The 109,639-nt window shown below is 67.0% G+C and carries 117 protein-coding genes, 4 tRNA genes and 1 CRISPR repeat array (1 of these 122 cut by a window edge); of the genes, 88 read left to right on the top strand and 33 right to left on the bottom strand.

Translation table 11 applies throughout. The features are described from left to right. Nucleotides 1–36 precede the first annotated feature (36 nt). From KIT25_17055 to KIT25_17040, 4 genes are all read right to left on the bottom strand, one after another. Complete coding sequence (locus tag KIT25_17055; GenBank protein ID UYN93750.1) at nucleotides 37–345, bottom strand: hypothetical protein; 309 nt, start codon at nucleotides 343–345, stop codon at nucleotides 37–39. Beyond that, on the bottom strand, nucleotides 345–773 hold the full coding sequence (locus KIT25_17050; protein UYN93749.1) for a hypothetical protein: 429 nt from the start codon (nucleotides 771–773) through the stop codon (nucleotides 345–347). The genes KIT25_17055 and KIT25_17050 overlap by 1 nt, the downstream gene beginning before the upstream one ends. A gap of 157 nt (nucleotides 774–930) precedes the next feature. Then, nucleotides 931–1,851: a ThiF family adenylyltransferase gene (locus KIT25_17045; GenBank protein ID UYN93748.1), complete on the bottom strand. Its 921-nt coding sequence runs from the start codon at nucleotides 1,849–1,851 to the stop codon at nucleotides 931–933. Nucleotides 1,852–1,862: 11 nt separating this feature from the next. Then, nucleotides 1,863–2,120 (bottom strand): hypothetical protein, encoded by a 258-nt coding sequence (locus KIT25_17040; protein UYN93747.1) that lies wholly within the window; start codon nucleotides 2,118–2,120, stop codon nucleotides 1,863–1,865. 100 nt (nucleotides 2,121–2,220) lie between these two features. Here KIT25_17040 and KIT25_17035 point away from each other — a divergent pair, with 100 nt between their 5' ends. The 12 genes from KIT25_17035 (at nucleotide 2,221) to KIT25_16980 (ending at nucleotide 17,814) form a co-directional block, all read left to right on the top strand. Continuing rightward, a complete protein-coding gene (locus KIT25_17035) occupies nucleotides 2,221–3,165 on the top strand; it encodes a hypothetical protein (protein ID UYN93746.1) in 945 nt (314 codons plus the stop codon). Between the two features lie 277 nt (nucleotides 3,166–3,442). After that, complete coding sequence (locus KIT25_17030; GenBank protein ID UYN93745.1) at nucleotides 3,443–4,804, top strand: putative CRISPR-associated protein; 1,362 nt, start codon at nucleotides 3,443–3,445, stop codon at nucleotides 4,802–4,804. 262 nt (nucleotides 4,805–5,066) lie between these two features. Beyond that, a CRISPR array of direct repeats spans nucleotides 5,067–5,997; the repeat unit is 36 nt; unit sequence CTTTTGATCCGGTCTGACCGGTGAGCGGCGCGCGCC. Between the two features lie 216 nt (nucleotides 5,998–6,213). Next, nucleotides 6,214–8,184, top strand: coding sequence for a CRISPR-associated endonuclease Cas1 (cas1, locus tag KIT25_17025; protein ID UYN93744.1), 1,971 nt, complete (start codon nucleotides 6,214–6,216; stop codon nucleotides 8,182–8,184). Beyond that, on the top strand, nucleotides 8,184–8,471 hold the full coding sequence (gene cas2, locus KIT25_17020; GenBank protein UYN93743.1) for a CRISPR-associated endonuclease Cas2: 288 nt from the start codon (nucleotides 8,184–8,186) through the stop codon (nucleotides 8,469–8,471). Before cas1 ends, cas2 begins: the two co-directional genes overlap by 1 nt. A gap of 199 nt (nucleotides 8,472–8,670) precedes the next feature. Next, nucleotides 8,671–9,936, top strand: a complete 1,266-nt coding sequence (locus KIT25_17015) for a hypothetical protein (GenBank protein ID UYN93742.1) — start codon at nucleotides 8,671–8,673, stop codon at nucleotides 9,934–9,936. Continuing rightward, nucleotides 9,933–11,906, top strand: coding sequence for a type III-B CRISPR-associated protein Cas10/Cmr2 (gene cas10 / locus KIT25_17010; GenBank protein UYN93741.1), 1,974 nt, complete (start codon nucleotides 9,933–9,935; stop codon nucleotides 11,904–11,906). Before KIT25_17015 ends, cas10 begins: the two co-directional genes overlap by 4 nt. Further along, nucleotides 11,903–13,081, top strand: a complete 1,179-nt coding sequence (locus KIT25_17005) for a hypothetical protein (GenBank protein ID UYN93740.1) — start codon at nucleotides 11,903–11,905, stop codon at nucleotides 13,079–13,081. The genes cas10 and KIT25_17005 overlap by 4 nt, the downstream gene beginning before the upstream one ends. A gap of 23 nt (nucleotides 13,082–13,104) precedes the next feature. Further along, entirely contained in the window at nucleotides 13,105–13,956 is an 852-nt protein-coding gene (gene cmr4, locus KIT25_17000; protein UYN93739.1) for a type III-B CRISPR module RAMP protein Cmr4, read from the top strand. A gap of 2 nt (nucleotides 13,957–13,958) precedes the next feature. Beyond that, a complete protein-coding gene (gene cmr5, locus KIT25_16995; GenBank protein ID UYN93738.1) occupies nucleotides 13,959–14,378 on the top strand; it encodes a type III-B CRISPR module-associated protein Cmr5 in 420 nt (139 codons plus the stop codon). Further along, on the top strand, nucleotides 14,375–15,172 hold the full coding sequence (cmr6, locus tag KIT25_16990) for a type III-B CRISPR module RAMP protein Cmr6 (GenBank protein ID UYN93737.1): 798 nt from the start codon (nucleotides 14,375–14,377) through the stop codon (nucleotides 15,170–15,172). Before cmr5 ends, cmr6 begins: the two co-directional genes overlap by 4 nt. Before the next feature lie 6 nt (nucleotides 15,173–15,178). Next, nucleotides 15,179–16,132: a hypothetical protein gene (locus tag KIT25_16985; protein UYN93736.1), complete on the top strand. Its 954-nt coding sequence runs from the start codon at nucleotides 15,179–15,181 to the stop codon at nucleotides 16,130–16,132. A gap of 20 nt (nucleotides 16,133–16,152) precedes the next feature. Next, nucleotides 16,153–17,814 (top strand): TIGR02584 family CRISPR-associated protein, encoded by a 1,662-nt coding sequence (locus KIT25_16980; protein ID UYN93735.1) that lies wholly within the window; start codon nucleotides 16,153–16,155, stop codon nucleotides 17,812–17,814. Here the strand turns inward: KIT25_16980 and KIT25_16975 are convergent. Both KIT25_16975 and KIT25_16970 read right to left on the bottom strand, forming a co-directional pair. Further along, nucleotides 17,805–18,671 carry a DUF1887 family protein gene (locus KIT25_16975; GenBank protein ID UYN93734.1) on the bottom strand — a complete coding sequence of 289 codons (867 nt, stop codon included), beginning with the start codon at nucleotides 18,669–18,671 and terminating at the stop codon, nucleotides 17,805–17,807. The two genes, KIT25_16980 and KIT25_16975, sit on opposite strands and share 10 nt — an antisense overlap. A gap of 105 nt (nucleotides 18,672–18,776) precedes the next feature. After that, nucleotides 18,777–18,947 (bottom strand): hypothetical protein, encoded by a 171-nt coding sequence (locus KIT25_16970; GenBank protein ID UYN93733.1) that lies wholly within the window; start codon nucleotides 18,945–18,947, stop codon nucleotides 18,777–18,779. Between the two features lie 225 nt (nucleotides 18,948–19,172). Here KIT25_16970 and KIT25_16965 point away from each other — a divergent pair, with 225 nt between their 5' ends. The 4 genes from KIT25_16965 (at nucleotide 19,173) to KIT25_16950 (ending at nucleotide 21,924) form a co-directional block, all read left to right on the top strand. Next, nucleotides 19,173–19,514, top strand: coding sequence for a hypothetical protein (locus tag KIT25_16965; GenBank protein ID UYN93732.1), 342 nt, complete (start codon nucleotides 19,173–19,175; stop codon nucleotides 19,512–19,514). Beyond that, nucleotides 19,514–20,047 carry a hypothetical protein gene (locus KIT25_16960; protein ID UYN93731.1) on the top strand — a complete coding sequence of 178 codons (534 nt, stop codon included), beginning with the start codon at nucleotides 19,514–19,516 and terminating at the stop codon, nucleotides 20,045–20,047. Before KIT25_16965 ends, KIT25_16960 begins: the two co-directional genes overlap by 1 nt. An 11-nt stretch (nucleotides 20,048–20,058) precedes the next feature. Further along, entirely contained in the window at nucleotides 20,059–20,727 is a 669-nt protein-coding gene (locus tag KIT25_16955; protein ID UYN93730.1) for a Mov34/MPN/PAD-1 family protein, read from the top strand. Between the two features lie 72 nt (nucleotides 20,728–20,799). Beyond that, the gene (locus KIT25_16950; GenBank protein ID UYN93729.1) at nucleotides 20,800–21,924 is read left to right on the top strand and encodes a hypothetical protein; all 1,125 of its coding nucleotides are present in this window, start codon (nucleotides 20,800–20,802) and stop codon (nucleotides 21,922–21,924) included. A 398-nt stretch (nucleotides 21,925–22,322) separates the two neighbouring features. On the opposite strand, the gene KIT25_16945 is transcribed toward KIT25_16950, so the two are convergent. The 10 genes from KIT25_16945 to KIT25_16900 all read right to left on the bottom strand — a co-directional run bounded on the left by KIT25_16945 (nucleotide 22,323) and on the right by KIT25_16900 (nucleotide 33,135). Continuing rightward, nucleotides 22,323–22,466 carry a hypothetical protein gene (locus tag KIT25_16945; protein UYN93728.1) on the bottom strand — a complete coding sequence of 48 codons (144 nt, stop codon included), beginning with the start codon at nucleotides 22,464–22,466 and terminating at the stop codon, nucleotides 22,323–22,325. A gap of 63 nt (nucleotides 22,467–22,529) precedes the next feature. Beyond that, nucleotides 22,530–24,713, bottom strand: coding sequence for a hypothetical protein (locus tag KIT25_16940; GenBank protein ID UYN93727.1), 2,184 nt, complete (start codon nucleotides 24,711–24,713; stop codon nucleotides 22,530–22,532). Between the two features lie 173 nt (nucleotides 24,714–24,886). Next, nucleotides 24,887–25,645 (bottom strand): SDR family oxidoreductase, encoded by a 759-nt coding sequence (locus KIT25_16935; protein UYN93726.1) that lies wholly within the window; start codon nucleotides 25,643–25,645, stop codon nucleotides 24,887–24,889. Continuing rightward, entirely contained in the window at nucleotides 25,632–26,417 is a 786-nt protein-coding gene (locus tag KIT25_16930; protein ID UYN93725.1) for an SDR family oxidoreductase, read from the bottom strand. The genes KIT25_16935 and KIT25_16930 overlap by 14 nt, the downstream gene beginning before the upstream one ends. Nucleotides 26,418–26,476: 59 nt before the next feature. Continuing rightward, nucleotides 26,477–27,646 carry an ABC transporter substrate-binding protein gene (locus KIT25_16925; GenBank protein ID UYN93724.1) on the bottom strand — a complete coding sequence of 390 codons (1,170 nt, stop codon included), beginning with the start codon at nucleotides 27,644–27,646 and terminating at the stop codon, nucleotides 26,477–26,479. 36 nt (nucleotides 27,647–27,682) lie between these two features. Beyond that, nucleotides 27,683–29,506, bottom strand: a complete 1,824-nt coding sequence (locus KIT25_16920) for an AMP-binding protein (GenBank protein ID UYN93723.1) — start codon at nucleotides 29,504–29,506, stop codon at nucleotides 27,683–27,685. Nucleotides 29,507–29,512: 6 nt separating this feature from the next. Beyond that, a complete protein-coding gene (locus KIT25_16915) occupies nucleotides 29,513–30,286 on the bottom strand; it encodes an ABC transporter ATP-binding protein (protein ID UYN93722.1) in 774 nt (257 codons plus the stop codon). Between the two features lie 11 nt (nucleotides 30,287–30,297). Further along, nucleotides 30,298–31,056: an ABC transporter ATP-binding protein gene (locus KIT25_16910; GenBank protein UYN93721.1), complete on the bottom strand. Its 759-nt coding sequence runs from the start codon at nucleotides 31,054–31,056 to the stop codon at nucleotides 30,298–30,300. After that, complete coding sequence (locus KIT25_16905) at nucleotides 31,053–32,195, bottom strand: branched-chain amino acid ABC transporter permease (protein ID UYN93720.1); 1,143 nt, start codon at nucleotides 32,193–32,195, stop codon at nucleotides 31,053–31,055. Before KIT25_16905 ends, KIT25_16910 begins: the two co-directional genes overlap by 4 nt. 10 nt (nucleotides 32,196–32,205) lie before the next feature. Next, nucleotides 32,206–33,135, bottom strand: a complete 930-nt coding sequence (locus tag KIT25_16900) for a branched-chain amino acid ABC transporter permease (GenBank protein UYN93719.1) — start codon at nucleotides 33,133–33,135, stop codon at nucleotides 32,206–32,208. A 71-nt stretch (nucleotides 33,136–33,206) separates the two neighbouring features. Between KIT25_16900 and KIT25_16895 the strand changes: the two genes are divergently transcribed. From KIT25_16895 to KIT25_16860, 8 genes are read left to right on the top strand one after another with little or no spacing between them, the layout of a single operon-like run. Then, nucleotides 33,207–34,388 carry an acyl-CoA dehydrogenase family protein gene (locus tag KIT25_16895; protein UYN93718.1) on the top strand — a complete coding sequence of 394 codons (1,182 nt, stop codon included), beginning with the start codon at nucleotides 33,207–33,209 and terminating at the stop codon, nucleotides 34,386–34,388. A 2-nt stretch (nucleotides 34,389–34,390) separates the two neighbouring features. Continuing rightward, on the top strand, nucleotides 34,391–34,852 hold the full coding sequence (locus tag KIT25_16890) for a PaaI family thioesterase (GenBank protein ID UYN93717.1): 462 nt from the start codon (nucleotides 34,391–34,393) through the stop codon (nucleotides 34,850–34,852). Then, on the top strand, nucleotides 34,849–35,310 hold the full coding sequence (locus KIT25_16885) for a PaaI family thioesterase (GenBank protein UYN93716.1): 462 nt from the start codon (nucleotides 34,849–34,851) through the stop codon (nucleotides 35,308–35,310). The genes KIT25_16890 and KIT25_16885 overlap by 4 nt, the downstream gene beginning before the upstream one ends. Further along, nucleotides 35,310–36,035 (top strand): transglutaminase domain-containing protein, encoded by a 726-nt coding sequence (locus KIT25_16880; GenBank protein ID UYN93715.1) that lies wholly within the window; start codon nucleotides 35,310–35,312, stop codon nucleotides 36,033–36,035. Before KIT25_16885 ends, KIT25_16880 begins: the two co-directional genes overlap by 1 nt. 5 nt (nucleotides 36,036–36,040) lie before the next feature. After that, the gene (locus KIT25_16875; GenBank protein UYN93714.1) at nucleotides 36,041–37,249 is read left to right on the top strand and encodes a multidrug effflux MFS transporter; all 1,209 of its coding nucleotides are present in this window, start codon (nucleotides 36,041–36,043) and stop codon (nucleotides 37,247–37,249) included. Nucleotides 37,250–37,281: 32 nt separating this feature from the next. Then, nucleotides 37,282–38,190: an SDR family oxidoreductase gene (locus KIT25_16870; GenBank protein ID UYN97967.1), complete on the top strand. Its 909-nt coding sequence runs from the start codon at nucleotides 37,282–37,284 to the stop codon at nucleotides 38,188–38,190. Continuing rightward, nucleotides 38,190–39,350, top strand: coding sequence for a M20 family metallopeptidase (locus KIT25_16865; GenBank protein ID UYN93713.1), 1,161 nt, complete (start codon nucleotides 38,190–38,192; stop codon nucleotides 39,348–39,350). The genes KIT25_16870 and KIT25_16865 overlap by 1 nt, the downstream gene beginning before the upstream one ends. Then, nucleotides 39,347–39,967, top strand: a complete 621-nt coding sequence (locus KIT25_16860) for a glutathione S-transferase family protein (protein UYN93712.1) — start codon at nucleotides 39,347–39,349, stop codon at nucleotides 39,965–39,967. Before KIT25_16865 ends, KIT25_16860 begins: the two co-directional genes overlap by 4 nt. A 210-nt stretch (nucleotides 39,968–40,177) precedes the next feature. Here KIT25_16860 and KIT25_16855 read toward each other — a convergent pair whose 3' ends face one another. Then, nucleotides 40,178–41,071 carry an alpha/beta hydrolase gene (locus KIT25_16855; GenBank protein ID UYN93711.1) on the bottom strand — a complete coding sequence of 298 codons (894 nt, stop codon included), beginning with the start codon at nucleotides 41,069–41,071 and terminating at the stop codon, nucleotides 40,178–40,180. Nucleotides 41,072–41,143: 72 nt separating this feature from the next. On the opposite strand from KIT25_16855, the gene KIT25_16850 reads away from it, so the two are divergent. The 3 genes from KIT25_16850 to KIT25_16840 all read left to right on the top strand — a co-directional run bounded on the left by KIT25_16850 (nucleotide 41,144) and on the right by KIT25_16840 (nucleotide 44,257). Then, nucleotides 41,144–42,853 carry an amidohydrolase family protein gene (locus KIT25_16850; protein ID UYN93710.1) on the top strand — a complete coding sequence of 570 codons (1,710 nt, stop codon included), beginning with the start codon at nucleotides 41,144–41,146 and terminating at the stop codon, nucleotides 42,851–42,853. After that, entirely contained in the window at nucleotides 42,843–43,763 is a 921-nt protein-coding gene (locus KIT25_16845; protein UYN93709.1) for a fatty acid desaturase family protein, read from the top strand. Before KIT25_16850 ends, KIT25_16845 begins: the two co-directional genes overlap by 11 nt. A gap of 71 nt (nucleotides 43,764–43,834) precedes the next feature. Next, nucleotides 43,835–44,257: an OmpA family protein gene (locus tag KIT25_16840; GenBank protein UYN93708.1), complete on the top strand. Its 423-nt coding sequence runs from the start codon at nucleotides 43,835–43,837 to the stop codon at nucleotides 44,255–44,257. Nucleotides 44,258–44,323: 66 nt separating this feature from the next. Here the strand turns inward: KIT25_16840 and KIT25_16835 are convergent, their stop codons facing one another. Continuing rightward, entirely contained in the window at nucleotides 44,324–44,884 is a 561-nt protein-coding gene (locus KIT25_16835; protein ID UYN93707.1) for a hypothetical protein, read from the bottom strand. 137 nt (nucleotides 44,885–45,021) lie between these two features. Beyond that, entirely contained in the window at nucleotides 45,022–45,636 is a 615-nt protein-coding gene (locus tag KIT25_16830) for a 2-hydroxychromene-2-carboxylate isomerase (GenBank protein ID UYN93706.1), read from the bottom strand. 62 nt (nucleotides 45,637–45,698) lie between these two features. On the opposite strand from KIT25_16830, the gene KIT25_16825 reads away from it, so the two are divergent. Continuing rightward, nucleotides 45,699–46,427, top strand: a complete 729-nt coding sequence (locus tag KIT25_16825) for a gamma-glutamyl-gamma-aminobutyrate hydrolase family protein (GenBank protein ID UYN93705.1) — start codon at nucleotides 45,699–45,701, stop codon at nucleotides 46,425–46,427. On the opposite strand, the gene KIT25_16820 is transcribed toward KIT25_16825, so the two are convergent. Beyond that, nucleotides 46,411–47,088 (bottom strand): nitroreductase family protein, encoded by a 678-nt coding sequence (locus KIT25_16820; protein ID UYN93704.1) that lies wholly within the window; start codon nucleotides 47,086–47,088, stop codon nucleotides 46,411–46,413. The two genes, KIT25_16825 and KIT25_16820, sit on opposite strands and share 17 nt — an antisense overlap. Nucleotides 47,089–47,154: 66 nt before the next feature. On the opposite strand from KIT25_16820, the gene KIT25_16815 reads away from it, so the two are divergent. Then, nucleotides 47,155–48,120 carry an SPFH/Band 7/PHB domain protein gene (locus KIT25_16815; GenBank protein UYN93703.1) on the top strand — a complete coding sequence of 322 codons (966 nt, stop codon included), beginning with the start codon at nucleotides 47,155–47,157 and terminating at the stop codon, nucleotides 48,118–48,120. Nucleotides 48,121–48,123: 3 nt separating this feature from the next. Then, the gene (locus KIT25_16810; protein ID UYN93702.1) at nucleotides 48,124–48,564 is read left to right on the top strand and encodes an NfeD family protein; all 441 of its coding nucleotides are present in this window, start codon (nucleotides 48,124–48,126) and stop codon (nucleotides 48,562–48,564) included. Between the two features lie 62 nt (nucleotides 48,565–48,626). On the opposite strand, the gene KIT25_16805 is transcribed toward KIT25_16810, so the two are convergent. Then, complete coding sequence (locus KIT25_16805) at nucleotides 48,627–48,803, bottom strand: hypothetical protein (protein ID UYN93701.1); 177 nt, start codon at nucleotides 48,801–48,803, stop codon at nucleotides 48,627–48,629. A gap of 130 nt (nucleotides 48,804–48,933) precedes the next feature. On the opposite strand from KIT25_16805, the gene KIT25_16800 reads away from it, so the two are divergent. Further along, complete coding sequence (locus KIT25_16800; protein UYN93700.1) at nucleotides 48,934–50,145, top strand: MFS transporter; 1,212 nt, start codon at nucleotides 48,934–48,936, stop codon at nucleotides 50,143–50,145. Nucleotides 50,146–50,160: 15 nt separating this feature from the next. Here KIT25_16800 and KIT25_16795 read toward each other — a convergent pair whose 3' ends face one another. Together KIT25_16795 and KIT25_16790 are read right to left on the bottom strand one after the other, a co-directional pair. Then, the gene (locus KIT25_16795) at nucleotides 50,161–50,538 is read right to left on the bottom strand and encodes a rhodanese-like domain-containing protein (GenBank protein UYN93699.1); all 378 of its coding nucleotides are present in this window, start codon (nucleotides 50,536–50,538) and stop codon (nucleotides 50,161–50,163) included. Between the two features lie 3 nt (nucleotides 50,539–50,541). Beyond that, entirely contained in the window at nucleotides 50,542–51,480 is a 939-nt protein-coding gene (locus tag KIT25_16790; GenBank protein ID UYN93698.1) for an acetamidase/formamidase family protein, read from the bottom strand. 71 nt (nucleotides 51,481–51,551) lie between these two features. Between KIT25_16790 and KIT25_16785 the strand changes: the two genes are divergently transcribed. After that, on the top strand, nucleotides 51,552–52,232 hold the full coding sequence (locus KIT25_16785; protein ID UYN93697.1) for a hypothetical protein: 681 nt from the start codon (nucleotides 51,552–51,554) through the stop codon (nucleotides 52,230–52,232). Continuing rightward, a complete protein-coding gene (locus KIT25_16780) occupies nucleotides 52,229–53,062 on the top strand; it encodes a 23S rRNA (adenine(2030)-N(6))-methyltransferase RlmJ (GenBank protein ID UYN93696.1) in 834 nt (277 codons plus the stop codon). Before KIT25_16785 ends, KIT25_16780 begins: the two co-directional genes overlap by 4 nt. A 16-nt stretch (nucleotides 53,063–53,078) precedes the next feature. Here KIT25_16780 and KIT25_16775 read toward each other — a convergent pair whose 3' ends face one another. Beyond that, entirely contained in the window at nucleotides 53,079–53,900 is an 822-nt protein-coding gene (locus KIT25_16775) for a polyphosphate kinase (GenBank protein UYN93695.1), read from the bottom strand. A 97-nt stretch (nucleotides 53,901–53,997) separates the two neighbouring features. Here KIT25_16775 and KIT25_16770 point away from each other — a divergent pair, with 97 nt between their 5' ends. From KIT25_16770 to KIT25_16755, 4 genes are read left to right on the top strand one after another with little or no spacing between them, the layout of a single operon-like run. Next, nucleotides 53,998–55,125 carry an ABC transporter permease gene (locus KIT25_16770; GenBank protein ID UYN93694.1) on the top strand — a complete coding sequence of 376 codons (1,128 nt, stop codon included), beginning with the start codon at nucleotides 53,998–54,000 and terminating at the stop codon, nucleotides 55,123–55,125. Next, the gene (locus KIT25_16765) at nucleotides 55,125–55,919 is read left to right on the top strand and encodes an ATP-binding cassette domain-containing protein (protein UYN93693.1); all 795 of its coding nucleotides are present in this window, start codon (nucleotides 55,125–55,127) and stop codon (nucleotides 55,917–55,919) included. The genes KIT25_16770 and KIT25_16765 overlap by 1 nt, the downstream gene beginning before the upstream one ends. An 11-nt stretch (nucleotides 55,920–55,930) precedes the next feature. Beyond that, on the top strand, nucleotides 55,931–56,965 hold the full coding sequence (locus KIT25_16760) for an MCE family protein (GenBank protein UYN93692.1): 1,035 nt from the start codon (nucleotides 55,931–55,933) through the stop codon (nucleotides 56,963–56,965). Further along, nucleotides 56,962–57,690, top strand: coding sequence for a membrane integrity-associated transporter subunit PqiC (locus KIT25_16755; GenBank protein UYN93691.1), 729 nt, complete (start codon nucleotides 56,962–56,964; stop codon nucleotides 57,688–57,690). The genes KIT25_16760 and KIT25_16755 overlap by 4 nt, the downstream gene beginning before the upstream one ends. Here the strand turns inward: KIT25_16755 and KIT25_16750 are convergent, their stop codons facing one another. After that, nucleotides 57,691–58,755, bottom strand: a complete 1,065-nt coding sequence (locus tag KIT25_16750) for a phosphotransferase (protein ID UYN93690.1) — start codon at nucleotides 58,753–58,755, stop codon at nucleotides 57,691–57,693. It lies immediately after the preceding gene. A gap of 8 nt (nucleotides 58,756–58,763) precedes the next feature. Then, nucleotides 58,764–60,341: a fatty acid--CoA ligase gene (locus KIT25_16745; protein ID UYN93689.1), complete on the bottom strand. Its 1,578-nt coding sequence runs from the start codon at nucleotides 60,339–60,341 to the stop codon at nucleotides 58,764–58,766. 114 nt (nucleotides 60,342–60,455) lie between these two features. On the opposite strand from KIT25_16745, the gene KIT25_16740 reads away from it, so the two are divergent. After that, entirely contained in the window at nucleotides 60,456–61,427 is a 972-nt protein-coding gene (locus KIT25_16740; protein ID UYN97966.1) for an SDR family oxidoreductase, read from the top strand. A gap of 510 nt (nucleotides 61,428–61,937) precedes the next feature. Here the strand turns inward: KIT25_16740 and KIT25_16735 are convergent. Next, the gene (locus KIT25_16735) at nucleotides 61,938–62,963 is read right to left on the bottom strand and encodes an NAD-dependent epimerase/dehydratase family protein (protein ID UYN93688.1); all 1,026 of its coding nucleotides are present in this window, start codon (nucleotides 62,961–62,963) and stop codon (nucleotides 61,938–61,940) included. 190 nt (nucleotides 62,964–63,153) lie between these two features. Here KIT25_16735 and KIT25_16730 point away from each other — a divergent pair, with 190 nt between their 5' ends. Genes KIT25_16730 through KIT25_16715 form a run of 4 tightly spaced genes read left to right on the top strand, consistent with a single transcriptional unit; the run spans nucleotide 63,154 to nucleotide 68,379 of the window. Beyond that, a complete protein-coding gene (locus KIT25_16730; GenBank protein UYN93687.1) occupies nucleotides 63,154–63,924 on the top strand; it encodes a glycosyltransferase family 2 protein in 771 nt (256 codons plus the stop codon). Beyond that, entirely contained in the window at nucleotides 63,921–65,675 is a 1,755-nt protein-coding gene (locus tag KIT25_16725; protein ID UYN93686.1) for a hypothetical protein, read from the top strand. The genes KIT25_16730 and KIT25_16725 overlap by 4 nt, the downstream gene beginning before the upstream one ends. Then, nucleotides 65,672–66,133, top strand: a complete 462-nt coding sequence (locus KIT25_16720) for a (2Fe-2S)-binding protein (GenBank protein UYN93685.1) — start codon at nucleotides 65,672–65,674, stop codon at nucleotides 66,131–66,133. Before KIT25_16725 ends, KIT25_16720 begins: the two co-directional genes overlap by 4 nt. Continuing rightward, entirely contained in the window at nucleotides 66,130–68,379 is a 2,250-nt protein-coding gene (locus KIT25_16715; GenBank protein UYN93684.1) for a xanthine dehydrogenase family protein molybdopterin-binding subunit, read from the top strand. Before KIT25_16720 ends, KIT25_16715 begins: the two co-directional genes overlap by 4 nt. Here KIT25_16715 and galE read toward each other — a convergent pair. The 3 genes from galE to rlmB all read right to left on the bottom strand — a co-directional run bounded on the left by galE (nucleotide 68,376) and on the right by rlmB (nucleotide 70,299). Continuing rightward, nucleotides 68,376–69,359 (bottom strand): UDP-glucose 4-epimerase GalE, encoded by a 984-nt coding sequence (gene galE, locus KIT25_16710; GenBank protein ID UYN93683.1) that lies wholly within the window; start codon nucleotides 69,357–69,359, stop codon nucleotides 68,376–68,378. The two genes, KIT25_16715 and galE, sit on opposite strands and share 4 nt — an antisense overlap. A 34-nt stretch (nucleotides 69,360–69,393) precedes the next feature. Beyond that, nucleotides 69,394–69,468: transfer RNA gene (locus KIT25_16705), tRNA-Thr, on the bottom strand. A 57-nt stretch (nucleotides 69,469–69,525) separates the two neighbouring features. Next, on the bottom strand, nucleotides 69,526–70,299 hold the full coding sequence (gene rlmB / locus KIT25_16700) for a 23S rRNA (guanosine(2251)-2'-O)-methyltransferase RlmB (GenBank protein UYN93682.1): 774 nt from the start codon (nucleotides 70,297–70,299) through the stop codon (nucleotides 69,526–69,528). A gap of 116 nt (nucleotides 70,300–70,415) precedes the next feature. Between rlmB and KIT25_16695 the strand changes: the two genes are divergently transcribed. From KIT25_16695 to rpoC, 12 genes are all read left to right on the top strand, one after another. Next, a tRNA-Tyr gene (locus KIT25_16695) sits at nucleotides 70,416–70,502 on the top strand. Between the two features lie 37 nt (nucleotides 70,503–70,539). Beyond that, nucleotides 70,540–70,613, top strand: a tRNA-Gly gene (locus tag KIT25_16690). A 44-nt stretch (nucleotides 70,614–70,657) separates the two neighbouring features. Next, a complete protein-coding gene (gene tuf, locus KIT25_16685; GenBank protein ID UYN93681.1) occupies nucleotides 70,658–71,848 on the top strand; it encodes an elongation factor Tu in 1,191 nt (396 codons plus the stop codon). Nucleotides 71,849–71,894: 46 nt separating this feature from the next. Then, nucleotides 71,895–71,970: transfer RNA gene (locus KIT25_16680), tRNA-Trp, on the top strand. A gap of 20 nt (nucleotides 71,971–71,990) precedes the next feature. Further along, entirely contained in the window at nucleotides 71,991–72,179 is a 189-nt protein-coding gene (gene secE / locus KIT25_16675; GenBank protein ID UYN93680.1) for a preprotein translocase subunit SecE, read from the top strand. 1 nt (nucleotide 72,180) lies between these two features. Further along, nucleotides 72,181–72,717, top strand: a complete 537-nt coding sequence (nusG, locus tag KIT25_16670; protein ID UYN93679.1) for a transcription termination/antitermination protein NusG — start codon at nucleotides 72,181–72,183, stop codon at nucleotides 72,715–72,717. Nucleotides 72,718–72,926: 209 nt separating this feature from the next. Next, nucleotides 72,927–73,355, top strand: a complete 429-nt coding sequence (gene rplK / locus KIT25_16665; protein UYN93678.1) for a 50S ribosomal protein L11 — start codon at nucleotides 72,927–72,929, stop codon at nucleotides 73,353–73,355. Between the two features lie 4 nt (nucleotides 73,356–73,359). Next, complete coding sequence (rplA, locus tag KIT25_16660; protein UYN93677.1) at nucleotides 73,360–74,055, top strand: 50S ribosomal protein L1; 696 nt, start codon at nucleotides 73,360–73,362, stop codon at nucleotides 74,053–74,055. Between the two features lie 270 nt (nucleotides 74,056–74,325). Further along, nucleotides 74,326–74,850 (top strand): 50S ribosomal protein L10, encoded by a 525-nt coding sequence (rplJ, locus tag KIT25_16655; GenBank protein ID UYN93676.1) that lies wholly within the window; start codon nucleotides 74,326–74,328, stop codon nucleotides 74,848–74,850. A gap of 54 nt (nucleotides 74,851–74,904) precedes the next feature. Continuing rightward, nucleotides 74,905–75,285 (top strand): 50S ribosomal protein L7/L12, encoded by a 381-nt coding sequence (rplL, locus tag KIT25_16650; GenBank protein UYN93675.1) that lies wholly within the window; start codon nucleotides 74,905–74,907, stop codon nucleotides 75,283–75,285. A gap of 183 nt (nucleotides 75,286–75,468) precedes the next feature. Beyond that, nucleotides 75,469–79,638: a DNA-directed RNA polymerase subunit beta gene (gene rpoB, locus KIT25_16645; protein ID UYN93674.1), complete on the top strand. Its 4,170-nt coding sequence runs from the start codon at nucleotides 75,469–75,471 to the stop codon at nucleotides 79,636–79,638. Nucleotides 79,639–79,700: 62 nt separating this feature from the next. Further along, the gene (rpoC, locus tag KIT25_16640) at nucleotides 79,701–83,873 is read left to right on the top strand and encodes a DNA-directed RNA polymerase subunit beta' (protein ID UYN93673.1); all 4,173 of its coding nucleotides are present in this window, start codon (nucleotides 79,701–79,703) and stop codon (nucleotides 83,871–83,873) included. A gap of 60 nt (nucleotides 83,874–83,933) precedes the next feature. On the opposite strand, the gene KIT25_16635 is transcribed toward rpoC, so the two are convergent. After that, complete coding sequence (locus KIT25_16635; GenBank protein UYN93672.1) at nucleotides 83,934–84,503, bottom strand: GNAT family N-acetyltransferase; 570 nt, start codon at nucleotides 84,501–84,503, stop codon at nucleotides 83,934–83,936. 603 nt (nucleotides 84,504–85,106) lie between these two features. Between KIT25_16635 and rpsL the strand changes: the two genes are divergently transcribed. From rpsL to KIT25_16475, 32 genes are all read left to right on the top strand, one after another. Then, nucleotides 85,107–85,478 (top strand): 30S ribosomal protein S12, encoded by a 372-nt coding sequence (rpsL, locus tag KIT25_16630; protein ID UYN93671.1) that lies wholly within the window; start codon nucleotides 85,107–85,109, stop codon nucleotides 85,476–85,478. A gap of 14 nt (nucleotides 85,479–85,492) precedes the next feature. After that, a complete protein-coding gene (rpsG, locus tag KIT25_16625) occupies nucleotides 85,493–85,963 on the top strand; it encodes a 30S ribosomal protein S7 (protein UYN93670.1) in 471 nt (156 codons plus the stop codon). Between the two features lie 36 nt (nucleotides 85,964–85,999). After that, nucleotides 86,000–88,105 (top strand): elongation factor G, encoded by a 2,106-nt coding sequence (gene fusA, locus KIT25_16620; GenBank protein ID UYN93669.1) that lies wholly within the window; start codon nucleotides 86,000–86,002, stop codon nucleotides 88,103–88,105. Between the two features lie 37 nt (nucleotides 88,106–88,142). After that, the gene (gene tuf / locus KIT25_16615) at nucleotides 88,143–89,333 is read left to right on the top strand and encodes an elongation factor Tu (GenBank protein ID UYN93668.1); all 1,191 of its coding nucleotides are present in this window, start codon (nucleotides 88,143–88,145) and stop codon (nucleotides 89,331–89,333) included. A 36-nt stretch (nucleotides 89,334–89,369) separates the two neighbouring features. Next, a complete protein-coding gene (gene rpsJ, locus KIT25_16610; protein UYN93667.1) occupies nucleotides 89,370–89,684 on the top strand; it encodes a 30S ribosomal protein S10 in 315 nt (104 codons plus the stop codon). A gap of 34 nt (nucleotides 89,685–89,718) precedes the next feature. Further along, nucleotides 89,719–90,441 carry a 50S ribosomal protein L3 gene (gene rplC / locus KIT25_16605; GenBank protein ID UYN93666.1) on the top strand — a complete coding sequence of 241 codons (723 nt, stop codon included), beginning with the start codon at nucleotides 89,719–89,721 and terminating at the stop codon, nucleotides 90,439–90,441. A gap of 10 nt (nucleotides 90,442–90,451) precedes the next feature. Then, on the top strand, nucleotides 90,452–91,072 hold the full coding sequence (rplD, locus tag KIT25_16600) for a 50S ribosomal protein L4 (GenBank protein UYN93665.1): 621 nt from the start codon (nucleotides 90,452–90,454) through the stop codon (nucleotides 91,070–91,072). Further along, nucleotides 91,069–91,383, top strand: coding sequence for a 50S ribosomal protein L23 (locus tag KIT25_16595; protein ID UYN93664.1), 315 nt, complete (start codon nucleotides 91,069–91,071; stop codon nucleotides 91,381–91,383). The genes rplD and KIT25_16595 overlap by 4 nt, the downstream gene beginning before the upstream one ends. Before the next feature lie 16 nt (nucleotides 91,384–91,399). Beyond that, a complete protein-coding gene (gene rplB, locus KIT25_16590; protein ID UYN93663.1) occupies nucleotides 91,400–92,230 on the top strand; it encodes a 50S ribosomal protein L2 in 831 nt (276 codons plus the stop codon). A 22-nt stretch (nucleotides 92,231–92,252) separates the two neighbouring features. After that, nucleotides 92,253–92,531: a 30S ribosomal protein S19 gene (gene rpsS / locus KIT25_16585; protein ID UYN93662.1), complete on the top strand. Its 279-nt coding sequence runs from the start codon at nucleotides 92,253–92,255 to the stop codon at nucleotides 92,529–92,531. A gap of 6 nt (nucleotides 92,532–92,537) precedes the next feature. After that, entirely contained in the window at nucleotides 92,538–92,936 is a 399-nt protein-coding gene (gene rplV / locus KIT25_16580; GenBank protein UYN93661.1) for a 50S ribosomal protein L22, read from the top strand. 1 nt (nucleotide 92,937) lies between these two features. After that, entirely contained in the window at nucleotides 92,938–93,657 is a 720-nt protein-coding gene (gene rpsC / locus KIT25_16575) for a 30S ribosomal protein S3 (protein ID UYN93660.1), read from the top strand. Nucleotides 93,658–93,663: 6 nt separating this feature from the next. Next, nucleotides 93,664–94,077, top strand: coding sequence for a 50S ribosomal protein L16 (gene rplP / locus KIT25_16570; protein ID UYN93659.1), 414 nt, complete (start codon nucleotides 93,664–93,666; stop codon nucleotides 94,075–94,077). Nucleotides 94,078–94,096: 19 nt separating this feature from the next. Beyond that, the gene (gene rpmC / locus KIT25_16565; protein ID UYN93658.1) at nucleotides 94,097–94,288 is read left to right on the top strand and encodes a 50S ribosomal protein L29; all 192 of its coding nucleotides are present in this window, start codon (nucleotides 94,097–94,099) and stop codon (nucleotides 94,286–94,288) included. 10 nt (nucleotides 94,289–94,298) lie between these two features. Beyond that, nucleotides 94,299–94,547, top strand: a complete 249-nt coding sequence (gene rpsQ, locus KIT25_16560) for a 30S ribosomal protein S17 (protein ID UYN93657.1) — start codon at nucleotides 94,299–94,301, stop codon at nucleotides 94,545–94,547. Between the two features lie 15 nt (nucleotides 94,548–94,562). Then, nucleotides 94,563–94,931 carry a 50S ribosomal protein L14 gene (rplN, locus tag KIT25_16555; protein ID UYN93656.1) on the top strand — a complete coding sequence of 123 codons (369 nt, stop codon included), beginning with the start codon at nucleotides 94,563–94,565 and terminating at the stop codon, nucleotides 94,929–94,931. A gap of 2 nt (nucleotides 94,932–94,933) precedes the next feature. Further along, nucleotides 94,934–95,257: a 50S ribosomal protein L24 gene (rplX, locus tag KIT25_16550; GenBank protein ID UYN93655.1), complete on the top strand. Its 324-nt coding sequence runs from the start codon at nucleotides 94,934–94,936 to the stop codon at nucleotides 95,255–95,257. Nucleotides 95,258–95,269: 12 nt separating this feature from the next. After that, a complete protein-coding gene (rplE, locus tag KIT25_16545; protein UYN93654.1) occupies nucleotides 95,270–95,812 on the top strand; it encodes a 50S ribosomal protein L5 in 543 nt (180 codons plus the stop codon). A gap of 15 nt (nucleotides 95,813–95,827) precedes the next feature. After that, a complete protein-coding gene (rpsN, locus tag KIT25_16540; protein ID UYN93653.1) occupies nucleotides 95,828–96,133 on the top strand; it encodes a 30S ribosomal protein S14 in 306 nt (101 codons plus the stop codon). 16 nt (nucleotides 96,134–96,149) lie between these two features. Then, the gene (gene rpsH, locus KIT25_16535) at nucleotides 96,150–96,548 is read left to right on the top strand and encodes a 30S ribosomal protein S8 (protein UYN93652.1); all 399 of its coding nucleotides are present in this window, start codon (nucleotides 96,150–96,152) and stop codon (nucleotides 96,546–96,548) included. 2 nt (nucleotides 96,549–96,550) lie between these two features. After that, nucleotides 96,551–97,084, top strand: a complete 534-nt coding sequence (rplF, locus tag KIT25_16530) for a 50S ribosomal protein L6 (protein UYN93651.1) — start codon at nucleotides 96,551–96,553, stop codon at nucleotides 97,082–97,084. A 12-nt stretch (nucleotides 97,085–97,096) separates the two neighbouring features. Next, on the top strand, nucleotides 97,097–97,459 hold the full coding sequence (gene rplR / locus KIT25_16525; protein ID UYN93650.1) for a 50S ribosomal protein L18: 363 nt from the start codon (nucleotides 97,097–97,099) through the stop codon (nucleotides 97,457–97,459). A 14-nt stretch (nucleotides 97,460–97,473) separates the two neighbouring features. After that, entirely contained in the window at nucleotides 97,474–98,064 is a 591-nt protein-coding gene (gene rpsE / locus KIT25_16520) for a 30S ribosomal protein S5 (GenBank protein UYN93649.1), read from the top strand. A gap of 11 nt (nucleotides 98,065–98,075) precedes the next feature. Further along, nucleotides 98,076–98,270 carry a 50S ribosomal protein L30 gene (gene rpmD, locus KIT25_16515; GenBank protein ID UYN93648.1) on the top strand — a complete coding sequence of 65 codons (195 nt, stop codon included), beginning with the start codon at nucleotides 98,076–98,078 and terminating at the stop codon, nucleotides 98,268–98,270. Beyond that, entirely contained in the window at nucleotides 98,267–98,746 is a 480-nt protein-coding gene (gene rplO, locus KIT25_16510; GenBank protein ID UYN93647.1) for a 50S ribosomal protein L15, read from the top strand. The genes rpmD and rplO overlap by 4 nt, the downstream gene beginning before the upstream one ends. A 53-nt stretch (nucleotides 98,747–98,799) precedes the next feature. Beyond that, on the top strand, nucleotides 98,800–100,146 hold the full coding sequence (gene secY, locus KIT25_16505) for a preprotein translocase subunit SecY (GenBank protein UYN93646.1): 1,347 nt from the start codon (nucleotides 98,800–98,802) through the stop codon (nucleotides 100,144–100,146). After that, nucleotides 100,143–100,793, top strand: coding sequence for an adenylate kinase (locus KIT25_16500; GenBank protein ID UYN93645.1), 651 nt, complete (start codon nucleotides 100,143–100,145; stop codon nucleotides 100,791–100,793). The genes secY and KIT25_16500 overlap by 4 nt, the downstream gene beginning before the upstream one ends. A 120-nt stretch (nucleotides 100,794–100,913) precedes the next feature. Further along, a complete protein-coding gene (rpsM, locus tag KIT25_16495) occupies nucleotides 100,914–101,291 on the top strand; it encodes a 30S ribosomal protein S13 (GenBank protein UYN93644.1) in 378 nt (125 codons plus the stop codon). An 18-nt stretch (nucleotides 101,292–101,309) separates the two neighbouring features. Beyond that, nucleotides 101,310–101,729 (top strand): 30S ribosomal protein S11, encoded by a 420-nt coding sequence (gene rpsK, locus KIT25_16490; GenBank protein UYN93643.1) that lies wholly within the window; start codon nucleotides 101,310–101,312, stop codon nucleotides 101,727–101,729. A gap of 103 nt (nucleotides 101,730–101,832) precedes the next feature. Further along, nucleotides 101,833–102,849 carry a DNA-directed RNA polymerase subunit alpha gene (locus KIT25_16485; GenBank protein ID UYN93642.1) on the top strand — a complete coding sequence of 339 codons (1,017 nt, stop codon included), beginning with the start codon at nucleotides 101,833–101,835 and terminating at the stop codon, nucleotides 102,847–102,849. Nucleotides 102,850–102,870: 21 nt separating this feature from the next. Beyond that, a complete protein-coding gene (gene rplQ, locus KIT25_16480; GenBank protein UYN93641.1) occupies nucleotides 102,871–103,293 on the top strand; it encodes a 50S ribosomal protein L17 in 423 nt (140 codons plus the stop codon). A gap of 197 nt (nucleotides 103,294–103,490) precedes the next feature. Next, nucleotides 103,491–104,738 carry an Hsp70 family protein gene (locus KIT25_16475; GenBank protein ID UYN93640.1) on the top strand — a complete coding sequence of 416 codons (1,248 nt, stop codon included), beginning with the start codon at nucleotides 103,491–103,493 and terminating at the stop codon, nucleotides 104,736–104,738. A gap of 190 nt (nucleotides 104,739–104,928) precedes the next feature. Here the strand turns inward: KIT25_16475 and KIT25_16470 are convergent, their stop codons facing one another. Together KIT25_16470 and KIT25_16465 are read right to left on the bottom strand one after the other, a co-directional pair. Beyond that, complete coding sequence (locus tag KIT25_16470; GenBank protein UYN93639.1) at nucleotides 104,929–105,966, bottom strand: cytochrome P450; 1,038 nt, start codon at nucleotides 105,964–105,966, stop codon at nucleotides 104,929–104,931. 194 nt (nucleotides 105,967–106,160) lie between these two features. Further along, a complete protein-coding gene (locus KIT25_16465) occupies nucleotides 106,161–107,951 on the bottom strand; it encodes an acyl-CoA dehydrogenase (protein ID UYN93638.1) in 1,791 nt (596 codons plus the stop codon). Nucleotides 107,952–108,023: 72 nt separating this feature from the next. Here KIT25_16465 and KIT25_16460 point away from each other — a divergent pair, with 72 nt between their 5' ends. After that, a complete protein-coding gene (locus tag KIT25_16460) occupies nucleotides 108,024–108,797 on the top strand; it encodes an enoyl-CoA hydratase/isomerase family protein (protein UYN93637.1) in 774 nt (257 codons plus the stop codon). Nucleotide 108,798: 1 nt separating this feature from the next. After that, nucleotides 108,799–109,639 carry the 5' portion of a hypothetical protein gene (locus KIT25_16455; protein ID UYN93636.1) on the top strand. Its footprint extends 92 nt past the window's final position, so the window shows 841 of its 933 coding nt (coding positions 1–841); it begins with the start codon at nucleotides 108,799–108,801; its stop codon lies beyond the right edge, outside the window.

Raw genomic sequence — 109,639 nt, 5'->3', positions numbered from 1 at the left:
CTGCGGAGCGCTGCGGTCGAGTGCAAGATTGAAGAGTCAGGGTGGCCCTGCTTCGAAGAGAATCGGGGTCTCTTCCGACACAGGAGACCTGGTGCGCACGGCGGGCAGATCGCCATGGCTGGCGAAGAACAGCCCGGCAGCAGCGCTGACCGTTGCCGCAGCCGCAGCAGCGGCTGCGACCCAGCTCCGCGTGCGGCGTGGCGCCACCATGGCAGGCGCTTTTGTCATGGGTGCCACGCAGTGCAATGGCACGGCCGCGACCCGTGCGAGCCTGCCGGATCGGAGGGCCACATAAGGCAGGAACTCGAATCGCCCGCCGTCGAGCTCGGCCATGACGATCGGCATCAGGAGGCGATCCAGCTCGGGCCGCCATTCGAGCAGGCGCGCGGCGTACTCGGCGTCCGCCCAGGACGGGCTGCGAGCGCAGGGACGATGGGAGTGCACGCCGAATCACAGTCTAGATCGACCCAGGCCCATTCGAGCTTGAGGATCTCCGACCTCCGAGCCGCAAACTCGAACTGTAGCCGGATGGCAAGGAGGATGAATGGATGCTGCGGGCCGTGGTCTTCCGCCTTGTTCAAGTAGGCGTACGGCCGCTTCAACTCCGCATCGGTAATCAGGCGGGTCTTTCCTCGTTCGGGAAACCTTGGGATATGGCGGCAGGGGTTCGATCCGTCTGGGCGCATGTCCCAGACCGCCGCCATGTTGAACATCTTCCGGAGTGCCGACAGCACCCGGTTGGCGTTCGGCAGGGTTTTCACCATCTTCTGCATCAAACTTGAGATACTCAATTGCGACGATCGTTGTTCGATAGAGACGTGATCGCCCCCAGATTCGAGACCTCTAGAAGTCCAGGCAGTTGATGCCTTTGAACTTGCCGCCAACCTTGGACCAACCCGGCTAGGAGAATTCTGCTTCAACCGAATGTCATCATTGAAGGGAGCATACTGGACACCTTGGATCTCGCGCTTGCGGCAACCAAATCGGCTCTGACACCAGCAAACGGTTGTGATCCGCACCGGCAAAGGTGCGATCGAATGCCCCGATACCCAATGTTTCTGCGACGTCGGGATCGAGACGCATCTGCACCAAGTTGCGCCGGCCCATTGCCGTGAGCAGCCGCGACCATCTGGTGGCGCCCTCGCGGCCGTGCAGGAGCGTCATCGCCACCAGCTCGGTAAGCGCGTTGGCCGCGCTGGTGGTGGCGAGCGGCGAGCCGGCCGAGCCGACCTCGTTTCGATGGCCCTGCTCGTAGGCCTCGTAGCGTCGCCGCAGGATGCAGCGGTGACAGGCCTCGGTTACCCCGGGATGGGTGAAGGTGAGCTCGAAAGCGCGGCCTTCCCGGTAGATCTGCACGCAGAGGCTCGGCACGCTCTCGCGGACAGCAACGCGGTTGACCATCGCCTGTGCCGGGAAGTGATCGGTCATGCCGAGCAAAAGCATCGCAGACGGTGCGCGGGGGCGGGCTTCGGGATTGCGCAGCAGGCACGACATCGGCGCGCGCAGCAGCTCGCGCATGCGATTGCCGGTGCAACTCTCCAGCGGCTGCGCGAGGGCCAGCACGGCGACGCGCGGGTTGATGCGCAGCAGGCGGCGGCCCAGCGCCTCGACCTTGAAGCGGCCGATATCGGCACGCTCGTAGTCCTGCGTACCGAGATTGGGCGCCTCGACGCGATCGGGATCGATCAGCACGAACTCGCCCACGCCGCTGCGCTCGAGATTGGCGATGGCGCCCGCGACACCGCCGGTGCCGGCCACCACGACGCGCGCCCGCGCGAGCCGCGGCAGGTCGTTGGCGGGACCGGTGCGGGCGAACGCGGGGTCTGCGAGAAAGCGATCGATCGAGGTCATGGGGCTCTCCGTCAGATGTGGGGAATCAGCCACAGCGCGAACGCCGCCGCTGCCGCGAGCAGGGCCCAGCGGACGACGGCGAGCCGCAGCAGCCAGCCACTGGCGGAAATCACGGCCTGGCTGACGACGTGTGCCACCACGAGGCTCCAGACATGCCGGCCGAGCAGCAGCCGAGCGAGCGTGCCGACCATCAGGGCCAGCCCGGCCAGGGCGAGCGCGGGCGCGAGCCATTCGAGGGGAAGAAGGAAGCCGAGACCGATGGGGTTCATGCCGACAATGTCGCGCAGCCGGTACCGGCCCGCCGCCCGCGCAAGATTGCAGGCCCCGCCGGCCGGCGGCTGCCGGCTAAAACCGTTCGAGGAACGTGCCGTGACCCCGATGGAGCCCTATACCCACTACCGCTACAGCCTGCTCGATCCGCGCAACGACGCGGCTGTGCCAGCCGCTGTCCGGGTGGCAGCCGAGCGGTGCAACGCGCCGCTGCTCGGGCCTCGCACGCTCGGCATCGAGGTCACGGTGCCGGCGCTGGCCGCGCGCTGTGGCCTGGGCAATGTCGATCCGCAACACGACGGGGGAGCCGACCGGCGCGCGGCCATCGATGTTTGTCTCGAGCGGCGTCTGCCGCCGTCCGGTAGCTTCCTCGTTACCATCCGGCCCGACCCCGACGCCTTGGGCTCGATGGCCGTTCTGGCGCTGCGCGCACACCGTGGTGCAGTGGACACGACGGTGGCGTCCCGTGTCGCCCGCCTCTCCCGGGCCGACCGCTTCGCGCACGGGCCTTGGCCAGGACCGCGGCCGCTGCCGGCGGCCGTCGACGACTTCGACGGCTGCCGCGAGATCGCGGCACTTGCGGCCCTCGCCCAGGATCGCGTGCTGGCCCTGTCCGGTCGTGTGGGGGGCATCGCCGCCTGGCTGCTCGGGGGTGACGCGCCCCCGCAATATCGAGAATGGGTTGACCGGCGGCGCCGGACGGTTCTGCGCCGCCTCCGCGCGGGCGAAGACCGATACGAAGTGAAGGCCGACGGGCGCATGGTTGTTCTGCAAGGCGGCGGCGTCGGGGCGCTGCAACTCGGCTACCGCCTGGCGCCCGTGGTTATCGCCGAAAGCCTGGCGTTCGGGGAGCCGCCACACCGTAAGCTCAGCGTGGCCCAATACGATGCCTCGCACGCCGACCTCGCCGCCGCCGCCGCCGAACTCGCCGCACGCGAACCGGGCTGGGGAGGCAGCGCCACCATCATCGGCTCTCCTCAGGGTCGCAGAGCCGAGCTGCCCCTTGCCCAAGTCGAGGCTGTCGTCATGGCTTGCCTCAAATAACGCAGCTGGTCCCCGCTGCGGCTGGACTGGTTGCCATCCCCACGACGGAAGCGATGGACGCTTGACGACGCGGTTCAAGGTCCCTCGCTGAAGCGCGTCTGAAGCGCGGGGGTTACCTCAAGCGACTCGGGATGACACCACGTGTGGATACCGCCATGATTCCAGGCTTGGTTGCGAAAAGGGGACAGCCATGAGCCTGTTTATATGCACCACCGGAACGTCGATCGCGCGAGGCGGTCAGGGGGTGGGTGAGGATGCCGCGGCTTACCTCATGCGCATGGAGGAGAAGTTGCGTGCCGACCGGGCGCGTGTCGGCGCCGGCAAGCCCTTTCTCGTCGCCGCCTCTGCCGAAACCAACGGCCTGTGCCGCGCCAATGCATCGGACGGCGACGAGGTGGCGCTGCTGTCCACCGAAACTCCCGACGGCATCGCCTGCGCCGAGCGGCTGGCATGCCTGCTTGGCGACGAAATCGGTTGCCGCGCGCGGGTCCACGTGATCGAAGGTCTGCAGGTGCGCGACGGCAAGACTTTCCGCGAGAAGGGCATCGACAGCTTGTTCAGAACGCTCGAGACGCTGACCGCCGATCTTGCGCCCGAGGAAGTCCAGCTCAACGTCACGGGTGGCTTCAAGGGTGTCGTTCCCTATCTCGTGCTGTTCGGCATGTTTCGCCGCATGCCGGTCTCCTATGTCTATGAGGCCTCGGATACGTTGATCACGCTGCCTCCGGTGCCGCTCGAACTGGCGTGGGAGCGCTTGGTGATGGCGCTGCCCGCGGTGCTGGCGATTGCGCGCGAGGGCGCGATCCCGCTCGAGCAATGGAAGTCCCTGATGCCGCGGGGATACTGGGCCGGTCCCGACGAGTTCACACCGCTGTTCGAGTTCGACCGGGGGTCGGTCGGCCTCTCCGGCATCGGCCGCTATATGCACTTCCGGCATGAGGGCAAGCGGCAGAATACCGCCGTGCTGCTGTCGCCGCAGGCCCGGCGGGCGCTCGATGCCGCGTCGGCAGCTTCAGGGCCGGTCTTTGAGCGGATGCTGTCGCGCGTCCGCAGTCCGCTGCAGCGGCAGCTGAAGCAACGCTGCGTCACCGTGGGCGATCTCAAGCTCTGGAGGGAGAACCGCGATTCGGGCGTGCGGCCTGCCATGTTCTACTGGGTGGCGGGCGAGCAGGTCATGGTCGCCGAGCTGTTTGCCGATCATGCCGAGTACGATCGGCACAAGAGCGGCGGACGGGCAGACTACGATTCCGCCGCGTTCTCCGCGAAGACGGATTTTGCCGAGGATACGGCCGACAGCCTGCTCAGCGAACTGCGCAACGACGCCGACGGTCAAGCCGAGCAGCTGGCAGCGCTGCAGGACGAGGTGCGCTCGCTGAAGATCGAGCTAGAGGAGGCGAGGGTGGAGAACCGAAAGCTGTCCGAGGCGGTCGGAACGGCGCAGGCCGCTCGGGACAAGCGACGGGAGGAAGTTCGCCAGTTGGATGTCGCCCTGAAGCGCAGCCAGCAGCGCGTCCACCGCCTGAACGAAACCATAAGCCGGCTGCACGGGGAGATCGTCGTGCTCGAGGCGCACTTCGGCGCCGGTGCGGCCGAGGCGGATGCGGCACTGCTGGCGGAGCCGGTGGAAGGCGCCGCATGAGCGGGTGTCCGCTGAGCGCCGCTGTCGTGATGGCCAGGTTGCGACGGTAACCTCAGTCCGCGCCGCGCTGATGTACGCTGCCAGCATCGGCGCTTGTCGGCTATTTGAAATCAAGGGCATTCGATCCGCATTGCCGTACTCATGGGCAGATTACGGAGGTAGTATTGTTGGAGCGATCGTGGCGGTGCTGGTGCTCCAAGCCCTCTATGACCTGCTTTCGCCAAGGAATGATCGCCACTAGCGAAGCGACTGAAGTGCATATCTTTTGATCCGGTCTGACCGGTGAGCGGCGCGCGCCACAACGACTGCAACCGCTGCGGCTCCGCCGCCTTTTGATCCGGTCTGACCGGTGAGCGGCGCGCGCCAAAATCGGAGACAGCCCGTGATCAGCAGCATCATCTTTTGATCCGGTCTGACCGGTGAGCGGCGCGCGCCACAATGGCGGCACTTGGGGCCGTCGCGCTCGCACTCTTTTGATCCGGTCTGACCGGTGAGCGGCGCGCGCCACATCGGAGGACTCATGACCAAGTCTCTCGCTTTTGATCCGGTCTGACCGGTGAGCGGCGCGCGCCCTCAATTAACGAAGGAGGGTGCGATGAAGGTCACTTTTGATCCGGTCTGACCGGTGAGCGGCGCGCGCCCTTTGGGAGTTCTCTTCAAGATGGCCAAGCTTTCTTTTGATCCGGTCTGACCGGTGAGCGGCGCGCGCCGGAGATGAAGATGAATGGTTCCAAACTTCCCTTTTGATCCGGTCTGACCGGTGAGCGGCGCGCGCCCTCAAGAGCAAGAATAAGGAGAAGTGCGATGAAGTGCTATTCGTCTTTTGATCCGGTCTGACCGGTGAGCGGCGCGCGCCATTGAATCCGCACGTTGAGCGGTTCGTCAAACTTTTGATCCGGTCTGACCGGTGAGCGGCGCGCGCCCCTAAGGAGGGCCAAGACATGATCATTCGCACTTTTGATCCGGTCTGACCGGTGAGCGGCGCGCGCCGTAAGAATTTGTTTTAATGAACTTGCCGTCGCCTTTTGATCCGGTCTGACCGGTGAGCGGCGCGCGCCAACATCATGGCAGCACTTGCCGTTGTGAAGGCTTTTGATCCGGTCTGACCGGTGAGCGGCGCGCGCCCAAGGAGTGAGTCATGAACCACCCGCACATCTCTTTTGATCCGGTCTGACCGGTGAGCGGCGCGCGCCTCCACTCCTCTAACGGCTTGATCCAGCGACCGAATTTCGGGTCGTTTCCACGGCCCTCTGGAAATTCGCTCGAATCTGACGCCGTCTGAGCGGAGCGGTAAGAAATTATCGCGTGATTGCGCCGCGATCTCAAGCGCTTGATCCCGGTTCCACGGTCCTCGTCCGCGCAATCTTGCGGCGGACACTGCCCGGGGCGTTGTCGTGCATGTTGGCGTTATGGTCGAACGCGCACCCCGCCACCGTGAGCCGGCGTCACCTGACGGCGCCGAAGCTTTCGAAACCTTCAGCAGCTTGCCGCTGCTTTACCAGGGCTGGGAACGCGTGCGGCGCAATGCCGGCGGCCCCGGCGCTGACGGCGTCACCATCGCAACATATACGGCCAATGTCGGCGACCGCCTGATCAGCCTGCATCGCGACCTCCGCTCGGGCCACTATGTGCCGGGTCCGCTACGCCGGGTCGACATTCCCAAGCCGCGCGGCGGCGTGCGGACGCTCGCGATTCCCTGCATCGCCGACCGCGTCGTGCAGACGGCGGCCTCGATCGTGCTGGCGCCGCTGCTCGAGCCCGAGATGGACGACGCGAGCTTCGCCTATCGCGCCGGCCGCTCGGTCAAGCAGGCGGTCGCGCGCGTCGCCTACTGGCGCCGTCGCGGCTACGGCTGGGTGGTCGACTGCGACATCCTGCACTACTTCGATTCGGTGCCGCACGACCGGCTGATCCAGCGCTTTGGCCAGTCGATCCCCGACGGACTGGCGCGCGACGTGCTGCGGCTCTGGCTCGAAAGCTTCTCCGACAACCGGCGCGGCCTGCCGCAGGGGGCGCCGATCTCGCCGCTTCTCGCCAACCTCTATCTCACCGACGTCGACAAGGCGATGGCGTCAAATTTCCGCTTGGTCCGCTTCGCCGACGATTTCGTTCTGCTCTGCCGCAGCAAGCCGTCGGCCGAGGCGGCGCTCGAGAAGATCGGCCGGCTGCTCGACGAGCGCGGCCTGTCGCTTCACGCCGACAAGACGCGGATCGTCGGGCTCGACACCGCCTTTACCTTCCTCGGCAAGATGTTCGTGCGGTGCCTGGTGTTCGACGACCCGGCGAAGACGGCGAAACCGGGCGCCTCGCCGGTGCGGCCGGCTGCTGTACCGGCTGGCACCGACGATGCCGACGACGGCGCGACGCCGCACAGTCCGGGCCTGCGCGTGCTGCATCTGGTGCGGCCTGGACGGCGCCTAACCTTGCGCAACAGGTCGCTGACCGTGACCGAGGAGGGGGTGGAGAAGCTCGCCTTCCCGCCGCAGCATCTTCAGCGCATCGAACTGTGGCCCGGCACCGAGGCGGACGCCGACGCGCTGCGGCTCGCGGTGCGCGACGGCGCCGAGGTGGCCTTCGTGGCGGCTGACGGTTCGACGCTCGGGCGCCTGGCCGCGCCGGCGCACGATCACGCCGGTCTGCATCTCGAGCAGGCGCGGCATGCACTCGATCCCGATCTGCGGCTCGACCTCGCGCGGCGCGTCGTCGAGGGCCGGCTGCGCAACCAGGCTACGTTGCTAAAGCGGATCAACCGCACCCGCAACGATCCTGCGCTGGCGGACGCAGCCGCCCGCATCGACCATATGGCGCGGCGACTCGAGACGGCGTTCGACGTTAGCGAGTTGATGGGCTTCGAAGGCGCCGCCGCGGCGCTCTACTGGCCGGCCTGGGGCTCGACCCTGAAGGCGGGCTGGGAGTTCGACACCCGCCGTCGTCGGCCCGCGACCGATCCGGCGAACGGCCTGCTGTCGCTGGTGTCGACGTTGCTGCACCGCGACCTCGCGGCGCTGGCCGGCCGGCATGGCCTGCATCCCGGGCTGGGCGCGCTGCACACGGCGCGCGATGGCCATCCGGGACTGCTCTCCGACCTGGTCGAAGAATTTCGGGCGCCGCTGATCGAGGCGTTCGTGCGCATCGCAATCGGCAACGGCACGGTGGTGTCCGAGCAGCTCGTCACCGGCATCGACCGCCAGGCGCGGCTGGTCCCTGAGGGTTACGCGCGGCTGGTGTCAGCGTGGCAGCGCTGGCTCGCGCGCACGGTCAAGAGCCCGCGGTCCGGCCGGTCGATGCGCTGGCGCCGGCTGATGGAGGAGCAGGTCGCAGCGTGGCGCGCCCATCTCGAAGGCGGCGAGCCGTACCGGCCCTACCGCATGGACTACTGATGCCCGCCACCGACCAGCTGATCGTGATCTGCTACGACGTGTCGTCCAACAAGGCGCGCCGCCGGCTCGCCAAGCGTCTGGAGAAGGTTGCCGTGCGGGTGCAGGAGAGCGTGTTCGAGGCGCGCATGCAGACCACCAAGGCACACCGCGTCGGAGAGACGCTAGCGAAGTTGCTGGGCCCTTGTGATTCACTGCGCTTCTACACCGTCGGTCGCGCCGGCCTCGCCGCGTCCCGCGCCTGGGGCGCCGTCCCGATGGCGGGCGGCGACGACTTCTGGGTAATGTGAGCATACGGTTCTGCCCGCCTCCTGGAGAGATTGTGGGTGCAACCTTGCAGGGCGACGGGCACCGGCCGGGGCCCGTCATAATACCGGGCGTCGGCCAATGGGCGCGAACGGCATGGCTGGACAATGCAACCATGGCGCGCCAAGCTTATGCGAGTGCACGGTGACGCGGCGTGGGGGCCGCGTGGGGAAGGGGCGCTGAATGCAGACTCTGCTCGTCCGTTACCGGGTCACGACGCCTGTATTTCTCGGTGCGCCCGCGGGCGAAGGCCAAGCCGAGCTCAACCTGCGCGGCCTCAAGGGCGCGGCACGCTTTTGGTGGCGCGCGTTGAATCACGCGCGGTTGGGCGCCGATGTCGGCAGGCTGGCTGAAGCCGAGGGCCGTCTGTTTGGCGCGGCGGTTCAGAGGGGGCGCAAATATGGAGCGAGCCGCTTCAAATGGCGGCTGCGCTGGGCAACGGAGGAGCCGAAGGCTGTCGCTGCAGAGACGGTGATCGACAAGACCCAACCTGGACTCGGCTATTTGGCCGGCCAAGGATTGAAGGGGCGCCGGTGCTTCTGGACCGCAAGCGCACCGATGAGGCTTCAGCTCGATGTCGTGGCCCCGGGCAAAGCGCTGCACGATGGCGTGGCTTGGACCGCCGAGGGCCAGCAGATCGCCGATGCACTCGAGCTGCTGGGCCTGGTGGGCGGTATCGGCGCTCGCAAGTCGCGCGCCTTCGGCAGCCTGTCCCTCGATAGTCTCGGCTTGCGCGATGCGCCAGCGCTCGCCATCGGGCCGTGCACCGACGGGGACGACTATCGCCGCCGGCTCGCGGCGGTGCGAGCCCGCTACCCTGAGGTGGCGGATTTTACCGCGCTGCCCGGTTTTCCCGCGCTATCGGAGCGCAGCCGGATCTGGGTGCTGGCGAGCCGGGGCGGCAGCGCGCTGTCGCTGATGGACGAAGTCGGCCGGCAAATGGTGCGCTATCGCAGCTTCGGGGTGAAGATGGGCAAGACGCGCCTCACCGTCAGCGGCGAGGTCCCGGAGAAGAACTTCGTCGCCGATCACGATTGGGCGAAGAACCCGCACGCGGCAGGCGCTCCGAGCCATCCAGACCGCATCGCATTCGGCATGCCCCTCGGCCACAACCGCTGCGACGTGAGGTTCGTGAAGCCGGCTGGACGCGAGCGTCGCGGCAGTCCGCTGCTGCTGCACATCCAGCACCTGGCCAATGGCGGTCATCTTGCGGTGGCGGCGATGCTGCCAGCCAAGCTGGCGCCGGGCGACGGCCTGGACGTGGAGGTGAAGACGGGCGACCCGAAGAATCCAATCGCTATTCTGCGGCGCACCCTGGCGCCGAGCTTCGAGGACATGCGTGCATGGGAGGTGCTCACCGGCTTCGTCGACGGCACGGTCGGCGTGTCCGGCACGAAGCTCGTTCCCCAACAGTTCTACTTCCCCGACCGGCAGCAGGTGTGGCCATGAACGAGCGGCAGGTCTTCCGCTTCTCGCTCGGACCGGTGCAGGCCTTCATCGCCCAGGCGAGGCGCACGCGAGATCTGTGGGCGGGGTCGTTCCTGCTGTCGTGGCTCGCCGGCCACGCCATGGCGGCGGTGCGGGCTAAGGCGGGCTGGGACATCGCATTCCCCGACGTCGCCGGCGACGCGCTGATCTCGGCGATCGAGAAGAACGACGGCGAGCCGCTGCTGGCCACGCTGCCCAACCAATTCAAGGCAGTCGGGCCGGACAATGGCTTCGATCCCGACGCTGTGGTGGCTGCGGTGCGTGCGGCGTGGCTGCGCGTCGCGCAGGAAGTGTACGAGCAGTTCGTGAAGCCGGTCGAGGTTCTCGGCAATGGCACCGCCGATGTGTGGCACGCGCAGGTCCAGCAGTTCTGGGAGATCAACTGGGTGCTGGGCCCGGCCGACGGCAGCGAGGGCGGCTGGCTGGAGGCGCGCAAGAACTGGCGCAGCCATCGGCCGCCGGACCAGGGCGGCGAGCACTGCACCCTGATGGGCGACTGGCAGGAGCTGTCCGGCTGGAGCCGGATCGGCAAACGGGCCGAGAACAACGGCTTCTGGGACGCGCTGCGCCGCGGCGACCGGCTCGACCTGCGCGACGGCGAGCGGCTGTGTGCGCTGGCGCTGATCAAGCGCCTGTTTCCGCGGCTGGAGCGCGCCCGGCTCGAGCGCGCCATCCGCTGGGTACCGGGTGGCGATCCCATGATGACCGTGAACTGGCCGTCGACGGGCCATGTCGCGGCGGCCCGCTGGCTCGCGGCGGCGGCACGTCGGAAAGAGGCGGTGGACGCTTGCGACGCGCTCGCGGCGAAGATCGATGGCAACCTGAGCAACCGCCACTTCGGCGAACAGAACTCGCGAGTCCGCTGCGTCGCCGCGGCCGCGGCCGCATTCGCCGGCGGCGGTCACAGTTTCGCGGCCCTCGATTCGAGCTTCCTGCGGCTCGACGATCTGATGAACCCGCGGACGTTGCCGCTGCTAGACCGCGGCGGCGATCCGCTCGAGGTTGACGCCGACCGCGAACAGCGGGCAACGCTGCGCGGCCTGCATCGAGCGATCGGCGAAGCGGCAGGACGCAGCACCAGGGCCGGCGGCGGACCGCTGGCCAAGGAGCCACCCTCTTACTATGCGTTGCTGCTGATGGACGGCGACCGAGTCGGCCCTCTGCTCGACGGCGAACGCGATGCCGATGTGTCGCGTGCGCTGGCTGACTTCACGCGCGCGGTGACCAGGCACTTCGGCCTCGAGGAGGGCCATCCAGCCGCCACCGACGGCGTGGCGATCTATGCTGGAGGCGACGACGTTCTCGCCTTGCTCGCCGTCGAGGCGGCGATCGGTACCGCCTCGGCGCTGGCAGATGCCTATCGCGACGCCTTCCGGGCGCGGGGCGTGCAGGCGCCGGGAGGCGGGGTGCCCGACATTTCGGCGGCCATCGTGTTCGCCGACCATCACGAACCGTTCCGCGATGTGCTGGCGCTCGCCCACAAGCTGCTCGACGGCACGGCGAAGGAAGCCAACGGCCGAGCCAGTCTCGCGATCGGCGTGCAGAGGCCGAGCGGGCTCGCGGCGACGTGGGTAGGCAAGTGGCGGCTGCCGGGCGCCCGGCCACCGGAGGTGCTGGCGGCACAGGCGGCCAGCAGCGACACATCCGGCCGCTTCCCCTATCTGCTGCGGGCCCGCTACCTCGCGCCGGCCGCCGGGAAGTTTGCGGAGATCGGCTTCACCAATGCCGACATCGGCCGGATATTCGCGCACGAGCTCGGGAAGTCGCGCACGCCCGTCGGCAAGGATGCCGATATCGCCGCCTTGCAGATGCTGGCGCGGCCGGCCACCGCCCGGGCATACGACGATGCCGATGAGGCGCGCGTGCCCGGCCTCGATGAGGGCGGCCTCCTCGTGGCGCGCTTCCTCGGCGAGACGATGGTGCGCCCATGAGCGTCACCTTTCTCCTGCAGCCGTGGGACAGCTGGTTCTTCCGCGACAGCCGGCCGTTCGATGCCGCCGATCCAGGCCAGATGCCGGTGCCCAGCCTGTTCCCGCCGATGCCGCAGACCGCGATCGGCGCGGTGCGGGCGGCGATCGCGCGCGCGCTCGGCTGGGACGGCCGCTCCGACTGGAAACGCGAGGCGAAGATCGTCGACGCGGTCGGCACCGGGGACAAGCTCGGCAAGCTCGCAGGCAGCGAGGTGACGCTGGTGCGGCTGGTCGACAAAGCAATCGAGCCGCTGTTCGCCGCCCCCCATCCGCTGCTCGGCGAAACCGCCAGCGGCGAACGGCTGTGGAAGGGAAGCGCACCCGCGAACGAGGAGTCGCTCGGTCCAACCCTGGCGCGGCTCGCGCCCGGCGCGACGGCGCGCCGGACCGACCTCGGCCCCATGCGGCTGCCCGAGCTCGACCGCAAGCATCGCGATTTCAAGCCGCTCGCCGGCAAGTACTGGCTGACGGTAGCTGGGATCGAGCGGTTCCTGAGGGGCGAAGCTCCCGAGGTCACGCGCAACAGCATCGTGGCCCTGAAGGACGTGACGGCCAGCGAGGCGCGCACTGGCATCGCGCGCGACAGCGCGGCCGGCAGCGCGGCGACCGGCATGCTGTACAGGGTGTCGTACGTGCGGCCGCAAGGGGGATTTGCCATCGCCGTGACGACTCCGGCCGTGCCGGCGGCGGTGAAGACCGGCCTGCCGAAGTCCATCCCGTTCGGCGGCGAAGGCCGCATGGCCTGGATCGAGATGCGCGATCCGCCACGCAGCAAAGTTTCGGCGCCGCGCAATCTTGCACGCGACGCCGCTCGCGGCCGCCTTCGCTATACGGTGACGCTGGCCAGTCCGGCTGAACTGGAGGCGCCCTGGCCGCAGGCAGGACAGAATCTCGCCGGCCTGCCGGGGGAGATCTGCACCGCCTGCGTCGACCGCGGCACGTCGGTGTCGGGCTGGACGGGCGGCGGCGGCGAAGTGGGCCCGCGCGTCAGCCGGGCGACGCTGCCGGCCGGTGCGACGTGGTTTCTCGAGGCGCCGGCCGCCGACGGACAGAAAGTGCTGGCGGCGCACGGCACGGCGATCGGCGCGTGCCGCGAGTGGGGCATGGGCCGCGTGCTGATCGGCACGTGGAGCTGAGGAAAAGCAGGCAAGGGGGTCCGATGGCAAAAGCGATCATCGTTGGGTTTTTCGCCGAGACCGATTTGCATCCCGGCGCCGGACAGGGGCTCGGGACCATCGACCAGCCGGTGCAGCGCGAGGGCGGCACCGGCTTTCCGGTCGTGCCAGCGACGTCGCACAAGGGCGCGGTGCGCAGCGAGTTGACGGAGGGCAAGCCCGATCATCAGCTGGTGCCTCTGTTCGGCCGGATCGAGCAGGGCCAGGGCAGCCAGTCGGGCAGCGTGGCATTCGGCGACATCCGCCTGCTGCTGCTGCCGATGCGGTGCTCGGAGAGCACCTACAAATGGGTGACGACCCCGACGCTGCTCGAGCGTTTCGATCGCGACGTTCATCGGGCCGGGGGCGCGGCGCTCTTCAAGACCATTCCGCGCCCTTCCCAGAATGAATTGCAGGTCGCCGGCGGCGCCGGGGGCACGGTGCACATCGAGGAGTTCCAGTTTGCCGCGAAGCCGCTGGCAAACGGCAAGGAGGTAGTGGATGCGGTGGGGAAGCTGCTGCCCAACGATGCGCCCTACGACAAGGTCGGCGCGCGGCTGGGACAGCAGATCGCGATCATGAACGACGACGACTTCGCGTGGTTCTGCCAGTACGGCCTGCCGGTACAGCCGCACAACCATCTCGATCCCGACACCAAGGAGAGCAGGAACCTCTGGTACGAGGAGTACCTGCCGTCCGACACGCTGCTCTACGCGATCAACACGCCGCGCGCCGGCCGCGATGCCGACCTCGACTCGTATGCCCGTGAGCTCGGCAAGCGGAAGTTCCTGCAGATTGGCGGCAACGAAACCACCGGCGAAGGCGTCTGCCGCATCAACATCTGGCAGGTGGGGTGACCATGCAGAGCGATTTCATCGAGCGTGCCAAACACGCCCGCACGCGCGTGGCCGATATCGAGAAGCTGCCGGCTGCGGCCGCACGCGAGTATCTCAGCGCGGTGCGGGCGCTGCCGGCAGAGATACGCGCCATCGGTCTCGGCCAGGCGTTGGCGACGCTGCTCAACCGCAGTTCGAGGCCCACGGACGGCTTCGCCAGACTCTACCACCACCTCGAACACTGGCTGATGCAACGCAGCTACAAGGGGGCGGTCGCCGCCCCGCCGCAGCTGCTCGCGGCCGTGATCGGTGGCAGCAATGCGCAGTATCGGCACGCGACCGCCGAGGCCGACGCCTACCTCGCGGTGCTGAAGCGTCTGGCCGAAGTGTTTCTGTCCGGCCGGGCGACAGGGCCGGCGCCAGCCGGTGAGGCAGGCCGATGACCCCGAACGCACCTCTGCCGCAGTTCCGGCCGGAGTCCCTCTGGGCGACACCGGGACAGGGCAATCTGGGGTTATGGTACGATAAGTACTATCACCGCTGGCCCGCCTTCTCGCGGCTGCTCGATTTCAATGCGCCCAGGAGCGATGCCGAAAAGACGGCGCGCCTCGAATGGGTGAAACAGGCTGTGCAGACCTCGCGGTCGACCCATCTCGCCGACCAGTTGAGCGAACATGCCATCCGCCAGCGCGAACTGGCCGGCAACCTCGGCGGCCAATGGTTCGAGGCGTGCACGGCCACCAAGTTTGCCAGCGGACTGGGGCGCGCCCATCCGGTGGAGAACGGTTTCGACTGGCACTACACGCTTGGCGTGCCGGTGCTGCGCGGCGCGGGCCAGAAGGGGATCGTGCGCGAGTGGGCGAAGCGCTGGCTGGAACAGGATCCGGTGCCGCTGCTCGGTGGCGAGGAGAGAGCCGGGGCGGTGGCATTCCTGCCGGCGCTGCCCTCGACGGCGCCCGAGCTTTGCATCGACGGCACGACGCCGCATCTCGGCGAATACTACCAGGAGGGCCAGCGGCCGGCCGACTGGTACGATCCCAGGCCGCTGCAATGGCTCGCCGTTGCCAAAGGTTCCCTGTTTCAGTTTGCCGTCGTGCCGCTGAAGCGCAACGACGAGGGCAAGCGTCTTGCGGCTCTGGCCTGCGAATGGCTCAAGGAGGCCCTCTCCACGCTCGGCGCGGGCGCCGGCACGGCGGTCGATCGAGGCCTGTTCGAAATCGTCGAACCGATCAGATAGCCGGGCATGGCCGACCGTGCTTTGACACTTTCACCGGCCGCCGCAGACAGCCAGACCGAACTGCTCGCCTGGCTCGCCGATCCGCCGCGTCGCCTGCCGTTCGACCGGCTGCCGGCGGCGTGGCGGCAGGTCGAGATCAAGGTCGCGGGGCCGCGCCCGGAAGGATTGCCGGACGGCGTCGTGCTGCTCAATCGGGTGCGCGGCGCGCTCGGTCAGGCACTGCTCGAAGGAGCATCGTCGGCGGCGCGACAGCGCCTCCCCTGCACCTGGACTCCGCCCTGTGCGCTCGATCTCCTTTTCCGGCAGCGGCCGCTGGCCGGCCTCAAGGCCGGCGCGCCGCCGCCGTACAGCCTGGCTGCCGACGTCGGCGGCCGTCACCTCGTGGTGACGCTGACGCTATTCGGGATCGCCGCGGAGGCCTGCGCCGCGGAGGTGGCGGATGCGCTGGTGCGCGGTCTGCGCGGCGGTCTGGCGGCCGGCGCCGAGGGCGCCGTTGCGGCAGTCGATGTCGACCATCGCGAGTTCGTGCGCTGCGAGGCCCTGGCGCGGCCGGCGCCGGAGGGCGAGGCGGTAGCGCTGCGCTACCTCACGCCGCCCGCGCCGCGCAGCGGCAATGGCGGCGGCGTCGACGGCGTGGCGCTGCTGCGCGGCATGTTCGAGCGGGTGATCGGCATGGCGCGCTGGCTGGGGCTCGGAGTGAGCGACGCCGAGCCCTGGCTGGCGGATCGGCTCGGCCGCGTGCAGCTCGACGGTGCGCGGCTGCTGCAAGGCCCGGCGCATTTCCGGCACAGCGAGACTGCGCCGGCGGGCGGCTACGCGATTCCCGTGCTGTCTGGCGCCCTGCGGATCGGCGGCGACTGGCGGCGCCTGTGGCCGCTGCTGCTGATCGGCGAAGCGGTGCACGGCGGCCGCGCGACCCAGGGCTATGGTCGCTTCCGGATCGAGCCGATGGCGGCATAGCTAGCTAGGAGGACATGGCGATGCGCACGATCCTGATCTGCGTCGCCGGCACGTCGCCTGCGGTGATCACCGAGACGCTGCAGGCGCTGGCCGATGAGGATACCGCGGTCGATGAATTGCACATCGTCACGACGTCGATCGGCAAGGATCAGGTGCTTTCGCGCCTGGGCGGCGACGGTGGCCCGTTCGCGCGCCTCGCGGCTGACTATCCGGGCGATGGCAAGACGGCGAAGATCGATGCTTTGCTGCTGCGTCCAGAGCATGTGCACGTGATCAAGACCGACAAGGGCGAGCCGCTCGCCGATATCGCCAGCGAGGCGGACGCCGCGCGCATGGCCAACCTGATCGGCGAACTGGTGCGCCAGCACACCGCCCACGACGACCGACGTGTCTTCGCCTCGCTCGCCGGCGGCCGCAAGACCATGAGCTTCTGGCTGGGCTGCGCGATGTCGCTGTTCGGCTGGCCACACGACCGGCTGATGCACGTGCTGGTCAACGAGCCGTTCGAGGGCTGCGCCGATTTTTACTTCAAGCCCAGCAAGCCGATGAAGGTGCAGGTGACTGCAGCCGCCCTGCGTCCCAAGTACGGCGACGAGATCGGCACGGAAAGAGCCAGCATTACACTAGGCGCCGTGCCGTTCCCCCAGTTCCGGCCACACCTGAAAAATACCGCGTGGCTGGACCTGAAGCGGCCGCTAGACATCGGGCGGATGATCGCCGAGGTCAACGCGGCGGAGGCGGGGGTTTCGCTGCTATTCGACGACCAAGCCCTCACCATCCGCCTGAATGACCGTCTCTCGGTACCTTTTCGCAGCGTTCATTACTACGCGGTGTACAAACTGTGCGCGGAGGTGGCAGCTGGCCGCCTTCCGGCAGGCGCTGTTCTGGCCGGGCCGGAACCGGGCCTGCTGACGATGGACGACTTCGTGGCCGGCTCAAGGTGGGCGGCGGCGCGCTTGTTCAACATTCTCGAAGCGTTGGACGCGAACGGTGAGGGTGAGGAAGAGCGACTGCCGCGGGGCCGGCTTTGGTTCATGCTCAACAAATGGAAACCTGAGGACGGCGCGTTGTGGCAGGAGGTGAGGCAGACGGAGCAAAGTCTGTCCGCAGCGGAGGGGCTCATCGGTGGTGCCGACGCCGTCAAGTTGAAGATGGGAGAGCAGATCGCAGAGTTGAGCAGCCGCATGAAGGAAAAGAGCCTTGCGCTGCAGGTCGCCAAGACGGCGTTGCAGGAAGCCATTCACGGAAAAACCGGAGCTACTGGAGCTGAAAAGGAACGGCTGGAAGGTCGGGTAGACCAGAAGCGAAAGGCCGTCAGAAACGCCGAGGCCGCCTTCGCCCAGGCAGAAAGCCGGGAGTCGAACGCACGGGCGTTGCTCGCGGTGTTTCTCGAGGATGTGGCGAACGCCAAAGCTGCCCTTCCCGGGCTCAGGCACCTTCGAAGCAGTCACGAACGGAACGATAGAGTCCCCTTCGTGCTCGGAACAGTAGAAGCCATTCAGGGAGATCTGGCGCAGGCGCGCGCGCGCGCAGACCGAACCCTCGCAAGAGAAGTCCGCGACGCCCAGTTGCGCAACAAACTGAAGCTGGTGCGCAGCAAGACGCCATTCATGATCGGCTTGCAGCCTGAGTTCCGGGGGCCGGGCCGGATCGCATTCAAGGAGTATAAGCTTCAGGCCTGACTGGCCGGGTCCGACGAAGCCAACGGGAGCCCCAGCGCGATCCTTTCGAGACCGGCAATGGTTTCTGTCATCCCCGACACAAGTCCGACGCGCAGCAGGCCGGCTTGGCGGCGCGAATCGCCCCGCTCGTTGAGCGGCTGCGCGCTGATCAGCGTCGCCTGTCCATAGTTGCCGATGAGTGCGCTCTTGATACGATAGAGTCGCTCGATCCAGTCGCGCCACTTTTCGTCCGGGTTGGCAGCCTTCGCTTCGATGACGTGAAGCTGGTTGACGTGCATAACATCGATATCGCAGTCCATGTCCTTGCTACCGTCGAGCCTTTGCACATGAGCCGGCTGAAGACCGAGTGCGACTTCGTCGGGATAAAGCGACTTCGCGCGCAGGCGAAGCCAGATCCATTCCTCGAAGAAGCTCTGATGGACCCAAGCCATCATCTTCCGGCGGGATTGTCCGGACTTCGCGATGATACTGTCCCACTCGTCGAGGAAATCGACGAGGCGTGCCTTGGCGACTCCGAGGCGACTCGCAGTGTCTTCGATCCGCGAAGGCGTCGGCAGGCTGAGCTGCAGCATGGCTCTGACCCGCCAGGTTTCGGCTGAAGCGAAGCAAAGGCGGCCGAGTTCGTCGATCAGCGCCGCGCGAGCACGCACCGCTTTCTGGCGTGCCAGCCGTTGGTCTCGCCGCGAGTTCGGCTCGACGTAGCCATGCAGGGCCAGCCAGCCGTCGATCGAAATGAGGTTGTCGACGGCCTCGGTCCGCGGCGGCGCCTGCAGCGTGTCATACCAGCGCAACTCGCTGCCGTCGTAGCCTACGGCGCGCACCGAAAGATCGGAACGAGTGCCGGCCAGATCCGCCAAGCCGTGCCAGAACCCGATTTTGATCTCGCTCGGCCCGCCGACGTAGTTGAAGACGACTTCGGATTGAGCTTCAGCGTCGGCCGGAATCTGCCCGACACCGTCGCGCTAGACGGTGGTGTCGCCGAGGTTGCCGGTTGCCGATAAGGGTTCCGCCTCGCCACTGCCACCGCGACGCTCGACCTCGATCCGCCATGCGCTTTTCATGGTTTCGAGCGGAAAGTCGGCGTGGTCGCGGTCCAGAAGCTGGAACCGACCTCCCCACTTTCCGACCAGCACGTGGAAGCGGTCGATCGTGTCTCAACCCATGGCGAGAGCCGGCACCAAATTGACGGCAGCTCGACGGCACCCCAGCGCGTCGCGGTGCAGACCTAAATCCTCGCCATCTTCGCGCGAAAGTGGCCGCCGCGAGGGGGCGATTGCAATCTTGCGGTTCGCACCACCCGTGGCCGGCTCCTCTAGAAGCGCCAGACCCAATTCCGGGTTTTGCACGAGGAGAGCCACATGAATACCATTTCCACCACCATCCCCGCGGGCACCTTCCATGCCCGCAAGCCCATCTTCGGCGGCTGGGGCCGCGAGGAGGACAAGGCGCGCGAGGTGAAGGCGGAGATCCTGTCGCCCGAGCCGCGCCACCCGCTTCCGGCGCGCGTGCCCACCGCGTCGCCGCCCGACGCCGACCGCGACGAGATCCCGGTCGGCACCTTCCGCGCCGGGGGCAAAGGCGGTGACGGCCAGGTCGAACCCGGCGACGCCGGCGGCATCGTAGTCGCCGGAGGCGAGGGCTGGCTCGGCCGCGATGGTCCCTGCCTCGCGGCCGCGACCCCGGCGCTGCGACCGGTCTGATGCCGCGGCTGCCCGCCTTCGACACCGACCTGATGTCGTTCCTGCTCTTCCTCGTCGTTCTGCTGGTGGCGAGCCAGGCGGTGCGGCGATACGTGCAGCGGGATACGCCGGTGCCGCCCCGCGCCAGCGCCGGCGCGACGGCCGCGCCGGCGGGGCCGGGCGCCGCGGCGGCCTTCGCGCGTACGGATGCGCCGGCTTTCCAGAGCCGGCTGATGCGGTTCGCGCGGGCGGTCGCTGCGACTTACGGCCGAGGCAGCCGCCATCCGCTGGAATACACGACACCGGCCGGCACGCCGTTCCGCTTCACCTTGCAGCGCGAGGCGGCGACCGGCTGGCGCATCTACATCGACCAGCAGCCCAGCTATCGCGGCCGCGACGAGGGCGGGCACGAGACGCACCGCTACGTCGACGAGGCCGGGCGCCACTTCATCTGCTGGGACGGCGCCATCCGCGGCGCCGAGCAGGCGGTGTTCGTGGCGGCGCGCTGGGCGCTGCTGACCGAACGCTACATCGCCACCGGCGAACGCTTCTGAGGAGGACTGAGATGAGCATGGGCACCGACACCCTGCGTCCGCTCGAAATCGAGACGGACGCGCTTTGCCAGATCGCCGCCACCGTGGGCGGCCGGCGGGCCGAATTCGGCGGCATGCTGGGCGCCGGCGACGACGGCGTGGTGCGCCACTTCGCCTTCGACCGCGGCGCGCGCCGCGATGGCAAGACCTACGCGCCGGACACTAGGGCGCTGAGCCGCCTCTACCGCGAGGACTGGAAGCCGCGCGGCATCCGCATCGTCGGCTTCGTGCACTCGCACCCGCCGGGTACGCGCCAGCCCTCCTGGGCCGATGCCGAATACGCCGCCCGTCTGCTCGACTGGCAGCCCGACCTCGACCGGCTGCTGATGCCGATCGTCATGGCCGAGCCCGATACCGGCCGCTTCGAGTTCCTGCCCTACGTCGCGCTGCGCAACGGTGCCACGGCCCGCATCGCCCCTGTCGGCCTGCGCTGCACCGAAGCCTGCGCTGCGCCGGCGGAGGCCGTCGCCACCTCGGGCACCCCGGTCCGCCCGCGTTGGCGCTGGCGGACGGCTGCAGCCCTGGCGGCAGTCGCGTTCGTGGCCACCGCCGCCCTCCTGATGGCTGACCATGGCGCGCCGGTCCCAGCCGACCCCGCCTTCGAGGCACCCGCCGCGCCTCAGGAAGCGGGGCCACCGTGACCTTCAATCTTGCAAAGCCGCACCCGGGCGGGAGGCGGGCGTAAGTACGCCCAGTCCCCAAGGAGATCCGCCATGAACCTCAAGCGCCATTCCACCGTCATCCTCAACCTCTGCGCCTTCGGCGCCGGGGTCTCCACCTTCTTCGGGCTGCGCTCGATGATGCCGTACGGCGTCGAGGGCGTGGTCATCCCGGTGGTAATGGCGCTCACGGTCTGCTTCGTCCTGGCGATGCTATGGCACTGCATGGTCGACGTCGTGCCGCGGCTCGCCGATCCGGGCCGACGCCGGCTCGGGCTGGTGCTGGCCGGCGTGCTGACTGTCGCCGCCATGTGCATTTCGAGCTGGTTCGTCACCACTGCCATAGGCGGTCGCGACGCGGTGCGCATCGACATGGCCGAAAAGACCGAGACGTTCCGGCGGGTGCTCGACATTGTCACCGCCAATGCCCAGGCCGAACAGGCCGTGGTGCCGGAGGTGGCGCGCACCGCCGCCGAGATGAAGGCGCTGGCTGACGGCGAGCAGCAGCGCGGCCAGCTGAGCGGCCGGCCCGGCAAGGGCCCTGTGGTCGATGCGCTGCGCCGCGCCGCCGCCACCTATACTGCCGTCGTCGACGAGGCCAATGGCCTGCGCGAGCGCATCTCGGCGCTGCGGACCCAGGCCTCCAACCAACTGAAGGCGATGGATCAGATCATCGGCGGCGGCGACGGCACGGCCGAGGCGCAGCGCAAGTTCGCGACGGCGGTGGGCGAGTTCCGCCAGAAGGTGGCCGAGATCGACTCCTGGTCGCTGCTGCCCAGCATGCGCCGGCTCGGTCTCGCCGAGCTGCCGGCGGTGGGCACGGGCTCCGGCCAGAACGATGCGATCGCGGCCATCCATGCCACCTTCGCCCAGCGCAGCGACGAACTGACCCGCAAGGTCGATGCCGTCGCCGTGCAGCGCAAGGAGGTCCCGGTGATCGCCAACCGCCCGATCAAGGCCGGCGAAGCCGTGGTCGAGCATTTCGAGCGAGTCGTGCCTGCCTGGTGCGTTGGCATCGCGATCGACGCCATGCCGCTGCTGCTTCTGCTCGTGTTGGTGATCTCCGCCCTCGAAGACGCGGCGCGTGAGCAGGCTCAGCAGGCAGCCGGCACTGGCGCGAACCGCGGCACCGCCGAAGGCGAGGGCCGTCGCCCGCAACTGGTCGGTGGCGACGACTGAACCGGGACGGACCCACGATGCAGAGCGAAACCGCCCTTCAGCAGCCTCTGATGCATAGCCCGGAGACAGAACCTCCGGTCGCCGGCCTGCGCCTCGTCGGCATCGCCGCGGGGGCCGGATCCGGCGACCAGTTCTGGCTGCAGCGCGCTGCGGAAGCACTGCGGGCCGGTGAGGGGCTAACGGTCCGCCTGCAGGCCGGGCAGGCGCCGGCCCGTCATTCCTGTGCGCTCACGATCGAGGCAACGATGGCCGGCGAGCCACGGCCCGACCTCGCGAACCGGATGGGTGCGGTACTGGAATTGGCTTTGCCGGGCGCGCAGTTCGCTCCGGCGGAGACTCGGGCGGCCGATGCGGATCGCGGCACCTGGCAGGAAGCCTGGCCGCTTTCCTTCGCCGTCTCAGCGCGCACAGACCAGCGCCGGCGAGGCCTGCTGCGGGCCGTTTCTGCGGGCACTGCCGATCATTTGCGCTTCGGGCAGCCGCTTCTGCCGCAGCGCATGCCACTCGCGCGAACCCTGTCGCTCGCGTTGCGCCATGTTCACGAGCTCACGCTGGAGATCGGGGTCGAGGCGTTCGAGGTCCCGGCCGCCGTGACGCGGGTCGCATCATTGTTGCTGACCACCGGCACCGAGGCGCTGCCGGGAACGCCCGTAAATGCCTCCTCGGACAGGACCGAAGCCCTCATCGAGGACGCGCTGAAGCACCGGCACCATGCTTCTTCCGGCTGGCGAGTCAGCTGTCGGGTTCGCGCGGCGCCTGCGCTGCCGGCCGCCATCGTAGCGCGCATCTCGGCGACGCGACTTCGTCGCGCGCGAGTCATGAGCAAGCTGCGAGGTCGCGCGCTTCGGTACGCCACAATACGCGTTCGACTGCTTCCGTGGTGCTTCCGCGACCAAGCCGAGCGCCACCGGAACAAAATGTGCTCTTGGTAAGTGCCTCGAAATATGGGAGAAAATGGCGGACCCGGCGAGATTCGAACTCACGACCTCTGCCTTCGGAGTGGCGATGCTCAGTCGCTCAGCGTCGTCAATGGCGGACCTCGTCTTGGCCGTCTCAATTTCCTTGTGTTCACGAGCATCTGGGCCCAGTCGTCTGCAATCTATTGCATCGAGGAACGGGTCGGTCGCGACGTATATATTCCAGGCTTCGACTACAGTACGGAGAGCGCTATTGGCCTGCTCTGGCATAGGTTCAACGAGTGAATCGGGGGATTGGCGCACCTGGTCATCCGCGATGAGGGCATTGCGCAAACCATTTCCGCGAAGAATTGCTAGTCCAAGCTGAAGCTCAACGGGGGTTGTTCCCAAGGTTTCCTGGAAAGCTTGGGCGAGATCGCGCCACGGACCCAACCGATTGCTACCAGGAAGCCCGGGCGCACACAGTGCGAGGAAATTGGAGATGCTTTCAAGCAAGCCCCTGTGTAGTTGCCGTTGGAGGTAGTCGTTACGGCCATTCTCGAGACCGACCTGCTTCGCGGCGATCGCAATACGGCCGCTCTCGGCGTCCATCTCGAACAACAAGCTAGTCGGCGCTTGTGGCTCAACAACGCTCTCTGGAGGCGGAGGAGTCGCCGATGTGTCGAGTTCGCCACGCAAGTAGCGGAGGGTATCAATGGTTCTTTGCGGATTGGGTAGCTGGGCAATACCTTGGAGATCCGGAGAAACTAGGCAGCGTGCAAACGAAATGCCGTATTCTTCTGGGTACTCGCGAGCACCCACTTCCAATTTCGCTAAGGCTGTTATTGGCGAAAGGTCTACAACTTTTGTATCACTGACATCTAGTCCGCGAAGGTTTTCGAGATTCTTGACCGCAGATAGGTCCGTTATCAACGTGCCACCAACATGCAAGCCCTTCAAGTTGCTTAGGTTGTCAATTGGGGTCAGGTCGGAGACGAGAGTATTGGACGCGAATATCCGCTCCATGTTTCCCGATGACGAGAGCGGCGCCAAACTGTGAACTTTGGTGTTACTAAGATTTATGCGCAGGATTCCGTTCAAACCGGAAAGCGGAAAAAGATCCACCACGTCAGTCGCGTCTACGTTGATCCGGTTTAACCTGCGTAGTCCGGCCAAGGGCCCAAGATCTTTGACCCGAGTGCGCCCGATATCTAACTTTCCAAGCTCAGTTAGGAAAGCTAGTGGAGAGATATCGGTGATTTTGGTGCCACGACCTCTGACGACGCGTAAGTCGAGAAGCGACGAAAGTGCCGCGATGTTCGAAACCCTAGTGTTATCGAAGTCGATACGTTGCAGCTTCCTAGCACTAGTAAGAGGCTGAAGATCGGCGACTGGCGTGTTTCTAATAATGAAGACGCGTAAGGCCGAAAGTCTTGCGAGCGGAACAAGGTCCGAGACTTGCGTATCGTTGATCTCCAGGCGCTGTAGTTGGATCAACTCGCGAATCGCATCAATTGTCGAGATGGATGTCTTGTACGCGACCAGAACTTCAAGACTGGTCACCGTACTGAGCGGTGCGAGGTTGGTGACGCGTGTTCCGGATACGCTCAGTGAGCGGAGGCCCGGGAGCGTGGCGATGGGCGACAGATCTGATACTTGAGTATTGTCGATTGCCAGGCGGCGAAGCGTAGAGATACCGGAGACGGCAGACAGGTCGGTGATCTGTGTGTTGCGAATGTTCAGAGTAGTTAGTTTGGACAAACGAGAGAGTTGGCCGGGCAACGTTTCAAGCCCACTCAAATCATCGAAACTTAGAGCCGTACGACCGTCCTCAATCGCTGACATAACTCTCGTTGCGGCAATCAGCGAGTGATTGCTGGCAGGTCGAGACATGCTAGGAGACCGAACCATTTAGCGACTCTTCTGCCTGCAACTTTAGAGTGCTTTGCGTAGGGATGCATCTCCCATTAGGAGAAAATCCAGTTCAACATCGATCGCATCGCCGTTATCGCACCAAGGTTCGCCGGCTCAACAAGGCTGGGCGTGCACAAGCTGAATAGCTGGTATTAAGCCGTCAGGCCGCCGTCACAGACGAATTCGGAGCCGGTCGAGAAGCTCGATTCGTCCGACAGCAGGAAGAGGATCATGTCGGCCACTTCGCGGGCCTCGCCGAGCCGGCCGAGCGGATGGAGTTCCTCGAGCCATTGCCGGCCGCTCATGTTGCCGATCGGCTGTTCGAGCCGGGGTGCCACCATGGGCGTGTCGATGTAGCCCGGATGGACCGAGTTGCAGCGGATCCCGTACTTCATCTGCGCGCAGTGCAGCGCCACGTTCTTGGTGAGGGCGCGCACCGCGCCCTTGCTGGCGCAGTAGGCCATGGCATGGGAGGCGCCGCGCAGGCCGAGCACCGAGGAGATGTTGACGATCGAGCCGCCGCCCGACCGCTTCATCGCCGGGATCGCCGTCTTGCAGCCGAGGAACGTGCCCATCGAGTTGATGTCGTTGACCAGGCGGTAGTCCTCGAGCGTGCAGCTCTCGATGTCGGTGCGCGTGCCGATGCCCGCGGCGTTCAGCAGCCCGTGCAGGGCGCCGAAGGCCGCCACCGCGGCGTCGACCGCCTCGTGCCACGACGCCTCCCGGGTGACGTCGAGGGCGACGAACCGGCCGCTGCCGCCGAGCTCGCCGGCGATCGCGCGACCCTTCTCCTCGTCGCGGTCGGCGACGACCGCCTTGCCGCCCTCGCGCACGACGCGCCGCGCCGTCTCCGCGCCGATGCCCGACGCGCCGCCGCTCAGCAGCACCACCTTGCCCTCAAGACGCGCCAAAGGCCCTCCTCCGGGACAGGCCCGACGTGAGCGCGCCGTCGACGGTGAATTCCGCGCCGGTGACGTAGCTCGAGCGGTCCGACGCGAGCCACAGCACCATCTCGCCCAGTTCCCTCGGTTCGGCCATGCGGCCGATGGGATGCACGCCGCCGATCAGGGCCTTGGCCTGTTCGTGACCCATCGCCTGGTAGAGCGGATTGAAGATCGGCGTGTCGACGCTGCCGGGATGCACCGAATTGCAGCGGATGTCGTACTTCTTCTCGGCGCAGTGGAGCGCCACGCTCTTGCTGAGCAGTCGCACCGCGCCCTTGCTGGCGCAGTAGGCGGTGGGGCCCGCCGAGCCGATCAGGGCCGCGACCGACGAGACGTTGACGATCGAGCCCTTCGGCGCCGGCTTTGTCCTGCCCGTCTTCTTCATGCCGCCGATCGCGTGCTTGCAGCCGAGGAACACGCCCTCGGAATTGACCGCCTCGACCCTGCGCCAGTTCTCGACGGTGGTGTTCTCGATGTTGGACCAGCCGCCGCCGATGCCGGCGTTGTTGACCAGGATGTCGAGCCGGCCCTCGCGACCGAGGACGTCGGCGAGCAGGGCCGTCCACGATTCCTCGGAGGCGACGTCGTGCTGCACGAAACGGCCGGCGCCGTCGCGGGCCGACTGCAGGTCGGCGACGACGACCGTCGCGCCCGACTCGGCGAGCAGCGCCGCGGAGGCGGCGCCGATGCCCGAGGCGCCGCCGGTGACGATCGCGACCTGTCCGGAGAGTTCCGCCATGTTCGAGCCAAAGAAAATCCCCTCCGGCCGGTCGGGCCGGAGGGGATGGACGGTTCAGATCAGAAGCCGAGCGGCGGGGTCACGCGGGTCCACTTGCCGCCCTTGGCCTCGGCCAGGAACGACGAGTTGGCGCCCTGCCGGATGTTCGGGCCGAACGTGACCGCCGGACCGTTGAAGATGTCGTGGTAGTTCTTGATGCCTTCCATGCCGGCGACGAAGCTGTCGAGCGTCAGGTTCTTGCCGGCGTTGATCAGGCCCTGGATGGTGAGGTCGGCGGCGACGTAGCCGTAGACCGCGCCGATGTTCGGATCGATCTTGTACTTGTTCTTGTAGGTTGCGACGAACTCGCGGACGGCGGGCGCTTCGCTGTCGGCATAGGGCATCGCGGTGAGGCCCATGGTGAAGAAGCCCTCCATGCCCGGGGCGGCCGCCACGACCAGGTCGTAGGACGCGGCCGAGCCGAGGAACGTCACGTCGTTCCAGCCGCCCTTGCGGGCGGTGACGTACGGTACGATGGCGTCACGCACGATGGTGCCCATCGCGATCAGGTCGCAGCCGGCCGCCTTCAGCTTGGTGATCGGCGCGGTGAAGTCCTGGTCGGTCGGCTTGTGCGCCGTCACCTCGGTGATCTTGATGCCGAGCTTCTTGGCCTGCGCCTCCGCGCCTTCCAGGATCTCCTTGCCGAAGTCGGTGTCCTGGTACATCACGCAGATCTTGCGCTTGCCCTTCTTGTAGAAGTAGTCGATGCCGGCCCGGATCTGGTCGACGTAGGACGCCGCGCCGTAGAACTTCAGCCGCTCGTAGGGCTCGTACATCGAGCGCGCGGCCGACAGCGGGAACAGGTTGGGCACGCCGGCCGCAAACTGGTCCTTGAAGCAGGCGTTGTTCATCGGCGTGCCGAGCGCACCGACGAAGGCGAACACCTTGTCGCGATTGATCAGCTTGTTGCAGGCCTGCACCGCCTTGGGAACCTGGTAGCCCTGGTCCTCGACGATGACCCTGAGCTTGCGGCCGTGCACGCCGCCGGCCTCGTTGATCTCGTCGAAGCGCATCTTGACGGCGTTCGACGACGAGACGCCATAGGTCGCCGCCACGCCCGACAGGTCGGTCGGCATGCCGAACGTGACCTGCGTGTTGGTGACGCCGCGGGTTTGCGCCGAAGCGGCCGACACCACGACGGACGCCGCGAGCGCCGCCGCAACTCCAACAACCATTCTCGATTTGTTCATGCGTATCCTCCCTCAACCTGACAGAAGTATAGCCGCCTAGACGGCCTCGGCATACATGCCGTCGATCATTCCCCTGTACTTTTCGCTCACGAATTTGCGCTTGAGTTTCATGGTCGGGGTGACCTCGTCGTCCTCGGCCGTGAGCTGCTGCTCGATCATCCGGAACTTCTTGATGGTCTCGACCCTGGCGAAGTTGGTGTTGACCCGCTCGATCTCGGACCAGATCAGGTCGTTGACCTCGCGCGAACGGCACAGCGAGGCGAAATCGGTGAACGGCACGTTGCTGTCCTGGGCGTACTTCGCGACGTTGTCGTAGTCGATCATGATCAGGCAGGACAGGAACTTGCGCTTGTCGCCGATCACCACGGCATCGGAAATGTAGGGCGAGAACTTGAGCTGGTTCTCGATCTCCGAGGGCGTGATGTTCTTGCCGCCGGCGGTGATGATGATGTCCTTCATCCGGTCGGTGATCTTGATGTAGCCCTCGTTGTCGACGAGGCCGACGTCGCCGGTGTGCAGCCAGCCGTCGCGCAGCGTCTCGGCCGTCTTGTCCGGCTGGTTGAGGTAGCCCATGAAGACGTGCGGTCCCTTGAGCAGGATCTCGCCTTCCGGCGATATCCGGGCCTCGGTGCCGGGCGCGGCGACGCCCACGGTGCCGAGCTTGATGCGGTCGGGCATGCCCGTTGCCAGGCCGCAATTCTCGGTCTGGCCGTAGACCTCGCGCATGTCGATGCCGAGCGCGCGGTACCACTTGATGAGATCGGGCGCGATCGGCGCGGCGCCGGTGCCGGCGAACTTCACCCGGTGCATGCCGATCGCGCGCTTGATGTTGTCGAGCACCAGGAAGTCGGCGATCGACTGGGCGAGCCTCAGCGGCGCCGAGGGCTGCCGGCCCTCGAGTTCCTGCCCGGCGACCTTGAGGCCGATGCCGAGCGCCCATTCGTAGGACTTGCGGCCGATCCAGGTCGCTTCCCGCATGCGGATGGCGATACCGGAATAGAAGCGCTCCCAGATGCGCGGCACGGCGAAAAAGGTGGTCGGCGCCACCTCGCGCACGTTCTCGGGCACCGTCTCGACGCTTTCGGCGAAGTTGGCGACGGCGCCCGAGCGCAGTGGCAGGAAGACGGTGAAGGTGCGCTCGGCGATGTGGCAGAGCGGCAGGAAGGCGAGCTGCTCGTCGTCGGTGCCGAGCGGGATGAAGGCGTCGGCGTTGGCGAGCTGGAAGACGACGTTGCGATGGCTGAGCATCGCGCCCTTGGGCGGGCCGGTGGTGCCCGAGGTGTAGACCAGCAGCGCCAGCTCCTCCGCCTTCGAGCCCTCGACCAGCTTCTCCCATAGGCCCGGACTGGCCTTGTCGTGCTCGCGGCCGAGTGCCATCAGCTCCTCAAGCGGCATCACCATGGGGTCGTCGAAATCGGCCAGGCCTTCCATGTCGAAGACCAAGACCTTGACCAGGGTGGGACAGCGCTCGCGCACCTCGAGGAACTTGTCGAGCTGCTCCTCGTTCTCGACGAACAGGAAGCGCGACTTGCTGTCGTTGACGATGTAGTCGACCTGCTTGGCCGAATCGGTCGGGTAGATGCCGTTACTGACGCCGCCCGCGCCCATGGTCCCCATGTCGGCGTACAGCCACTCGGGCACCGTCTCCGCCAGGATCGAGACGACGTCGCCGCGCTTCAGGCCGAGCTTGACCAGCCCCATGCCGATGGCGCGTGCCCGCTCGCCGTATTCCCGCCAGGTGGTCGCCCGCCAGATGCCGAGCTTCTTCTCGCGAAAGGCGGTGCGGCCGTCGCGCGCCTTCACCTGGTGCCAGAACAGCTTGGGAATCGTATCGCAGCCCTCGACTTCGATCCGCTCCATCGTGGCCTACCTCCAGGTCTTCCGCTTCTTCCAGCGCCGCTTGCCGCGCGCGCCTTCTTCCTTGATGCCGAGATAGAATTCCTTGATGTCCTCTTTCTGCATCAGCCGTTCGCAGGTGTCGGCCATGACGATGCGGCCGACCTCGAGCACGTAGCCGAAGTCGGCGGTCTGCAGCGCCATGTTGGCGTTCTGCTCGACCAGCAGGATGGTGACGCCGCGCTCGCGGTTGATGCGCAGCACGATCTCGAAGATGTCCTTCACCAGCTTGGGGCTGAGGCCGAGCGACGGTTCGTCGAGCAGCATCAGGCGCGGCCGCGACATCAGGGCGCGGCTGATCGACAGCATCTGCTGCTCGCCGCCCGACAGCGAGCCGGCGCGCTGGTCGGCGCGCTCCTTCAGCACCGGGAAATAGCCGAACACCGCCTCGAGGTCCTGCGCCACCTCGTCGGCATTGCGCCGGGTGTAGGCGCCCATGCGGAGGTTCTCGCGCACCGACAGGAAAGGGAAGACCTCGCGGCCCTCGGGCACGTGGCTGATGCCGAGCCGCATCACCTTGTCGGGGTCGGTGCGCTGGATCTCGCGGTCCTCGAAGGTGACGCTGCCCTTCTGCGGGTCCATCACGCCGGACACCGTCTTGAGCACGGTGGTCTTGCCGGCGCCGTTGGCGCCGAGGATGGTGACGATGCCGCCCTTGGGCACCTCGAACGACACGCCGCGGATCGCCATGATCGGACCGTAGTAGGTCTCGATGTTGCTGACCTTGAGGATGGTTTCGGCCATGAGCTGTTCCCTCAACCGCCGAGATACGCACGGACGACTTCGGGATGCGCCTGCACCTCGGCCGGCGAACCCGTCGCGAGCGGGCGGCCGTAGTTGAGCGCCAGCACGCGGTCGGACACCGCCGACACCAGGCTCATGTCGTGCTCGACCATGAGCACGGTGATGCCGAGCAGGTTCTTGATGTCCTGGATCCAGAAGGCCATGTCCTCGGTCTCCTCGACGTTGAGCCCGGAGGAGGGCTCGTCGAGCAGCAGCAGCTTGGGGTCGGTGCACAGCGCGCGCGCCAGCTCCGTCACCTTGCGCACGCCGTAGGGCAGGTTGACGATGAAGCTGTCGCGATACTGCTGGAGATCGAGGAAGTCGATCGCCTTCTCGACCGCCTCGCGGTGCTCGACTTCCATCTGCCGCACCGACGGCAGGAAGAGGAGCTCCTGGAAGAAGTTCGACTTCTTGTGGGCGTGCCGCGCCAGCAGCAGGTTCTGCAGCAGGGTGGCGTGCTCGAACAGCTCGATGTTCTGGAAGGTGCGGGCGATGCCGAGCGCGGCGATGCGGTGCGGCGCCACGTTGGTGATGTCCCGGCCGTCGAACACGAGCTTGCCGCCGCTCGGCTCGTAGATGCGGCTCACCAGGTTGAAGATCGTGGTCTTGCCGGCGCCGTTGGGGCCGATGATGGTGAAGACCTCGCCCTTCCGGACGTCGAAGCTCACGCCGTCGACGGCCTTGATGCCGCCGAAGTTGATGGAGAGGTTGTCGGCGGTGAAGAAGCTCATCGCAGGCGCTCCGAGCGCATGTAGCTCTTCTGCCGCTTGAAGGTCGCCCGCTTGTACATCGGGAAGGTCGAGAAGAAGACCCGGATCTTGACCCAGCGGCCGTACATGCCGAGCGGCTCGAGCAGAATCACCAGCACCAGGATGAGGCCGAAGATGCCGGCTTCCACGCCGGGTGCGCTGAGGAAGCCGCCGATCGCGTCACCGACGCGGCCGATCAGGGCGATGCCGGTGCCGCTGCCGACGTCGTTCATGGTGGCGGGGATGGAGTCGCGCAGGATGGCGATGGTGGGCGGCAGCAGGGCGACGAAGATCGCGCCGAACACCGCGCCGTGCAGCGAGCCCAGGCCGCCGACGATGACCAGCAGCAGGAACTGGATCGACAGCAGGATGTTGAAGATGTCGGGCGCCAGGTAGGCGATCTTGTGGGCGAACAGCGCGCCGGCCAGCCCCATGACCCCGGCGGAGTAGGCGAAGGCGGTCGACTTGTAGATGGCGAGGTTGACGCCCATCGACTGTGCGGCGATCTCGCTGTCCCGGATGGCGATCCAGGCGCGGCCGGTCGGCGCGCGCAGCAGGTTGCGCGTCAGCCACAGCACGACGACGAGGAAGAACAGGCAGAGGAAGTAGAAGGCGCGGTCCTCCTCGAACGGCACGCCGAAGATGACCGGTCGCGAGACCGGCATGCCGGCGAAGCCGTGGGTGACCGATTCCCAGCGCGTGAAGACCTCCTGGATGATCACCGAGAAGGCGAGCGTGGCAATGGCGAGATAGATGCCCGTCATGCGCAACGCCGGCAGGCCGACGATCAGACCCGCCGCCGTGGTGATCAGCACCGCCAGCCCCATCGCCGCGACCCAGGGCATGCCGCTTTGCAGGAAATAGGCGTGGGCATAAGCGCCGATGCCGAGGAAGGCCGCGTGGCCGAGAGAGATCAGGCCGGTAAAGCCGACCAGCACCATCAGGGAGACGCCGCAGATGGCGTAGATGAATACCCAGGTCGTCTCGCCGACGTAGTAGTCATCGAGCAGGAACGGCAGGACGAGCACGGCGACGCCGAGTAGGCCGTACCAACCGAGATCGACCTTGTCGCGAAACAGCCTGATGTCCTGAGCGTAGGACGTCTTGAACAGGAAACGCATGCGCGGACGCCTACACTTTCTTGCGCGTCATGGTGCCGAACAGCCCCTGCGGGCGCACGACCAGCATGAGCAGCAGCACGATATAAGGTGCCGTGTCCTTGAAGCCGTCGGGCAGGGTCGCGCCGGCGTAGAGCTCGATCAGGCCGATGATGATGCCGCCGACCAACGCGCCGGGGATCGAGCCGAAGCCGCCCAGCACGGCGGCTGCGAAGGCCTTCAGAGCAACTGCCAGCCCCATGTTGATGTCGATCAGCGTAACCGGCGCCAGCAGGACGCCGGCCGCCGCCGCCACGCCCGCCGAGATCGCCCAGATCAGCGAGAAGATCAGCTTCACCGGGATGCCCATGTAGTAGGCGGCGAGCTGGTTCTGGGAGGTCGCCTGCATGGCGACGCCGATGCGCGTGTGATTGAAGAAGCTGTAGAGCAGGCCGCACAGCACCAGCGTGCCGAAGACGATCGACAGATACTGATGGCTCAGCGTCACGCCGCCCACGTTCCAGACGCCGCCGAACGGGTTGGGCAGGGTGTAGATCTCGGAACCCCAGGTCACGCTGGCGAAGGTGCGGAACATCGCCCCCAGGCCGATCGTCAGCATGACGATGGCGAACTGCGGCTGGCCGATCACGTTGCGCAACACCCCGGCGTCGAGCAGCGCCCCGAGCACCGCGACGGAGAGCACGGCAATGCCGAAGGCGATCCAGTAGTCGAGACCCCACCAGACCACGGCCATGTAGCAGACGAAAGCGCCCAGCATCAGAAGGTCGCCCTGGGCGAAATTCACCAGTTCGGTGGCCTTGTAGATGAGCACGAAGCCGAGCGCGACCAGGCCGTAGATGCATCCGACCGCAAGCCCGTTGAGGGTAAGCTGAAAAAAAGTAACCAGTTTCCGTCCCCTGCCACGGGCGGTCTCCCGCCGCCCCTCGCCCCGCAATATGAACACGTGTTCAGCGGAGTCAACGCACTGTCGTGGAAACATGAAAGGTGTAACAACCGCCCCGAGGAGTCCCACCGATGACCGCTGTAGAATCGAGCCGGCCGATCCTGCCCGAAGCCGCGCCGGCGAGCCCGTTCTATTCCGAGGAGCACGAGGCGTTCCGCCGCACCGTGCGGCGCTTCGTCGAGCGGGAAATCGCGCCCTATGTCGACCAGTGGGACGAGGCCGAGGAATTTCCCCGCGATCTCTACCGGAAGGCGTCCGCAGCAGGCCTGATGCAGCTCGGTTTTCCCGAGGAGTATGGCGGCGTGCCGACCGACCCCTTCTTCGGCATCGTCAAGGCCGAGGAGATGGCGCGCCATGGCAGCGGCGGCCTCAACGCCAGCCTCAACAGCCACACGATCGGCGCGCCGCCGATCGCCGCACTGGGACCGGAATGGATGAAGCGCAAGCTGCTGCCCGAGATCCTGGCCGGCGAGAAGATCAGCGCGCTCGCCATCACCGAGCCCTCCGGCGGCTCGGACGTCGCCAACCTGAAGACGACGGCGCGCCGCGAGGGCGACCACTATGTCGTCAACGGCTCCAAGATGTTCATTACTTCGGGCATGCGTGCCGACTACTACACCGTGGCGGTGCGCACCGGCGGGCCCGGCGCCAGCGGGGTGTCGCTGCTGTTGATCGAGCGCGAGCGCGAGGGCTTCTCGCGCAACAAGCTGAAGAAGATGGGCTGGTGGGCTTCGGACACCGCCCAGCTCTTCTTCGACAATGTGCGCGTGCCGGTCGACAACCTGATCGGCCCGGAGAACAAGGGCTTCATCGGCATCATGCTGAACTTCAACCAGGAGCGGCTCGGCATGTCGGCGGGTGCCTGCGGCTACGCCAGGCTGTGCCTGGAGGAGTCGATCGCCTATGCGCGCGAACGGCACACTTTTGGCAAGCCCTTGATCGCCAACCAGGTGGTGCGTCACCGTCTCGTCGACATGGCGATGCGCATCAATGCCGTGAAGTCGACCCTCGACCTGTTGGCCTGGCGGGTCGGGCGGGGCGAGAAGCCGGTGGCGGAGATCTGCATGCTGAAGAACCTCGCGACCTCGACCATGGAATACTGCGCCAACGAGGCGATGCAGATCTTCGGCGGCGCAGGCTACCTGCGCGGCGCGAAGGTCGAGCGCATCTATCGCGAGACCAAGGTGATGGCGATCGGCGGCGGCTCGATCGAGATCATGAAGGACCTCGCCGCACGCCAGATGGGGCTGTGACCATGGACAAGGGCGAGCGTCTGGCGCTGTTCCAGCAATGGTTCTCCGACGCCATCCCGCACAACAAGGCGCTCGGCCTGAAGGTGATCGACGCACGGCGCGGCTTTGCCGCCATGCAGCTCGAGTGGCGCGAGGAACTGGTCGGCAATCCCGAGACGGGCGTGCTCGCCGGCGGGCCGCTGACCGCCATGCTCGACGGCTGCTGCGGCATGGCGGTCGCCACCATGCTCAAGAACCCCGAGCCCTTCGCCACGCTCGACCTGCGCATCGACTACGTGCGGCCGGCCGATCCGGGCAAGCCGGTGATCGCCGAGGCCGAGTGCTATCGGCTTACCCGATCGGTCGCCTTCACGCGCGCCTTCGCCCATCACGGCGACGCCAAGGACCCGATCGCGGCAGCGGCCGGCACCTTCATGCTCGGCACCAAGGGCCGCCCCAAGCGTTTGCCGGGGGACGTCGCGTGAGCGGGCTCCTGAGCGGCCTCGCGGTGGCGCGCAAGTCGGGCGACGTGGCGCGGCTCGCCGAGGCGATTCCCTACGCCCGCTGGATGCGGATCGCGCCGGAGAACGCGACCGGCGAGTTGCTGACCCGCATGCGCTTCCATCCCGAGCTGATCGGCAACACCTTCCTGCCGGCGATCCACGGTGGCACGCTGGGCGCGATGCTGGAGATGGCGGCGATCTTCCATCTTCTCTGGGAGACCGAGACCGAGACGGTGCCCAAGATCGTCAACATCACCGTCGACTATCTCCGCTCGGCCCGGCCGCTCGATGTGCTCGCCGCCGCCAAGGTCACCAAGCAGGGCCGCCGCATGGTCAATGTATATGCCGAGGCTTGGCAGGACGACCGCTCGAAGCCGGTCGCCACGGCCAATGCCCACTTCCTGGTCAAGGCCGCAATCGACGAACCTTCCGCCCTCTGATGGACTACGATTCTTTGACGACGAGCCGCGACGATGCGGTGCGCGACGGTGCGGCCCCCGAAGCCTACGGCCGTGCAGGCGATCTGATCGACTCGGATCATCCGAAGGTCGTGGCTTACGCAAAGCGGGTCGCGGGCGAGGGCAGTGATCGTGAACGCGCACTGCGGCTCTACTATGCCGTGCGCGACGGACTGCGCTACGACCCTTACAACACGCCGATGAAGCGCGACGCCTACCGAGCCAGCGCCACGCTGGCGGCGGGGCATGGTTATTGTGTCAACAAGGCGGGGGTGATGGCCGCCGTGTGCCGGGCCGTCGGCATTGCGGCGCGCGTCGGCTACGCCGACGTGCGCAACCACATGACGACAAAGCGACTGGCCGACCTGATGGGCTGCGACGTCTTCTACTATCACGGCTACACCGACGTGTGGCTCGACGGCCGCTGGATCAAGGCGACGCCGGCGTTCAATCGAGAGCTGACGGAGAAGTTCGGCCTGAAGCCGCTCGAGTGGGACGGCGTCTCCGATTCGATCTATCACCCGTTCGATCTCGGCGGCCGCCGTCACATGGAGTATCTCGCCTATCGCGGGGTGTTCGCCGACATCCCGTTCGACGAGATCCGCGGCGCGTTCCGCCACTATTACCCGCGCATGACCCGGCAGCAGGAAGCGATGCCGCTGGGCGGCGATTTTGGCGCAGAGGGCGCGGCGGAAGCGAAGCGATAGTGCAGTTGCGTCCGCGTTCCGGTGGGTACATCGCCTTGCTCGTGGCGCTGGGCAGCTTCGGCCCGCTGACCATGAGCATCTACACGCCCGTCATGCCGTCGGTCGGCCACGATCTCGGCGCGTCGGCGGACAGCGTGCAGCTCACCCTCACGACCTACATGCTGGGCTTCGCCGTCGGCCAGCTCTTCTACGGGCCGTTGAGCGACCGCTACGGGCGCCGGCCGGTGCTGCTGGGCGGGCTGTTCTTCTTCACGGCGACCACGCTCGCCTGCTCGCTGGCGCCGTCCATCGGCGGCCTCATGGGATTGCGCATCCTGCAGGGGCTGGGCGCGGCGTCGGGGTCGGTGCTGGGCCGCGCGCTCACCCGCGATGCCTACAGCTACCAGGAAATGCCGCTGGTCATGAGCTGGATCTCGCTCGGGCAGAACATCGCTCCCTCGCTGGCGCCCTTCGTCGGCGGCTTTCTCGGCGAATGGATCGGCTGGCAGGCGACGTTCTGGTTCGTCGGCGTCTTTGGCGCGATCCTGCTGGTCGTGACGCTGGTCGGGCTCGGCGAGACGAACCGCCACCGCAGCGAGCACATCGACCTCTCCGTGCTCCTGAGCGGGTCGCGCGAGATGCTGCGCGACCGGCGGTTCCTCGGCCATGTGCTGCCGCTCGGCTTCTCGTTCGCGATCAACTTCGGAATGCTGGCCGGCGTCCCCTTCGTCATGCAGGAGAGCCTGGGGTTCAGCCCGCGCGAGTTCGGCCTGATCGTGCTGCTCTCGGTCGCGGGGTTTGCGGCCGGCACCTTCGTCAACAACCGGCTGGTCGGCCGCGTCGCGTCGACCACCCTCATCCGCCGGTCCGGCTGGTTCCATGTCGCGGCGCTGGCCGCCATGGGCGCGCTGTCGCTGTCGGGCATCCTCACCTGGTGGGCCATCATCGGCCCGCACATGGTGCTGAGCTTCGGCACCGGCCTGATCGTGGCCAACGCCAATGCCGGCGCGGTCGGCATGTATCCGCGGCTTGCCGGCACGGCGTCCTCGCTCGCCGGCCTCGCCCAGATGGGCATGGGCGCGATGGGGACCGTCGCCGTGGCGGTGCTGACGCCGATCGGCAGCCGCTATGTGGCACTGCCGCTGGTGCTGGCTCTGGCGCCGTTCGCCGTCGCCACGCTATGGAGCGCGCGCCTGTTGCGTCCGCGCGGCGGCGGCGCCAGTCTGAATTCCTGACGCAAGCGAGAGGGAGCGAGAAGATGACGGACATGCTGAAGGGCAAGGTCGTGCTGGTCACCGGCGCCGGCGGCGGCATCGGCCGCGAGATGGCGCTGCTGGCCGCCCGGGAAGGCGCCAACGTGGTGGTCAACGATCTCGGCGGCGCGGTCGACGGCGAGGGCTCGGGCTCGGCGACGCCGGCGCAGAAGGTCTGCGACGAAATCGCCGCGGCGGGCGGCAAGGCCGTCCCGAACGCCGACAGCGTGACCGATCCGGCGGGTGCGGAGCGCATGATCAAGACCGCCGTGGAGAATTTCGGCCGGATCGACGGCGTCATCAACAACGCCGGCATCCTGCGCGACCGCATCTTCCATCGCATGAGCCACATGGACTGGAAGATGGTGATCGACGTGCATCTCAACGGCGCCTTCAACGTCAGCCGCGCCGCCGCCAACTATTTCAAGGAGCAGAAGTCCGGCGCCTTCGTGCACTTCACGTCGACGTCCGGCCTGGTCGGCAATTTCGGCCAGGCCAACTACTCGGCGGCCAAGATGGGCATCGTCGGCCTGTCGCGCTCGATCGCGCTCGACATGGCGGCGTTCAACGTGCGCTCCAACTGCATCTCGCCCTTCGCCTGGACGCGCATGATCGGCACCATCCCGGCCGACACCGAGGCGCAGAAGGCCCGCCTCGAGCGTTCCAAGAAGATGACGCCGGCCAAGATCGCGCCGATGGCGGTGTTCCTGCTGTCGGATGCCGCCGATGGCATCACCTCGCAGATCTTCGGCGTGCGCATGAACGAGATCATGCTGTTCAACGCCAACCGCCCGGTGCGCTCGGTCCACAATTCCGAGGGGTGGACGCTGGAGGCGATCGCCGAGCATGCCGTGCCGTCGATGAAGCCCTACTTCACCGACATGAAGCGCTCGCCCGAGTACTTCACCTGGGATCCGGTCTGATGGCCAGGGCCGCCCACGGCAACGAACCGAGGATCGATGCCGACGATGTGCTCGCCGGCATCGTCGAATGGGTGTCGATCGAGAGTCCGAGTCACGACTCGAGGTCGGTCAACAGGGTGGTCGATCATGTCGAGGGCCAGTTCCGCGACCTCGGCCTGACGCTCGACCGCATCCCCGGCAGGGACGGCTTCGGCGACATCCTCGAATGCCGGACGCCGGCGGATTGGAGCGAGAGCCAGGGCAAGGGCATCCTGGTGCTGGCCCATCTCGATACCGTCCACCCCATCGGCATGATTGAGAAGGAGCTGCGGATCCGCCGCGAGGGCGATTCGATTTTCGGCCCGGGCATCTACGACATGAAGGCGGGCGGCTACATCGCCTACTACGCGCTGCGTCACCTCGTGCGGCAGGGCAAGAAGACCCGCCTGCCGGTGACCTTCATGTTCATTCCGGAGGAGGAGGTCGGCAGCCCGACCTCGCGGGCGCGCATCGAGGAGGCGGCACGCGGCCACAAGTATGCGCTGGTCATGGAACCCGGGCGCGACGGCGACAAGGTCGTGACCTCGCGCAAGGGTGTCGGCCGCTTCACCCTGAAGGTGAGGGGCAGGGCCGCCCATGCCGGCGTGCGCCATCAGGACGGCCGCAGCGCCATCCTCGAGATGGCACGGCAGATCGTGCGCATCGAGGGCAAGACCGATTATGCGCGCGGCATCACCTGCAATGTCGGTCTGGTGCGCGGCGGCACCGGCGTCAACGTGACTCCCGCCGAGTGCGTGGCCGACGTCGATCTGCGCGTGCCGAGCCAGCAGCTCGCCGAGGAGATGACGCACTGGTTCCTGAATCTCGAGCCGATCGGCCAGGAGGTCGAGCTCGTGGTCGAGGGCGGCATGAACCGGCCGCCCTACCAGAAGGACGCCGGCATCGCCGACCTGTTCGGCAAGGCGCAGGCGATCTATCGCGAAATCGGCAAGGAGCTGCAGGACGTGCCGCTGACCGGCGGCGGCAGCGACGGCAACTTCACGGCCGCGCTGGGCATCCCGACGCTCGACGGATTGGGCGCCGACGGCAAGGGCGCCCATGCCATCGACGAGCAGATCTACTATTCGTCCCTGGTGCCGCGCACCTATCTCTGCGCACGGCTGCTCGAAACGCTGGAGTGACCTCCGTGGTGGCGATCTACCACGCGCCCAACGCCCGTTCGCTGCGCGTGCTCTGGCTGCTCGAGGAGATCGGCGTGAAGGCCGACATCCGGACGCTCGCCTTCCCGCCCCGGCGCCTGCAGCCGGAGTATCTTGCGGTCAATCCGGCCGGCACGGTGCCGGCCATGGTCGACGGCGACCGGGTGATGACCGAATCGCTGGCGATCTGTGAGTACCTGGCGGCCCGGCAGGGCGAGACGTCGCTGGTCGTGGCGCCGGGCGACCCGGAGCGCGCGCCGTACCTGCAATGGCTGTGGTACGGCGAGTCCACCGTCATGCTGCCGATCGGCTTGATGGCGAGGGTCAATCGCCTCAACGTACCGGGGCCGGCATCCGACGCCATCCTCGCCGATGCGCGCGAGACGCTCGTCGCCCGCCTGGCGCCGCTGGAACAGCGGCTCGAGGGCCGTGACTTCCTGGTCGCCGGCCGGCTCACCCTGGCCGACATCTCGGTCGGCTACGCCCTCCATATCGCCACCGTGTTCGGCCTCGCGAAGATGCTGGGCCCGCGCGTCTCGGCCTACTACGAGCGCCTGCGAGCGCGGCCGGCCTTCGAGAAGGCGGCGGCGATCGAATGAGCGACGACGAAGGATAATTGACAAGGAAAGATCGACTGGATAATTTGTACGATCGTCGCGTGATCGGAAAAACGGTCATCTCATCGAAAGGAGCCGGATCTGGGAGGTTTCCGCAGTTAGCGCTGGTGCGCTACCCCCATCAGCACAGTTGGGGACACTGCAATTTGTACGATTTCCGGGGTTTCCGCGGGCATGCGGCGGGCCCGCGGGTCACGGGCCGGCTTTCCGCAGGATGTCGCGAAGCGCCTGCACCGTGTCGGCGGGCGCTTCCTGCGGAACGTTGTGGCCGACCCGCGGGATGATCCGGCGCTCGTAGAAGCCCGTGAAGTTGCGCCCCTGCGTGTCGGTCTCCGGAACCGGCGAGACGCCGTCGTGGCCGCCATGGAGGTTGATGGTCGGTACGGAGATCTTCGGCTGCCCGGCGAGCCGCGCCTCGATATCGAGCAGCGAGGGATCGCCCGGCGCATTGCCGTAGCGATGGCGATAGGACTGGATGACGACGGCGACGAAGTCGGGATTGTCGAAGGCCAGCGCGGTCCGTTCGAAGGTCGCGTCGTCGAACGTCCATTCCGGCGACCACAGCGTCCACAGCAGGCGGGCGATGTCGCGGCGATTCTTCTCCAGGCCGCGGACGCCGCGCTCGAGGTGGAAGTAGTACTGATACCAGTTGCGCTGCTCCTGCATCGCCGACGCCGGGTTGTTCATCGCCGCGGTGACGAAGATGTTGTAGCCGCCGCCGCTCACGAGGCCGCGCACGCGCTCGGGCCAGAGCGCGGAGACCACGCAGGCGGCGCGGCCGCCCCAGTCGTAGCCGCCGAGCGTCGCGCGCGCGATGCCGAGCGCATCCATGAATTCGCGCAGGTCGTTGCCGAGCGCCGCCTGCTCGCCCGAGCGCGGCGTCTCCGGCGCGAGGAAGCGCGTGGCGCCGTAGCCGCGCAGCCACGGCACCAGCACTCGGTTGCCGTCCTTCGCCAGCGGCGGCGCGACCTCGTCGTAGGCGCGGCCGTCGTAGGGGAAGCCGTGCAGCAGAATGACCGGAGATCCGTCGGCGGGCCCCTGTTCCTCGTAGGCGATCTCGAGTGTTTTGGTGCGGATGGATTTCATCCTGCGAGCCTAGCGCGCTTTCGTTGACAGAGTCCCTGTCCGCGCCCACGCTTTGCGAAAGCAGGAGGAGACATGGCCCGGTTCGATCGCGTGATCCGCGGCGGCATGATCGTCGACGGCAGCCGCCTGCCGCGCTTTCGCGGCGACATCGGCATCAAGGACGGGGTGATCGCCGAGATCGGCCGGATCGGCGGCAACGAGGCCGACGAGACGATCGACGCCGGCGGGCTGATCGTGGCGCCGGGGTTCGTCGATCTGCACACGCACTATGACGCCCAGCTCTTCTGGGACCCGTACTGCTCGCTGTCGAGCTGGCACGGCATCACCTCGGTCGTGATCGGCAATTGCGGCTTCGGCTTCGCGCCGGTGCGGCCGGCCGAGCGTGAGCGCGCCATGCTCACCATGACGCGCGTCGAGGCGATCCCGCTCGAAGCGATGAAGCAGGGCATGCCTTGGAACTGGGTGACGTTCCCCGAGTTCCTCGACGCCGTCGATGCCGCGCCCAAGGCGGTCAACATCCTGCCCTACGTGCCGGTGGCGCCGATGCTGATCTGGGTGATGGGCTTCGAGGCGGCCAAGGCCGGCAGGCTGCCGACCGCCGAGCAGCACGCCCAACTGCGCAAGCTGCTGCACGAGGCGATGGATGCCGGTGGCTGCGGCTGGTCGGCGCAGCGCATGCTGCCGACCGGACCGGCCTCGGTGCAGCGCGACCATGACGGTACGCCGATGCCGACCGACGTGATGCACGACGAGACCTGCCGGGAGCTCGCCCGCGTGCTGGCCGAGCGCAACGACGGCTTCATGCAGATGCTGCTGGTGTCCGGAGACAATGCCCGCGACCGTGCCTTCTACGAGGAGATGGCGACGCTGAGCGGCCGTCCGATCATCATGAACGTGGTCCAGGCCTTCGACGACAGGCCGCATATCCACCGCCAGGTGCTGTCGTGGTTGAAGAGCTGCCGCGAGCGCGGCATCCGCGTCGTCGGACAGGGCCTGACGACCGACGCCGGCTTCACCTTCACCTTCGAGGATTGGAACCTGTTCGACGACCAGCAGGTCTGGTGCGACGCCACCACCGGCACGCACGCCGAGCGCCTGGCCAAGCTCGCCGATCCGGCGCGGCGGGTGGCGCTGCGCGCCAACCTGCCGGTGACGGCGACCGGACCGCTGCCGCAGATCGCCATCGTCGGGCCGCGGCTCGAGAAGAACAAGAAGTGGCTCGACCACACGCTGGCCCACGCCGGCCAGAAGATGGGCAAGCATCCGGTCGACGTCATGCTCGACATGGCGGTCGAGGAGGATCTCGAGACCGAGTTCTTCGCCGCGCCGCCCAACGGCAGGATCGAATATCTGAAGGAGCTGGTCGACGACCCCTACATCCTGTTCGGCGTGTCGGACGGCGGGGCGCACACCAAGTTCCTGACCGCCGGCCGCTACCCCACCGAGACGCTGTGCAAGGTGGTGCGCGAGCACAAGATGCTGAGCCTGGAGGACGTGCACTGGCGCCTGTCGGCGCTGCCGGCCGAAGTGGCGGGCTTCCGCGGACGCGGCATGCTCAGGAAGGGCGCGCCGGCCGACATCGTGGTCTACGACTTCGACGGACTGCGCGTGCTGCCCGACGAGATCGCGCACGACCTGCCGGGCGGCGAATGGCGGCGCATCCAGCGCGCCGAGGGCTACAAGTACGTGCTGGTGAACGGCGAGGTCACGATCCGCAACGACCGGCCGACCAACACGCATTCCGGGCGCCTGCTGCGCCACGGCGGCGCGCGTGCTGCCTAGGCCGACGGACTATCTCGGGCCGGCGCAGATCGGCGACCTGCGCGGCAAGTCGAACGCGATGGGCGCACTGCTGGTACTGCACGCCTGGGCGCTGATTCTGGGCAGCATGGCGCTGTTCGCATGGTGGCCCAACCCGTTCACGTTCCTGCTCGCGGTCATGATCGTCGGCTGTCGCCAGCTCGGCCTCGCCATCCTGATGCACGACGCCGCGCACGGCCTGCTGTTCGCCGACCGGCGGCTGAACGATTGGGTCGGCGCGTGGCTGTGCGCCTTTCCCGTCTTCACCAGCCTCGCGCTCTATCGGCCGTACCACCTGACCCATCACCGGTTCACCCAGCAGGCCAACGATCCGGATCTCGGCCTTTCGGCGCCGTTCCCGATCACGCGCAAGAGCATGTGGCGCAAGGTCCTACGCGACCTGACGGGGCAAACGGCCTTCCGGCGGCGGCGCGAGCAGTTTGCGCGTGGCGTGGCTCTCCGTGAGGGCATCATCGCCAACGCAGTGCTGTGGGCTCTGCTGGCGATGGCCGGCTACTGGTGGCTTTATCCGGTGCTGTGGCTGCTGCCGCTGGCGACCTGGTATCAGCTCGTCTCGCGCATTCGCAACATCGCCGAGCATGCGGTGGTGCCCGACAACGACGACCCCCTGCGCAACACCCGGACGACCCGCGCCGGCTTTCTCGAGCGGCTGTTCATCGCACCCTATTGGGTGAACTACCATCTCGAGCATCATCTCTTCCTGTTCGTGCCGTGCTGGCGACTGCCGGCCGCGCATCGCGCCCTGCTTGCCGCGGGTCGCGGGCCGCAGATGGAAATCGCGGCGGGCTATGGTGCCGTGCTGCGTGCCGCCACCTCCCACCGCGTCGAGTCCGGCGGCGACAGGGGGCCACGGCCATTGCAGCACATCTGACCCGGTTGCTCTGGAAAGGCCCTGTCAATCGAAGGTAATATTCCCCCCGTCTAAGTCTTGGGGAGAGGCTCATGTTCAAGAAACTGCTGGCCGTGGTGGCGGCCGCCATGCTGTTGAGTGCGTGCGAAGAGCCGCCGCCGCCGGCCCCGACGCCTCCGCCGCCGGTGCGCAACTTCCTGGTCTTCTTCGATTTCGACCGCTCGACGCTCACGCCGCGGGCGATGGACATCGTCAAGGAGGCGGCCAACGTGGCCAAGTCCGGCCAGAACGCGCGCGTGACCTGCACCGGCCACACCGACACGGCTGGCCCCGCCAATTACAACATGGCGCTGTCGCTGCGCCGGGCCAACGCGGTCAAGGAGGCGCTGGTGCGCAACGGCGTTCCGGCGACCTCGATTACGGTCATCGGCAAGGGCGAGGAGGCGCTGCTCGTATCGACCAAGGACGGGGTGCGCGAACCGCAGAACCGCCGGGTGGAGATCGTCATTCGATAGCCGACGCGGCCATCGTCGCGAAACAGGACGGCGGTCCGCAAGGACCGCCTTTCCTGCGTCGCCCGATCAGGCCCTGGGGCAGGGATGGATGTTCATCTCGGGGCCGAGGTCGTAGGGCGGCGGTGCCTGGGTGATCGACGTCACCCGCGGGTCGAGCGCCCACTCGAGTGCCCTGAGGCTGCGGCTGCAGAACTCGCGGTCGACCGGAGCGCGCTGCGCCATGCGGTTGGCGAACTCCGTGACCAGCACGTCGATGTTGAAGCGCTTGCGGCGCGACAGTTGCTGGAGGTCGCGCGCGTTAGCGGCGAGTTCGGCATTGAACTTGTTGAGGAAGCTCGTGTAGATGCCCTCGAAGGCGCGGCCGCCGCCCGGCGTCTGGCACTGCAGCGTCGCGACGGTGAGTTCTTGCTGCAGCATGCGCGCACGCATCACCGCGATGTCCGCGTCGTTGTAGCAGATGGCGCTGATCCGGCCCGCCGGCGGCGGCGGCGTGGTCGATGCCACCTGATAGTCCGGCGCCGCCGGTCGCTTGGCCGGGGCCGCAGTCTTGGTTCCTTCCATCGGACAGCCACCCAAGGCAAGCCCACCCGCGACCAGAACCACCACCCGCAACAACTTGCTGACCATTCGGCACTCCCAACGCAACGGCCGGAAAGAGGCCAGCGGGTACAACAGTTGGCAGCCCGTTTCAAACGTTTAGTGCTGTATCGGGTCGGGTGCCTTGTCGAAAATTTCCAACCCGATCCGGCCGGTACCATCGGCCGTCACGCCATCCGCGGCGCCTCCAGTGCGGCGCGTACCAACGGCAGGCGGTCGTTGCCGAAGAACATCGCGCCGTCGACGAACAGGGTCGGGCTGCCGAAACCGCCGCGCGCGATCAGCTCGTCGGTGTTGGCCCGCAGCCGCGCCTTGCAGGCATCCGATTCGATCCCGGAGAAGAAACGCTGGCGGTCGAGGCCCGCTGTTGCCGCGATATCGGCCAGCACCTCCTCCTTCGAGATGTCGCGGTCGTCACTCCAATAGGCCTCGAAGGCGGCCGTCGTGTAGGGAACGAGCTTGCCGGCGTCGAGCGCGACGAAGGCGCCGCGCATGCACTTCACGCTGTTCACGGGAAAGACGCTGGGCGGGAAGACGATCCTGAGTCCGTACAGCTTCGCCCAGTCCGCCAGATCCTTCAGCATATAGGCCTGCTTCCGCGGATTGGGCCGGGCGCGGTTGTCGTAGACCGTCTGATTGACCGCGTTGAAGACGCCGCCGACGAGGATCGGCTTCCATGCCACTTCCGCGCCGAACTCCGCCGCGAGAGGCTGAACGGCGTGGAAGGCGAGATAGGTCCACGGGCTGGAACAGTCGAAATAGAACTCGAGTCGGCGCGCCATTTCGTCCCTCCTGTACAGCCGTGCCTTGTCGTTGCCACAACCCTTGCATATCTTGCAAATCCATGACGGTACCGGCTGACAAGCCCAAGAAAGTAGCCATAGTCGTGCATCAGGAGCACTCCCGACCCGGCCGGGTCGGCGTATTCCTTCAAAAGCGCGGGTACGAGCTTCACCGTCTTTGCCCCAATCTCGGCTGCGAGCTGCCGGACGACATGTCGGACTACGCCGGCGTGGTGATCTTCGGCGGACCCATGTCGGCCAACGACTGCGGCACGCTCGCCGGCATCAAGTGCGAACTCGACTGGATTCCCAAGGTCGTCGAGGCGGGGGTTCCGTTCCTTGGACTTTGCCTCGGCGCCCAGCTTCTGACGCGCGCCGTCGGCGGTCGCGTCGCCGCGCACCCTGAAGGCAAGGTCGAGGTGGGTTATGTCGACATAGAACCGACCGAGGCCGGTCGCTCGTGGTTCAAGGCGCCCATGAAGGTCTACCAGTGGCACCGGGAAGGCATGGATATTCCCCGTTGTTGCGAACTACTGGCGACCAACGACACCTATCCTGTGCAGGGCTTCCGCTATGGCCCGAACGCCTTCGGGTTCCAGTTCCATCCCGAGGTGACTCTCGAGATGAAGCAGATCTGGACGCTCAAGGCTGCGGAGCGACTGAAACTCCTGGGCGCCCAGCAGCGCGGCGTGCATCTTGCCATGCACCCGCTCTACGATCCGCCCCTCGATCGCTGGATCGATGGCTTCCTGGATCGCTGGCTGGCGACCGACGTCAGAGCCACGAGCTGATCTCGCCGAGCGGCTTCCTGAGGCCGCCATGGACGGGAACCATGCACCCCGGCTTCGGGTAGCCCGCCACGAGCAGGATGGTCGGCTTCTCCCAGGCGGGGCGGCCGCAAATTTCGTTCAGGAACCCCATCGGGCTCGGCGTGTGGGTGAGCGTCGCGAGGCCGGCGTGATGAAGGGCGAGGATCAGGAAGCCGGTGGCGATGCCGACCGATTCGGGCACGTAGTAGTGCGTCACCTTGCGGCCGTCGGGCCGCGTGCCGGAACGCTGCGCGAAGATCGCGATCAGGACGGGCGCGTGCTCGAGAAACGGCTTGTCGGCATCGGTGCCGAGCGGCGCGAGTGCTTCGAGCCATTCCTTCGGTGCGCGGCCGGCGTAGAAGGCGTGCTCCTCGGCCTCGGCCTCTTCACGGATGCGCTTCTTGAGCGCGGCATCCTGGATGACGGCGAAGTGCCAAGGCTGCAGGTTGGCGCCGGACGGCGCCGTGCCGGCCGCGATCAGGCAGTTCTCGATCACTTCGCGCGGCACTTCACGCGTGTCGAAGTCTCGCACGGTGCGGCGGCGCGCGATGTCGGTATGGAAATCGCGGGTGCGTCGCACCATTTCGTGCGGTGGGTACGAGCGGTAGTCGGGCAGGGGCTCGAGGCGGACGGGTGCGGTCATCGCGGCGTCATAGCCGGATGATGGCGCTTCAGCTAGGCTGGCCGCCGAAAGTCGCGAGGGGGCGTCATGGAACCGTTGATCTTCGTGCTGGCCTTGGTGCTGGTGGCCGTCGTCTTGGTCTTCGCCGGCGTCAAGACCGTGCCCCAGGGAGCGAACTGGACCGTCGAGCGTTTCGGCCGCTACACGCGCACCCTGGCGCCGGGGCTGCACCTCATCATTCCGTTCATCGACGCGATCGGCCGCAAGATGAACATGCAGGAGAACGTGCTCGACATCCCGGCGCAGAAGGTCATCACCAAGGACAACGCCACCGTCCAGGTCGACGCCGTCGCCTTTTATCAGGTGATCGACGCACCGCGGGCGGCCTATGAGGTGCAGAATCTGCATCTCGCGATGACCAATCTCGCCCTGACCAATATCCGCAGTGTCATGGGCAACATGGCCCTCGACGAAGTGCTGGCCAAGCGCAACGACATCAACAACACGCTGCTCGCCGTCATCGACCAGGCGACAAATCCGTGGGGCGTGAAGGTGCTGCGCATCGAGCTCAAGGACATCGCGCCGCCGGACGATATCGTCGTCGCCATGGGCCGGCAGATGAAGGCGGAGCGCGAGAAGCGCGCCACCATCCTGGAGGCCGAGGGCGTGCGCGAATCGAGCATCCAGCGCGCCCAGGGCGAGAAGCAATCCGCCATCCTGATCGCCGAGGGTCGCCGCGAGGCCGCCTTCCGCGAGGCCGAAGCACGCGAGCGCCAGGCCGAGGCGGAAGCCAAGGCGACCGAGGTCGTGGCGCAGGCGATCGCCGGCAACGGCGCGCAGGCCATCAATTACTTTCTCGGCACCAAGTACGTCGAAGCGCTGGGCAAGATGGGGGCGAGCACCAACTCCAAGGTCTTCTTCCTGCCGGTCGAGGCGGCCGGTGTGATGGCGTCGATCGCAGGCATCGGTGAACTCGCCAAGGAAGCCCAGGTGCGCGCTGCCGCGGGCGATGGATCCGGACGGCCGCGCGGTTCGGTGCCGAGCTCGAGCTGAGCCATGTTCAAGATCGTGTTCTGGTACTGGTGGGCGCTGGCGGCGGTGCTGCTGGTGGCCGAGATGACCCTGCCCGGCGTGGTCTTCCTGTTTCTCGCCATCGGCGCCGCGGCGGCCGGGGTCGTGCTCGTGGTCGTGCCCGAAACCTCGATCGAGTGGCAGCTCGCGGTCTTCGCGGTCTTCGCCGCCGCCTCCGCCCTTGCCTTGCGGCCGATCTTCAGGCGTCTCCAGCAGGCCCGCGCCGGCGACGCCACGCTCAACTCGCGCGGCCAGAGCCTGGTCGGCCGGACCATCGTGCTCGACGAGCCGATCCTCGGCGGTCGCGGCCGCGTGAAGCTCGGCGACGGCAGCTGGAGCGTCACCGGCCCCGACATGGTGGCCGGGGCGCGCGTGCGTGTCGCCGCCGTCAACGGCACCGAATTACGGGTCGAGCCGACGCCCTGACGACCGTTACGACGGAGCGCGGGCCGGCGACACGGCCCGCGCGTCTCGTCTGCGACGGCTCCCTATGGGCCGACCCGCACCGTCGTCGAGGATGCGACGGGTGCCGGATCCGTCGTGTAGACCACTGTCGAGGCGGGCACCGCCGTCGGGGGCCGTTCGACCACCGTTCGCTCGGTCTTCACCGAGCAGGCGCCCACTAGGCCGCCGAGAGCCACGGCGACCATCAGAACGTACCGCATGTCGTCCACTCCCTTCGTTGGGCCACCCTCAACGGGGAAGCCTGCCCGCCGGTTCCGTGCGGCTGCCGGTTGAGGCTTGCCAATACTTAACCATATGGTTATGTTTATTGCCGGCAATCGAGGGATCAGCATGAAGCTCTATTACGGATGGATCGTCGTGGCGGCTGGCGCCCTGCTGGGGTGCGTGGCCATGGGCGCGACTTTCTCGCTGGCGGTTTTCCTCCAGCCGATGGCGGATGCCACCGGCTGGTCGCGCACGGGCGTGTCGAGCGCGATGACGATCGTGTTCCTCACGATGGGCGTCGGCGGTTTCGCGTGGGGCGCACTCACCGATCGGTTCGGGCCCTTGCCCGTCGTGCTGTCGGGGGCCGTGCTCCTCGGCCTCGGCCTCGCGCTGGCCAGTCGCGCCTCAACCTTGCTGGAATTCCAAATCGTCTACGGTCTCGTGGTCGGCGGGGCTTCAGCGGCCGTGTTCGTGCCGATGATGGCGACGGTGACGGGCTGGTTCGACAAGCATCGCAGCCTCGCGGTGTCGCTGGTCTCGGCCGGGATGGGCGTGGCGCCGATGACCGTTTCGCCCTTCGCGAGCTGGTTGATCTCCAACTACGACTGGCGGACGGCGCTGCTCGTCATCGCCGTCTTCGCGTGGGCCACCCTGATTCCTGCGGCACTCCTGGTGCGCCGCGCGCCGCCGGAAGGCGCCGGGGCGGCGCAGAGCCTGCCGGGGGCGGCCGACCCGGGCATGACCGCCGGCCAGGCGCTGCGCTCCCCACAATTCATCGTGCTGGCGTTGACCTACTTCTGCTGCTGCGCCACGCACTCCGGGCCGATCTTCCACACCGTCAGCTACGCAATCGCCTGCGGCCTGCCGATCATCACCGCGGTCACGATCTACAGCGTCGAGGGCCTCGCCGGACTGGGCGGCAGGGTCGTCTTCGGATTGGCCGGCGACCGGTTCGGCGCCAAGCGTGTGCTCATCGTCGGGCTGCTCCTCCAGGCCGTCATGGCCGGCGCCTATTTCTTCGTGCGGCAGCTCGGCGAGTTCTACGCCGTGGCCGTGCTGTTTGGCATGGCCTACGGCGGCGTGATGCCGCTCTACGCGGTGATCGCCCGCGAATATTTCCCGATGCGCATCATGGGCACGGTGCTGGGCGGCGCCTCCCTCACGGCAAGCCTCGGCATGTCGTTCGGACCGGCGGTCGGCGGCTGGATCTTCGACACCACCGGCAGTTACGGTTGGCTCTATATCGGCTCGTTCGGCATCGGCTTGGGCGCGGTCGCCATCGCCATGCTCTTCCCGCCGTTGCCGTCGCAACGGCGGGCCGTGGTCCAGCCGGCGTGATGCGCCGGCGGTCGCTCAGGCCTTCTCGACCTGACCGCCGGAATCGATCCAGCCCTTGAAGCCGCCGAGGTTGCGGACATTGGCGTAACCCATGTCCTTCAGGACCTTGCCGACCAGCGCCGAACGCCCGCCCGAGGCGCAGTAGGCGACCACCGTCTTGGCGCGGTCGAAGGCCGCGTCATGCATCGGCGAGGACGGATCGGCGCGGAACTCGACGAGGCCGCGCGGAATGGCGAGCGCACCGGGCACCTTGCCGGAGGCCGCGACTTCGTTGGGCTCGCGCACATCGAGGAACACCACGTCGGCCCGCCCCACCAGGCCCTTCGCCTCCTCCGGGCTGATGGCGGGCACGGCGGCATTGGCCTCGGCAATCATCTGCTGCACGGTCTTCATGGTTCATCCTCCGATCAGTTTCTTTTCCATCATGCAATGGACGCCCTTGTTGCCGTCCACCGTTTGGGTGATGTGCAGGTCGCCCTTGAGGCTGCACAGCATGTAGGCGTCGGCCGCGCTGAGCCCCGTCTTGGCGGTGATCAGCCGGATCATGTCGCGCAGCGCCTCCTTGGCGGCATCGTCGAGATCGACGTCGAAGCCGTGGGTGATCCAGTGCGTGGCCGTCTCGGCGCGTGGGTTATTGAGCTTCATGTCCTTGCGCACGGTGAAGCGGAACGTGCCCGACAAAGACGTCTCGAGTGCCGTCAGGTTGACCTCGCCGTCGCCCTGCACGCCGTGGCCATCGCCAGTCGAGAACAGCGCACCCGGGGCGAACACCGGGAGATAGACCGTCGTGCCGACGTTGAAATGCTTGTTGTCGATGTTGCCGCCGAAGGCGCGCGGCTCGACCGAGCTGCATTGCCCCCATTCCGGCGGCGGCGCCACGCCCATGATGCCGAAGAACGGCTTGAGCTCGATCTCGGTCCCCCAGGGCATCGTGCAGACGCCGCGATTGGCGTCGATCGGGATATGGGTCAGCCGATAGAACTGGAAATCCTCCGGCAGGGTGCCCATCAGCGGCCGCTGCACGTTCCAGCCCCAGTTGGTGCGGAACTTGATGTCGAGCACCTCGACTGCCAGCACATCGCCGCGCTCGGCGCCCTCGACATGGACGGGACCGGTGAGGATGTGGCGGCCGATATGCGGCTTGAGCTTGGCCAGGATGTCGCGATGTTCCGGCAGCACGTTCATCGGCGGCTGTGGCAGGATCTCGGCGGCGCCCGATACGCAATGGATGGTGGCCACGTCGCCCGACTTGATGGAGAGGGAGGGCTTGAGTTGGCTGTCGAAGTAGCCCCAATGGCAGGTTTCGGGTGAGGAGTGCAGTTCGTGCGTGGCCATCGAGAGTCCTGGAGGTGAGAGTGCGCCGGAAGTTTGAAGCACGAACCGGGCGCCGGGTAAACTCGCCGTCCATGGTACGGGCCACGGCACTCATCGTCTTGGCGGCATTGACGGCTTCCGGACCGGCGCGGGGCCAGCCGCCGCTTTCGCCGCCGCACGAGGTCGTGCTCTACGTCCATCGGGAGCTCGAGCCCACGGATTTTGTCGAGCCGCTCGTCTGCGAGTTGTCGCGCACGCTCGCAATGCCGGTCCGCGCCCGACCGGTCGACCTGCCGCTTGGCCTGAACCTGATGATCTCACCTACGCAGTTCGACAGCGCACGGCTGACCCGCAGCCTGTTGCAGGCCACCGCGGACGATGGCGGCTTGACGACGTACAAGTTCCTGTTGTTCCCGCACGATCTGAGCGCTGGCACCTATCGCTACGTTTTCGGCTCGAGCTTCGGCTATCCCTACTACAGCGGCGTCGTGTCGACGGCTCGGCTGCGTCCGGCCGGGCGCGATGTGCCGGAGAAACGCGCCAGCGCCGTCACCGTGTCGCGCGCCTACAAGATGATCGTGCGCTACGTCGCGCAGCTCTCGGGCCTGTGGGGCGCCGACGGCTGCGTGCTCAGGATGCCGACGAGCATCGATGAACTGGATGCCAAACCGTCCGACTTCTGCGACGACGATCGCATGGCTTTGGTCGCCGCGGGCGTGATCAAGGAGCGGCCGGGCGGCGCCTGCGCGCCGGTCGCGACGGTGCGGCGATGAACTACCGGCACGGCTTTCATGCCGGCAATTTCGCCGATGTCCTCAAGCATGTCGCCTTGGTGGAACTGGTGGGACTTCTCACCGCCAAGGACAAGAAGCTGTTCGTTCTCGACAGCCATGCCGGGGCGGGCGGTTACGACCTCGGCGACGCACCGGCGACGCGTACGGGCGAAGCGGCAGCAGGCGTCCTCAGGCTGATGTCGGCACAGCGCGCCGGGATGCCCGGTGCGGTTGGACGATATCTCGCGGCCGTGTCGGCATACGACCGCAAGTTCGGCCGGTCGGACCGGCTGCGCCACTACCCGGGTTCGCCGAGGCTGGTGCGCGCCGGGTTGCGCAGCGGGGACCGTCTGGTGGCGTGCGAACTTCAGCCGCGGGAGTTCGGCCTGCTGAAGCGTGAATTCGCGGGCGATCGTGCCGTCGAGGTGCGCGAGGAAGACGGCTATCATGCCCTCAAGGCGCTGCTGCCACCGCCCGAACGACGCGGATTGATCCTGATCGATCCGCCTTTCGAGCGGACCGACGAGTCCGAGCGTCTTTTGCGTGCCATCGGCCACGGGCTGCGCCGGTTTGCGACCGGATGCTATGCCGTCTGGTATCCGATCAAGGAGGAGGCCGCGGCCGCCGGGCTCGCCGACGCGTTGAGGGCAAGAAGGTCGTTGCGCCTGGAACTTCGCCTGCCGGTGCGCGCGCCTGGCAAGCTGGCCGCGTGCGGGCTGATGGTGATCAATCCGCCCTGGAAGTTCGCCGAGTCGATGGCGGAGGCACTGCCGTGGATTGCGTCTGCTCTCGGGGCACAGGCCGACGTGGAGGCCCTGCAGTCGGCATGAATTCGACGGGCAGGCGTCACTTGGGATTGCCGTTGGTCTTCTTGTTGTTCTTCGGCTTCCAGCCCCAAAGCTCCCCGGCCGCTTCGACGATGCGCGGGTCGAGGGTCTGTTCCGTGAGCTCGATCTTGTGCCCGATCGTGTTGGCGATGATCTCGAGGCCGGTGAGGCGCGCCAGTTTCTTGTCGTCGGTCGCGATGACGTGCCAGGGCGCGTTGTCCGTGTCGGTCTTGTCGAGCATGTCGCCGTAGGCCTCGAGGTACGCCTCGCGCTTGGCGATGTTGCGGAAGTCCTCCAGTCCGACCTTGTAGCGCTTGTGCGGCTTGTCCAGCCGCTCGATCATCCGCCGCTTCTGCTCCTCGGCGCTGACATGCACCAGCAGCTTGACGATGCGGATGCCGTCGTCCGTGAGCTGGCGCTCGAATTCGTTGATCTCGCGGTAAGCCCGCTTCCACTCCGTCTTGCTGCAAAAATTCTCGATGCGCTCGACCAGGACGCGGCCGTACCAGGTGCGGTCGAAGATCGCCCAGTTGCCCGGCGCGGGAAGGCGCTGCCAGAAGCGCCAGAGATAGTGCCGGCCCTGTTCGTCGGGTGTCGGCGCGCCGATGCGCCAGACATGGGTGGAGCGCGGCTCGAGGTCGAGCACGGCCCGCTGGATCAGGCCGCCCTTGCCGGCGGCGTCCCATCCGTCGATGCAGATGATGGCGCGGCCGCCATTTTGCAGGTCGTTGATCTGGAGGTCGAGCAGGCGGAACTGGAGCGCCTTCAGGCGACGTTCGTAGGTCTCATCGTCGATCGAGCCCTCGAGCATCTTCATCTTGTCGAGCGTCGGCCTGCCCATCGCGCCCTCCCCGGAGGATCGTGCCAGCCAACGACGGAGGCGGCAATGTTCGCGCGGCAATTGACAGGCGTACGGCACCAAACGACTAATCGACGCGATGACCGAGGCCGAACCCACGATCCTGTTCTCCGAACGCGCCGGGGCGCCCGTGCTGAAGGTCGGTGGCTCGTGGACCGTCATGAGCATTCGCGGCATCGCCCGCCGCGCCGACCTGGCCGCGCGCAAAGCCGCCGGCGGACGGACGATATCGGCCATCGACGCCACCGGCGTGCGGCAGCTCGACACGGCGGGCGCACTCGAGATCCTGCGTCTCGCCGGTGGGCACAGGGACATCGAAGTGAAGTCCGAGGACGCCGCCCACGTCAATCTGTTCCGGGTCGTGCAAGCCAACCTGACGGCGCCACGCGCGGAGCGGAGGGTCGGATGGCTGGTCGGCTGGCTCGAGGCGATCGGGCTGGCCGCCAAGCACTTCCAGGAACAGCTCGTCAACCTCGCGGCCTTCTTCGGCGAGATCCTCGTCGTCGTGTTGCAGGCCTGCCTCGACCCCAAGCGCTTCCGGATCGGCGCCGTGGTGCGCCAGATGTTCGAGGTTTGGGTCAAGGCCCTGGCGATCGTCGGCGTGCTGTGCTTCCTGATCGGCGTCGTCATCGCCTACCAGGGCGTGCAGCAGCTCCGGCAGTTCGGCGCCGAGACCTTCACCGTGGAAGCGGTCGGCATCGGCATGTTCCGCGAGCTCGGCGTGCTGCTGACGGCGATCATCGTCGCCGGGCGCTCGGGCAGCGCCTTCACGGCGCAGATCGGCACCATGCAGGTCAACCAGGAGGTCGATGCCATGCGCACGATCGGCCTCAACCCGATCGAATGGCTGGTGTTGCCGCGCATCATCGCGTTAGTCCTGTCGATGCCCTTGCTGACCTTCTGGGGCAACATGACGGGCCTGCTGGGCGGGGCGGTGGCCTGCACGATCTATCTCGACTTCACGCTGGTGCAATTCTTCGACCGGCTGCGCGACACGGTCGGCGTGTGGCATTTCTACACCGGCATGATCAAGGCGCCGGTGTTCGGCATCGTGATCGCCGCGATCGGCTGCTTCGAGGGACTGCAGGTCAGGGGTAGCGCCGAGAGCGTCGGCCAGCTCACAACCCGATCCGTGGTCGAATCGATCTTCTGCGTCATCGTGCTCGACGCGATCTTCTCCATCATCTTCCTGTTGGCGAACGTGTGATGCAGGAGGGGGGTCAGCTCATCGACCACCGAGACGGCCGCGAGGTCGTGCTGCGCCTGCGCGGCGTGCGCACCCAGTTCGGCGACCACGTCGTCCACGACAAGCTCGACTTCGACGTGTTTCGCGGCGAGATCGTCGGGCTGGTCGGCGGCTCCGGCACCGGCAAGTCGGTCCTGTTGCGCACGATCATCGGGCTCAATCGCGCCCGGCAGGGCCGCATCGAGATGCTGGGCGTCGACACCCGCAGCGTACACGGCAACGCCGAGCGCGCGCTGCAGGCGCGCACCGGCGTGCAGTTCCAGGATGGCGCGCTCTTCTCGTCCCTGACTGTGGCCGAGAACATCATCGTGCCCATCCGCGAGCACGCCGCGCTCACAGAGGACACGATGCGCGCCATTGCCGCCCTGAAGATCGCGCTGGTCGGCTTGCCGCCGGACACCGGCGAGAAGAAGCCGTCGGAACTTTCGGGCGGTATGCGCAAACGCGCCAGCCTGGCCCGCGCCCTGGCGCTCGATCCCGAGCTGCTGTTTCTCGACGAGCCGACGGCTGGTCTCGACCCCATCGGCGCGGCGCACTACGACGAGCTGGTCAGGAACCTTCAACGGGACCTCGGATTGACCATCTTGATGGTGACCCACGACCTGGACAGCCTCAACGCCGTATGCGACCGCATTGCCGTCCTGCTCGACAAGCGCGTCGTGGTGGGTACGATGGCCGAGTTGCTGGTTTACGATCATCCTTGGGTTCGGGAGTACTTCCACGGGCCGCGCGGACGAGCGGCCCGGCAGGAGTAAAGCGGCGCCGGATGGAAAGAAAATCGCCCTATGTGCTGATCGGAGCGGCGGTGCTCGTTTTCGTCGCTGCGGTGATCGGGTTCGTCGTCTGGAAGCTGCGGGCCGGCGACCAGACGTCGTATGCATACTACGTCATCTATTTCTCCGGCGACGTGCAGGGGCTGACGCCCGACTCGCCGGTCTTCTATCGCGGCCTGCGGGTGGGGCGCGTGGCCAGCATCGAGCTCGCGTCGCGTCGCGACATACAGCGCAGCACCGGCCGCGAGAGGCTGAGCGAGAAGATCCTGGTCACGGTCGCCGTCGATTCCGCCATCGACATTCGCGAGCGCTCCTACGCCGTGTTCGAGAAGCCGTTCATCGCCGGCGCCTCCTACATCCAGATCGTCGGCCGGCTCGATGTCGACCAGGTGAAACCGAAGAAGAAGCTCGGCGAGACCCCCTATCCCGAGATTCGCGAAGGTGCCTCCTTCCTGCAGGCCACCTCGAGCTCGGCGCAGGAGGTGCTGTCGAAGACGAGCGTCACGGTCGACCGGCTCAACGAGCTGCTCAGCCCGGACAACCTCGCCGCCGTGAGCGATGCGCTCAAGAACCTGTCGACCGTCACCGGCAGCCTGGCCAAGCAGGACGCGGCGATCCAGGCGACGCTGACCGAGCTGCCCAAGGCCATCGGCGACTTTCGCGCGACTTTCGACAGGATGAACGGCCTCGTCGACAATCTCAATCTCATTGCCCTCGAGCTCGGGCCGCAGGACGCCGAGACCCGCAAGGCGCTGGCCGGCAAGCAGCCCAGCGAACTCACCAAGACCTTCACCGAAGCGCGCGCGGCCATCGCCAGCATCGACAGCGCGGCCGGTCAGCTGAATCGCCTGCTGGCAGACAGCCAGGGACCGGTCCGGCAGTTCTCGGAGACGGGCCTGACCGAGTTCTCTCTCGCCATCCGGGAGTTGCGGCAGCTCACGGCCAATCTCAACGTCATCGCCACGAAACTGGAGCGCGATCCTGCGGGCTTCGTGTTCAGCGGCAAGCAGGGATACACGCCCAAATGATCTCTCGCCTGGCCGCCGCGGCCGCGGCGACCGTTCTCCTCGCGGGCTGCGAGCTGATCAACGCCGCCACCGAGCCGACCGACCTCTACACGGTCACGCCCAAGAGCACCTTCGACGCCGACATTCCGTCGGTCTACTGGCAGCTCGCGGTGGAGGTGCCGGCGTCGGCGGCCAACCTCAACACCGGCCGCATCGCGCTGGCCATGACACCGACGTCCTCCGACTACTACGCCAAGGCGGCATGGACCGACCGCGCGCCGCTGATGGTGCAGACGCGCATCGTCGATTCGTTCGAGAACACCGGCAAGATCGTCGCGGTCGCCCGCGAATCGATCGGCCTGCGCGCCAACTACCAGCTGCAGCCCGACCTGCGCAACTTCGAGGCGATGTACTTCTACGGCGGCACGCCGATCGTGAAGGTGCGCATCATCGCCAAGCTGGTGCAGTTGCCCGACCGGCAGATCATCGGCGTGGCGACGTTCGAGCGCTGCGTGCGCGCCCGCGAGGACAAGATACCGAGCGTCGTGCGCGCCTTCGACCAGGCGCTCGGCAGCGTGGTCAAGCGGCTGGTCGCGTGGACGCTGCGCACGCCGCCGCCCCGCCTCGGCGTGGATTTCTCGGCCCGCGACTACGCGCGTTTCCGCGATCCCAGGAACGCTCATGTCGATTCGGCGGAGTGCCCGCGCAGGAACGACACGTCGATGGTGCCCTACACCGACGAGTGATCAGGCGCGCTTCTCGACCATCGACCAGCCGAGTTCGGACAGCACGCGGGCGCGGTCGCCATACTGGGTCGCGGTCGTCGACGAGGCGTTGCCGTCCAGCCCGCGCTTGTAGACGCCCTGCACGATGGCGGCGAGGCGGAACAGCGAGAAGGCGAGATAAAAGTCCCAGTGCTCGATGCGCTCGCGCCCGGTGCGCCGCGCGTAGGCCGCGAGATACTCCCGCTCGGTCGGGATGCCGAACGCCTCGAGGTCGGTCTCCGCATAGCCGCCCGAGGCGCCGAAGCCCTCGCCGAAGTGATACATCATGCAGTTGTAGCCGAGGTCGGCCAGCGGATGGCCGAGCGTGCTGAGCTCCCAGTCGAGCACGGCGACGATCCGGGGCTCCGTCGGATGCACGATGGTGTTGCCGAGCCGGTAGTCGCCGTGGTTGATGCGCGTCTCGTCGCCCGGCGGAATGTTGGCGGGCAGCCACTGCTTGAGCCGCTCCATCGCCTCGAGATGGGTGGTGCGCGCGAGGTCGTACTGGCTCGACCAGCGCGCGATCTGGCGCGCGATGTACTGGCCCTCGCGGCCGAAGTCGCCGAGCCCGACGGCGCGGTAGTCGACGTTGTGGATGCGCGCCAGCACGTCGTTCATCGAATCGAAGATCCTGCGGCGGTCGGCCGGCGAGATGCCCGGCATCTTGGGGTCGGCGAGGATGCGGCCGGGCAGGAACTCCATGATGTAGAAGGCCGTGCCGATCACCGCATCGTCCTGGCAGAGCGCGTAGGGCTTCGGCACCGGAACGTCGGTATGGTCCGACAATGCCTTGATGACGCGGTACTCGCGGTCGACCTGGTGCGCCGAGGGCAGCAGCTTGCCGGGCGGCTTCTTGCGCAGCACGTACATGCGGCCGCCGCCGTCGGTCAGGTGGAAGGTCGGGTTGCTCTGCCCGCCCTCGAACTGCAGCACGCCGAGGCCGGCGCGATAGCCCTCGACACTGGCCTTCATGTAGTCGGCGAGGCGGCCCTCGTCGAAACGGTGGGCGTCGCGGACGGGCGTGAGATTGTCGGGGAGGTCTGTCATGTGCTCGCTCAATTGACCTGACGCTGCTGGTCGGCCCAGTAGGCCTTGCGAAGTTCGCGTTTGAGGATTTTGCCTGTCGGGTTGCGCGGCAGGGCGTCGATGAAGTCGACCGACTTGGGCAGCTTGTAGCCGGCGATGCGCTCGCGCGCCCAGCCGATCAAGGCGCCCTCGGTCACCTGCGCGCCCGGCTTCCGGACCACGACCGCCTTGACCGCCTCGCCCCAGCGCTCGTCGGGCACGCCGATCACCGCCACGTCGGCGACGGCCGGATGGCCGAACAGCGCGCTCTCGACCTCGGCGGGATAGATGTTCTCGCCGCCCGACACAATCATGTCCTTCACGCGGTCGTAGATGTAGAGATAGCCCTTGTCGTCGAGATAGCCCGCATCGCCGGTGAAGAACCAGTCGCCCTGGATGGCGCGCCGGCTGGCCTCGGGCAGGCGCCAGTAGCCGGCCATGATCTGCGGCGAACGCACCACGATCTCGCCGACCTCGCCCGTCGGCATGTCCTTGCCGCCGTCGCCGACGATGCGCAGCTCGACGCCTTCCTGCGGGAAGCCGCAGGACAGGAGTTTCCTGGCATCCGCCGGGTCGTGGTCCTCGGGCGGCAGCAGGGTGATGGCCCCGGTCGTCTCGGTCAGGCCATAGACCTGCTGGAAGCCGCACTTGAAGATGCTCATCGCCTGCTTGAGCAGCTCGGCCGGGATCGGCGCGGCGCCGTAGACGATCAGCTTCAGGCTGGAGAGGTCGGTCTCACGGATCTGCGGCGTCTGCACGAGGAACAGGATCATCGCCGGCACCAGCAGCATCACCTGCAGCCGCTCGCGCTCGACGGTCTCGAGGATCTGCGCGGGCACGAATTCGCGCATGACGTGGTTGGTGGCGCCGGCGAACAGGCCGGCGATGCCCCAGCCCGCGCCGCCGATATGGAACATCGGCAGACAGACCAGATTGGGCACGCCGGGCGCCAGCGACCACGACTTCACCCACAGTGGCAGCATCCAGGCGAAGTTGCCGTTGGTCAGCTCGGCGCCCTTGGGCAGGCCGGTGGTGCCGCTGGTGTAGAACTGGACCGCGGTGTCGCCCGGCCGCGCCGGCAGGCGCGGGTCGATCGGCTGCTGGCCGTCGCGCCACGCGGCGAAGGACTCCCACGCCGCGTGCCGGCCCTCCAAGGTCACGATCTTGCGCACGGTCTTGAGCTCGCGCCGGATCTTCTCGATCAGCGGGAAGTATTCCTCGCCGACGAACAGCACCTCCGCCTCGGCGTCGTTGACGATGTGCTGCACCTCGGGCGCCGCCAGCCGCCAGTTGACCGAGACCATCACGGCGCCCGCCTTGGCGACGCCGAACAGCAGCTCGAAGAAGAGGTCGTTGCTCTTGTCGAGATGGGCGACGCGAGCCTGCGGCTTCACGCCCGCCGCGATCAGCGCCTGCGCGACCCGGCTCGCCGCCCGGTCGAGGGCGGCATAGCTGGTCCTGCGGCCCCGGTAGACGATCGCCGTCGCCTCGGGCCGCTCGGCGGCGTGGCGGCGCACGATGTCGGCCAGCCCTTCGATCTTGATCCTCCCCTCGATCTCGATCCCCATCGCCTTTCCCCGAGCGTTTCCCTGGCTAGACGAAGTGCGACGGTTTGGGAGTGATTTCAAGAGCTTGATCGCCTAGTGTCGGCGGCAGATCGCGTGGCGGGACTCAGGGGCGACATGGGCAAGCGGATACTGGTGACCGGGGGCGCGGGCTTTCTCGGCTCGCATCTGTGCGAACGGCTGCTGAAGGCCGGCCACGACGTGCTGTGCGTCGACAACTACTTCACCGGCACCAAGCGCAACATCGCCGGCTGCCTCGACAATCCGCGCTTCGAGCTGATGCGCCACGACGTGACCTTCCCGCTCTATGTCGAGGTCGACGAGATCTACAACCTCGCCTGCCCGGCCTCGCCCATCCACTACCAGCACGATCCGGTGCAGACGACCAAGACCAGCGTGCACGGCGCCATCAACATGCTCGGGCTGGCCAAGCGGGTGCGCGCCAAGATCTTCCAGGCCTCGACCAGCGAGGTCTACGGCGATCCGACCGTCCACCCGCAGGTCGAGAGCTATCGCGGCAACGTCAATCCGCTGGGCCCCCGCGCCTGCTACGACGAGGGCAAGCGCTGCGCCGAAACGCTGTTCTTCGACTACTGGCGCCAGCACAAGCTGCGCATCAAGGTGGCGCGCATCTTCAACACCTACGGCCCGCGCATGCATCCCAACGACGGCCGCGTGGTCTCGAACTTCATCGTCCAGGCGCTGCGCGGAGAGGACATCACCATCTACGGCGACGGCAGCCAGACCCGGGCTTTCTGCTACGTCGACGACCTGATCGACGGCTGGTTGCGCCTGATGGACCACACGCCGGACGACTTCACCGGCCCGGTCAATCTCGGCAACCCGGTCGAGATGCCGATCCGCGTCCTCGCCGAGAGGGTGCTGAAGCTGGTCAACGGCAAGTCGAGGCTGGTCTTCCACCCGCTGCCGGTCGACGACCCCCTGCAACGCTGTCCCGACATCACCCTGGCGCGCGACAAGCTGAAATGGGAACCCAAGGTCGCGCTCGACGAGGGGCTTGCCAAGACCATCGCCTATTTCGACGGCCTGCTGCGCGGCAACGAGGATTTCGGCAAGGTCGGCCGATAGCCAGTCAACCCGGACGATCCCCTCTCGCTCATCGGGTGCAGTCCCCTCCGACCTCGTCGCGGAAATCGCGGAAATCGCGGAAATCGATCTCGGAAACCTCGGAAACCTCGCAAACCTCCGGCGGGGTGTCGCCGGACGACCGACGTCGCGGGCAGCCGCCCGAGATGCCCTCAGGGTGGTGTGCCTGCTCTCTGCCGGAATGCGTTGCGCAAACTGCGGGAACTGCGCAAACCTCCGGTCACGGGTCGGGAGGGCGGGTCGGCGGACGATTGGCGAAGCAGAACGTCGATACGGGAAATCCCGCGCGGCCCTCGCGGCCGGGTGTGGTCATGGTGCTCATGCACGCATTTTACCTCGACGCGCCCTCGAGGACCTAATCGGGTCGATGGATTCGGTCCGATGCCGATGGCGTCTGCATCGGAAGGCGATTCGACCCCCCGATTCCGGCGCCGAGCGCGAATCTGACTCTCCCGACTGCCGCATCCCGTTGGGGACGAGGCCGCCGCAAACCTACTGCGCCGCCAGCGCCTGGCGGGGCAGCGCGTTGACCACCGACTGCTTGCCCGAAGTCATCTCGTCGTGGATCCACTTGTAGGTCTTCTCCATGCCGTCCTCGAGACGGATGGACGGCGCCCAGTTCAGGAGCTTCTTGATCAGCGTGTTGTCGGAGTTGCGGCCGCGCACACCCTTGGGGGCGTCGAGCTTGTATCTCCGCTCGAGCTTCACGCCGGCGATCTTCTCGACGATGTCGACCAGGCGATTGATGCTCACCAGCTCGTCGCTGCCGATGTTGAGCGGCTCGACAATGTCGCTCAGCGCGAGCTTGATCGTGCCTTCGGTACAGTCGTCGATGTACATGAACGAGCGGGTCTGCTCGCCGTCGCCCCAGATCTCGATCTCGTGCTTGCCGCTGAGCTTGGCGGCGATGACCTTGCGGCAGATCGCGGCGGGAGCCTTCTCGCGGCCGCCGTCGTAGGTGCCGTCCGGCCCGTAGACATTGTGGTAGCGGGCGACGCGGGTGGCGATGCCGTAATCCTCGCGGTAGTGGCGGGCCATCCGCTCGCTGAACAGCTTCTCCCACCCGTAGCCGTCCTCCGGCATGGCGGGGTAGGCGTCCTCTTCCTTGAGCGCGGTGACGTCGGCACGGGTCTGTTTGTCGCCGTTGTAGACGCAGGCCGAAGACGAATAGAAGAAGCGCGGCACGCCTGCTTCCTTGGCGGCGACCAGCATGTGGGTGCTGATCAGAACCGACAGCATGCACTCGGCCTTGTGGGTCTCGATGAAGCCCATGCCGCCCATGTCGGCGGCGAGGTTGTAGATCATCGCCGCTCCCTTGGCAGCGGCGCGGCAGGGCTCGAGCAGGGCGAGGTCGCCCACCTGGTTCTCGACGCCCGGATGCTTCTGGTACCACTCCTCCAGCGGCTTGACGTCGACGGCCCGGATCTTCGTGTGGCCGCGTTCCTGCAGGACGCGCACGAGATGGCCGCCGATGAAGCCGCCGGCGCCGGTGACGACCACGAGATCATTCTTGGACATGAACCAGCCTTTCGAAGGGGCGAGGGCTTTTAGCCGAGTTTTCAACGAGTTGCGAGGCTTTGCCCGTGGATATGCATGGTGCGCCGTCGTTTGCGCGCTGGCCGGCTCCGCGTCAAGCTTCGCCATGCCGCAGACCGGGCGAAAGCGGTGGTCGGGGCAAAAAAACTCTCTTATACCAGCCACATAGCTCGTGCTCACGGACATCACCCCCGTCATCCTCACCTATAATGAAGCGCCCAACATCGGCCGGTCGCTCGACCGCCTGACATGGGCGCGCGACATCGTCGTGGTCGACAGCTTCTCGACCGACGAGACGCTCGCCATCGCCGGCCGCTATCCCAATGTCCGGGTGGTCCAGCGCCGCTTCGACAGCCACGCCCGCCAATGGGCGTTTGCCGTCGAGGAAACGGGCATCGCGTCCGACTGGGTGCTGCGGCTCGACGCCGACTACATGGTCGAGTCGGCGCTGCGCGACGAGATCGCCGGCACGGCGCCCGATCCTGCGACGGCCGCCTACGAGATCGCCTTCACCTATTGCATCGAGGGTCGCAAGCTGCGCGCCTCGCTTTATCCCTCGCTGCCGGTGCTGTTCCGACGCGACCGCGGCCGCTTCGTCGATGACGGCCACACCGAGAAGCTGCGCATCGACGGTCCGGTGGCGCGCCTGAAGAACCGCCTGCTGCACGACGACCGCAAGAGCCTCGAGCGCTGGCTGCAAAGCCAGGTGCGTTATCAGGCGATCGAGGCCGACAAGCTGCTCAGCCGGAAGTGGTCCGAGCTGAGCTGGCCCGACCGGCTGAGGCTCAGCCGCGTGCTCGGGCCGCCCGTCGTGGCGCTGCATTGCCTGCTGGTGAAGGGGCTGGTGTTCGACGGCCGACCCGGACTCATCTATACGGCACAGCGCATCACAGCCGACGTGATCCTCTCCATGCACCTCCTGCGCCGCGACCTCGAGCGATGACCTACGTCCTCGGCCTCAACGCCTATCACGCCGATGCCGCGGCCTGCCTCGTCAAGGATGGCGAGCTCGTCGCCGCCGTCGAGGAGGAGCGCTTCCGTCGGGTCAAGCACTGGGGCGGCTTCCCGAGCGAGTCGATCCGCTACTGCCTGAAGGAGGCCGGCATCGGCCTGGGCGATGTCGATCATGTCGCGGTCAACACCGACAACAATGCCAACCGCTGGCGCAAGCTGGGCTTCGTGCTGACCTCGGGCATCAGCCCGGCCTACGTGCTGAAGCGCCTGCGCGCGCGCGGCGAGCGCACCGACATCGCCGGCAACCTCGCGCGCGAGCTGCCCGAACAGCAGTTCCGCGGCACCGTGCATGCCGTCGAGCATCATCTCTGCCATCTCGCCTCGGCTTTCCTGGTGTCGCCCTACGACAAGGCGGTCGCGGTCTCGGTCGACGGCTTTGGCGACTTCTCGTCGGCCGCGTGGGGACTGGGTGAGGGCGGGCGGCTCGCGGTCGAGGGCCGCGTCTACTTCCCGCATTCGCTCGGCGTCTTCTACGAGGCGATGACGCAGTTCATCGGCTTCCCGCACTACGGCGACGAATACAAGGTGATGGGCCTCGCGCCCTACGGCGAGCCGGTCTACCTCGAGCAGATGAAGCAGATCGTGCGGCTGAGGGACGACGGCGGCTTCGCGCTCGACCTGCGCTACTTCCGCCACGCTTCGGGCGAGGGCGCCAACTACCAGGTCAAGGACGGCATCCCCTCGGGCGGCCGTCTGTGGAGCGATGCGCTCGAGGACCTGCTCGGCACGCCGCGCGAGCCCGACCAGCCGCTTGAGGACCGCCATCGCAACATCGCGCGCTCGGCGCAGGCGACCTACGAGAATGCCTTCTTCAATTTGCTGGGCGCACTGCACAAGCGCTACGGCTGCGACGCCGTCGTGCTCGCCGGCGGCTGCGCCTACAACTCCGTCGCCAACGGCAAGATCTTCGACCGCTCGCCCTTCCGCCACGTCTACGTGCAATCGGCGGGCGGTGACGCCGGAGGCTCGATCGGCGCGGCCTTCGCCACCTGGCACAAGGTCGGGGGCGACAAGGCCAGGCGCCACTTCGTCATGGATCACGCCTATTGGGGGCCGTCGGCGACGCCCGAGGAGATCGCCGGCGCGATCGCCGCGCGCCGCGCCGACTTCGAGGCCGCGCACTGCACGATCGAGCGGATCGCCGACGAGGCCTCGCTGTGCCGCCGCACGGCGCAGGCGATCTCGGAGGGCAAGGTGATCGGCTGGTTCCAGGGACGGCTGGAATGGGGCCCGCGCGCGCTCGGCAACCGCTCGATCCTGGGCGATCCGCGGCGCAGCGACATGAAGGACATCCTCAATCTCAAGATCAAGCGGCGCGAATCGTTCCGGCCCTTCGCCCCGTCGGTGCTGCGCGACGCGGTGAACGACTGGTTCGAGACCGACGACGACGTTCCCTTCATGATGCAGGTCTTCAAGATCCGTGAAGAGAAGCGCAAGGAGATCCCGGCCGTCACCCATGTCGACGGCAGCGGCCGGTTGCAGACCGTGACCTGGGAGGGCAATCCGCGCTACGCGCGGCTGATACAGGCCTTCCGCGACCTCACCGGCGTGCCGATGGTTCTGAACACCAGCTTCAACGAGAACGAGCCCGTCGTGTGCAGGCCCGAGGAGGCGATCGACTGTTTCCTGCGCACCAGGATGGATGTGCTCGTGCTCGGCGACACGTTCATCGCGCGATGATCGCCTTCGTCCTCAACGGCGAGAGGCGCGAGATCGATGTGCCGGCCGACAAGCCGCTGCTCTGGGTGCTGCGCGAGGATCTCGCCGTGCTTGGTCCCAAGTTCGGCTGCGGCGTCGCGGCCTGCGGCGCCTGTACCGTGCATGTCGACGGCAAACCGGTGCGCTCGTGCTCGTTCCGTGCCGCCGCCGCCGCCGGCAAGCAGGTCGTCACGGTCGAGGGGCTCGGCGAGGGCAGGCTGCATGCCGTGCAGCGTGCCTGGATCGAACAGCAGGTGCCCCAGTGCGGCTACTGCCAGCCCGGCTTCATCATGGCCGCGGCGGCGCTCCTGAAGGACAAGCCGCGGCCGACCGACGCCGAGATCGACGACGCCCTCACCAACATCTGCCGCTGCGGCACCTACAGCGCGATCCGCCGCGCCGTCCATCGCGCCGCGGCCATCCTGGGTGGCGCGTCGTGAGGAAATGGACGCGCCGGACCTTGATGATCGGTGGCTTCGTCGGTGCCGGCCTGCTGGGCGTCGGCTTCTGGTTCGCGCGCGAGCGCGATCGGCTGGGGGCCCGGACGCTGTTCAACGTCAGGCCGGGCGAAGCGGGCCTCAACGGCTGGGTCAAGATCACGCGCGACGACAAGGTGGTCGTCGCCGTGCCGCGCGCCGAGATGGGGCAGGGCATCCACACCGCGCTCGCCACCTTGGTCGCCGAGGAAATGGATGCGCGCTGGGACCAGGTGCGGGCCGAGGATCCGCCCGAGCATGTCGTCTATCGCAACGTTGATATCCTGCTCGACGGCCTGCCGTTCTCGCCGGAGGAAACCGGCACGGTCGTCGATGTGGCGCATTGGGCGGCCAGCAAGCTGGGGGGCGTGCTGGGCGTACTGGCGACCGGCGGCTCGACGGCGACGCGCGACGCCTGGCTGCCGATGCGTACCGCCGGAGCAGTGGCGCGCGACCTGCTGCTGCGCGCCGCCGCGCGCCAGGCGGGCGTTCCCGCGGGCGAACTCGTCGTCGTCGATGGCGAAGTCCGCCGTCGCGACGGCGGCAGGGTGGCGAGCTTCGGCGAGCTGGTCGATTCGATCGGCGATCTCCAGCCGATGCGGTCGGCGCCGCCGCTCAAGCAGCCGTCCGAGTTCAAGCTGATCGGCAAGGAGCTGCCGCGGCTCGACGTGTCGGCCAAGGTCGCGGGCTCGGCCACCTTCGGCGTGGATGTGCGCCTGCCCGGCCTGCTGTTCGCCGCCGTGCGTAACGCGCCGACCTTCGGCGGCGAGGTGAAGTCCTTCACGCTCCGACAGGCCGCGCTGCCCAGCGGCATCGAGAAGGTCGTCGCCGTGCCCGGCGGCATCGCCGCGATCGGCGCGAGCTGGTGGCAGGCCGATGCCTTCCTCGACAAGGGTGTCGAGATCGAATGGCGGGCCGGCCCCGAGCCGCGACTCGACAGCGCCTCGCTGTGGGAGCGCTACGGCGCCCTGCTCGACAAGGGCGATCCGGCATTGACGCGAACGCTCGGCTCGGAGCCGAAACCCGGCGGCCGCACGCTCGAGGCGGTCTATCGCGCGCCCTATCTGGCGCATGCGACGATGGAGCCGATGAACTGCACCGCGCTGGTCGCGGATGGGAAGAAGGTCGAGCTGTGGATGCCCAACCAGTCGCCGACCCTGATGCGGCTGGTCGCGGCCAGGACCTCCGACTTGCCACGGGCCGACGTCACGGTGCACACGACGCTCTTGGGCGGCGGCTTCGGCCGGCGTGCCGAGGTCGACCTGGTGCGCCAGGCCGTGACCTGCGCCATGGCCATGCCGGGCCGGCCGGTGCAGGTGCTGTGGTCGCGCGAGGAGGACATGCGGCACGATTTCTATCGGCCGATGGCGCTGGCGCGCTGGCGGGCGACGATCGACACGTCGGGAGGTGCGCCCCGACTCGCCGGCGTCGCCAAGAAGCAGGTCGCGCAGTCGCCCACCGCGCAGTTCCCCACGCGTGTCATCGGCCTGCCGTCGCAGGCCAAGCCCGAGGGCAACGCCGTCGAGAACCCGCCCTACGCCTTTCCGTACTACAAGCTCGAATCGGTCGTCGCCGACGGCTCGGTGCCGGTCGGCTTCTGGCGATCGGTCGGCCATTCCCACACCGCCTTCTTCGACGAGAGCTTCGTCGACGAGATGGCGCACGCGCTCGGGAAGGATCCCTACGCCTTCCGGCGCGAGCTGCTGGCGGGCAAGCCGCGGTTCCTCGAGGTGCTGGAAACCGCGGCAAAGGAGGCGGGCTGGGGCTCGGCCCTGCCGGCCGGGTCGGGGCGCGGCATCGCGCTACGCGCCTCGTTCGGCTCGATCGTGGCGCAGGTGGCCGAGGTCGCCGTCGCGGACGACACGATCCGCGTGAGGCGCGTGGTCTGCGCCGTCGATTGCGGGCCCGTGGTCAATCCGGCGATCGTGCGCGCCCAGATGGAGAGCGGCATTGTCTACGGACTGTCGGCGGCGCTCTACGGCGAGATCACGCTGTCGCAGGGCGCGGTCGAGCAATCCAACTTCACCGACTACGACGCGGTGCGCCTGGCCGATGCGCCGGAGATGGTCGTGCATCTGGTCGATGGCGGCAGCAACCGCATCGGCGGCGTCGGCGAGCCGGGCACGCCACCCATTGCGCCGGCCGTCGCCAATGCCGTCTTCGCCGCCACCGGCAAGCGCCTGCGCGAACTGCCGTTGCGGCTCATCTAACGCGGCATCGCGCGGCGCCAGCGCAGCGTATCCTCGATCTGGGCCGAAAGATCGCGCGACGGCGTCCAGCCGAGCTCGCGCGCCGCCTTGGCGATGTCGCCCACCAGCCTGGGCGAATCGCCGGGGCGACGCGGTCCGGTCACGTGCGGCACCGGCCGGCCGACGAGGCGGGCGGTCTCGCGCACCACCTGCTTGACGCTGTGGCCGGACCCGCTGCCGAGATTGAAGGCTTCGTGGACGCCGCCGTCGGCGCTGCGGCGCAGCCATTGCAGCGCCCGGAGATGGGCGTCGGCGAGATCGGTGACGTGGACGAAGTCGCGCACGCACGAACCGTCGGGCGTGTCGTAGTCGTCGCCGAGCAGGGTGAGTGCCGGCCCGAAGCCGAGGGCGGCGTCGGCGGCGAGCGGCAGCAGATGCGTCTCCGGTTCGTGCGCCTCGCCGATCTCGCCACCCGGGTCGGCGCCGGCGGCATTGAAATAGCGCAGCGACGCGGCGCGCAGTCCCGAGCGCGCCGCGTCGCGCAACGCCGCTTCGACGCGGGCCTTGGAGTCCGCATAGGGGCTGATCGGCGCGATGCGGTGCGCCTCGTCGAGATGCTCGGCCTGCGGCAGGCCGTAGACGGCGCAGGTGCTGGAAAAGACGAAGCCGTTGACGCCATGACGCGCCGCCGCCTCGATCAGCACCCGGGTCTTGGTCGCGTTGTTGTGCAGGTAGCGCTCGGGCAGGCGCACCGATTCGCCGACCTCGATGTAGCCCGCGAGATGGATCACGGCGCACGGCCGGTGCCGGCGGAACACCTCGGCGAGCCTTGCGGCGTCGCCGATGTCGCCGCGCTCCAGCGGTCCCCAGCGCACCGCCCAGTCGTGGCCCTTCTCGAGCGTGTCGTAGCAGATCGGCGTGGCGCCCGATTCGGCCAGGGCCTTGCAGACATGGCTGCCGATATAGCCGGCGCCGCCGGCGACGAGGACTGAGTCGCTCATGGGCCCTCCTGCGCCAAGGCCGCGGAGGGCAGGATGGTGCCGGGTGAGGGATTTGAACCCCCGACCTTCGGTTTACAAAACCGCTGCACTACCACTGTGCTAACCCGGCCCCGGTCGCAACGGTAGCAGCGTATAGTCTCGGCGCGCGCGAACATAAAGAGAGTTGTCACCCCGCTGAGCGTCGTCGCGCCCACTCATATGATGCGATCGCGGCGGCATTCGAGACGTTGAGCGCCGCCAGGGCCGCGTTCGTGGGGATGGTCACCAGACGATCACATTTCTCCGCCGTCAGCCGGCGCAAGCCCTCGCCCTCGGCGCCGAGCACGACGCAGGCGCGGCCGCCGAGGTCGAGCGTGCCGATCGCGGCATCGCCGCGCTCGTCGAGTCCGTAGAGCCAGAAGCCTGCCTGCTTGAGCTGTTCCAGCGCGCGCGCGAGGTTGACGGCGCGCACCATGGGCACGATCTCGAGCGCGCCCGAGGCGGCCTTGGCGAGCACGCCCGTGTCGGACGGCGCGTGGCGCTCGGTGACGATCAGGCCGGCGACGCCGAAGGCGGCGGCCGAGCGCAGGATGGCGCCGACATTGTGCGGATCGGTAACCTGGTCGAGCGCCAGCACCAGGGCGTTCTCGCCGCAGCGCGCCAGCACGTCCTCCAGTTGCGGCTCCTCGAGTGGCGCGACGAGGGCGGCAATGCCCTGATGGACCGCGCCTGCCGGCAGGCGCTGGGCGAGTTCCTCGCGCGACAGGATCTGCGCCCGGCCGGCGAACTCCGCGGCATGGCGGTCCGCCGTCTCGCGGGTCGCCAGGATGCGTTCGATGCGGCGCTCCGGATTGGCGAGGGCGGCCAGCACGGGATGGCGGCCGTAGAGCCACACCGAGTGATGGCCGCCGCGCCGACGATCGTTGGGCGGCCGGTTGGGGCGGTGCGGTCGGGAGCGCATGAGACCTTATCTATAGGGGGATTTGCCCCTTGACGTAACTCATTGGATTTGCGAGCAACGCGCGCCCGTTTTGGCGGGTCGAACAGGCTATCTCGCGCCGTGCGTACCGCAGGTTCGGAGGGGTGGCCGAGCGGTCAATGGCAGCAGACTGTAAATCTGCCGACTTCGCGTCTACGAAGGTTCGAATCCTTCCCCCTCCACCAACGGACCTCGGCGTGTGTTGGCCCTGTTCGGGAGTTTGCGGGTGTAGCTCAATGGTAGAGCTCCAGCCTTCCAAGCTGGCTATGCGGGTTCGATTCCCGTCACCCGCTCCAGTTTGGACGGCCGTCGAGAAGGATCAAGCGAGGTTCGTGGCATCATGACGAAGGCGAAGTTTGAGCGGAACAAGCCGCACTGCAACATCGGGACGATCGGGCACGTGGATCACGGCAAGACGTCTCTGACGGCTGCGATCACGAAGATCCTGGCGAAGACGGGCGGCGCGACGTACACGGCGTACGACCAGATCGACAAGGCACCGGAGGAGCGCGAGCGCGGGATCACGATTTCGACGGCGCATGTCGAGTACGAGACGCAGAACCGCCACTACGCGCACGTCGACTGCCCCGGCCACGCGGACTACGTGAAGAACATGATCACGGGGGCGGCGCAGATGGACGGCGCGATCCTGGTGGTGAGCGCGGCGGACGGTCCGATGCCGCAGACGCGCGAGCACATCCTTCTGGCGCGTCAGGTGGGGGTTCCGGCGCTTGTGGTGTTCATGAACAAGTGTGACATGGTGGACGATCCGGAGCTTCTGGATCTGGTGGAGCTGGAGGTTCGGGAGCTTCTGAAGAGCTACCAGTTTCCGGGGGACGACATTCCGGTTGTGCGGGGCTCGGCGCTGATGGCGCTGGAGGACAAGAACGCCGAGCAGGGCGAGCAGGCGGTGTTGAAGCTGATGTCGGAGGTCGACCGCTACATTCCGCAGCCGACGCGCGACAAGGACAAGCCGTTTTTGATGCCGATCGAGGACGTGTTCTCGATTTCGGGTCGCGGCACGGTGGTTACGGGCCGTGTCGAGCGGGGGATCGTGAAGGTGGGCGAGGAGATCGAGATCGTCGGCCTGAAGGCGACGACGAAGACGGTGGTGACGGGCGTTGAGATGTTCCGCAAGCTTCTGGACCAGGGCGAGGCTGGGGACAACATCGGGGCGCTGCTGCGCGGCGTGGGGCGCGAGGACGTGGAGCGCGGCCAGGTTCTGGCGAAGCCCGGGTCGATCACGCCGCACACGAACTTCGAGGCTGAGGCGTACATCCTGACGAAGGAGGAGGGCGGCCGTCACACGCCGTTTTTCACCAACTACCGGCCGCAGTTTTACTTCCGGACGACGGACGTGACGGGGGTGGTGACCCTGCCGGAGGGGACGGAGATGGTGATGCCGGGGGACAATGCGCGGATGGCGGTGGAGCTGATCCAGCCGATCGCGATGGACGAGGGCCTGCGCTTCGCCATCCGCGAGGGCGGCCGAACCGTCGGCGCAGGCGTCGTCACCAAAATCGTCAAGTAGTGCTATAAGCACGGGCTGCCGCCGGTCTCTGGCCGGCGGCGGTCGTAGGAGTGTAGCTCAGTTGGTAGAGCATCGGTCTCCAAAACCGAGGGTCGGGGGTTCGAGTCCCTCCACTCCTGCCATTTCATGAAGAACGGCGAGCATGTCGAAGAATCCCATCGAATTCGTCCGCGAAGTCCGTGCCGAGGTGTCCAAGGTCACCTGGCCGACCCGGCGTGAGACCCTGATCACCACCAGCATGGTGTTCATCTTCGTGGTCATCGCCGCCTTGTTCTTCCTCGTGGCCGACAAGATCATCGGCTACGTCGTCAAGCTGTTGCTCGGGGTGTGACATGGCTCATCGTTGGTATGTCGTTCACGCCTATTCGGGCTTCGAGAACAAGGTCGCCCAGTCGATCCGCGAGCAGGCCGGCAAGAAGGGGCTGGGCGAGGAGATTTCCGAGGTCATCGTGCCGACCGAGGAGGTCGTCGAGGTGCGCCGCGGCGCCAAGGTCCAGACCGAGCGCAAGTTCTTCCCGGGCTACGTGCTGGTGAAGATGGATCTCAACGACGAGACCTGGCATCTGGTGAAGAACACCGCCAAGGTGACGGGTTTCCTGGGCGGCGGCGGCCGCGGCAAGCCGGTGCCGATCTCCGACGCCGAGGCGAACCGCATCCTCAAGCAGGTCCAGGAGGGCGTCGAGCGGCCCAAGCCCGCCGTCAGCTTCGAGATCGGCGAGCAGGTCAAGGTGGCCGACGGCCCCTTCGCCTCGTTCAACGGCACCGTCGAGGATGTCGACGAGGAACGCGCCCGCCTCAAGGTCGCCGTCTCGATCTTCGGCCGTTCGACCCCGGTCGAGCTCGACTACGCGCAGGTCGAGAAGCTCTGAACCGTCCCCATATTGCGCTGCAAATGGGGGGTTGTACCGGGTCGGGGACTTTGCTACACCCCGCGCCCTCGGAAGGGCTGGCCTCGCGCCGGCCTTTTCGCATGAGGCCGGGCAATCCTGAGAATCCAATCGGATCAAGGGGTTGACTGGAACATAGGGTGCGGGAGGCCGGCCATGGCCGTACCGCGCCGCCCAGAGGAGGGGCATTCATGGCCAAGAAGGTCCAGGCCTACGTCAAGCTGCAAGTGCCGGCCGGCAAGGCCAATCCGTCGCCGCCGATCGGGCCCGCGCTCGGTCAGCAGGGCGTCAACATCATGGAATTCTGCAAGCAGTTCAACGCGCGCACCCAGAAGATGGAAGCGGGCATGCCGATCCCGGTGGTCATCACCGTGTTCCAGGACCGCAGCTTCAGCTTCATCACCAAGACGCCGCCGGTGAGCTACTTCCTGAAGAAGGCGGCGGGCATCGAAGCGGGCGCCAAGATGGTGGGCACCCAGATCGTCGGCAAGGTGACCAGGAAGCAGGTCGAGGAGATCGCCAAGCAGAAGATGCCCGATCTCAACTGCGATTCGGTCGAATCGGCGATGGCCCAGGTCGTGGGCTCGGCCCGCTCGATGGGCCTGCAGGTGGTGGAGTAGGGCCATGGCACACGGCAAGCGCTACAAGTCGGCCTCGTCCGCCGTCGATCGCGAGAAGATCTACCCACTCGCCGAGGCGGTGAAGATCGTGAAGGCCAACGCCAAGGCGAAGTTCGACGAGACGATCGAGATCGCCATGAACCTCGGCATCGATCCACGCCACGCCGACCAGGCCGTGCGCGGCATGGTCGAGTTGCCGAGCGGCACGGGCAAGACGGTGCGCGTCGCGGTGTTCGCGCGCGGTCCCAAGGCCGACGAGGCCAAGGCCGCCGGCGCCGACCTGGTCGGGGCCGAGGACCTCGCCGAGAAGATCAACGGCGGCGAGATGAACTTCGACCGCTGCATCGCCACCCCGGACATGATGGGCGTGGTCGGCCGTCTCGGTAAGGTGCTGGGCCCGCGCGGCCTGATGCCGAATCCGAAGCTCGGCACGGTGACGCAGGACGTCGCCGCGGCGGTCAAGGCCGCCAAGGCGGGCTCGATCGAGTTCCGCGCCGAGAAGGCGGGCATCGTCCATGCCGGTGTCGGCAAGGCCTCGTTCAGCGAGGACGCCATCGCCGCCAACGTCCGCGCGCTGGTCACGGCGATCAACCGTGCCAAGCCGAGCGGCGCCAAGGGCACCTTCATCAAGAAGGTGTCGCTGAGTTCGACCATGGGGCCGGGCATCAAGCTCGACCCCGCCACCGCCCTCAACGCCTGAGGCGGAGAGTTTACGAGTTTCGTCGCCCGCCTTGGCGGTCGGCGGAAATCCTGTCCGAGACCGCCGGTGCTTCGTCCCAAGTCCTTCGTGACCGGGGACAGGCCTAAAGGGGAAACCCGCCAGCGCAGACGGGGGCAAGGGAATCGGGGCACGCATGTCTTGTGCGTGCCGAGAGACCCGAACTTCCGGGGCAGGCGCAGCGGGCCGCAAGGCCCAATCGCAGCCGGTCCGATCCGGATCCTCCGGGTCGGGCCATAGTTGGAGAACGCCGTGAATCGTTCGGAAAAGGCCGAAGCGATCGCCGAGCTGAACCGGACCTTCAAGGACGCCAACCTGGTGGTGGTTACCCGCCAATCAGGTCTGACGGTCCAAGAAGTGACGGACCTGCGCCGCAAGGTGCGGGCGGCCGGCGCGAGCTACAAGGTCGCCAAGAACCGGCTCACGCTGCGTGCCCTCGAGGGCACGCCCTTCAAGGCGCTCGGACCCCTCTTCACGGGCCCGACCGCCATCGCCTACTCCAAGGATCCGGTCGCCGCGGCGAAGGTGGTTTCCGCCTTCGCCAAGGGCAACGAGAAGCTGACCATCGTCGGTGGCGCGCTGGGTGAGAACACGCTGGACGTCGCGGGCGTCCAGGCGCTCGCCATGCTGCCGTCGCTCGATGCACTCAGGGCCACGATCATCGGCCTTCTGCAGGCCCCGGCGACCAAGGTCGCGGGCGTGCTGCAGGCGCCGGCGGGTCAGGTCGCTCGTGTGTTCGGCGCCTATGGAGCCAAGGACGGCGCGAAGGCCGCGTGAGTTCGACGCATCCACTCAACGTCTACGAAGTTCGGGATATCTAGGAGAGAGACAATGGCTAATCTGGAAAAGCTGGTCGAAGAGCTTTCGGCCCTGACGGTCCTCGAGGCCGCGCAGCTCAGCAAGCTCTTGGAAGAGAAGTGGGGCGTCAGCGCCGCCGCTCCGGTCGCGGTCGCGGCCGCTCCGGGCGCCGCTGCCGGCGGTGCCGCCCCGGCGGAAGCCAAGGACGAGTTCACCGTCGTGCTGGCCGCGGCGGGCGACAAGAAGATCAACGTCATCAAGGTGGTGCGCGAGATCACCGGCCTCGGCCTCAAGGAGGCCAAGGATCTGGTCGAGGGCGCGCCCAAGTCGGTCAAGGACGGCGTGCCGAAGGCCGACGCCGAGAAGCTCAAGGCCAAGCTCGAGGCCGAGGGCGCCAAGGTCGAGCTCAAGTAAGGCGATTTCCGTCCGGGCGGGCTTCGCGAGAAGTCGGCCCGGACGGGCCCCTTATCCAAGCGGATGCGCGCATCCGCTTCGACAAGTGGCCCTCTGCAACGGATGGGGCGAACGGCTGGCGGGCCGCGAGCTCCGAGAAAGCAGCGGGTGTTTCTCCGCCCTTGAACCGATCGAGGACGCAGGATGGCCACGGCCTTCAACACGCGCAAACGAATCCGTCGCTTCTTCGGCCACATCGAGTCGGTGGCGCCGATGCCCAACCTCATCGAGGTGCAGAAGAGTTCCTACGAGGGCTTCCTCCAACGCAACGTCGCCCCGGCCAAGCGCACCCAGTCGGGCCTGCAGGAGGTCTTTCGCGGCGTGTTCCCGATCAAGGACTTCGCCGAGCGCGCCAGCCTGGAATTCGTGAAATACGAGTTCGAGGATCCCAAGTACGACGTCGAGGAGTGCCAGCAGCGCGGCATCACCTACGCCGCTCCGCTCAAGGTCACGCTCCAGCTCGTGGTGTGGGACATCGACGAGGAAGCCGGCTCGCGCTCGATCCGCGACATCAAGGAGCAGGACGTCTACATGGGCGACATGCCGCTCATGACCGACAACGGCACCTTCATCGTCAACGGCACCGAGCGCGTGATCGTGAGCCAGATGCACCGCTCGCCGGGCGTCTTCTTCGATCACGACAAGGGCAAGACGCACAGCTCGGGCAAGTACCTGTTCGCCGCGCGCATCATCCCCTATCGCGGCTCGTGGCTCGACTTCGAGTTCGACGCCAAGGACCTGATCCATGTCCGCATCGACCGTCGCCGCAAGATCCCGGTGACGACGTTGCTGCTGGCGCTCGACAACGACGCCACCTGGAAGAAGCGCGCCTCGGCGGCGGCCAAGAACCAGCAGCTCGACCCGGCCGACGCCCAGGGCCTGTCGCCGGAGGAGATTCTGTCGGCGTTCTACGGCCAGGTCGTCTACAAGCGCGACAAGGAAGGCTGGAACACCGGCTTCGACGCCGAGTCGATGAAGGGCGTGAAGCTGACCCACGACCTGGTCAACGCCAAGAGCGGCAAGACCGTGGCCGAGGCCGGCGCCAAGATGACGCCTCGCCTGCTCGGCCGCCTCAAGGAGGGCGGCCTCAAGGAGGTGCGCGTCTCGGCGGAGGAGCTGATCGGCCGCTACGCCGCGCTCGACGTCATCAACGAGAAGACCGGCGAAATTTACGTCGAGGCCGGACAGGAAATCACCCAGGCGGTGCTCGACCTGTTCGACGAGAACGACATCGACGTGCTGCCGACGCTCGCCATCGACCACGTCAATGTCGGCCCCTACATCCGCAACACGCTGGCGGCCGACAAGAACTCCAACCGTGAAGAGGCGCTGCTCGACGTCTACCGCGTCATGCGCCCGGGCGAGCCGCCGACGCTGGAGCAGGCCGAGACCCTGTTCCAGGGCCTGCTGTTCGACATCGACCGCTACGACCTCTCGCCGGTCGGCCGCGTGAAAATGAACATGCGCCTCGACTTCCAGGGCGTCCCCGACACCCAGCGCACGTTGCGTCGCGAGGACATCCTCGCGGTCGTCAAGGTGCTGCACGGCCTCAAGGACGGCCGCGGCGAGATCGACGACATCGACCATCTCGGCAACCGCCGCGTCCGCTCGGTCGGCGAGTTGATGGAGAACCAGTATCGCGTCGGCCTGCTGCGAATGGAGCGCGCCATCCGCGAGCGCATGAGCTCGATCGACATCGACACCGTGATGCCGCACGACCTCATCAACGCCAAGCCGGCGGCGGCGGCGGTGCGCGAGTTCTTCGGCTCCTCGCAGTTGTCGCAGTTCATGGACCAGACCAACCCGCTGTCCGAGGTGACGCACAAGCGCCGCCTCTCGGCGCTGGGACCGGGCGGCCTGACGCGCGAGCGCGCCGGCTTCGAGGTGCGCGACGTGCATCCGACGCACTACGGCCGCATCTGCCCGATCGAGACGCCGGAAGGCCCCAACATCGGCCTGATCAACTCGCTGGCGACCTACGCCCGCGTCAACCAGTACGGCTTCATCGAGAGCCCGTACCGCAAGGTTGCCAATGGCCGCGTCAGCGACGACGTCGTCTATCTGTCGGCGATGGAGGAGGGCCGCTACACGGTCGCCCAGGCCAATGCCGAGATCGACGCGCGCGGCAAGTTCGTGTCCGAGTTGGTGCAGTGCCGCAAGGGCGGCGAGTACATCCTCGCCCGTCCCGAGACGATCGATTTCGTCGACGTTTCGCCCAAGCAGATCGTGTCGGTCGCCGCTGCGCTGATCCCGTTCCTCGAGAACGACGACGCCAACCGCGCGCTGATGGGCTCCAACATGCAGCGTCAGGCCGTGCCGCTGATCCAGGCTGAATCGCCGCTCGTCGGCACCGGCATGGAGGAGATCGTGGCCCGCGACTCGGGCGTGGCGATCGCCGCCCGCCGCACCGGCGTGGTCGACCAGGTCGACGCCATGCGCATCGTGGTGCGCGCGACCGACGACGTCGGACCCAACCGGCCGGCGGTCGACATCTACAACCTGCTGAAGTTCCAGCGCTCCAACCAGAGCACCTGCATCACCCAGAAGCCGCTCGTGAAGGTCGGCGACCAGGTGAAGAAGGGCGACATCGTGGCCGACGGTCCGTCGACCCGCGACGGCGAGCTGGCGCTCGGCCGCAACGTGCTCGTCGCCTTCATGCCGTGGAACGGCTACAACTTCGAAGATTCCATCCTGCTCTCCGAGCGCATCGTGCGCGACGACGTCTTCACCTCGATCCACATCGAGGAGTTCGAGGTCATGGCGCGCGATACCAAGCTCGGCCAGGAGGAGATCAGCCGCGACATCCCCAACGTCGGCGAGGAGGCGCTCAAGAACCTCGACGAGGCGGGCATCGTCTACATCGGCGCCGAGGTGAAGGCGGGCGACATCCTGGTCGGCAAGGTGACGCCGAAGGGCGAATCGCCGATGACGCCGGAGGAGAAGCTGCTGCGCGCCATCTTCGGCGAGAAGGCGGCCGACGTGCGCGACACCTCGCTCAAGGTGCCGCCGGGCGTCGAGGGCACGGTCGTCGAGGTTCGCGTCTTCAACCGCCGCGGCGTCGACAAGGACGAGCGCGCGCTCGCCATCGAACGCGACGAGATCGAGCGTCTGGCCAAGGACCGCGACGACGAAAAGGCCATCCTGGAGCGCAGCTTCTATGGCCAGCTCCAGGAGATGCTGCTCAACCAGACGGTGGCGGGCGGGCTCAAGGGCCTGAAGCCCGGCACGCGCGTCACCGACAAGGTGCTGGGCGAGCACACGCCCGGCCAGTGGCGCCAGATCGCCGTCAAGACCGACAAGCGGCAGGCCGAGATCGAGGCGCTGAACAAGCAGTTCGACGAATCAATGAAGCGCCTGCAGGATCGCTTCGACAGCAAGGTCGACAAGCTGCAGCGCGGCGACGAGCTGCCGCCGGGCGTGATGAAGATGGTCAAGGTCTTCGTTGCGACCAAGCGCAAGCTGCAGCCGGGCGACAAGATGGCCGGCCGCCACGGCAACAAGGGCGTGATCTCGCGCATCATGCCGCTCGAGGACATGCCGTACCTCGAGGACGGCATGCCGGTCGACATCGTGCTCAATCCGCTCGGCGTGCCGAGCCGCATGAACGTCGGCCAGATCCTCGAGACGCATCTCGGCTGGGCTGCGGCCGGCCTCGGCAGGAAGATCGGCGAAATGGTCAACGGTGCGCGCGACGCCTCGATCGCGCAGGTCCGCAAGACCTTGCGCGAGGTCTACGGCGACAAGGCCTACAAGGCCGAGATCGCCGAGCTCGACGACGAGCGCGTCGTCGAGCTGGCCCGCAACCTCAGCCGCGGCGTGCCCTTCGCGTCGCCGGTGTTCGATGGCGCGCACGAGGCCGACATCGTCGGCATGCTCGACATGGCCGGGCTCGACAAGTCGGGCCAGGTCACCCTGGTCGACGGCCGCACCGGCGAGGCGTTCGACCGCAAGGTGACCGTCGGCTACATCTACATGCTGAAGCTGCACCATCTCGTGGACGACAAGATCCACGCGCGCTCGATCGGGCCATACAGCCTGGTCACCCAGCAGCCGCTCGGCGGCAAGGCGCAGTTCGGCGGCCAGCGCTTCGGCGAGATGGAGGTGTGGGCGCTCGAGGCCTACGGCGCCGCCTACACGCTGCAGGAGATCCTGACCGTGAAATCGGACGACGTCGCGGGCCGCACGAAGGTCTACGAGGCCATCGTGCGCGGCGACGACACGTTCGAGGCGGGCATCCCCGAGTCCTTCAACGTGCTGGTCAAGGAGCTTCGCTCCCTCGGCCTCAACGTCGAACTGAACCAGGAGGCGACCTAACCGGGTCGCTCACCGACAGCCATTCGCGAATTAAGTCCATCGAACCCCCCAGGACTGACCACATGACCGACCTCATCAACGTACTGGGCCAACCCCAGGGCACTCCGACCTTCGACGAGATCCGCATCTCGATCGCCAGCCCCGAGCGCATCCGCGCCTGGAGCCACGGCGAGATCAAGAAGCCGGAGACGATCAACTACCGCACCTTCAAGCCAGAGCGGGACGGCCTGTTCTGCGCGCGCATCTTCGGCCCGATCAAGGACTACGAGTGCCTGTGCGGCAAGTACAAGCGCATGAAGTTCCGCGGCATCACCTGCGAGAAGTGCGGCGTCGAGGTGACGCTGACCAAGGTGCGGCGCGAGCGCATGGGTCATATCGAGCTCGCCTCGCCGGTGGCGCACATCTGGTTCCTGAAGTCGCTGCCGAGCCGCATCGGCCTGCTGCTCGACATGACGCTGCGCGACCTCGAGCGCATCCTCTACTTCGAGAACTATGTGGTCACCGAGCCCGGCCTGACGCCGCTCAAGTACCGCGAGCTCCTGAACGAGGATCAGTACCTCAACGCGCTCGACGAGTACGGCGACGATTCATTCCGCGCCGACATCGGCGCCGAGGCGATCCGCGCCATGCTGTCGGCCATCGACCTCGACGAGGAGCGCCCGCGGCTGCGCGAGGAGCTGCGCGAGACCACCTCCGAGGCCAAGCGCAAGAAGCTGGTCAAGCGGCTGAAGCTGGTGGAGAACTTCATCGAGTCGGGTGCCCGTCCCGAATGGATGATCCTCGAACTGGTGCCGGTGATACCGCCCGAGCTGCGCCCGCTGGTGCCGCTCGACGGCGGCCGCTTCGCCACCTCGGACCTCAACGACCTCTATCGCCGCGTCATCAACCGCAACAACCGCCTGAAGCGCCTGATGGAGCTGCGCGCGCCCGACATCATCGTGCGCAACGAGAAACGCATGCTGCAGGAGTCGGTCGACGCGCTGTTCGACAACGGCCGTCGCGGCCGCGTCATCACCGGCGCCAACAAGCGCCCGCTGAAGTCGCTGTCCGACATGCTGAAGGGCAAGCAGGGCCGCTTCCGCCAGAACCTGCTCGGCAAGCGCGTCGACTACTCGGGCCGCTCGGTCATCGTGGTCGGCCCCGAGCTCAAGCTGCACCAGTGCGGCCTGCCCAAGAAGATGGCGCTCGAGCTGTTCAAGCCGTTCATCTACTCGCGCCTGCAGGCCTACGGCATGGCCAACACCATCAAGGCCGCCAAGCGCATGGTCGAGAAGGAGCGGCCGGAGGTGTGGGACATCCTCGAGGAGGTGATCCGCGAGCATCCGGTGCTGCTCAACCGCGCGCCCACCCTGCATCGCCTCGGCATCCAGGCCTTCGAGCCGGTGCTGATCGAGGGCAAGGCGATCCAGCTTCACCCGCTGGTCTGCACCGCCTTCAACGCCGACTTCGACGGCGACCAGATGGCGGTCCACGTGCCGCTGTCGCTGGAAGCCCAGCTCGAGGCGCGCGTGCTGATGATGTCGACCAACAACATCCTGTCGCCGGCGTCGGGCAAGCCGATCATCGTGCCGTCGCAGGACATCGTGCTCGGCATCTACTACATCACGCTCGAGCGCGACGGCGAACAGGGCGAAGGCTCGTTGTTCTCCGAGATCGGCGAGCTCGAGCACGCCCTGCACAACCGCTCGCTGTCGATGCACGCCAAGATCAAGGCGCGGCTGGAGGCCTATGACGACAAGGGCGTTCTGGCGAGCCGTGTGGTCGAGACGACGCCCGGCCGCATCCTGCTGGCGCAGATCCTGCCCAGGCATCCCAGCCTGCCGTTCTCGCTGATCAACCGCCTGCTGACCAAGAAGGACCTGCAGAACGTCATCGACACGGTCTACCGCCACTGCGGCCAGAAGGAGACCGTGATCTTCGCCGACCGCCTGATGGGGCTGGGCTTCTATCACGCCTGCCGCGCCGGCATCTCGTTCGGCAAGGACGACCTCGTCATTCCGGCCGCCAAGGAGAAGCTGGTCGCCCAGACGCAGAAGGAAGTGAAGGAGTACGAGCAGCAGTACCAGGACGGCCTGATCACCTCGGGCGAAAAGTACAACAAGGTGGTCGACGCCTGGTCGCGCTGCTCGGATCGCGTTGCCGAGGAGATGATGAAGGGCATCTCCACGCCGAAGCCCGGCCGCCCGGTCAACGCGGTGTGGATGATGGCGCATTCCGGCGCGCGCGGCTCGGCCACGCAGATGAAGCAGCTCGCCGGCATGCGCGGCCTGATGACCAAGCCGTCGGGCGAGATCATCGAGACGCCGATCATCTCGAACTTCAAGGAAGGCCTGTCGGTGCTGGAGTACTTCAACTCCACGCACGGCGCCCGCAAGGGCCTGGCCGACACGGCGCTCAAGACGGCGAACTCGGGCTACCTGACCCGCCGCCTGGTCGACGTCGCGCAGGACTGCATCATCTTCGAGGAGGATTGCGGCACCACGCGCGGCCTGACCATGCGCGCCGTCGTCGACGGCGGCGACGTCATCGAGCCGCTCAGCGAGCGCGTGCTCGGCCGCACGGCGCTGGACGACATCGTCGATCCGGTGAACGGCACGCCGATCGCCAAGGCCGGCGACCTGATCGACGAGGTCAAGGTCGAGCAGATCGAGAAGGCGGGGATCGAGGAGATCCGCATCCGCTCGGTACTGACCTGCGATACCAAGACGGGCGTCTGCGGCAAGTGCTACGGCCGCGACCTGGCGCGCGGCACGCCGGTCAACATCGGCGAGGCGGTGGGTGTCATCGCCGCCCAGTCGATCGGCGAGCCGGGCACGCAGCTCACCATGCGCACCTTCCACATCGGTGGCGCGGCCCAGCGCGGCGCCGAGCAGTCGAACATCGAGGCGAGTCACGACGGCCGCATCCAGGTGCGCAACCGCAATGTCGTCGAGAACAGCCAGGGCGTTCCGGTCGTCATGGGCCGCAACACCGAGCTGGTGCTGATCGACGGTGCCGAGCGCGAGCGCGCCAAGCACCGCGTGCCCTACGGCGCGCGCCTGCTGGTCGACAACGACACGACGGTGGCCAAGGGCCAGAAGCTGGCCGAGTGGGATCCGTACACCCTGCCGATCATCACCGAGAAGGCCGGCAAGGCGGTCTATGTCGACCTCGTCGAGGGCGTGTCGATGCGCGAGGTGATCGACGATTCGACCGGCATCTCCAACCGGGTCGTCGTCGACTGGAAGGGCCAGCCGCGCGGCGGCGACCTGCGTCCGCGCATCGCCATCCACGATGCCGCCGGCAACCCGATCATGCTGGCCAATGGCCAGGAGGCCCGCTACCTGCTGTCGGTCGATTCGGTCCTCTCTGTCGAGAACGGCCAGGAGGTCCATGCCGGCGACATCCTTGCGCGCATCCCGCGCGAGGGTGGCAAGAACCGCGACATCACGGGCGGCCTGCCGCGCGTTGCCGAGCTGTTCGAGGCGCGCAAGCCCAAGGACTTCGCGATCATCTGCGACATCGCGGGCCGCATCGAGTTCGGCAAGGACTACAAGAACAAGCGCCGCATCGTGATTGTGCCGGAAGGCGAGGGGGCGGAGCCGGTCGAGTATCTGATCCCGAAGGGCAAGCGCATCGCGGTCCAGGAAGGCGACTATGTCGAGCGCGGCGACCTGTTGATCGACGGCAATCCGGTGCCGCACGACATCCTGCGCGTGCTCGGCATCGAGAAGCTGGCCGAGTATCTGGTCAACGAGATCCAGGAGGTCTATCGACTGCAGGGCGTGAAGATCAACGACAAGCACATCGAGACGATCGCGCGCCAGATGCTGCAGAAGGTCGAGATCACCGAAGCGGGCGATTCGACCTTCCTGATTGGCGAGCAGATCGACAAGCAGGAGTTCGAGGCGGAAAATGCCAAGCTCGCCACCGAGAAGCTGAAGCCGGCCAAGGCCGACCCGGTCCTGCTCGGCATCACCAAGGCGAGCCTGCAGACCAAGTCGTTCATCTCGGCGGCCTCGTTCCAGGAGACCACGCGCGTACTCACCGAGGCTGCCGTCAGCGGCCGCGTCGACACGCTGCAGGGCCTCAAGGAGAACGTGATCGTCGGCCGGCTGATCCCCGCCGGCACCGGCGGAGTCGTCAATCGGTTGAAGGCGATCGCCGCCCAGCGCGACCGTGCCATCCTGGCGGCCGGCACCGACGGCGAGGACCAGCCGGTGCCGACGCTGGAAGAGGAGCGGGCAGCCGACTGACCGGCCGGCCCCTCCCTCTGAATTCGAAGGCCGTCGTCGCAAGACGACGGCCTTCCGTGTTCAGGGATGTCGCTCGAGCCAGTCGACGGCGGAGAGCTGCCAGATCATGCGAGACGTGTCGCCGCCGACGCATCGCCCGATCAGCAGGTCGACCAGGCGGGCGCCCTGCTTCTCCTTGATCCGTCGCGAGGCATGGTTGCCTTGGGCGTTGCTGAGCCACAGGTGAGGCCAGCCGAGTTCGCGAAACGCATAGTCGGTGACCCGATGGGCCGCCTCGGTCATCAGCCCGCGGCCGTGGTAGTCGGGGTCGAGCCAGAATCCGCGCTGGTCACAATTCGCGCCGTCGTCGGGCCACAGGCTGATCGAGCCGATCAGGTCGGCCGGCCCCGATCTCGGCACGATCGCCCAGTGGCACTTGTCGCCACGCGCCATCTCCTCGAGGCAGCGGGCGACGAAGGTGGCGGCACCGTCGGACGGGTACGGCCACGGCACCTTGGCATCGAGCCAGCGCACGACTTCCCAGCGCGGGAAGCGTCGCTGGATCACCGGCGCGTCCTTGCTGCGCAACGGACGCAGGAAGAGTCGCGGCGTCTGGAGCACCGGTGTTGGTGGCATCTGGCGGGTGGGCATCTCGGTCTCGCTTCCGTTGGCCGGACGGCGGGACCCGTTGCGCTGGACCCCGGCCGTTCTCGGCGGGGTCAGGGTTCACGGAGTGTGGTCTAGACCATACGATCGCGCACGACTCCCCCTGCCCCAAAGGCGGTGCCTTTGACGGCCGAGGCCATACGCGGATCGAAGCGCAACATGCGACTTCGATAGCCGAGGGGGATGCTGAGTGTAAATCCACCGCGTCCAGATTCGTTTGTGGGTGTGGCGACGGCGCCACACTAGATGTGGTTGACAGATTCTTGCGTGAACGACCTGGAGGTCGACCGAAAACAGGCGTCGGCCGGGGCGTTGGAATAACCAACGAAATCAAAGAGAAAAGCCGTCACCGCGCTTGACGCTGTGCATGTGCAGCCATATAAGCGCGCCACCTCGTCGGGGGGCTGGTAGTAGGCGTGAGCCTAGACGCAGCCTGACGTCGAGGACCGCTACAAGTCAGGCCATTTGGCCGCAAAGTTGTTCTTTCGCGCGGGGCTGCGCTCTTGCCGCTATGCCCGCGCATTCGCTTTGCGCCGATGAGCCGGACCTGGGTGGATTAGAGACGGCGAACAGGAAACCGGAAAGTCGATGCCGACCATCAATCAGCTGATTGCCAAGGGCCGCCGCCCGCTCTCCGCGCGCAACAAGGTGCCGGCCCTCGAGGCCTGCCCGCAGAAGCGCGGCGTCTGCACCCGCGTCTACACGACGACGCCGAAGAAGCCGAACTCGGCGTTGCGCAAGGTCGCCAAGGTGCGGCTGACCAACGCCTACGAGGTCGTGAGCTACATCCCGGGCGAGGGCCACAATCTGCAGGAGCATTCGGTCGTCATGATCCGCGGCGGCCGCGTCAAGGATCTGCCGGGCGTGCGCTACCACATTATTCGCGGCACCCTCGACACGCAGGGCGTCAAGGACCGCAAGCAGCGCCGTTCGAAGTACGGCGCCAAGCGTCCGAAGTAAGGCGGGAGGAAGCAATGTCCCGTCGTCGCGCAGCGGAGAAGCGTGAAGTCCTGCCGGACGCCAAGTTCGGCGACATCGTCATCAGCAAGTTCATGAACACGCTCATGGAGCGTGGCAAGAAGTCGGTCGCCGAGCGCGTCGTCTACGGCGCTCTCGACGAGATCGAGGCCAAGCTCAAGGGCGATCCGGTGCCGGCCTTCCACGAGGCGCTGGAGAACGTCAAGCCGGCCATCGAGGTCCGCTCGCGCCGCGTCGGCGGCGCCACTTACCAGGTCCCGGTCGAGGTTCGTCCCGAGCGCCGTCAGGCGCTGGCGATCCGCTGGATCATACAGGCGGCCCGAGACCGGTCGGGTCACAGCATGACCGAGAAGCTCTCCGCCGAGCTGCTAGACGCCTTCAACCGCCGCGGCAATGCCGTGAAGAAGCGCGAGGACACCCACAAGATGGCCGACGCCAACAAGGCGTTTGCGCACTATCGCTGGTAGTCGCAACAGGCCCCCTCAACGCAGAAAGCCCGTCCCATGGCTCGCACCACCCCCATCGCGCACTATCGCAACATCGGCATCATGGCGCACATCGATGCCGGCAAGACGACGACGACCGAGCGCATCCTCTACTATACCGGCAAGTCGCATAAGATCGGCGAGGTCCACGACGGCGCCGCGACCATGGACTGGATGGAGCAGGAGCAGGAGCGCGGCATCACTATCACGTCGGCCGCGACGACCTGCTTCTGGAAGGTCGAGACCGGCCCCTACGCCGGCCCGTCCTATCGCGTGAACATCATCGACACGCCCGGCCATGTCGACTTCACCATCGAGGTCGAGCGCAGCCTGCGCGTGCTCGACGGTGCGGTGTGCGTGTTCGACTCCGTCGCCGGCGTCGAGCCCCAGTCCGAGACGGTGTGGCGCCAGGCCGACAAGTACGGCGTGCCACGCATCTGCTTCGTCAACAAGATGGACCGCACCGGCGCCAACTACTGGCGCACCGTCGACATGATCGTCGACCGGCTCGGCTCCAAGCCGCTGGTGACCCAGATTCCGATCGGCGCCGAGGCGGACTACAAGGGCCTCGTCGACCTGGTGTCCAACAAGGCGATCATCTGGCTCGAGGAGACGCTGGGCGCCAAGTACGAGGTCGTCGAGATCCCGGCAGATCTCAAGGAGCAGGCTGCCGAGTGGCGCCACAAGATGCTCGAGATGGCGGTCGAGCAGGACGACGCCGCGCTCGAGAAGTACCTGGCCGGCGAGGAGCCGGACTACGACACGCTGATCAAGTGCATCCGCAAGGGCACGATTTCCTACGCCTTCGTACCGGTGCTGTGCGGGTCGGCGTTCAAGAACAAGGGCGTGCAGCCCATGCTCGACGCCGTGGTCAACTATCTGCCGGCGCCGACCGACGTTCCGGACGTCAAGGGCGTCAAGATGGGCGCCGACGAGGCGATCACGCTGCCGTCGAGCGACGACGCGCCGATGTCGGCGCTCGCCTTCAAGATCATGACCGACCCGTTCGTCGGCTCGCTCACCTTCGCGCGCGTCTACTCGGGCGTGCTCGAGTCCGGCACCGGCGTGCTCAACAGCACCAAGGACCGCAAGGAGCGCATCGGCCGCATGCTGCTGATGCACGCCAACAACCGCGAGGACGTCAAGGAAGCCCGCGCCGGCGACATCATCGCCCTGGCCGGCCTGAAGACGGTGACCACCGGCGACACGCTCTGTACGTCGGAGAATCCCGTCGTGCTCGAGAAGATGGACTTCCCCGATCCGGTCATCGAGCTCGCCATCGAGCCGAAGTCCAAGGCGGACCAGGAGAAGATGGGCCAGGCGCTCGGCCGCCTCGTGCAGGAGGACCCGACCTTCCGCGTCGCGACCGATCAGGAGACCGGCCAGACCGTCATCAAGGGCATGGGTGAGCTCCATCTCGAGATCAAGGTCGACATCCTGAGGCGCACCTACAAGGTCGACGCCAACGTCGGCGCCCCGCAGGTCGCCTATCGCGAGACGCTCGGCCGGAAGGCGGAGATCGACTACACGCACAAGAAGCAATCCGGCGGTTCGGGCCAGTTCGCCCGCATCAAGCTGGTGTTCGAGCCGGGCGCGCCGGGCTCGGGCTATAGTTTCGAGAGCAAGATCGTCGGCGGCTCGGTGCCCAAGGAGTATATTCCGGGCGTCGAGAAGGGCCTCGAGGCGTCGCGCGAGACCGGCGTGCTTGCCGGCTTCCCGGTGATCGACTTCAAGGTGACGCTGGTCGACGGCGCCTACCACGACGTCGATTCGAGCGTGCTGGCGTTCGAGATCGCCGCCCGCGCGGCCTTCAAGGAGGGCCTGCAGAAGGCGCAGTGCAAGCTGCTCGAGCCGATCATGAAGGTCGAGGTGGTGACGCCGGAGGACTACATGGGCGACTGCATCGGCGACCTCAACAGCCGGCGCGGCCAGATCCAGGGCATGGAGGCGCGCGGCAACGCGCAGGTCATCAATGCCATGGTCCCGCTCGCCAACATGTTCGGGTACGTCAACACGCTGCGGTCCATGACCCAGGGCCGCGCCGCCTACACCATGACGTTCGACCACTACGCGCCCGTGCCGCAGGCCGTGGCCGACGAGGTCGTCGCCAAGCTGGCAGGCTGATCGAGAACCCCAAGGCCCACGAACAAGGACCAGGATCATGACGAAGGCGAAGTTTGAGCGGAACAAGCCGCACTGCAACATCGGGACGATCGGGCACGTGGATCACGGCAAGACGTCTCTGACGGCTGCGATCACGAAGATCCTGGCGAAGACGGGCGGCGCGACGTACACGGCGTACGACCAGATCGACAAGGCACCGGAGGAGCGCGAGCGCGGGATCACGATTTCGACGGCGCATGTCGAGTACGAGACGCAGAACCGCCACTACGCGCACGTCGACTGCCCCGGCCACGCGGACTACGTGAAGAACATGATCACGGGGGCGGCGCAGATGGACGGCGCGATCCTGGTGGTGAGCGCGGCGGACGGTCCGATGCCGCAGACGCGCGAGCACATCCTTCTGGCGCGTCAGGTGGGGGTTCCGGCGCTTGTGGTGTTCATGAACAAGTGTGACATGGTGGACGATCCGGAGCTTCTGGATCTGGTGGAGCTGGAGGTTCGGGAGCTTCTGAAGAGCTACCAGTTTCCGGGGGACGACATTCCGGTTGTGCGGGGCTCGGCGCTGATGGCGCTGGAGGACAAGAACGCCGAGCAGGGCGAGCAGGCGGTGTTGAAGCTGATGTCGGAGGTCGACCGCTACATTCCGCAGCCGACGCGCGACAAGGACAAGCCGTTTTTGATGCCGATCGAGGACGTGTTCTCGATTTCGGGTCGCGGCACGGTGGTTACGGGCCGTGTCGAGCGGGGGATCGTGAAGGTGGGCGAGGAGATCGAGATCGTCGGCCTGAAGGCGACGACGAAGACGGTGGTGACGGGCGTTGAGATGTTCCGCAAGCTTCTGGACCAGGGCGAGGCTGGGGACAACATCGGGGCGCTGCTGCGCGGCGTGGGGCGCGAGGACGTGGAGCGCGGCCAGGTTCTGGCGAAGCCCGGGTCGATCACGCCGCACACGAACTTCGAGGCTGAGGCGTACATCCTGACGAAGGAGGAGGGCGGCCGTCACACGCCGTTTTTCACCAACTACCGGCCGCAGTTTTACTTCCGGACGACGGACGTGACGGGGGTGGTGACCCTGCCGGAGGGGACGGAGATGGTGATGCCGGGGGACAATGCGCGGATGGCGGTGGAGCTGATCCAGCCGATCGCGATGGACGAGGGCCTGCGCTTCGCCATCCGCGAGGGCGGCCGAACCGTCGGCGCAGGCGTCGTCACTAAAATCGTCAAGTAACCGAACACCGCGCCGACAGCGGCAAGCGAGCAGACAATGGACAGCACCAACATCCGCATCCGGCTGAAAGCCTTCGATCATCGCGTGCTCGACACGTCGACGAGCGAGATCGTCAGCACCGCCAAGCGGACGGGCGCGCAGGTGCGCGGGCCGATCCCGCTGCCGACGCGGATCGAGCGGTTCACGGTCAATCGCTCGCCCCACATCGACAAGAAGTCGCGCGAACAGTTCGAAGTGCGCACGCACAAGCGCGTGCTCGATATCGTCGATCCGACGCCGCAGACGGTGGACGCGCTGATGAAGCTCGACCTCGCCTCTGGCGTGGACGTCGAAATCAAGCTCGGCGCCTAGGCGGCGAACGGGACAGGGAAGAAGGAACAGGACCATGCGTTGCGGTCTCGTCGCCCAGAAGGTCGGCATGACCCGCGTCTTCAACGACGCGGGGGAACATGTGCCGGTGACCGTTCTGAAGGTCGACAATCTGCAGGTTGTCGCCGTCCGCTCCGAGGAGAAGGACAAGTACACGGCCGTCCAGCTCGGCTACGGCAAGGCCAAGGTGAAGAACGTCAGCCAGCCGATGCGCGGCCATTTCGCCAAGGCCAAGGTCGAGCCCAAGAAGAAGCTCGTCGAGTTCCGCGTCGCCAAGGATGCCGTGCTCGAGGTCGGCGCCGAGCTGGTGCCGAGCCATTTTGTGCCTGGCCAGTTCGTCGATGTCGTCGGCACCACAATCGGCCGCGGTTTTACCGGCTCGATGGTGCGCTGGAACTTCGGCGGCCTCGAGGCCAGCCACGGCGTGTCGGTGTCGCACCGCAGCCACGGCTCGACCGGCAACCGCCAGGACCCCGGGCGCACATTCCCGGGCAAGAAGATGGCCGGCCACTACGGCCATGAGCGCGTGACGACGCAGAATCTCAAGGTCGTCGCCGCCGACGACGACAAGGGTCTGCTGCTGGTGTCCGGCGCCGTGCCGGGACCGAACGGCGGCTACATCATCGTCAAGGACGCCTCCAAGCGCGCCCGTCCCAAGGACGCTCCGTATCCGGCCGGCCTTCGCAAGGCCGCCGCGGCGGCAGCGGCTCCGGCGGCCGATGCGGCTCCGCAGGCCTGAGGAAGAGATCATGAAGATCGCGGTCAAGACCATCGAGGGCGACAGCGCCGGCGAGATCGATCTCGCCGACGCGGTGTTCGGCGCGCCGGTCCGCAAGGACATCCTGCAGCGCTGCGTGGTGTGGCAGCTGTCGCGCCGCCAGCAGGGCACACACAAGACCAAGGGCCGGTCGGAAGTGACGGCGACGGCCAAGAAGATGTACGCCCAGAAGGGCACCGGCCGCGCCCGCCACGGCAACGAGGCGGCGCCGCAGTTCCGCGGCGGCGGCAAGGCCTTCGGCCCGGTGGTGCGCAGCCACGCCTCGGACCTGCCGAAGAAGGTGCGCAAGCTGGCGTTGCGCACGGCGCTGTCAGCCAAGGCGGCCGAGGGCAAGCTGATCGTGGTCGAGGCGGCGTCGCTCGCCGAACCCCGGACGGCCAGGCTCAAGGACAATCTCGGCAAGCTTGGCATCTCGAGCGCACTGGTCATCGCCGGCGCCGAGGTCGACGCCAACTTCGCCCGTGCGGCGGCCAACATCGCGCATGTCGACGTGTTGCCGCAGCAGGGCGCGAACGTCTACGACATCCTGCGGCGCGACACGCTCGTGCTGACCAGGGACGCCGTGAAGCATCTCGAGGAGCGCCTGCAATGAGCGCCAACAAGATCGTCGTGTCGCGCGCACGCATGTACGAAGTAATCCGCGCGCCGCTGATCACGGAAAAGACCACCAACGGCTCCGAGCATGGCCAGGTGACGTTCCGCGTCGCCGCCGACGCGACCAAGCCCGAGATCAAGCAGGCGATCGAAGGCCTGTTCAAGGTCAAGGTCAAGTCGGTCAACACCGTCACGGTGAAGGGCAAGAGCAAGGTTTTCCGCGGCCGTCCCGGCGTGCGGAGCGACTGGAAGAAGGCGATCGTCTCGCTGGTCGAAGGTCACAAGATCGACGTGACCACGGGCCTGTAGGACGGGGGACAGAAGTATGGCTCTCAAGACTTACAAGCCGATCACGCCGTCTTTGCGGCAGCTGGTCATCGTCGACCGCAAGGGCCTGTGGAAGGGCAAGCCGGTCAAGGCGTTGACCCAGGGCAAGACGCGCACCGGTGGCCGCAACAACCACGGCCGCATCACCAGCCACCACATGGGCGGCGGCCACAAGCAGCGGCTGCGCATCGTCGATTTCAAGCGGCGCAAGGTCGACATCGCGGCGACCGTCGAACGGCTCGAATACGATCCCAACCGGTCGGCCTTCATCGCCTTGATCAAGTACGCCGACGGGGAATTGGCCTACATCCTGGCGCCGCAGCGGCTCAAGGCGGGCGACGAGGTCGTGTCGGGCGAGCGAGTCGACATCAAGCCCGGCAATGCCATGCCGCTGGCCAACATGCCGGTCGGCACGATCGTCCACAACGTCGAGCTGAAGAAGGGCGCCGGCGGCAAGCTCGCACGCTCGGCAGGTACCTACGCCCAGCTCGTCGGCAAGGACGCCGGCTACGCCCAGATCAAGTTGAGTTCGGGCGAGCTGCGGCTGGTATCGGCGGAGTGCCTGGCCACGGTCGGCGCGGTCAGCAACCCGGACAACCAGAACATCGTCATCGGCAAGGCCGGCCGCCAGCGCTGGCTCGGCCGCCGCCCGCACGTGCGCGGCGTGGCGATGAACCCGGTCGATCATCCGCACGGCGGCGGCGAGGGCAAGTCGTCGGGCGGACGCCATCCGGTCACGCCCTGGGGCAAGCCGACCAAGGGCAAGAAGACCCGCAAGAACAAGGCGACGGACAAGTACATCATCCGCCGCCGTCGCGCGTCGCGTTGACGGCAGGCCGAGGAGAAGAGCAGTGGCACGTTCGGTTTGGAAAGGCCCGTTCGTCGAGGGCAGCCTGATCAAGAAGGCCGAGAAGGCGCGCCAGAGCGTGCGCAGCGACGTGATCAAGACCTGGTCGCGCCGCTCGACGATCCTGCCGCAGTTCGTCGGCCTCACGTTCGGGGTCTACAACGGCAAGAAGTTCATCCCGGTGGCCGTCACCGAGGAAATGGTCGGACACAAGCTTGGCGAGTTCTCGCCGACCCGCACCTTCGCCGGCCACTCCGGCGACAAGAAGGTGTCGAAGGAGTAAGTCGCGATGAGCAAGCCCGCCAATCCCCGCCGCGAGGCGGACAATGAGGCCAAGACCGTGCTGCGCACCGTGCGCGTCAGCCCGCGCAAGCTCGACCTCGTGGCCGCCACGATTCGCGGCAAGAAGGCGTCGAGCGCCGTCAACGCGCTGACCTTCTCCAAGAAGCGCATCGCGCAGGACGTCAAGAAGGCGCTGAACTCGGCGATCGCCAATGCCGAGAACAACCACAACCTCGACGTCGATCGCCTGATCGTCGCCGAGGCGAGCGTCGGCAAGGGCCTGGTCATGAAGCGCTTCCAGACCCGCGGCCGCGGCCGCGCGGCCGGCATCGTCAAGCCGTTCAGCCACCTCACGATCGTGGTGCGCGAGCGGCCCGAAGCCCAGGACGAGGCGGAGGAAAAGTAAGATGGGTCAGAAGGTCAATCCGATCGGCCTGCGTCTCGGCATCAACCGGACCTGGGATTCGCGCTGGTACGCCGAGGGCGACGAATACTCCAAGATGCTCCACGAGGACATCCACATCCGCAAGGTGCTGCGCGAGCGGCTGGCCCAGGCGGGTGTGGCGAAGATCGTGGTCGAGCGTCCCGCCAAGCGCGCGCGTGTCACCATCCATACCGCCCGCCCGGGTGTCGTCATCGGCAAGAAGGGCGCCGACATCGAGAAGCTGCGCTCCGATCTCGCCAAGATGACCAAGGGCGAGGTGGCGCTGAACATCGTCGAGATCCGCAAGCCCGAGATCGACGCGACGCTGATCGCCGAGAACATCGCCCAGCAGCTCGAGCGCCGCGTCGCCTTCCGGCGCGCCATGAAGCGCGCCGTGCAGTCGGCCATGCGTCTCGGTGCCCAGGGCATCCGCATCAACTGCTCCGGCCGCCTCGGCGGCGCCGAAATCGCCCGCATGGAGTGGTACCGAGAGGGTCGTGTGCCGCTGCACACGCTGCGCGCCGACATCGACTACGGTACGGCGACCGCCTTCACCACCTTCGGCACCTGCGGCGTGAAGGTGTGGGTGTTCAAGGGCGAGATCATGGCGCACGACCCGATGGCGCACGACAAGCGCGCCGAGGAAGCCGCGCCGCAACGCACGCCGGCGCGCGTCGAGCGCTCCGAGCAGAGGGACGCGTAACCGATCATGCTGCAACCCAAGCGCACAAAGTACCGCAAGGCCTTCAAGGGCCGCATCAGCGGTGCCGCCAAGGGCGGCTTCAACCTCGACTTCGGCTCGTACGGCCTGAAGGCGCTCGAGCCCGAGCGGCTGACCGCGCGCCAGATCGAGGCCGCCCGCCGCGCCATCACGCGCCACATGAAGCGCGCCGGCCGCGTCTGGATCCGCGTGTTTCCCGACGTGCCGGTGTCCAAGAAGCCGGCCGAGGTCCGCATGGGCTCCGGCAAGGGTGCGCCCGAGTTCTGGGTGTGCCGGGTCAAGCCGGGCCGCGTGCTGTTCGAACTCGACGGCGTGCCGGTGACGGTCGCCCGCGAGGCACTCGACCTGGCCGCCGCCAAGCTGCCGATCAAGACGCGCTTCGTGGCGCGTGTCGGCGCCTGAGGGGGGAAGGAGTAAAGCCATGAAGGCCAGCGATCTTCGTCCCAAGACCATGGACCAGCTCAAGGAAGAGCTCGGCAACCTGCGGAAGGAGGCGTTCAACCTGCGCTTCCAGAAGGCGGGCGGCCAGCTCGGCAAGACGGCCCGCGAGCGCCAGGTGCGCCGCGACATCGCCCGCATCAAGACGGTGCTGGGCGAGAAGGCCGCGGGTTAAGGAGCAATAGATGCCGAAGCGAATTCTCGAAGGCGTCGTCGTCAGCGACAAGATGGACAAGACCATCGTCGTCAAGGTCGAACGGCGCGTTCAACACCCGATCTACAAGAAGTTCATCCGCCGGTCGAAGAAGTACCACGCGCACGACGAGACCAACGCCTACAAGGGCAAGGTCGGCAAGCTGGTGCGGATCCGTGAGTGCCGGCCGCTGTCGAAGACCAAGAACTGGGAAGTTCTGGTCGAAGGCGCGAAGGCTTAGGGCGCGGGGCCGATCATGATCCAGATGCGGACAAATCTCGAGGTCGCCGACAACTCAGGCGCTCGCCGCGTGCAGTGCATCAAGGTGCTGGGCGGCTCGCGCCGCAAGTACGCCTCGGTGGGCGACATCATCGTTGTTTCGGTCAAGGACGCCATCCCGCGCGGACGCGTCAAGAAGGGCGAGGTGCATCGCGCTGTGGTCGTGCGCACGTCGTTTCCGTTGCGTCGCGTCGACGGCAGCGCCATCCGGTTCGACCGCAATGCCGCGGTGCTCATCAGCAAGCAGGACGAGCCGATCGGCACCCGCATCTTCGGGCCGGTGACGCGCGAGCTGCGTGCCAAGAAGTTCATGAAGATCATCTCGCTGGCGCCGGAGGTCCTCTAGGCATGGCCAACAAGCTCAAGATACGGAAGGGCGACCGCGTGCGGGTCATCGCCGGCCGCAGCAGGGGCAAGGTGGGCGACGTGCTGCGCGTGTTGCCTGCCGAGCAGCGCGTCGTGGTGTCGGGCGTCAACGTCATCAAGCGGCACACCAAGCCGGGGCGCGCCGACGCCGGCGGCATCATCGAGCGCGAAGCCGCGATCCATGTCTCCAACGTGGCGTTGCTCGATCCGAAATCCGACAAGCCGACCAAGGTCGGCTTCAAGTTCCTCGAAGACGGCCGCAAGGTGCGCATCGCGCGCGCCTCCGGCGAGACCCTCGACCGCTAGGAGTAACGGGCCATGCCCGCGCGACTGCAAGAACACTACGCCAAGAACGTCCGAGAGGCCCTGACCAAGGAGTTCGCCTACAAGAACGCCTTCGAGGTGCCGCGCCTGGACAAGATCGTCATCAACATGGGCGTCGGCGAGGCGGTCAACGACCGCAAGGCCGTCGACGGCGCCGTCGCCGACCTGGCGGCGATCACCGGCCAGAAGCCGGTCGTCACCAAGTCGCGCATGTCGATCGCCACCTTCAAGCTGCGCGAGGGCATGGCGATCGGTGCCAAGGTCACCCTGCGTCGCGAGCGCATGTACGAGTTCGTCGATCGATTGGTGAACATCGCCTTGCCGCGCGTGCGCGACTTCCGCGGCCTCAACGGCAAGTCGTTCGACGGCAACGGCAACTACGCCATGGGCTTGAAGGAGCAGATCGTGTTCCCGGAAATCGACTACGACAAGGTCGATCAGGTGCGCGGCATGGACATCATCATCTGCACGACGGCGAAGACGGACGCGGAAGCCAGGGCGCTTCTCCGCGGCTTCGACTTCCCCTTCGTGAACTGAGGCCGGAGAAGAAAAATGGCCAAGACGAGTTCGGTCGAGAAGAACAAGCGTCGCGAGAAGATGGCGAAGCAGTATGCCGTCAAGCGTGCCAGGCTGAAGGCCATGGCGGTGGATGACAAGCTCAGTCCGGAGGAGCGGTTCGCCGCCCGGATCAAGCTCGCCGAGCTGCCGCGCAACTCCTCGCCGACGCGTATCCGCAACAGATGCGAGATAACCGGCCGCCCGCGGGCGGTTTATCGCAAGTTCAAGCTGTCGCGCCTCGCGCTGCGTCAGCTGGCCTCGCTGGGCGCCCTGCCCGGCGTGGTGAAGTCGAGCTGGTAACGGGGGACCGTAGCCCATGGCGATGACAGATCCCGTCGGCGATTTGCTGACCCGCATACGCAACGGCCAGGCCGCGCGCCTCGACAGCGTGACCGTGCCGGCCTCGCGCATGCGGTCGAACGTGCTGGACGTGCTCCAGCGCGAAGGCTACATCCGCGGCTGGTTCGAGGAAGAACTGCGGCCCGGCGTCAAGGAGCTCCGCGTCGAACTCAAGTACGACAACGGCCGTCCTGTCATCAAGGATATCCGCCGTGTGTCGACCCCCGGTCGCCGTGTCTATTCGAAGATCCGCGAGCTGCCGCGCCACTTCAACGGGCTCGGCATCTCGATTCTCTCCACGCCACGCGGCGTCATGTCCGACGCCGAGGCGCGCGCCGCCAATGTTGGCGGCGAAGTCCTCTGCAAGGTGTTCTGATCATGTCGCGCGTCGGCAAGAATCCTGTGGCCATCCCGAGCGGCGTCACCGTCGACCTGAAGGGCCAGGCCCTCAAGGTCAAGGGCAAGAAGGGCGAGCTTTCGTTCGTCGTGCACGACGACGTCGAGGTCGCGCAGACCGGCGAGGGCCTGGTCTTCAAGCCGCGCGGCGACAGTCGTCGCGCGCGCATGCAGTGGGGCACTGCCCGCAACATGGTTCGTAACATGGTGCGCGGCGTGTCGGACGGCTTCACCATCAACCTCGAGATCAACGGTGTAGGCTACCGTGCCCAAGCCGACGCCAAGGCGCTCAAGCTGCAGCTCGGTTTCAGCCACGACGTCGAGGTGCCGATTCCGGCGGGCATCACCATCAAGGCGCCCAAGCCGACCGAGGTGGAGATATCCGGCGCCGACCGCCAGCGCGTCGGCCAGATTGCGGCCGAGATCCGCAGCCTGCGTCCGCCCGAGCCCTACAAGGGCAAGGGAATCAAGTACTCGACCGAGACGATCCGGCGCAAGGAAGGCAAGAAGAAGTAGAGCGAGACCATCATGTCCGACCGCAATGCCCTTTTCGCCCGTCGCCAGCGGCGCACGCGTTACGCGCTTCGCCAGGCTGCCGGCGGCCGCCCGCGCCTCAGTGTCTTCCGCTCGGGCAAGCACATCTATGCCCAGGTGATCGACGACGGGAAGGGCGCGACGCTCGCCGCCGCTTCCTCGCTCGACGAGGGCCTGAAAGGCAAGATCAAGACCGGCGCCGACAAGGCCGCCGCCGCCGAGGTCGGCAAGCTGATCGCCGAGCGTGCGATCGCCGCTGGAGTCAAGGAAGTGGTCTTCGACCGCGGCGGCTACATGTACCACGGCCGCGTCGAGGCGCTGGCCAATGCCGCCCGTGAGGGCGGCCTGTCGTTCTGATCGGGAGTTAGCAAATGGCTCGTTCACCCGGTTCCGGCCGTTCTCCGCGCGAACGCGAGAGGGGCCGCGATCGCGATCGCGACGAGGACGCGGAACTGACCGACAAGCTGGTCACCATCAATCGCGTGGCGAAGGTGGTGAAAGGCGGCCGGCGCTTCGCTTTCGCCGCCATCGTCGTCGTCGGCGATCAGCGCGGCCGCGTCGGCCACGGCGCGGGCAAGGCGCGCGAGGTGCCCGAGGCGATCCGCAAGGCGACCGAGGCGGCCAAGCGCGGCCTCATTCGCGTGCCGCTGCGCGACGGCCGCACCCTGCATCACGACGTCAAGGGTCGCTTCGGCGCCGGCAAGGTGACCTTGCGCGCCGCGCCAGCCGGCACCGGCATCATCGCGGGCGGTCCGATGCGCGCGGTGTTCGAGACGCTCGGCATCAAGGACATCGTCGCCAAGTCGGTCGGCACGTCCAACCCGCACAACATGATCAAGGCGACGTTCCAGGCGCTGCAGCAGCTCAACTCGCCGCGTATGGTCGCCACCCGCCGCGGCAAGAAGGTTGGCGATCTGCTCGGCCGCCGCGACGGCGAGCAGGCCGCCGAAGCGGCCGCCTGAGGAGACGGATGATGGCCGAGGCCAAGAAGATCAAGGTGACCCAGACCGGCAGCCCGATCGGGCGGACCGACGACCAGCTCGCGACGCTGAAGGGCCTGGGGCTCAATAAGCGCCATCGCAGCCGCGTCCTCGAGGACACGCCCTCGGTACGCGGCATGATCAACAAGGTGCGCCATCTGGTGCGCATCGACGAGGACGCACGATGAAACTCAACGAAATCGCCGACAATGCCGGCTCGCGCAAGCGCCGCATGCGTGTCGGCCGCGGCATCGGCTCGGGCAAGGGCAAGACCGCGGGCCGCGGCGTCAAGGGCCAGAAGTCGCGCACCGGCGTTGCCATCAAGGGCTTCGAGGGCGGCCAGATGCCGCTCTACCGGCGCATTCCCAAGCGCGGCTTCCGCCCGCCGCACCAGAAGGAATGGCAGGTCGTCAATCTCGGTGCGCTGCAGAAGGCCATCGACGACAAGAAGCTCGACGCCGGCAAGCCGATCGACGCCGCCGCCATGCAGGCCGCGGGCCTGTTCAAGAATGCGTGGGACGGTGTGCGGCTGCTCGGCAAGGGCGAGATCACGTCCAGGATTGAGGTGAAGGTCGCCGGCGCGTCGGCCTCGGCGATCGCCGCGGTCGAGAAGGCCGGCGGCAAGGTCGAATTGCCGCCCAAGCCGGTCGCCGAGGCGGCCTGAACCGGACGGCGTAACGGGGCAGCCCCCTGAGTGTCGTTCAAGCGTGAGGTCCCATGGCATCCGCCGCCGAGCAACTCGCATCCAACCTGAACTGGGGCGCGATCGGTAGGGCGACCGAGCTCAAGAAGCGCCTGTGGTTCACCATCGGCGCGCTCGTCGTCTTCCGCATCGGCGCCTATATCCCGGTTCCGGGCGTCGATCCGGCGGCGCTGGCCGAGATCTTCGCGCAGAATGCCGGCGGCATCGCCGGCATGCTCGACGTGTTCTCGGGCGGCTCGATCGGCCGCATGTCGATCCTGGCCCTGTCGATCATGCCGTATATCTCGGCATCGATCATCATGCAGATCCTCACCTCCGTCGTGCCCACGCTCGAGGCGCTGAAGAAGGAGGGCGAAGCCGGTCGCAAGAAGATCAACCAGTACACGCGCTACGGAACGGTGGTGCTGGCCGCCTTCCAGGCCTACGGCATCGCCGTCGGCCTCGAGAGCCAGATGGCGTCGGTCGGCCCGGTGGTCCACGATCCCGGCCTGTTCTTCCGCTTCGTCACCATCGTCACCCTGGTCGGCGGCACGCTGTTCCTGATGTGGCTCGGCGAGCAGATAACCGCACGCGGCGTCGGCAACGGCATCTCGCTGATCATCTTTGCCGGCATCGTGGCGGCGCTGCCGAGCGCGCTGGTGCAGACCCTCGAGCTCGGCCGCACCGGCGCCCTGTCGGCGCTGTTCATCATCGCGCTCGCGGTCGGTGTAGCGGTGGTCGTCGCCCTGGTCGTCTTCGTCGAGACGTCGCAGCGACGAATTGTCGTGCAGTATCCCAAACGCCAGGTCGGCAACCGCATGTATGGCGGCGAGGCCTCGCACCTGCCGCTGAAGCTCAACACCGCCGGTGTCATTCCGCCGATCTTCGCCTCTTCGCTGCTGCTCTTCCCGGCGACCATCGCGTCGTTCCAGGGAGCCGGCGCAGAGCCCGGCTGGGCGCAGTGGATCTCCACCTGGCTCGGCCACGGCCAGCCGCTCTATTTGCTGGCCTATGTCGGCCTGATCGTCTTCTTCTGCTTCTTCTACACGACGGTCGTCTTCAACCCGAACGACACCGCCGATAATCTGAAGAAGAACGGCGGCTTCGTGCCCGGCATCCGGCCCGGCAAGAACACCGCCGAATACCTCGAATACATTCTCAACCGGCTGACCACGGCCGGCGCGCTCTACCTCTCGGCGGTCTGCATCCTGCCCGAACTGCTGATCGCCCGCGGCGGCGTGCCGTTTTACTTCGGCGGCACCAGCCTGTTGATCGTGGTGTCGGTGACGCTCGACACCGTGACGCAGATCCAGGCCCATCTGCTGGCCCACCAGTACGAAGGTCTCATCAAGAAAGCCCGTCTCAGGGGAAGAGGACGATGAACATCATTCTTCTCGGGCCTCCGGGCGCGGGAAAGGGAACGCAGGCCCAGCGGCTCCAGCAGGAGTGCAGCATGGTCCAGCTTTCCACCGGCGACATGCTGCGCGCCGCCGTGGCCTCGGGCAGCGACCTCGGCAAGCAGGCCAAGGGCATCATGGAGCGCGGCGAACTGGTGCCCGACGAGCTGATGGTCGGGTTGATCGAGGCTCGCATCGCCCAGCCGGACTGCGCCCAGGGCTTCATCCTCGACGGCTTCCCCCGGACCGAGGCCCAGGCCAAGGCGCTGGATACGATGCTGGCCAAGACCGGCAGGAAGCTCGACCGGGTGGTCGAGATGGCGGTCGACGAAAAGGCGCTGACCGAGCGCATCGTCGGCCGGTTCAGCTGCGCCAAGTGTGGGGCGGGCTACCACGACAGTTTCAAGCGCCCGAGGACCGAGGGCGTGTGCGACGTCTGCGGCGGCAAGGAGTTCTCCCGCCGCAAAGACGATACTGCAGAGACCATGAAGACGAGGATGGCTGCCTACCGCGCCCAGACCGAACCCCTGCTACCCTACTACAAGGCGCGAGGGGTGCTTCGGCAGGTCGACGGCATGGCCGCCATGGACGAGGTTTACCGTCAGATCCGCGCTGTTTTGGCGGGGACTTGACAAGTTGGACATCCGTTGACTCGGGGACGCGGGTACATATAATCGCGCGCTTTTCCGGGGCCAGCGGAACTTTTACGGGCGCGCGTCAGCGCGCCGTAAGTCTTTGAAGGAGTTGGGAATTTGGCTCGTATCGCCGGTGTCAACATTCCGACCGCCAAGCGGGTGGTCGTCGGGTTGCAATACATCCACGGGATCGGTCAGGCGAAAGCCAGGGAGATCCTCGGGAAAGTGGGGATCGACGAGTCGCGTCGGGTCAACACCCTGACCGACGACGAGGTCATCCGCATTCGCGAGACCATCGACCGCGACTACGCCGTCGAGGGAGATCTGCGCCGCGAAGTGGCGATGAACATCAAGCGTCTGATGGACCTCGCCTGCTACCGCGGCCTGCGGCATCGCCGCGGCCTGCCGGTCCGGGGCCAGCGCACGCACACCAATGCGCGCACCCGCAAGGGCCCGGCCAAGCCGATCGCCGGCAAGAAGAAAGTCACGAAGTAAGTCGAGGGGTACAACATCATGGCCAAGCCTGCAGCCGCCGCGAGTGGCGCCGCCGCTCCCGCCGCGCGCCCTCGGCGCAAGGAACGCAAGAACATCATTGCCGGCGTCGCCCACGTGAATGCCAGCTTCAACAACACGATCGTCACCATCACCGACGCGCAGGGCAACACCATCGCCTGGTCCTCGTCCGGCCAACAGGGCTTCAAGGGCTCGCGCAAGTCGACCCCGTTCGCCGCGCAGATGGCTGCCGAGAATGCCGGCCGCAAGGCGATGGAACACGGCATGCGCACCCTCGAGATCGAGGTGCGCGGCCCCGGCTCCGGGCGCGAATCGGCGCTGCGCGCGCTGCAGGCCGTCGGTCTCGCAGTCACCGCCATCCGCGACGTGACACCGATCCCGCACAACGGCTGCCGTCCGCCGAAGCGTCGTCGCGTCTGAGTTCTCGGCGGCGTCGCGACCGACGCCGCTTTCGTTTTCGCAATGAGGCGTGCGGGCTCGGTCGAGCGTGCACCAACCAAACCGGTCTAGAGAGGTAGCCCCCGTGCTTCAGAAGAACTGGCAGGACCTGATCAAGCCGGAAAAGCTTGTCACGGAAGCCGGCGTCGATTCAAACCGAGTCGCGACCATCGTCGCCGAACCGCTCGAGCGCGGCTTCGGCCTGACGCTGGGCAATGCGCTGCGCCGCGTGTTGCTCTCGTCGCTGCAGGGCGCCGCCGTGACGTCGATCAAGATCGACAACGTGCTGCACGAGTTCTCGTCGATCCCCGGCGTCCGCGAGGACGTGGTCGACATCGTGCTGAACATCAAGGCGATGGCGGTGAAGATGCAGGGCGATCGCCCGCAGCGTCTCTATCTGCGTGCCGTCGGCCCGGGCGAGGTCACTGCCGGCATGATCGAGTTGCCGGGCGACGTCCAGATCATGGATCCCAAGCACCTGATCTGCACGCTCGACGACGGCGCCTCGATCTCGATGGAGCTGATGGTCGCGACCGGCAAGGGCTACATCCCCGCCGCAGCCAACCGGCCCGAGGATGCGCCGATCGGCCTGATCCCGGTCGACTCGGTGTTCAGCCCGGTCAAGCGCGTCTCCTACAAGATCGAGAACAGCCGCGTCGGCCAGGTCACCGACTACGACAAGCTCTCCATGACGGTCGAGACCAACGGTACGACCCGCCCTGACGACGCCGTCGCGCTCGCCGCGCGCATCCTGCAGGACCAGTTGCAGCTCTTCATCAACTTCGAGGAGCCGCGCGAGGTCCGCAAGGAGGAGCAGCAGGACGACTTCCCGTTCAACCGCAACCTCCTGCGCAAGGTCGATGAGCTCGAGCTGTCGGTGCGTTCGGCCAATTGCCTGAAGAACGACAACATCATCTACATCGGCGATCTGGTGCAGAAGACCGAGGCGGAGATGCTGCGTACGCCGAACTTCGGCCGCAAGTCGCTCAACGAGATCAAGGAAGTGCTGGCCGGCATGGGCCTGCATCTCGGCATGGAGATCCCGGGCTGGCCGCCGGACAATATCGAAGAAATGGCCAAGCGGCTGGAAGAGCCGTACTAGGCCGACAAGAGGTAACAGGTCATGCGTCACAACAACCGCGGCCGGAAGTTCCACCGCACCGCCGAGCACCGCAAGGCGATGTTCATGAATCTCGCGGGTGCCCTCATCAAGCACGAGCAGATCACGACCACGCTGCACAAGGCGAAGGACCTGCGTCCGATCGTCGAGAAGCTCGTCACGCTCGGCAAGAAGGGCGGCCTGCATGCCCGCCGCCAGGCGATCGGCTTCCTGCGCGATCCCTATGTCGCCGACAAACTCTTCACCACACTGGGGCCGCGCTACGCCAGCCGCAATGGCGGCTATCTGCGCGTGCTCAAGGCGGGCTTCCGCTACGGCGACGCCGCGCCTATGGCGGTGATCGAGTTCGTCGAGCGCGACACCAGCGCCAAGGGTCAGGATTCGGGCCCGTCGGCCGAGCCGCAGGAGCAGCAGGAAGCGGCGTAGGCTTCTTCTTCGCTTTCGATAGCAAGACGCCCGGTCGAGAGACCGGGCGTTTTTTGTTCGACTCCGAGCCGAAAAAAAGGACGCCCGATTTCTCGAGCATCCCATTAGCTGGGCGACGCTAGCCGAAAGGAAACAGTCTAGCAACCTCCGGCGTAACTCAATAAATGAGATCCCCTTCGCGACTGAAGGGGAAACTCATGATCGCCTGCGGATTGGATTTCGGCACCTCGAACTCGGCGATCGGCGTCGCGCGAGAGGGGGCCGCAGCACTCGCGCCCGTCGAAGCGGGCAGCACGCTGATGCCGAGCGCGGTGTTCTTCGACTACGAAACCAGGGGCCGGGTGCTGTTCGGCAGCGCGGCCATCGTGGCCTATGTCGGGCAGACCGAGGGTCGGTTGATGCGGGCGCTGAAGTCGATCCTGGGCTCTCCGCTGATCGACGAGGAGACCAGCCTGGGCGGCCGCAAGGTGCCGCTCACCGAAGTCGTCGAGATCTTCGTGCGGCACCTGAAGCAGAAGGCCGAGGCCTTCGCCGGTCGGGAGATCACGGCCGTGGTGCACGGCCGGCCGGTGCGTTTCGACGACGACGACAGGACCGATGCACGGGCGCAGGAGAAGCTCGAGGCGATCGCTCGGCGGGCGGGCTTTCGCGACGTCGCCTTCGTCTATGAACCCATCGCGGCCGCCCACCACTACGAACGGACCGTGCCGGGCGAGGAGCTGGCTCTGGTTGCCGACATCGGCGGCGGCACGAGCGACTTTTCCGTCATCCGTCTCGGCCGCCAGCACCGCAACCGCGCCGACCGCGGCCGGGATGTGCTCGCGGCTGCCGGCGTGCGCGTCGGCGGCACCGACTTCGACGCCGCGCTCAGCCTTGCCGCGGCGATGCCGCTGCTCGGCCTCGGCACGCGGCTCAGCGAAAAGGACCTGCCGATGCCGAACGCGTTCTATCATCAGCTTGCCGCCTGGCCCACGATCAACTTCGCCTACACCCACAGGAACGAGCGCGAGCTCGCCGAGCTGGTCTCGCTGGCCTGCGAACCCGAGAAGGTGGCGCGTCTTCTGAAGGTGGTGCGTCAGCGGCTCGGCCACCGCGTGGCATTTGCGATGGAGGACGCCAAGATCGCGCTGAGCGCGGAGGAATATGCATCTGTACCTCTGAACTTCCTCGAGGCGGGCCTCGAAGTCGCCGCAACGCGCATCGACTTCGAGCGCGCCATCGAAGTCGGGATGGATCGTCTGTCCAAGGTGACGAGCGGGTGCATCGCGGCAGCGGGCCTGCGGCCTGCCGCCATCGATACGATCTTTCTCACCGGCGGGTCGAGCCGCGTGCCGGCGGTGCGCGAGGCGGTTGCGCGGGCGGCCCCAACGGCGCGTCTGGCCGGCGGCTCGGACCTCCTGTCCGTCGCACTGGGATTGACGCAGATGGCGGGCAGCATGGCCTGAAGGTGGGAAACGCAGGAAGTCCGGGAAACGCGGGAAATCCGGGAAACGCAGGAAGTGCGGGAAACGCAGGAAACGCAGGAAACGCGGGAACAGGCGGAAATCGGGAAAAAGAGCCCGAAATGCCGATGGCATCGGTATCTGACGTTTCCCGGCCGAAAGGAAATCCGAGGGAAACCCGCGGCCGTTCCGGTCAAGCGCGGGCCCAGGCGATCGGATACTTGTTGAATCCGCGGAAGCGGGCGCGGCCGCCGCGTTCGTAGGGGCCGTCGCGCTCGACGCCGTCGAGCCGCGCGACCAGCCGGCCGATGGCGATGGTGCCCTCCAGTCGCGCCAGGACCGCGCCCAGGCACATATGCATGCCGGAGCCGAAGGCGAAGTGGCGGTTGGGCTCGCGGCCGATGTCGAAGCGATCGGGATCGGGGAACTGCGCCGGGTCGCGGTTGGCCGCGCCGATGCCGATGTGGATGTAGGTGCCCGCCACGAGCCTCTCGCCGCCGATCTCCAACTCGGCCGTGAGACGGCGGTTGCCGAGCTGGTTGGAGCTCTCGAAGCGCAGGCCCTCCTCGACGCAGCTCTTGATCAGCGCGGGCTCGGCCTTGAGCCGAGCCAGCTGGTCGGGGAAGCGCAGCAATGCATCGACCGTGTTGCCGATCAGGTTGGTCGTGGTCTCGTGGCCCGCGTTCAGCAGGAAGATGCAATTCTGCACAAGCTCGTCGTGGCTCAGCCGTTCGCCGTCGACCTCGCCGTGAATCAAGGTGCCCAGTATGTCGCGATCGTCGGCGGGTCGCCTGGTCCGCTCGGCGATCAGATCGTCCAGATAGGCCGAGAACTCGGCAACCGCCGCGTTACCCGCTGCCTGGCGTTCGGGACTCACCACCGGCTCCAATGCGCCCAGGATGGCGAGCGAGTAACGGCGGAACGGCGCGCGCTCGCCCTCCGGTACGCCCAGCATGTCGCAGATCACCTCGACGGGCAGGCGGAAGGCGAAGTCCTCGACGAGATCCATGCCGCCCGTGTCGGCATGCCGGGCGATCAGCCCATCGACCACCGCTTCGATGCGCGGTTGCAGCGCCGCCAGCGCGCGCGGCGTGAAGGCCGCCGCCAGCAGCTTGCGCACGCGGGTGTGCAAGGGCGGGTCGTTGAACACCAGGCTGGTCGTGTGATGGCGGTAGAGTGCCGTGCCGACCCCGAACTTGGGGCCGAACTCGGCCTTCTTGTCCGAGCTCATGCGGGCGTCGCGGTAGCAGGTCGCGACGTCGGCGTAGCGCGAGAGGAAGACGCTGCCGTCGGGCAGTCGCTTTACCGGCGCGAACCGCCGCAGGGCGTGATAGCGCGGGAAGGGATCGTCGAGGAAGGCGCGATCGAGCCGTGCGAGATCGAAGGTCTCGGCGACGGCGCGCGCTTCGTCAGCGGGCAGCTCGATCAGAACTGCTCCTCCGTGAGCACGAACACCGTGCGGCCGGCGGCCTTGAGCGGACCGAGCTGGGCGAGCGCCGGCGGCAGGACCACTTCGGCGTAGAAGCGCGCCGTCACCAGTTTGGCCTCGAGGAACGCCGGATCGCCGTCGCGCACCGCCAGCCGCTGCTGGGCCACCAGCGCGCTCCTGGCGAGCAGCCAGCCGCCCAGCGCCGTGCCGGCGAGCCGCAGGAAAGGCACCGAGCCCGCCAGCGCCATGACGAGATCGGCCTTGACCGACTGCGCCACCCACTTGGTCGCGTCTTCGAGAGCGTCGGCCGCGACAACGACGGCGGCCCGGATCACGGCAATGTCGTCACCCGGCACCGACTTCATCTCGTCGGCCGTGGCGCGCATTTCGGCAACCAGGCCGAGCATGGTTTCGCCGCCATCCTTGGCGACCTTTCGGCCCACGAGGTCGCGCGCCTGGATACCGTTGGTGCCCTCGTAGATCGGCAGGATGCGGGCATCACGCAGGTGCTGGGCGGCGCCGGTCTCCTCGATGAAGCCCATGCCGCCATGGACCTGCACGCCCATCGAGGCGATCTCGTTGCCGAGATCGGTGAACCAGGCCTTCACGATCGGGATCAGCAGATCGACGCGGTCCTGCGTGCGGCGTGCCGTCTCTTTGTCGGGGTCCTTGAGCGCGCCGTCGATGCCGGCCGCGGTGTAGTAGCCGAGCGCGCGCATCGCCTCGATCTGGGCGCGCATGGTCATCAACATGCGGCGCACGTCGGCATGGTGCACAATCGGAACGGACTTGGGCTCGGGGCTGGCGTCGTCCTTGGACTGTACGCGCGTCCTGGCAAAGGCGGCAGCCTGCTGGTAGGCGCGCTCGGCAATCGCCAGGCCCTGGATGCCGACCGAGAGGCGGGCATTGTTCATCATGGTGAACATGTAGGAGAGGCCGCGGCCTTCCTCGCCGACCAGGTAGCCGACGGCGCCGCCGTCGTCGCCGAACGACATGACGCAGGTCGGGCTGGCATGGATGCCGAGCTTGTGCTCGAGCGAGACGCAGCGCAGGTCGTTGCGCTTGCCCGGCTTGCCGTCCGGCCCCACCAGGAACTTCGGGACAATGAACAGCGAGATGCCGCGCACGCCGGACGGCGCGTCGGGCGTGCGGGCCAGCACGAGATGCACGATGTTCTCGGTCAGGTCGTGCTCGCCATAGGTGATGAAGATCTTCTGCCCGGCGATCAGGTAGTGGTCGCCCTTCCTGACCGCCCGCGTCTTGAGCTGGCCGAGGTCCGAGCCCGCCTGTGGCTCGGTGAGGTTCATGGTTCCGGTCCACTCACCGGAGATCATTTTCGGCAAATAGGTCGCCTTCTGCTCGGGCGAGCCGTGATGGTGGATGGCGTCGATGGCGCCTTGGTTCAGCAGCAGCACCAGGCCGAAGCCCATGTTGGCCGCCTGCCACATCTCCTGAACCGTGGTTGCGAGCAGCCACGGCATGCCCTGGCCGCCGAACGCCGGATCGAAGGGCAGCGAGTTCCAGCCGCCATCGACGAACTCCTTGTAGATGCCGACGAAGCCCGGCGCGGTGCGTACCACGCCGTTCTCCAGCTTGGCGCCCGCCTTGTCGCCGTCGCGGTTGAGCGGCGCCAGGCCGTTGCCCGCGAGCTTGGCCGCTTCCTCGAGCACGGCATCCACCGTGTCATCCGTGGCATGCTCGTAGCCCGGCAGGCCGGCGATCCGGCCGAGACCGGCGACTTCGCGCAGCGCGAAACGCATGTCTGCGAGCGGGGCGGTGTAGGTCATGAATCTTCCTCCTTCGGCACTATGCCGCGCTCGGTCGCCTTTGGCGACCCGCTGCGCTATTGTCGCGGCGCCATGACCGACACCGTTCTGCTCGCCGTCGACGGCCCCCGCGCGACCATCACGCTCAACGATCCCGCCAAGCACAACCGGCTCGACCCGGCGGGGCTGTCCAAGCTGCGTGCCGCTGTCGAGGCGGCTGATGTCAACCCCGACGTGCGCGTCACCGTGCTCACCGGCGCGGGCGAGAAGACCTTCTGCTCGGGATACGACCTCGGCTCTATTCCCTCGGGCAAGGCGGCGCGGCCGACCGACGGCGAGGACAGCTTCGAGAAGGTCATGGACCGCATCGAAGCGATGCGCATGCCGACGCTGTGCGCCTTCAACGGCAGTGTCTATGGCGGCGCGACCGACATGGCCTTGGCTTGCGACTTTCGCCTGGGCGTCAAGGGGATGCGGTTCTTCATGCCGGCGGCGCGCTTCGGCCTGCACTACTATCCGAGCGGCCTGCGCCGCTACACCCAGAAGGTCAGCCCGAGCTTCGCCAAGCGCGCCTTCCTGCTGTCGGAGGATTTCAGCGACGAGGATCTGCTGCGAGTCGGCTACCTCGACTGGTTGGTCGAGCGCGCCGACTTCGAGGCGAGGGTCAACGAGGTCGCCGCCCGCCTGGCCGGGCTGGCACCGCTTTCGATGTCCAACATGAAGCGCGCCATCGAGCAGTTCGCGCAGGCCGAGCCCGACATCCCGGCGATTCGCCAGGGCATTCGTGAGTGCCAGACCTCGGAGGATCTGCGCGAGGGCCTGACCGCGCTGCGCGAGCGCCGGCCGCCGGCGTTCAAGGGTCGATGACATGACCTGGAGCCGGGTGGCGGCCGCCGCCCTGGTTCTGCTCTCGGCCGACGCCCAGGCGCAGCAACTCGACTTCCGCCGCGTGTCGCGTACCGGCGACGAGATGCTCACCTTCGTCTGGCGCGATCTCGAGCGGCGCGAACAGGCCACCGCCTTCACCCTGACCCGCGACGCCATTCGCCAGGCCGAGGCCTCGTTCCGGGACTTCAGTCTGGAGGAGATGTGGCGGGTGCTCGAGCGCGAACTGCGCGACGAGGTGGCCGGGTTTGGCGACGGGGCGCGTGTTGAGTTGCGGCGGTCGGGCGACACGATGAGTTGGACCCTGTCGGCGCGCGATCAGCGGGCGACCGACGAGCTCTCGCGGCGGGTGGAGGGCCGCCTCACCCGCGCCCAGCAGGCCTATCTCTCGCGGCATCTGCGGCGCCGCGTCGGCGATCGCCGGATCGTGGTGGATTTCGCGGCCGCGGTGGCCGCCTTGCAGGAGTCGCTCCGGCCGGTGGCGCGCGCCCTCGGCCGGACCTCCGGCATCGCCGACAACGACGCCGCGAGGGTCGACCTGGCGCTCACCTTTTTCCAGCAGATCCCCTACGCCGCCCTCGACGATGCCAAACGACGCGGCGGCGACTTCCTGCCCGGGCCGGCGCTGCTGGCCCAGAACCGAGGCGACTGCGACAGCAAGGCCGTGGCGCTCGCGGCCGTCCTGCGCAGCTATACGTCGGGCCGTAGGCTCGCCGTGGTGACGATGCCGGGCCACGCCGTCCTGGGGGTGGAAATGCCCGCCAGTGTGGGACAAGCCACAGTGCGTGCGCAGGGCAGGCAGTATGTCGCGCTCGAGGTGGCGG

Origin of the sequence: Enhydrobacter sp. (genome assembly GCA_025808875.1) — a bacterium.
Classification (GTDB): Bacteria; Pseudomonadota; Alphaproteobacteria; order Reyranellales; family Reyranellaceae; genus Reyranella.
This window is presented reverse-complemented; position numbering and strand designations above follow the sequence as displayed.

Excerpts from the sequence above, each read along its gene's own strand:
- KIT25_17055 (UYN93750.1), bottom strand. The coding sequence starts at position 345 with ATGCCGATCGTCATGGCCGAGCTCGACGGCGGGCGATTCGAGTTCCTG.
- KIT25_17050 (UYN93749.1), bottom strand. The coding sequence starts at position 773 with ATGCAGAAGATGGTGAAAACCCTGCCGAACGCCAACCGGGTGCTGTCG.
- KIT25_17045 (UYN93748.1), bottom strand. The coding sequence starts at position 1,851 with ATGACCTCGATCGATCGCTTTCTCGCAGACCCCGCGTTCGCCCGCACC.
- KIT25_17040 (UYN93747.1), bottom strand. The coding sequence starts at position 2,120 with ATGAACCCCATCGGTCTCGGCTTCCTTCTTCCCCTCGAATGGCTCGCG.
- KIT25_17030 (UYN93745.1), top strand. The coding sequence starts at position 3,443 with ATGGAGGAGAAGTTGCGTGCCGACCGGGCGCGTGTCGGCGCCGGCAAG.
- cas1 (UYN93744.1), top strand. The coding sequence starts at position 6,214 with ATGGTCGAACGCGCACCCCGCCACCGTGAGCCGGCGTCACCTGACGGC.
- cas2 (UYN93743.1), top strand. The coding sequence starts at position 8,184 with ATGCCCGCCACCGACCAGCTGATCGTGATCTGCTACGACGTGTCGTCC.
- KIT25_17015 (UYN93742.1), top strand. The coding sequence starts at position 8,671 with ATGCAGACTCTGCTCGTCCGTTACCGGGTCACGACGCCTGTATTTCTC.
- cas10 (UYN93741.1), top strand. The coding sequence starts at position 9,933 with ATGAACGAGCGGCAGGTCTTCCGCTTCTCGCTCGGACCGGTGCAGGCC.
- KIT25_17005 (UYN93740.1), top strand. The coding sequence starts at position 11,903 with ATGAGCGTCACCTTTCTCCTGCAGCCGTGGGACAGCTGGTTCTTCCGC.
- cmr4 (UYN93739.1), top strand. The coding sequence starts at position 13,105 with ATGGCAAAAGCGATCATCGTTGGGTTTTTCGCCGAGACCGATTTGCAT.
- cmr5 (UYN93738.1), top strand. The coding sequence starts at position 13,959 with ATGCAGAGCGATTTCATCGAGCGTGCCAAACACGCCCGCACGCGCGTG.
- cmr6 (UYN93737.1), top strand. The coding sequence starts at position 14,375 with ATGACCCCGAACGCACCTCTGCCGCAGTTCCGGCCGGAGTCCCTCTGG.
- KIT25_16985 (UYN93736.1), top strand. The coding sequence starts at position 15,179 with ATGGCCGACCGTGCTTTGACACTTTCACCGGCCGCCGCAGACAGCCAG.
- KIT25_16980 (UYN93735.1), top strand. The coding sequence starts at position 16,153 with ATGCGCACGATCCTGATCTGCGTCGCCGGCACGTCGCCTGCGGTGATC.
- KIT25_16965 (UYN93732.1), top strand. The coding sequence starts at position 19,173 with ATGAATACCATTTCCACCACCATCCCCGCGGGCACCTTCCATGCCCGC.
- KIT25_16960 (UYN93731.1), top strand. The coding sequence starts at position 19,514 with ATGCCGCGGCTGCCCGCCTTCGACACCGACCTGATGTCGTTCCTGCTC.
- KIT25_16955 (UYN93730.1), top strand. The coding sequence starts at position 20,059 with ATGAGCATGGGCACCGACACCCTGCGTCCGCTCGAAATCGAGACGGAC.
- KIT25_16950 (UYN93729.1), top strand. The coding sequence starts at position 20,800 with ATGAACCTCAAGCGCCATTCCACCGTCATCCTCAACCTCTGCGCCTTC.
- KIT25_16940 (UYN93727.1), bottom strand. The coding sequence starts at position 24,713 with ATGTCTCGACCTGCCAGCAATCACTCGCTGATTGCCGCAACGAGAGTT.
- KIT25_16930 (UYN93725.1), bottom strand. The coding sequence starts at position 26,417 with ATGGCGGAACTCTCCGGACAGGTCGCGATCGTCACCGGCGGCGCCTCG.
- KIT25_16925 (UYN93724.1), bottom strand. The coding sequence starts at position 27,646 with ATGAACAAATCGAGAATGGTTGTTGGAGTTGCGGCGGCGCTCGCGGCG.
- KIT25_16920 (UYN93723.1), bottom strand. The coding sequence starts at position 29,506 with ATGGAGCGGATCGAAGTCGAGGGCTGCGATACGATTCCCAAGCTGTTC.
- KIT25_16915 (UYN93722.1), bottom strand. The coding sequence starts at position 30,286 with ATGGCCGAAACCATCCTCAAGGTCAGCAACATCGAGACCTACTACGGT.
- KIT25_16910 (UYN93721.1), bottom strand. The coding sequence starts at position 31,056 with ATGAGCTTCTTCACCGCCGACAACCTCTCCATCAACTTCGGCGGCATC.
- KIT25_16905 (UYN93720.1), bottom strand. The coding sequence starts at position 32,195 with ATGCGTTTCCTGTTCAAGACGTCCTACGCTCAGGACATCAGGCTGTTT.
- KIT25_16895 (UYN93718.1), top strand. The coding sequence starts at position 33,207 with ATGACCGCTGTAGAATCGAGCCGGCCGATCCTGCCCGAAGCCGCGCCG.
- KIT25_16890 (UYN93717.1), top strand. The coding sequence starts at position 34,391 with ATGGACAAGGGCGAGCGTCTGGCGCTGTTCCAGCAATGGTTCTCCGAC.
- KIT25_16880 (UYN93715.1), top strand. The coding sequence starts at position 35,310 with ATGGACTACGATTCTTTGACGACGAGCCGCGACGATGCGGTGCGCGAC.
- KIT25_16870 (UYN97967.1), top strand. The coding sequence starts at position 37,282 with ATGCTGAAGGGCAAGGTCGTGCTGGTCACCGGCGCCGGCGGCGGCATC.
- KIT25_16865 (UYN93713.1), top strand. The coding sequence starts at position 38,190 with ATGGCCAGGGCCGCCCACGGCAACGAACCGAGGATCGATGCCGACGAT.
- KIT25_16855 (UYN93711.1), bottom strand. The coding sequence starts at position 41,071 with ATGAAATCCATCCGCACCAAAACACTCGAGATCGCCTACGAGGAACAG.
- KIT25_16850 (UYN93710.1), top strand. The coding sequence starts at position 41,144 with ATGGCCCGGTTCGATCGCGTGATCCGCGGCGGCATGATCGTCGACGGC.
- KIT25_16840 (UYN93708.1), top strand. The coding sequence starts at position 43,835 with ATGTTCAAGAAACTGCTGGCCGTGGTGGCGGCCGCCATGCTGTTGAGT.
- KIT25_16835 (UYN93707.1), bottom strand. The coding sequence starts at position 44,884 with ATGGTCAGCAAGTTGTTGCGGGTGGTGGTTCTGGTCGCGGGTGGGCTT.
- KIT25_16830 (UYN93706.1), bottom strand. The coding sequence starts at position 45,636 with ATGGCGCGCCGACTCGAGTTCTATTTCGACTGTTCCAGCCCGTGGACC.
- KIT25_16825 (UYN93705.1), top strand. The coding sequence starts at position 45,699 with ATGACGGTACCGGCTGACAAGCCCAAGAAAGTAGCCATAGTCGTGCAT.
- KIT25_16820 (UYN93704.1), bottom strand. The coding sequence starts at position 47,088 with ATGACCGCACCCGTCCGCCTCGAGCCCCTGCCCGACTACCGCTCGTAC.
- KIT25_16815 (UYN93703.1), top strand. The coding sequence starts at position 47,155 with ATGGAACCGTTGATCTTCGTGCTGGCCTTGGTGCTGGTGGCCGTCGTC.
- KIT25_16810 (UYN93702.1), top strand. The coding sequence starts at position 48,124 with ATGTTCAAGATCGTGTTCTGGTACTGGTGGGCGCTGGCGGCGGTGCTG.
- KIT25_16805 (UYN93701.1), bottom strand. The coding sequence starts at position 48,803 with ATGCGGTACGTTCTGATGGTCGCCGTGGCTCTCGGCGGCCTAGTGGGC.
- KIT25_16800 (UYN93700.1), top strand. The coding sequence starts at position 48,934 with ATGAAGCTCTATTACGGATGGATCGTCGTGGCGGCTGGCGCCCTGCTG.
- KIT25_16795 (UYN93699.1), bottom strand. The coding sequence starts at position 50,538 with ATGAAGACCGTGCAGCAGATGATTGCCGAGGCCAATGCCGCCGTGCCC.
- KIT25_16790 (UYN93698.1), bottom strand. The coding sequence starts at position 51,480 with ATGGCCACGCACGAACTGCACTCCTCACCCGAAACCTGCCATTGGGGC.
- KIT25_16785 (UYN93697.1), top strand. The coding sequence starts at position 51,552 with ATGGTACGGGCCACGGCACTCATCGTCTTGGCGGCATTGACGGCTTCC.
- KIT25_16780 (UYN93696.1), top strand. The coding sequence starts at position 52,229 with ATGAACTACCGGCACGGCTTTCATGCCGGCAATTTCGCCGATGTCCTC.
- KIT25_16775 (UYN93695.1), bottom strand. The coding sequence starts at position 53,900 with ATGGGCAGGCCGACGCTCGACAAGATGAAGATGCTCGAGGGCTCGATC.
- KIT25_16770 (UYN93694.1), top strand. The coding sequence starts at position 53,998 with ATGACCGAGGCCGAACCCACGATCCTGTTCTCCGAACGCGCCGGGGCG.
- KIT25_16765 (UYN93693.1), top strand. The coding sequence starts at position 55,125 with ATGCAGGAGGGGGGTCAGCTCATCGACCACCGAGACGGCCGCGAGGTC.
- KIT25_16760 (UYN93692.1), top strand. The coding sequence starts at position 55,931 with ATGGAAAGAAAATCGCCCTATGTGCTGATCGGAGCGGCGGTGCTCGTT.
- KIT25_16755 (UYN93691.1), top strand. The coding sequence starts at position 56,962 with ATGATCTCTCGCCTGGCCGCCGCGGCCGCGGCGACCGTTCTCCTCGCG.
- KIT25_16750 (UYN93690.1), bottom strand. The coding sequence starts at position 58,755 with ATGACAGACCTCCCCGACAATCTCACGCCCGTCCGCGACGCCCACCGT.
- KIT25_16745 (UYN93689.1), bottom strand. The coding sequence starts at position 60,341 with ATGGGGATCGAGATCGAGGGGAGGATCAAGATCGAAGGGCTGGCCGAC.
- KIT25_16740 (UYN97966.1), top strand. The coding sequence starts at position 60,456 with ATGGGCAAGCGGATACTGGTGACCGGGGGCGCGGGCTTTCTCGGCTCG.
- KIT25_16735 (UYN93688.1), bottom strand. The coding sequence starts at position 62,963 with ATGTCCAAGAATGATCTCGTGGTCGTCACCGGCGCCGGCGGCTTCATC.
- KIT25_16725 (UYN93686.1), top strand. The coding sequence starts at position 63,921 with ATGACCTACGTCCTCGGCCTCAACGCCTATCACGCCGATGCCGCGGCC.
- KIT25_16720 (UYN93685.1), top strand. The coding sequence starts at position 65,672 with ATGATCGCCTTCGTCCTCAACGGCGAGAGGCGCGAGATCGATGTGCCG.
- galE (UYN93683.1), bottom strand. The coding sequence starts at position 69,359 with ATGAGCGACTCAGTCCTCGTCGCCGGCGGCGCCGGCTATATCGGCAGC.
- rlmB (UYN93682.1), bottom strand. The coding sequence starts at position 70,299 with ATGCGCTCCCGACCGCACCGCCCCAACCGGCCGCCCAACGATCGTCGG.
- tuf (UYN93681.1), top strand. The coding sequence starts at position 70,658 with ATGACGAAGGCGAAGTTTGAGCGGAACAAGCCGCACTGCAACATCGGG.
- secE (UYN93680.1), top strand. The coding sequence starts at position 71,991 with ATGTCGAAGAATCCCATCGAATTCGTCCGCGAAGTCCGTGCCGAGGTG.
- nusG (UYN93679.1), top strand. The coding sequence starts at position 72,181 with ATGGCTCATCGTTGGTATGTCGTTCACGCCTATTCGGGCTTCGAGAAC.
- rplK (UYN93678.1), top strand. The coding sequence starts at position 72,927 with ATGGCCAAGAAGGTCCAGGCCTACGTCAAGCTGCAAGTGCCGGCCGGC.
- rplA (UYN93677.1), top strand. The coding sequence starts at position 73,360 with ATGGCACACGGCAAGCGCTACAAGTCGGCCTCGTCCGCCGTCGATCGC.
- rplL (UYN93675.1), top strand. The coding sequence starts at position 74,905 with ATGGCTAATCTGGAAAAGCTGGTCGAAGAGCTTTCGGCCCTGACGGTC.
- rpoB (UYN93674.1), top strand. The coding sequence starts at position 75,469 with ATGGCCACGGCCTTCAACACGCGCAAACGAATCCGTCGCTTCTTCGGC.
- rpoC (UYN93673.1), top strand. The coding sequence starts at position 79,701 with ATGACCGACCTCATCAACGTACTGGGCCAACCCCAGGGCACTCCGACC.
- KIT25_16635 (UYN93672.1), bottom strand. The coding sequence starts at position 84,503 with ATGCCCACCCGCCAGATGCCACCAACACCGGTGCTCCAGACGCCGCGA.
- rpsL (UYN93671.1), top strand. The coding sequence starts at position 85,107 with ATGCCGACCATCAATCAGCTGATTGCCAAGGGCCGCCGCCCGCTCTCC.
- rpsG (UYN93670.1), top strand. The coding sequence starts at position 85,493 with ATGTCCCGTCGTCGCGCAGCGGAGAAGCGTGAAGTCCTGCCGGACGCC.
- fusA (UYN93669.1), top strand. The coding sequence starts at position 86,000 with ATGGCTCGCACCACCCCCATCGCGCACTATCGCAACATCGGCATCATG.
- tuf (UYN93668.1), top strand. The coding sequence starts at position 88,143 with ATGACGAAGGCGAAGTTTGAGCGGAACAAGCCGCACTGCAACATCGGG.
- rpsJ (UYN93667.1), top strand. The coding sequence starts at position 89,370 with ATGGACAGCACCAACATCCGCATCCGGCTGAAAGCCTTCGATCATCGC.
- rplC (UYN93666.1), top strand. The coding sequence starts at position 89,719 with ATGCGTTGCGGTCTCGTCGCCCAGAAGGTCGGCATGACCCGCGTCTTC.
- rplD (UYN93665.1), top strand. The coding sequence starts at position 90,452 with ATGAAGATCGCGGTCAAGACCATCGAGGGCGACAGCGCCGGCGAGATC.
- KIT25_16595 (UYN93664.1), top strand. The coding sequence starts at position 91,069 with ATGAGCGCCAACAAGATCGTCGTGTCGCGCGCACGCATGTACGAAGTA.
- rplB (UYN93663.1), top strand. The coding sequence starts at position 91,400 with ATGGCTCTCAAGACTTACAAGCCGATCACGCCGTCTTTGCGGCAGCTG.
- rplV (UYN93661.1), top strand. The coding sequence starts at position 92,538 with ATGAGCAAGCCCGCCAATCCCCGCCGCGAGGCGGACAATGAGGCCAAG.
- rpsC (UYN93660.1), top strand. The coding sequence starts at position 92,938 with ATGGGTCAGAAGGTCAATCCGATCGGCCTGCGTCTCGGCATCAACCGG.
- rplP (UYN93659.1), top strand. The coding sequence starts at position 93,664 with ATGCTGCAACCCAAGCGCACAAAGTACCGCAAGGCCTTCAAGGGCCGC.
- rpmC (UYN93658.1), top strand. The coding sequence starts at position 94,097 with ATGAAGGCCAGCGATCTTCGTCCCAAGACCATGGACCAGCTCAAGGAA.
- rpsQ (UYN93657.1), top strand. The coding sequence starts at position 94,299 with ATGCCGAAGCGAATTCTCGAAGGCGTCGTCGTCAGCGACAAGATGGAC.
- rplN (UYN93656.1), top strand. The coding sequence starts at position 94,563 with ATGATCCAGATGCGGACAAATCTCGAGGTCGCCGACAACTCAGGCGCT.
- rplX (UYN93655.1), top strand. The coding sequence starts at position 94,934 with ATGGCCAACAAGCTCAAGATACGGAAGGGCGACCGCGTGCGGGTCATC.
- rplE (UYN93654.1), top strand. The coding sequence starts at position 95,270 with ATGCCCGCGCGACTGCAAGAACACTACGCCAAGAACGTCCGAGAGGCC.
- rpsN (UYN93653.1), top strand. The coding sequence starts at position 95,828 with ATGGCCAAGACGAGTTCGGTCGAGAAGAACAAGCGTCGCGAGAAGATG.
- rpsH (UYN93652.1), top strand. The coding sequence starts at position 96,150 with ATGGCGATGACAGATCCCGTCGGCGATTTGCTGACCCGCATACGCAAC.
- rplF (UYN93651.1), top strand. The coding sequence starts at position 96,551 with ATGTCGCGCGTCGGCAAGAATCCTGTGGCCATCCCGAGCGGCGTCACC.
- rplR (UYN93650.1), top strand. The coding sequence starts at position 97,097 with ATGTCCGACCGCAATGCCCTTTTCGCCCGTCGCCAGCGGCGCACGCGT.
- rpsE (UYN93649.1), top strand. The coding sequence starts at position 97,474 with ATGGCTCGTTCACCCGGTTCCGGCCGTTCTCCGCGCGAACGCGAGAGG.
- rpmD (UYN93648.1), top strand. The coding sequence starts at position 98,076 with ATGGCCGAGGCCAAGAAGATCAAGGTGACCCAGACCGGCAGCCCGATC.
- rplO (UYN93647.1), top strand. The coding sequence starts at position 98,267 with ATGAAACTCAACGAAATCGCCGACAATGCCGGCTCGCGCAAGCGCCGC.
- secY (UYN93646.1), top strand. The coding sequence starts at position 98,800 with ATGGCATCCGCCGCCGAGCAACTCGCATCCAACCTGAACTGGGGCGCG.
- KIT25_16500 (UYN93645.1), top strand. The coding sequence starts at position 100,143 with ATGAACATCATTCTTCTCGGGCCTCCGGGCGCGGGAAAGGGAACGCAG.
- rpsK (UYN93643.1), top strand. The coding sequence starts at position 101,310 with ATGGCCAAGCCTGCAGCCGCCGCGAGTGGCGCCGCCGCTCCCGCCGCG.
- rplQ (UYN93641.1), top strand. The coding sequence starts at position 102,871 with ATGCGTCACAACAACCGCGGCCGGAAGTTCCACCGCACCGCCGAGCAC.
- KIT25_16475 (UYN93640.1), top strand. The coding sequence starts at position 103,491 with ATGATCGCCTGCGGATTGGATTTCGGCACCTCGAACTCGGCGATCGGC.
- KIT25_16470 (UYN93639.1), bottom strand. The coding sequence starts at position 105,966 with ATGAGCTCGGACAAGAAGGCCGAGTTCGGCCCCAAGTTCGGGGTCGGC.
- KIT25_16465 (UYN93638.1), bottom strand. The coding sequence starts at position 107,951 with ATGACCTACACCGCCCCGCTCGCAGACATGCGTTTCGCGCTGCGCGAA.
- KIT25_16460 (UYN93637.1), top strand. The coding sequence starts at position 108,024 with ATGACCGACACCGTTCTGCTCGCCGTCGACGGCCCCCGCGCGACCATC.